The 110,684-nt window shown below is 65.0% G+C and carries 115 protein-coding genes and 1 tRNA gene (1 of these 116 running past the window's edge); 77 read left to right on the plus strand and 39 right to left on the minus strand.

From position 1 onward, the window contains the following. The 10 genes from JI746_RS21620 to JI746_RS21665 all read left to right on the plus strand — a co-directional run. Nucleotides 1–106 carry the end of a hypothetical protein gene (locus tag JI746_RS21620; protein WP_201692356.1) on the plus strand. It extends 593 nt beyond the left edge of the window, so only the last 106 of its 699 coding nucleotides appear in the window; the start codon falls outside the window, past its left edge; its stop codon occupies nucleotides 104–106. 100 nt (nucleotides 107–206) lie between these two features. Next, entirely contained in the window at nucleotides 207–839 is a 633-nt protein-coding gene (locus JI746_RS21625) for a hypothetical protein (protein ID WP_201692357.1), read from the plus strand. Between the two features lie 9 nt (nucleotides 840–848). Beyond that, nucleotides 849–2,309 (plus strand): hypothetical protein, encoded by a 1,461-nt coding sequence (locus JI746_RS21630; protein WP_201692358.1) that lies wholly within the window; start codon nucleotides 849–851, stop codon nucleotides 2,307–2,309. Between the two features lie 12 nt (nucleotides 2,310–2,321). After that, entirely contained in the window at nucleotides 2,322–3,803 is a 1,482-nt protein-coding gene (locus JI746_RS21635) for a Rossmann-fold NAD(P)-binding domain-containing protein (RefSeq protein ID WP_201692359.1), read from the plus strand. A 67-nt stretch (nucleotides 3,804–3,870) separates the two neighbouring features. After that, the gene (locus tag JI746_RS21640; RefSeq protein WP_201692360.1) at nucleotides 3,871–4,482 is read left to right on the plus strand and encodes an ATP-dependent DNA ligase; all 612 of its coding nucleotides are present in this window, start codon (nucleotides 3,871–3,873) and stop codon (nucleotides 4,480–4,482) included. 82 nt (nucleotides 4,483–4,564) lie between these two features. Further along, a complete protein-coding gene (locus JI746_RS21645; RefSeq protein ID WP_236600035.1) occupies nucleotides 4,565–4,927 on the plus strand; it encodes a hypothetical protein in 363 nt (120 codons plus the stop codon). Between the two features lie 269 nt (nucleotides 4,928–5,196). Beyond that, the gene (locus JI746_RS21650; RefSeq protein WP_201692362.1) at nucleotides 5,197–7,368 is read left to right on the plus strand and encodes a helicase C-terminal domain-containing protein; all 2,172 of its coding nucleotides are present in this window, start codon (nucleotides 5,197–5,199) and stop codon (nucleotides 7,366–7,368) included. A gap of 97 nt (nucleotides 7,369–7,465) precedes the next feature. Further along, a complete protein-coding gene (locus JI746_RS21655; RefSeq protein WP_201692363.1) occupies nucleotides 7,466–7,717 on the plus strand; it encodes a DUF2274 domain-containing protein in 252 nt (83 codons plus the stop codon). Nucleotides 7,718–7,806: 89 nt separating this feature from the next. Continuing rightward, entirely contained in the window at nucleotides 7,807–8,187 is a 381-nt protein-coding gene (locus JI746_RS21660) for a hypothetical protein (RefSeq protein WP_201692364.1), read from the plus strand. Between the two features lie 18 nt (nucleotides 8,188–8,205). Then, nucleotides 8,206–9,075, plus strand: coding sequence for a hypothetical protein (locus JI746_RS21665; RefSeq protein ID WP_201692365.1), 870 nt, complete (start codon nucleotides 8,206–8,208; stop codon nucleotides 9,073–9,075). A 63-nt stretch (nucleotides 9,076–9,138) separates the two neighbouring features. Here JI746_RS21665 and JI746_RS21670 read toward each other — a convergent pair whose 3' ends face one another. The 4 genes from JI746_RS21670 to JI746_RS21685 all read right to left on the minus strand — a co-directional run bounded on the left by JI746_RS21670 (nucleotide 9,139) and on the right by JI746_RS21685 (nucleotide 11,551). After that, nucleotides 9,139–9,495 carry a hypothetical protein gene (locus JI746_RS21670; protein ID WP_201692366.1) on the minus strand — a complete coding sequence of 119 codons (357 nt, stop codon included), beginning with the start codon at nucleotides 9,493–9,495 and terminating at the stop codon, nucleotides 9,139–9,141. 59 nt (nucleotides 9,496–9,554) lie between these two features. Continuing rightward, entirely contained in the window at nucleotides 9,555–10,256 is a 702-nt protein-coding gene (locus JI746_RS21675) for a hypothetical protein (protein ID WP_201692367.1), read from the minus strand. Between the two features lie 24 nt (nucleotides 10,257–10,280). Further along, nucleotides 10,281–11,198 (minus strand): hypothetical protein, encoded by a 918-nt coding sequence (locus JI746_RS21680; protein WP_201692368.1) that lies wholly within the window; start codon nucleotides 11,196–11,198, stop codon nucleotides 10,281–10,283. A 74-nt stretch (nucleotides 11,199–11,272) separates the two neighbouring features. Next, nucleotides 11,273–11,551 carry a hypothetical protein gene (locus JI746_RS21685; RefSeq protein ID WP_201692369.1) on the minus strand — a complete coding sequence of 93 codons (279 nt, stop codon included), beginning with the start codon at nucleotides 11,549–11,551 and terminating at the stop codon, nucleotides 11,273–11,275. A gap of 178 nt (nucleotides 11,552–11,729) precedes the next feature. Here JI746_RS21685 and JI746_RS21690 point away from each other — a divergent pair, with 178 nt between their 5' ends. The 10 genes from JI746_RS21690 to JI746_RS21735 all read left to right on the plus strand — a co-directional run bounded on the left by JI746_RS21690 (nucleotide 11,730) and on the right by JI746_RS21735 (nucleotide 19,542). Then, complete coding sequence (locus tag JI746_RS21690) at nucleotides 11,730–12,233, plus strand: metal-dependent hydrolase (protein ID WP_201692370.1); 504 nt, start codon at nucleotides 11,730–11,732, stop codon at nucleotides 12,231–12,233. A 68-nt stretch (nucleotides 12,234–12,301) separates the two neighbouring features. Then, complete coding sequence (locus tag JI746_RS21695) at nucleotides 12,302–12,535, plus strand: hypothetical protein (RefSeq protein ID WP_201692371.1); 234 nt, start codon at nucleotides 12,302–12,304, stop codon at nucleotides 12,533–12,535. Between the two features lie 101 nt (nucleotides 12,536–12,636). Next, on the plus strand, nucleotides 12,637–13,374 hold the full coding sequence (locus JI746_RS21700; protein WP_201692372.1) for a prepilin peptidase: 738 nt from the start codon (nucleotides 12,637–12,639) through the stop codon (nucleotides 13,372–13,374). Between the two features lie 60 nt (nucleotides 13,375–13,434). Continuing rightward, nucleotides 13,435–13,749: a hypothetical protein gene (locus tag JI746_RS21705; RefSeq protein ID WP_201692373.1), complete on the plus strand. Its 315-nt coding sequence runs from the start codon at nucleotides 13,435–13,437 to the stop codon at nucleotides 13,747–13,749. A gap of 134 nt (nucleotides 13,750–13,883) precedes the next feature. Then, on the plus strand, nucleotides 13,884–15,224 hold the full coding sequence (ftsZ, locus tag JI746_RS21710; protein WP_201692374.1) for a cell division protein FtsZ: 1,341 nt from the start codon (nucleotides 13,884–13,886) through the stop codon (nucleotides 15,222–15,224). A gap of 125 nt (nucleotides 15,225–15,349) precedes the next feature. Next, nucleotides 15,350–15,655 (plus strand): hypothetical protein, encoded by a 306-nt coding sequence (locus JI746_RS21715; RefSeq protein ID WP_201692375.1) that lies wholly within the window; start codon nucleotides 15,350–15,352, stop codon nucleotides 15,653–15,655. Nucleotides 15,656–15,671: 16 nt separating this feature from the next. Continuing rightward, on the plus strand, nucleotides 15,672–17,858 hold the full coding sequence (locus tag JI746_RS21720) for a DNA topoisomerase III (RefSeq protein ID WP_236600036.1): 2,187 nt from the start codon (nucleotides 15,672–15,674) through the stop codon (nucleotides 17,856–17,858). Between the two features lie 98 nt (nucleotides 17,859–17,956). Then, nucleotides 17,957–18,475: a hypothetical protein gene (locus JI746_RS21725; RefSeq protein WP_201692376.1), complete on the plus strand. Its 519-nt coding sequence runs from the start codon at nucleotides 17,957–17,959 to the stop codon at nucleotides 18,473–18,475. Between the two features lie 73 nt (nucleotides 18,476–18,548). After that, nucleotides 18,549–18,884 (plus strand): hypothetical protein, encoded by a 336-nt coding sequence (locus JI746_RS21730; RefSeq protein ID WP_201692377.1) that lies wholly within the window; start codon nucleotides 18,549–18,551, stop codon nucleotides 18,882–18,884. 133 nt (nucleotides 18,885–19,017) lie between these two features. Continuing rightward, nucleotides 19,018–19,542 (plus strand): hypothetical protein, encoded by a 525-nt coding sequence (locus tag JI746_RS21735; protein ID WP_201692378.1) that lies wholly within the window; start codon nucleotides 19,018–19,020, stop codon nucleotides 19,540–19,542. Between the two features lie 66 nt (nucleotides 19,543–19,608). Here JI746_RS21735 and JI746_RS21740 read toward each other — a convergent pair whose 3' ends face one another. Next, a complete protein-coding gene (locus JI746_RS21740) occupies nucleotides 19,609–20,403 on the minus strand; it encodes a metallophosphoesterase (protein WP_201692379.1) in 795 nt (264 codons plus the stop codon). Nucleotides 20,404–20,478: 75 nt separating this feature from the next. After that, nucleotides 20,479–21,024 carry an AAA family ATPase gene (locus JI746_RS21745; protein ID WP_201692380.1) on the minus strand — a complete coding sequence of 182 codons (546 nt, stop codon included), beginning with the start codon at nucleotides 21,022–21,024 and terminating at the stop codon, nucleotides 20,479–20,481. Nucleotides 21,025–21,294: 270 nt separating this feature from the next. Here JI746_RS21745 and JI746_RS21750 point away from each other — a divergent pair, with 270 nt between their 5' ends. Beyond that, nucleotides 21,295–21,471: a hypothetical protein gene (locus JI746_RS21750; protein ID WP_201692381.1), complete on the plus strand. Its 177-nt coding sequence runs from the start codon at nucleotides 21,295–21,297 to the stop codon at nucleotides 21,469–21,471. Between the two features lie 19 nt (nucleotides 21,472–21,490). Beyond that, a complete protein-coding gene (locus JI746_RS21755; RefSeq protein ID WP_201692382.1) occupies nucleotides 21,491–21,754 on the plus strand; it encodes a hypothetical protein in 264 nt (87 codons plus the stop codon). A gap of 62 nt (nucleotides 21,755–21,816) precedes the next feature. Here JI746_RS21755 and JI746_RS21760 read toward each other — a convergent pair whose 3' ends face one another. Then, nucleotides 21,817–22,131: a hypothetical protein gene (locus JI746_RS21760; protein ID WP_201692383.1), complete on the minus strand. Its 315-nt coding sequence runs from the start codon at nucleotides 22,129–22,131 to the stop codon at nucleotides 21,817–21,819. A 3-nt stretch (nucleotides 22,132–22,134) separates the two neighbouring features. Between JI746_RS21760 and JI746_RS21765 the strand changes: the two genes are divergently transcribed. From JI746_RS21765 to JI746_RS21825, 13 genes are all read left to right on the plus strand, one after another. Next, a complete protein-coding gene (locus JI746_RS21765; RefSeq protein WP_201692384.1) occupies nucleotides 22,135–23,808 on the plus strand; it encodes a type II secretion system protein GspD in 1,674 nt (557 codons plus the stop codon). Then, nucleotides 23,805–24,356, plus strand: coding sequence for a hypothetical protein (locus JI746_RS21770; RefSeq protein WP_201692385.1), 552 nt, complete (start codon nucleotides 23,805–23,807; stop codon nucleotides 24,354–24,356). The genes JI746_RS21765 and JI746_RS21770 overlap by 4 nt, the downstream gene beginning before the upstream one ends. A 64-nt stretch (nucleotides 24,357–24,420) precedes the next feature. Continuing rightward, complete coding sequence (locus JI746_RS21775) at nucleotides 24,421–26,157, plus strand: GspE/PulE family protein (RefSeq protein ID WP_201692386.1); 1,737 nt, start codon at nucleotides 24,421–24,423, stop codon at nucleotides 26,155–26,157. Continuing rightward, a complete protein-coding gene (locus tag JI746_RS21780) occupies nucleotides 26,157–27,377 on the plus strand; it encodes a type II secretion system F family protein (RefSeq protein ID WP_201692387.1) in 1,221 nt (406 codons plus the stop codon). Before JI746_RS21775 ends, JI746_RS21780 begins: the two co-directional genes overlap by 1 nt. 76 nt (nucleotides 27,378–27,453) lie before the next feature. Next, the gene (locus JI746_RS21785; protein ID WP_201692388.1) at nucleotides 27,454–28,344 is read left to right on the plus strand and encodes a hypothetical protein; all 891 of its coding nucleotides are present in this window, start codon (nucleotides 27,454–27,456) and stop codon (nucleotides 28,342–28,344) included. Beyond that, nucleotides 28,341–28,916, plus strand: a complete 576-nt coding sequence (locus JI746_RS21790; RefSeq protein WP_201692389.1) for a hypothetical protein — start codon at nucleotides 28,341–28,343, stop codon at nucleotides 28,914–28,916. Before JI746_RS21785 ends, JI746_RS21790 begins: the two co-directional genes overlap by 4 nt. A 112-nt stretch (nucleotides 28,917–29,028) precedes the next feature. After that, entirely contained in the window at nucleotides 29,029–29,589 is a 561-nt protein-coding gene (locus JI746_RS21795) for a hypothetical protein (protein WP_201692390.1), read from the plus strand. Nucleotides 29,590–29,710: 121 nt separating this feature from the next. After that, a complete protein-coding gene (locus tag JI746_RS21800) occupies nucleotides 29,711–30,301 on the plus strand; it encodes a hypothetical protein (protein WP_201692391.1) in 591 nt (196 codons plus the stop codon). A gap of 9 nt (nucleotides 30,302–30,310) precedes the next feature. Next, nucleotides 30,311–30,904, plus strand: a complete 594-nt coding sequence (locus JI746_RS21805; RefSeq protein ID WP_201692392.1) for a hypothetical protein — start codon at nucleotides 30,311–30,313, stop codon at nucleotides 30,902–30,904. Then, nucleotides 30,901–32,541 carry a hypothetical protein gene (locus JI746_RS21810; RefSeq protein ID WP_201692393.1) on the plus strand — a complete coding sequence of 547 codons (1,641 nt, stop codon included), beginning with the start codon at nucleotides 30,901–30,903 and terminating at the stop codon, nucleotides 32,539–32,541. The genes JI746_RS21805 and JI746_RS21810 overlap by 4 nt, the downstream gene beginning before the upstream one ends. Next, complete coding sequence (locus JI746_RS21815; protein ID WP_201692394.1) at nucleotides 32,541–34,166, plus strand: hypothetical protein; 1,626 nt, start codon at nucleotides 32,541–32,543, stop codon at nucleotides 34,164–34,166. Before JI746_RS21810 ends, JI746_RS21815 begins: the two co-directional genes overlap by 1 nt. 20 nt (nucleotides 34,167–34,186) lie before the next feature. Beyond that, the gene (locus JI746_RS21820) at nucleotides 34,187–35,641 is read left to right on the plus strand and encodes a hypothetical protein (RefSeq protein WP_201692395.1); all 1,455 of its coding nucleotides are present in this window, start codon (nucleotides 34,187–34,189) and stop codon (nucleotides 35,639–35,641) included. A 12-nt stretch (nucleotides 35,642–35,653) separates the two neighbouring features. Continuing rightward, a complete protein-coding gene (locus JI746_RS21825; RefSeq protein ID WP_201692396.1) occupies nucleotides 35,654–36,217 on the plus strand; it encodes a hypothetical protein in 564 nt (187 codons plus the stop codon). Nucleotides 36,218–36,422: 205 nt separating this feature from the next. On the opposite strand, the gene JI746_RS21830 is transcribed toward JI746_RS21825, so the two are convergent. Together JI746_RS21830 and JI746_RS21835 are read right to left on the minus strand one after the other, a co-directional pair. Beyond that, nucleotides 36,423–36,872, minus strand: coding sequence for a DNA-binding protein (locus JI746_RS21830; RefSeq protein WP_201692397.1), 450 nt, complete (start codon nucleotides 36,870–36,872; stop codon nucleotides 36,423–36,425). Between the two features lie 344 nt (nucleotides 36,873–37,216). Further along, nucleotides 37,217–37,522 carry a single-stranded DNA-binding protein gene (locus tag JI746_RS21835; RefSeq protein ID WP_201692398.1) on the minus strand — a complete coding sequence of 102 codons (306 nt, stop codon included), beginning with the start codon at nucleotides 37,520–37,522 and terminating at the stop codon, nucleotides 37,217–37,219. An 881-nt stretch (nucleotides 37,523–38,403) separates the two neighbouring features. Here JI746_RS21835 and JI746_RS21840 point away from each other — a divergent pair. The 4 genes from JI746_RS21840 (at nucleotide 38,404) to JI746_RS21855 (ending at nucleotide 40,356) form a co-directional block, all read left to right on the plus strand. Then, complete coding sequence (locus JI746_RS21840; RefSeq protein WP_201692399.1) at nucleotides 38,404–39,078, plus strand: hypothetical protein; 675 nt, start codon at nucleotides 38,404–38,406, stop codon at nucleotides 39,076–39,078. Nucleotides 39,079–39,104: 26 nt separating this feature from the next. Continuing rightward, nucleotides 39,105–39,416: a hypothetical protein gene (locus tag JI746_RS21845; protein ID WP_201692400.1), complete on the plus strand. Its 312-nt coding sequence runs from the start codon at nucleotides 39,105–39,107 to the stop codon at nucleotides 39,414–39,416. Further along, nucleotides 39,406–40,152, plus strand: a complete 747-nt coding sequence (locus JI746_RS21850; RefSeq protein ID WP_330893054.1) for an HAD domain-containing protein — start codon at nucleotides 39,406–39,408, stop codon at nucleotides 40,150–40,152. The genes JI746_RS21845 and JI746_RS21850 overlap by 11 nt, the downstream gene beginning before the upstream one ends. Before the next feature lie 127 nt (nucleotides 40,153–40,279). Then, nucleotides 40,280–40,356: transfer RNA gene (locus tag JI746_RS21855), tRNA-Met, on the plus strand. A gap of 220 nt (nucleotides 40,357–40,576) precedes the next feature. On the opposite strand, the gene JI746_RS21860 is transcribed toward JI746_RS21855, so the two are convergent. The 4 genes from JI746_RS21860 to JI746_RS21875 all read right to left on the minus strand — a co-directional run bounded on the left by JI746_RS21860 (nucleotide 40,577) and on the right by JI746_RS21875 (nucleotide 43,467). Further along, nucleotides 40,577–41,305, minus strand: coding sequence for a hypothetical protein (locus JI746_RS21860; RefSeq protein ID WP_201692401.1), 729 nt, complete (start codon nucleotides 41,303–41,305; stop codon nucleotides 40,577–40,579). A 28-nt stretch (nucleotides 41,306–41,333) separates the two neighbouring features. After that, the gene (locus JI746_RS21865) at nucleotides 41,334–41,789 is read right to left on the minus strand and encodes a hypothetical protein (RefSeq protein WP_201692402.1); all 456 of its coding nucleotides are present in this window, start codon (nucleotides 41,787–41,789) and stop codon (nucleotides 41,334–41,336) included. A gap of 667 nt (nucleotides 41,790–42,456) precedes the next feature. Continuing rightward, nucleotides 42,457–42,930 (minus strand): hypothetical protein, encoded by a 474-nt coding sequence (locus JI746_RS21870; protein ID WP_201692403.1) that lies wholly within the window; start codon nucleotides 42,928–42,930, stop codon nucleotides 42,457–42,459. Between the two features lie 3 nt (nucleotides 42,931–42,933). Continuing rightward, on the minus strand, nucleotides 42,934–43,467 hold the full coding sequence (locus tag JI746_RS21875; RefSeq protein ID WP_236600037.1) for a helix-turn-helix domain-containing protein: 534 nt from the start codon (nucleotides 43,465–43,467) through the stop codon (nucleotides 42,934–42,936). Between the two features lie 196 nt (nucleotides 43,468–43,663). Between JI746_RS21875 and JI746_RS21880 the strand changes: the two genes are divergently transcribed. The 24 genes from JI746_RS21880 to JI746_RS21995 all read left to right on the plus strand — a co-directional run bounded on the left by JI746_RS21880 (nucleotide 43,664) and on the right by JI746_RS21995 (nucleotide 69,072). Beyond that, on the plus strand, nucleotides 43,664–44,311 hold the full coding sequence (locus JI746_RS21880) for a hypothetical protein (RefSeq protein ID WP_201692405.1): 648 nt from the start codon (nucleotides 43,664–43,666) through the stop codon (nucleotides 44,309–44,311). 29 nt (nucleotides 44,312–44,340) lie between these two features. Next, nucleotides 44,341–45,453 (plus strand): hypothetical protein, encoded by a 1,113-nt coding sequence (locus JI746_RS21885; RefSeq protein ID WP_201692406.1) that lies wholly within the window; start codon nucleotides 44,341–44,343, stop codon nucleotides 45,451–45,453. 100 nt (nucleotides 45,454–45,553) lie between these two features. Then, a complete protein-coding gene (locus JI746_RS21890) occupies nucleotides 45,554–45,892 on the plus strand; it encodes a hypothetical protein (RefSeq protein ID WP_201692407.1) in 339 nt (112 codons plus the stop codon). Between the two features lie 675 nt (nucleotides 45,893–46,567). Then, the gene (locus tag JI746_RS21895; protein WP_201692408.1) at nucleotides 46,568–47,500 is read left to right on the plus strand and encodes a hypothetical protein; all 933 of its coding nucleotides are present in this window, start codon (nucleotides 46,568–46,570) and stop codon (nucleotides 47,498–47,500) included. Between the two features lie 81 nt (nucleotides 47,501–47,581). Further along, a complete protein-coding gene (locus tag JI746_RS21900; protein ID WP_201692409.1) occupies nucleotides 47,582–48,142 on the plus strand; it encodes a hypothetical protein in 561 nt (186 codons plus the stop codon). Further along, nucleotides 48,139–49,113: a P-type conjugative transfer ATPase TrbB gene (trbB, locus tag JI746_RS21905; RefSeq protein WP_236600038.1), complete on the plus strand. Its 975-nt coding sequence runs from the start codon at nucleotides 48,139–48,141 to the stop codon at nucleotides 49,111–49,113. The genes JI746_RS21900 and trbB overlap by 4 nt, the downstream gene beginning before the upstream one ends. 112 nt (nucleotides 49,114–49,225) lie before the next feature. Beyond that, entirely contained in the window at nucleotides 49,226–49,531 is a 306-nt protein-coding gene (locus tag JI746_RS21910; protein WP_201692410.1) for a TrbC/VirB2 family protein, read from the plus strand. An 8-nt stretch (nucleotides 49,532–49,539) separates the two neighbouring features. After that, nucleotides 49,540–49,854, plus strand: coding sequence for a VirB3 family type IV secretion system protein (locus JI746_RS21915; protein ID WP_201692411.1), 315 nt, complete (start codon nucleotides 49,540–49,542; stop codon nucleotides 49,852–49,854). Between the two features lie 5 nt (nucleotides 49,855–49,859). Further along, complete coding sequence (locus JI746_RS21920; RefSeq protein ID WP_201692412.1) at nucleotides 49,860–52,319, plus strand: TraG/VirB4 family ATPase; 2,460 nt, start codon at nucleotides 49,860–49,862, stop codon at nucleotides 52,317–52,319. Nucleotides 52,320–52,559: 240 nt separating this feature from the next. After that, nucleotides 52,560–53,216, plus strand: a complete 657-nt coding sequence (locus JI746_RS21925; RefSeq protein WP_201692413.1) for a hypothetical protein — start codon at nucleotides 52,560–52,562, stop codon at nucleotides 53,214–53,216. 34 nt (nucleotides 53,217–53,250) lie between these two features. After that, nucleotides 53,251–54,549: a type IV secretion system protein gene (locus JI746_RS21930; protein ID WP_201692414.1), complete on the plus strand. Its 1,299-nt coding sequence runs from the start codon at nucleotides 53,251–53,253 to the stop codon at nucleotides 54,547–54,549. A 77-nt stretch (nucleotides 54,550–54,626) separates the two neighbouring features. Further along, complete coding sequence (locus tag JI746_RS21935) at nucleotides 54,627–55,304, plus strand: VirB8/TrbF family protein (protein WP_201692415.1); 678 nt, start codon at nucleotides 54,627–54,629, stop codon at nucleotides 55,302–55,304. A gap of 21 nt (nucleotides 55,305–55,325) precedes the next feature. Further along, on the plus strand, nucleotides 55,326–56,516 hold the full coding sequence (locus JI746_RS21940; protein WP_201692416.1) for a TrbG/VirB9 family P-type conjugative transfer protein: 1,191 nt from the start codon (nucleotides 55,326–55,328) through the stop codon (nucleotides 56,514–56,516). 66 nt (nucleotides 56,517–56,582) lie between these two features. Further along, nucleotides 56,583–57,950 (plus strand): TrbI/VirB10 family protein, encoded by a 1,368-nt coding sequence (locus JI746_RS28260; RefSeq protein WP_201692417.1) that lies wholly within the window; start codon nucleotides 56,583–56,585, stop codon nucleotides 57,948–57,950. Between the two features lie 8 nt (nucleotides 57,951–57,958). Then, nucleotides 57,959–58,285, plus strand: a complete 327-nt coding sequence (locus JI746_RS21950; protein WP_201692418.1) for a hypothetical protein — start codon at nucleotides 57,959–57,961, stop codon at nucleotides 58,283–58,285. A gap of 18 nt (nucleotides 58,286–58,303) precedes the next feature. Continuing rightward, on the plus strand, nucleotides 58,304–59,839 hold the full coding sequence (locus JI746_RS21955) for a DUF3363 domain-containing protein (RefSeq protein WP_201692419.1): 1,536 nt from the start codon (nucleotides 58,304–58,306) through the stop codon (nucleotides 59,837–59,839). A 199-nt stretch (nucleotides 59,840–60,038) separates the two neighbouring features. After that, nucleotides 60,039–60,959 carry a tyrosine-type recombinase/integrase gene (locus tag JI746_RS21960; protein ID WP_201692420.1) on the plus strand — a complete coding sequence of 307 codons (921 nt, stop codon included), beginning with the start codon at nucleotides 60,039–60,041 and terminating at the stop codon, nucleotides 60,957–60,959. Nucleotides 60,960–61,338: 379 nt separating this feature from the next. After that, nucleotides 61,339–61,806 carry a hypothetical protein gene (locus tag JI746_RS21965; protein WP_201692421.1) on the plus strand — a complete coding sequence of 156 codons (468 nt, stop codon included), beginning with the start codon at nucleotides 61,339–61,341 and terminating at the stop codon, nucleotides 61,804–61,806. Between the two features lie 19 nt (nucleotides 61,807–61,825). After that, nucleotides 61,826–63,808 (plus strand): type IV secretory system conjugative DNA transfer family protein, encoded by a 1,983-nt coding sequence (locus JI746_RS21970; protein ID WP_201692422.1) that lies wholly within the window; start codon nucleotides 61,826–61,828, stop codon nucleotides 63,806–63,808. An 87-nt stretch (nucleotides 63,809–63,895) separates the two neighbouring features. After that, entirely contained in the window at nucleotides 63,896–64,399 is a 504-nt protein-coding gene (locus JI746_RS21975; RefSeq protein ID WP_201692423.1) for a hypothetical protein, read from the plus strand. 110 nt (nucleotides 64,400–64,509) lie between these two features. Next, entirely contained in the window at nucleotides 64,510–65,073 is a 564-nt protein-coding gene (gene traF / locus JI746_RS21980; RefSeq protein ID WP_201692424.1) for a conjugative transfer signal peptidase TraF, read from the plus strand. A gap of 11 nt (nucleotides 65,074–65,084) precedes the next feature. Beyond that, entirely contained in the window at nucleotides 65,085–65,411 is a 327-nt protein-coding gene (locus tag JI746_RS21985; protein ID WP_201692425.1) for a hypothetical protein, read from the plus strand. An 80-nt stretch (nucleotides 65,412–65,491) separates the two neighbouring features. Further along, nucleotides 65,492–67,012: a ShlB/FhaC/HecB family protein gene (locus JI746_RS21990; protein WP_201692426.1), complete on the plus strand. Its 1,521-nt coding sequence runs from the start codon at nucleotides 65,492–65,494 to the stop codon at nucleotides 67,010–67,012. Nucleotides 67,013–67,023: 11 nt separating this feature from the next. Further along, nucleotides 67,024–69,072, plus strand: coding sequence for a filamentous hemagglutinin N-terminal domain-containing protein (locus JI746_RS21995; RefSeq protein WP_201692427.1), 2,049 nt, complete (start codon nucleotides 67,024–67,026; stop codon nucleotides 69,070–69,072). Between the two features lie 43 nt (nucleotides 69,073–69,115). Here JI746_RS21995 and JI746_RS22000 read toward each other — a convergent pair whose 3' ends face one another. The 3 genes from JI746_RS22000 to JI746_RS22010 form a co-directional block, all read right to left on the minus strand. After that, nucleotides 69,116–70,078, minus strand: coding sequence for a hypothetical protein (locus JI746_RS22000; RefSeq protein WP_201692428.1), 963 nt, complete (start codon nucleotides 70,076–70,078; stop codon nucleotides 69,116–69,118). Between the two features lie 155 nt (nucleotides 70,079–70,233). Further along, the gene (locus JI746_RS22005) at nucleotides 70,234–71,433 is read right to left on the minus strand and encodes a hypothetical protein (protein ID WP_201692429.1); all 1,200 of its coding nucleotides are present in this window, start codon (nucleotides 71,431–71,433) and stop codon (nucleotides 70,234–70,236) included. A gap of 131 nt (nucleotides 71,434–71,564) precedes the next feature. Beyond that, entirely contained in the window at nucleotides 71,565–72,245 is a 681-nt protein-coding gene (locus JI746_RS22010) for a 1-acyl-sn-glycerol-3-phosphate acyltransferase (protein WP_201692430.1), read from the minus strand. A gap of 231 nt (nucleotides 72,246–72,476) precedes the next feature. Between JI746_RS22010 and parA the strand changes: the two genes are divergently transcribed. From parA to JI746_RS22025, 3 genes are read left to right on the plus strand one after another with little or no spacing between them, the layout of a single operon-like run. Beyond that, complete coding sequence (gene parA, locus JI746_RS22015) at nucleotides 72,477–73,151, plus strand: ParA family partition ATPase (RefSeq protein ID WP_201692431.1); 675 nt, start codon at nucleotides 72,477–72,479, stop codon at nucleotides 73,149–73,151. Further along, complete coding sequence (locus tag JI746_RS22020; protein WP_201692432.1) at nucleotides 73,148–73,369, plus strand: hypothetical protein; 222 nt, start codon at nucleotides 73,148–73,150, stop codon at nucleotides 73,367–73,369. Before parA ends, JI746_RS22020 begins: the two co-directional genes overlap by 4 nt. Further along, nucleotides 73,347–74,306: a replication protein RepA gene (locus JI746_RS22025; RefSeq protein ID WP_201692433.1), complete on the plus strand. Its 960-nt coding sequence runs from the start codon at nucleotides 73,347–73,349 to the stop codon at nucleotides 74,304–74,306. The genes JI746_RS22020 and JI746_RS22025 overlap by 23 nt, the downstream gene beginning before the upstream one ends. Here JI746_RS22025 and JI746_RS22030 read toward each other — a convergent pair. The 4 genes from JI746_RS22030 to JI746_RS22045 form a co-directional block, all read right to left on the minus strand. Beyond that, a complete protein-coding gene (locus JI746_RS22030; protein WP_201692434.1) occupies nucleotides 74,272–74,517 on the minus strand; it encodes a hypothetical protein in 246 nt (81 codons plus the stop codon). The genes JI746_RS22025 and JI746_RS22030 overlap by 35 nt on opposite strands. Before the next feature lie 1,002 nt (nucleotides 74,518–75,519). After that, a complete protein-coding gene (locus JI746_RS22035) occupies nucleotides 75,520–75,756 on the minus strand; it encodes a hypothetical protein (protein WP_201692435.1) in 237 nt (78 codons plus the stop codon). Between the two features lie 12 nt (nucleotides 75,757–75,768). Then, the gene (locus JI746_RS22040) at nucleotides 75,769–76,692 is read right to left on the minus strand and encodes a ParB/RepB/Spo0J family partition protein (protein ID WP_201692436.1); all 924 of its coding nucleotides are present in this window, start codon (nucleotides 76,690–76,692) and stop codon (nucleotides 75,769–75,771) included. A 2-nt stretch (nucleotides 76,693–76,694) separates the two neighbouring features. Next, nucleotides 76,695–77,111: a hypothetical protein gene (locus JI746_RS22045; RefSeq protein ID WP_201692437.1), complete on the minus strand. Its 417-nt coding sequence runs from the start codon at nucleotides 77,109–77,111 to the stop codon at nucleotides 76,695–76,697. A 456-nt stretch (nucleotides 77,112–77,567) separates the two neighbouring features. On the opposite strand from JI746_RS22045, the gene JI746_RS22050 reads away from it, so the two are divergent. Next, nucleotides 77,568–78,068, plus strand: a complete 501-nt coding sequence (locus JI746_RS22050; protein WP_201692438.1) for a hypothetical protein — start codon at nucleotides 77,568–77,570, stop codon at nucleotides 78,066–78,068. A gap of 45 nt (nucleotides 78,069–78,113) precedes the next feature. Here JI746_RS22050 and JI746_RS22055 read toward each other — a convergent pair whose 3' ends face one another. The 8 genes from JI746_RS22055 to JI746_RS22090 form a co-directional block, all read right to left on the minus strand. Further along, a complete protein-coding gene (locus JI746_RS22055; RefSeq protein WP_201692439.1) occupies nucleotides 78,114–78,728 on the minus strand; it encodes a lytic transglycosylase domain-containing protein in 615 nt (204 codons plus the stop codon). Between the two features lie 101 nt (nucleotides 78,729–78,829). Continuing rightward, nucleotides 78,830–79,963 (minus strand): hypothetical protein, encoded by a 1,134-nt coding sequence (locus JI746_RS22060; RefSeq protein WP_201692440.1) that lies wholly within the window; start codon nucleotides 79,961–79,963, stop codon nucleotides 78,830–78,832. A gap of 150 nt (nucleotides 79,964–80,113) precedes the next feature. Continuing rightward, on the minus strand, nucleotides 80,114–81,343 hold the full coding sequence (locus tag JI746_RS22065; RefSeq protein ID WP_201692441.1) for a hypothetical protein: 1,230 nt from the start codon (nucleotides 81,341–81,343) through the stop codon (nucleotides 80,114–80,116). A 78-nt stretch (nucleotides 81,344–81,421) separates the two neighbouring features. Then, nucleotides 81,422–82,027: a sigma-70 family RNA polymerase sigma factor gene (locus JI746_RS22070; RefSeq protein WP_201692442.1), complete on the minus strand. Its 606-nt coding sequence runs from the start codon at nucleotides 82,025–82,027 to the stop codon at nucleotides 81,422–81,424. A gap of 36 nt (nucleotides 82,028–82,063) precedes the next feature. Beyond that, nucleotides 82,064–82,246 (minus strand): hypothetical protein, encoded by a 183-nt coding sequence (locus tag JI746_RS22075; protein WP_201692443.1) that lies wholly within the window; start codon nucleotides 82,244–82,246, stop codon nucleotides 82,064–82,066. Then, nucleotides 82,231–82,683 (minus strand): site-2 protease family protein, encoded by a 453-nt coding sequence (locus tag JI746_RS22080; RefSeq protein ID WP_201692444.1) that lies wholly within the window; start codon nucleotides 82,681–82,683, stop codon nucleotides 82,231–82,233. Before JI746_RS22080 ends, JI746_RS22075 begins: the two co-directional genes overlap by 16 nt. A 410-nt stretch (nucleotides 82,684–83,093) precedes the next feature. Then, nucleotides 83,094–84,818 carry a single-stranded-DNA-specific exonuclease RecJ gene (gene recJ / locus JI746_RS22085; RefSeq protein WP_201692445.1) on the minus strand — a complete coding sequence of 575 codons (1,725 nt, stop codon included), beginning with the start codon at nucleotides 84,816–84,818 and terminating at the stop codon, nucleotides 83,094–83,096. Nucleotides 84,819–84,868: 50 nt separating this feature from the next. Then, the gene (locus tag JI746_RS22090; RefSeq protein WP_201692446.1) at nucleotides 84,869–85,843 is read right to left on the minus strand and encodes a hypothetical protein; all 975 of its coding nucleotides are present in this window, start codon (nucleotides 85,841–85,843) and stop codon (nucleotides 84,869–84,871) included. 58 nt (nucleotides 85,844–85,901) lie between these two features. On the opposite strand from JI746_RS22090, the gene JI746_RS22095 reads away from it, so the two are divergent. Next, nucleotides 85,902–86,276 (plus strand): hypothetical protein, encoded by a 375-nt coding sequence (locus tag JI746_RS22095; protein WP_201692447.1) that lies wholly within the window; start codon nucleotides 85,902–85,904, stop codon nucleotides 86,274–86,276. Between the two features lie 40 nt (nucleotides 86,277–86,316). Here the strand turns inward: JI746_RS22095 and JI746_RS22100 are convergent, their stop codons facing one another. Beyond that, nucleotides 86,317–86,937: an NYN domain-containing protein gene (locus JI746_RS22100; RefSeq protein ID WP_201692448.1), complete on the minus strand. Its 621-nt coding sequence runs from the start codon at nucleotides 86,935–86,937 to the stop codon at nucleotides 86,317–86,319. Between the two features lie 43 nt (nucleotides 86,938–86,980). Further along, nucleotides 86,981–88,054 (minus strand): hypothetical protein, encoded by a 1,074-nt coding sequence (locus tag JI746_RS22105; RefSeq protein ID WP_201692449.1) that lies wholly within the window; start codon nucleotides 88,052–88,054, stop codon nucleotides 86,981–86,983. A 154-nt stretch (nucleotides 88,055–88,208) separates the two neighbouring features. On the opposite strand from JI746_RS22105, the gene JI746_RS22110 reads away from it, so the two are divergent. The 3 genes from JI746_RS22110 (at nucleotide 88,209) to JI746_RS22120 (ending at nucleotide 94,198) form a co-directional block, all read left to right on the plus strand. Then, entirely contained in the window at nucleotides 88,209–90,212 is a 2,004-nt protein-coding gene (locus tag JI746_RS22110) for a hypothetical protein (RefSeq protein WP_201692450.1), read from the plus strand. A 52-nt stretch (nucleotides 90,213–90,264) separates the two neighbouring features. Further along, the gene (locus JI746_RS22115; protein ID WP_201692451.1) at nucleotides 90,265–92,286 is read left to right on the plus strand and encodes a hypothetical protein; all 2,022 of its coding nucleotides are present in this window, start codon (nucleotides 90,265–90,267) and stop codon (nucleotides 92,284–92,286) included. 775 nt (nucleotides 92,287–93,061) lie between these two features. After that, the gene (locus tag JI746_RS22120) at nucleotides 93,062–94,198 is read left to right on the plus strand and encodes a GIY-YIG nuclease family protein (protein WP_201692452.1); all 1,137 of its coding nucleotides are present in this window, start codon (nucleotides 93,062–93,064) and stop codon (nucleotides 94,196–94,198) included. Nucleotides 94,199–94,270: 72 nt separating this feature from the next. On the opposite strand, the gene JI746_RS22125 is transcribed toward JI746_RS22120, so the two are convergent. Next, nucleotides 94,271–94,495, minus strand: a complete 225-nt coding sequence (locus JI746_RS22125; protein ID WP_236600039.1) for a hypothetical protein — start codon at nucleotides 94,493–94,495, stop codon at nucleotides 94,271–94,273. A 142-nt stretch (nucleotides 94,496–94,637) separates the two neighbouring features. Here JI746_RS22125 and JI746_RS22130 point away from each other — a divergent pair, with 142 nt between their 5' ends. The 3 genes from JI746_RS22130 to JI746_RS22140 all read left to right on the plus strand — a co-directional run bounded on the left by JI746_RS22130 (nucleotide 94,638) and on the right by JI746_RS22140 (nucleotide 100,022). Then, nucleotides 94,638–96,095, plus strand: coding sequence for an AAA family ATPase (locus JI746_RS22130; protein WP_201692454.1), 1,458 nt, complete (start codon nucleotides 94,638–94,640; stop codon nucleotides 96,093–96,095). Further along, complete coding sequence (locus JI746_RS22135) at nucleotides 96,092–97,660, plus strand: hypothetical protein (RefSeq protein WP_201692455.1); 1,569 nt, start codon at nucleotides 96,092–96,094, stop codon at nucleotides 97,658–97,660. Before JI746_RS22130 ends, JI746_RS22135 begins: the two co-directional genes overlap by 4 nt. A gap of 64 nt (nucleotides 97,661–97,724) precedes the next feature. Next, a complete protein-coding gene (locus JI746_RS22140) occupies nucleotides 97,725–100,022 on the plus strand; it encodes a hypothetical protein (RefSeq protein WP_201692456.1) in 2,298 nt (765 codons plus the stop codon). 70 nt (nucleotides 100,023–100,092) lie between these two features. On the opposite strand, the gene JI746_RS22145 is transcribed toward JI746_RS22140, so the two are convergent. Next, nucleotides 100,093–100,761: a sigma-70 family RNA polymerase sigma factor gene (locus tag JI746_RS22145; RefSeq protein ID WP_201692457.1), complete on the minus strand. Its 669-nt coding sequence runs from the start codon at nucleotides 100,759–100,761 to the stop codon at nucleotides 100,093–100,095. A gap of 95 nt (nucleotides 100,762–100,856) precedes the next feature. Here JI746_RS22145 and JI746_RS22150 point away from each other — a divergent pair, with 95 nt between their 5' ends. Further along, a complete protein-coding gene (locus tag JI746_RS22150; RefSeq protein ID WP_201692458.1) occupies nucleotides 100,857–101,597 on the plus strand; it encodes a YkgJ family cysteine cluster protein in 741 nt (246 codons plus the stop codon). A gap of 20 nt (nucleotides 101,598–101,617) precedes the next feature. Here the strand turns inward: JI746_RS22150 and JI746_RS22155 are convergent, their stop codons facing one another. From JI746_RS22155 to JI746_RS22185, 7 genes are all read right to left on the minus strand, one after another. After that, complete coding sequence (locus tag JI746_RS22155; protein ID WP_201692459.1) at nucleotides 101,618–102,667, minus strand: hypothetical protein; 1,050 nt, start codon at nucleotides 102,665–102,667, stop codon at nucleotides 101,618–101,620. A gap of 79 nt (nucleotides 102,668–102,746) precedes the next feature. Further along, nucleotides 102,747–103,070, minus strand: coding sequence for a hypothetical protein (locus tag JI746_RS22160; protein ID WP_201692460.1), 324 nt, complete (start codon nucleotides 103,068–103,070; stop codon nucleotides 102,747–102,749). Between the two features lie 10 nt (nucleotides 103,071–103,080). Beyond that, on the minus strand, nucleotides 103,081–103,410 hold the full coding sequence (locus JI746_RS22165; RefSeq protein ID WP_330893055.1) for a helix-turn-helix transcriptional regulator: 330 nt from the start codon (nucleotides 103,408–103,410) through the stop codon (nucleotides 103,081–103,083). Nucleotides 103,411–103,548: 138 nt separating this feature from the next. Further along, a complete protein-coding gene (locus JI746_RS22170) occupies nucleotides 103,549–104,448 on the minus strand; it encodes a ferredoxin reductase domain-containing protein (protein WP_201692462.1) in 900 nt (299 codons plus the stop codon). 70 nt (nucleotides 104,449–104,518) lie between these two features. After that, complete coding sequence (locus JI746_RS22175) at nucleotides 104,519–104,791, minus strand: hypothetical protein (RefSeq protein ID WP_201692463.1); 273 nt, start codon at nucleotides 104,789–104,791, stop codon at nucleotides 104,519–104,521. Further along, nucleotides 104,788–105,177, minus strand: a complete 390-nt coding sequence (locus tag JI746_RS22180) for a hypothetical protein (protein WP_201692464.1) — start codon at nucleotides 105,175–105,177, stop codon at nucleotides 104,788–104,790. Before JI746_RS22180 ends, JI746_RS22175 begins: the two co-directional genes overlap by 4 nt. A gap of 70 nt (nucleotides 105,178–105,247) precedes the next feature. After that, entirely contained in the window at nucleotides 105,248–106,504 is a 1,257-nt protein-coding gene (locus JI746_RS22185) for a nitrilase-related carbon-nitrogen hydrolase (RefSeq protein ID WP_201692465.1), read from the minus strand. Nucleotides 106,505–106,700: 196 nt separating this feature from the next. On the opposite strand from JI746_RS22185, the gene JI746_RS22190 reads away from it, so the two are divergent. Together JI746_RS22190 and JI746_RS22195 are read left to right on the plus strand one after the other, a co-directional pair. After that, nucleotides 106,701–107,234, plus strand: coding sequence for a hypothetical protein (locus JI746_RS22190; protein WP_201692466.1), 534 nt, complete (start codon nucleotides 106,701–106,703; stop codon nucleotides 107,232–107,234). Between the two features lie 121 nt (nucleotides 107,235–107,355). Next, nucleotides 107,356–107,622: a hypothetical protein gene (locus JI746_RS22195; RefSeq protein ID WP_201692467.1), complete on the plus strand. Its 267-nt coding sequence runs from the start codon at nucleotides 107,356–107,358 to the stop codon at nucleotides 107,620–107,622. Nucleotides 107,623–110,684 lie beyond the last annotated feature (3,062 nt).

The following is a 110,684-nucleotide window of genomic DNA, read 5'->3' on the forward strand; positions in this document are numbered from 1 at the left end:
CCGAATGCTCAGCGCTTGGCGCGCCCCGGCGGCACCACCGCTGCTGGTTGCCCCCGCACGCCCTTCTGCCTCGCGGCGTGCCTCGGACCTCGCCTTTGCACGGTAACGCGTATAGCTAACGGGCGGCCTGCCGCGCAGGTCTAAACGGGTGAACAAGCCCGGCGCCCGGCATCTTCAGGGCGCGAAACAGCCCTCGGAGATTCGGAATGCCTGCTACCAGTGCGCAAGACCTCACCCCCGACCAGGCGGCCCTGGCCGGCGTGATGCGTTTCATGGAGAAAGTCATCCAGCTCGACCCGAACTGCTCGTTCTTGCAGGTCGAGCGCGAGAACGCCGACACCTGGGTGCTTCATGACCCGCAGGACGGCGACGACGTGGTGCTCGAGCTCGACAAGGGCGTGCTCACGGTGGAGAAGTACGACGCCTCGGGCACGGCCTACTACCCGGACGAGCCGATGCACATGGACATCAAGCACTTCGGCCTGGCCAAGGCCTTCGAGGTGGTTCGGGACGTCATGGGCTACCCCCTGGGGACACCCGGCTTCACGCCGCCTGTCCTCGAGAGCGTCACCTTCCGCACGGCTTCCAACGGAACGCCGGAAGCACTGGTGCGCTTCCAGGGCGCTGACAAGCCGGTCGACGTCAGCCTTTTCGTGGACTCCAAAGGGCGCGTGCTGGGGCTGAAGCCCGCCATGATGGACACCCTGGGGGAGCTTCTCGTCGGCGCTTCGATGGACGACGTGAACAAGTTCGTTGCCGGCATGCTGGAGCGCGTCAAGGACGAACGCGCCGCGCGTCAGGCACCGTGGACGAAGGTCCGTGGCGGCGAGGGCCGCTGAGAGCAGACCATGGACGAGATGCTCTGGTACGAGGATGCCGTCCGCTCCGAGGTGTTCCCTGCCCTGCAAGCTCAGGGCTACGCCTGCGACATTCGGGTTTCTCACGCGGATGACAAATGCGTTCTCGAACAGAGCATCACAAAGAATGTCGGCGGCGGGCTCGCAATTTCCCTCACGAAGAAACTCACGGAAGCCCCGGAAGGGTGGGTTGACACCCTGTCGGCTATCCTGGTCCAGGACACCGGCCTGCCCCCGACGCACCCGCTGAACGAAGGGCTGCGCTTTCTCAGCGGCAGCAGCGCGCAAGCGAAGGCCCTCGGGCGCCTGCTGGTGGGGCACGGCCCCGTCGCAAGCGGCGCGCAGCTCACGCCGGAGATGGCGTCCGAACTGGGGCCAGAGTGGCTGGCCAACGCTTTCCTGGAGCTTCAGGCTGACCCTGCGCGTCAGCGCAGGGTGCTGCAGGCAGTCCGCATCGCCGCCCCCATGCTGGAGTTTCTGGGCGAGACCGCTGGCAAGGGCTGGCGCGTGGTGATGGCCTATGCCGAGCCCCTGCGAGAGGCCCTGACCAACGGCGAAAAGAAGCCCTTTTCCGTGGTGCTCGGGAACACGGATGACCGCTGCGTCGAAGTGGGCGTCACCTGGACGCCCGGGGGCCCCGTGTCGGCCCGCGCGTTTCTCGGTGCACGACCAGGGAGTTTCAGGGATGAGCGTGTCCTGGAAAGCAGCGACGAGCTCGTGCTGCCTGATGGAAGCAGCCCGCTCGCGGCGCTGGCGCATGGCGTAGCCTGGATGGAGAGCAACAGGGGTGCGCTCGTCGAACGGCTCTCCGAGCGGACCATGCGGCACAACGTGGGTCCGGGTGCTCGAGCCATCGTCGCGGCCTCGAACTCCGAGTTGCGCGTGCAGCTGACGCACAAGTGGCTGGACCCTGCGACCAACAAGCGCAAACCCAAGACGCTCACTATCAGCCTGACTGTCGCCAACGGCAAAGTCACCGGCGTCGCCCCCGCTGGCGCGGAGATAGTCGCACGCCTGTGCCTGCCGGACTTCGGAGACGCCAAACCCATCGAGAACGCGCTGAAGACGTGGGGACAACGCGTGCTGAATTCCGCCGAGTACATCCGCACGCAGATGTTTACGGGCTTTCGGCCGCAGTTGAGCGCCGCCGACCCGAAGAAGGTGCTGATGCTGTGGGACAACCTGAAGGACGCCGCGGACCCGCATATTGCGTACTCCGACACGTCCGGGGAGCTGGAGAGCCACAACGGCCTGGCCGACGCGCTGACCCTCATTCTTTCCCGAAGGGCGGTTGGTGAGGCTGACCCCTGCGGTTGGCAGGGTGCAACGACGGCAACTTACGTGGACCCGTACACCCACGCCTTGCCCGTGCTCGCTTTCCAGGCCGCCGCCGAGGTCGCGCCGAAGAAGACGCGGACCCGCGCCAAGGCATTCGCCAACGAAGGCCGCTGAGGACCCCTGTCAATGGACGAAATGCTCTATTACGAGGAAGCACTGCGCAAAGAGGTGTTTCCCGCGCTCGAAGCCGAGGGCTACCAGTGCAGTGTCACGGTCACTCCAAGCGACCGCTGGAAGCTGCGCCAAGAGGTCGCCAAGGAGCTGCCTGGCGGCCTGCGGCTTGGTCTCGTCAAGGAGCTCCTACAGGACGAGGCGGGAAGCGACGGCCTGAGCCGCCGCTGCGCGCTCGTGCTCCAGGATGCCACATTGGCGCCCGAGTCGAACGTGAACGCCGCCTTGAGGTGGGCGCAGTCGTATGCCCCGCTGGCCGGTGTCAATCGCGTGTGGTCCATGCTGGGCCTGGCGTGTGACTCTGCGCCGTGGGCCATGCGGTCGCTGGACCCCGACGAGGCACAGCAGCTGGGCTCGATGACCACCGTTGCGCCCTTCGAGAGCATCGCGGCCAGCACCGCTCGCCAAGAGCACTTGTCCAGGACCTTGGCCGTCATGCGGCCGGTGCTGGAGTTCATCGGCGACGCTCTAGCGCACGGATTTGCACCGGACAACTCCGAAATCACGGCGTTCAGGGCCCTGCTCGCTGACCGTGGTTTGCCGGCGGGGTCCAAGTTCCCATTCACGGTGGACGTATTCGCGGCCGCCGACGTCGGTGACGTTCTGCGGGTGCAGTGGGGCCCCGGGTTCGAGACAACGGTGCAGCCCCTCGTTGTGCCCGAAAGCGACTTTCCCCCGGATGTCGTGGGCGTAGAAGGGCCCGAGCTGGAGCTCCCAGAGGGCACCTCGCCGATGGATGCCTTGGCGCAAGGGAAGGCTTGGCTGGCCGCCAATCGCGACGCGCTGGCAGACAAGGCGCTAGAGCGCAACCTGCTTCGGCTGCTGCCCTCTGGAAACCGGGAAATCCTGGGCGCGACGGCCACGGAGCTGAAGGTGCAGTTCAAGCGCAAGTACACGAACGCAAGCTTCCGGCCCACGACGAGGAAAGTGACTGCGAAGTTCGAGCTCGAAAACGGCCAAGTCGTGAGCATGACACCTTCCGGCCAGGACTTGGCGACGGAGCTGAAGCTCGCCACCAACGGGCGTCCCGCGCGCCTGGAAGACACCCTCAAGGAGTGGGCACAAGGCGTCTTGGACTCTGCGGAGTTCATGCGCACGCAGGTGTTCCCTGGGTTTCGCGCGCAGGTCAGCGGCGCCGACCCGAAGAAAGTATTGCTGCACTGGGACAACCCGAAGGACCCCGCCAACCCGAAAATCGCCTACTGCGACCTGTCGGGAAAGCTCCCTGCTCCCGTTCACGTGGAGCTGGAAGGCGTCGTGCGGCGGTATCTCTCCGGGATGGACGAGCTCAGCGCCGACCTCAGTGGCTGGCAGCGGCCCGTGAGCCCCACGCAGGTTTGTCCTCTGGGGCATGTCCTGCCGGTCCTGCCGTTCCAGGCGGCCGCCGAAGTCGCTCCGAAGAAAGCGCGCTCCCGCGCCAAGGACCTGGGGCGGTAGAGTCGCGGGGATGGCCCCGCCCGCGAGCCCGCCTGCTCCCCCGCTCCACATTGACAGCATCCGGCCGATGCAGGCGCCGGAAGGCAGTCGCCCCGCCTTCAGCTCGCCCGACTGGCTCTATGAGGTCAAGTTCGACGGCTATCGCACCTTGGCGGCTTTCGGGGGCGGCCAGCCCGTGCAGCTGCGCACGAAAAGCGGAGCGGACTGCACGAAGTGGTACCCGGAAGTCTGCGAGGTGCTGGCGAAAATTCCGGGCGGCCCCTATGTGGTGGACGGCGAGGCTGCGGTGCTGGACGACCTTGGAAGAAGTGATTTCGAGCGCCTGCACGCCCGTGCACGCCGGCGCAGATGGGTCGCCGGCGCTCCGGTGACGCTGTGCGCGTTCGACCTGCTGGTGGACAACGGCGAGAACGTCATGGGCCTGCCTCTGGCGGAGCGCAAGGAGCGCCTGGCGCGCGTGCTGCGCAACGTGCCGCAGACGTCAGTGCTGTTGGTGCTGGACCTGCCCGCGGAAGCACGCCTGTTCCAAGAATTCGTTCTGGGGCTCGAACTGGAAGGCTTCATGGCCAAGAAGCGCGTGAGCACCTACCAGCAAGGCACCCGCAGCGCCGACTGGCTGAAGATAAAGCGCCCGGGCGCCGTGCCGCCGCAACGCTTCGAGCGTCGGCGCACGAAGTAAGGCAAACAGCACACCTGCCAGGCCCGGATGTCTATACGAGGGGAGACAACAAGAAAGGATGGCGAAAATGTCTGACCGCCCCATGCTCGTGGAAGACCTCATCGCTTTCCTGAGCACCAAGAACCCCAAGGCACCCGTGCTGTTCGTGAACGAGGGCAATCAGTTCCTGGTGGCCAAGCAGGTGGTGCCGTATCCGAACCTGCCCGAAGAAGACAGGGCCCAGGCAGCTGCATTGGGCATCGACCTGCCGCTGCCCGCAATGAAGGTCCGGGACGAGACACGAGGCACCATGTATCTCGGCGCGCCGCTGGAGACGGACCAGTTCCTGAAGTTCGTCTGCAAGATGGGCTCGCTCACGATGGAGTTCAGCTGCGAGCAGGACGTTGTGATGCTGACAGGAAAGGTATTTCACAAGGAAGAAGCGCCGCAGAGCGCTACCCCCTGAAGGACACGTTCTCCAGACCCTGTTAGTGGCCCCTCATGGGGCCGACAAGAAAGCCGCCCTGGTGTTGCACCTCGGCGGCTCTTTTTATTTGCTGCCCGACGCGTAACGGGCGCCGCGGTCCCCTGTCGAAATTCCACAGCACTTCCTGACCGCCTGGCCTTCTGCAGGCGGTTTTGCTCCCCGGAGCTGCCGGGGCGAGCACGCGCCGGGAAGTGCCGTTGCTATACGACTTGTCATCAACAAAAACAACTTCTTTGGGGACTAGCGCGATGGGCTCTGTCGTCACTTTCAAGCCGAACAAAACGCCTGCGAAGGACTCCATCTCGGTGGCCTACGCGGCGCTTGTTGCGCAGGGCCTGTCGCCCCGGCCTGAGCAGGAGCAGCTGTCCCGCGACATCTTCCTGTCCTTCATGGAAGGCAAGCCCTACGCCGCCGAAGCGCCCACCGGAACCGGCAAGACGCTGGCATACCTGATTGGCGCCCTCGCCGCGCGCGAGGCATTCAACGCACCCGTGGTGGTTGCTACGGCGACCATTGCGTTGCAAGAACAAATCATCAACAACGACCTGCCCCTGCTGGCCAAGACCGGCCTCGTCAAGAGCGGCAGCTTCGCCGTGGCCAAAGGGCGCGGCCGCTACTTCTGCCCTCAATCCGCCGTGCGCTTTCTGGAAAGCGGGGGTGAAGTGACGGGCAAGCGCGGCGTTCAGCCCGGCCAGCACGACATGTTCGACTCCGGTGCCGTCGACCAAGGCGCGGACTACTACGACGCGCAGAAGCTGATGGAAGCCTGGGACACCAACGAGTGGGACGGTGACTCGGACAGCCTCAAGACCAAGACGCCCAAGGTGTGGCGTATCGTGCAGGCCTGCGCCGACACCTGCCTGAACAAACGCTGCGACTTCTACGAGCAGTGCCCGTTCTTCAAGGACCGCGCCAAGCTCGCGGTTGCCGACATCATCGTTGCTAACCACGACCTCGTGTTCGCCGACCTGGCCATGTCCCTCGAGGACAAGGACAGCGGCGTGTTCCCGACCGAGCGCTACATGCTGGTGGTCGATGAAGCGCACCACATCGGCGACAAGGCTATCAAGCTGGGCGAGGCGAAACTGGACGCGCTGAGCGCCGACGAGAACCTCAAGGGCATCGACGTGCTCGCGCAGCGCGCGTTCAAGCTGAAAAAGCTGTCCGCCAGCCTGCGCCGCAAAGGCATCGCGCCCTCGAACTTCGAAACGAAGCGCTATGCGGAGTCCTGCCGCGCAGTTCGCAACGCGCTGCTGGCGCTGGAGTTCGAGCCGCGCAAGGAAGTCCTGCGCTTTGCCGCCGGCGGGGTGCCCGCGCAAATCATCGAACCCGTGACGTTCTACATGAACGAGGCCAAGGTGCTTCGCAGCATCCTGTCGGAGACCGCGCAGCTCATTCGGCACCACAAGACGGACGAAAAGGACGCGGCGCAGGAGTCCGCCATCCTGTTCGAGCTCACCGGCTGGCTCGGTCGCCTGGCCGGCAACATCCGCGCCGCCGAGGACTTCCTGTCCGCCAAGAACCTGGCGCGCTGGGCATTTCGCCGCGACACCGAAGAAGGCACCGTCGGCCGGCTGGCGCTGCACGTCTGCCCCCTGGACGGGGTGGAGTTGCTGACCAAAGTGCTCTGGGAGAACGAGCGCTGCTCCTCGGCCCTTGTGTCGGCCACCCTGCGCGACATCAACGAGGGCTTCGACCGCTTCAAGCTGGCCACCGGCCTGCCCGCGGACGCCCGCACGCGCGTGTACCCGTACGTGCTGCCGTACCAGAACAGCACGCTGTGCCTGCCGTCCATGGAAAACACCCCCAAGGACGCCGGCTTCCAGAAAGAAATGGAAGGCAAGCTGCTCGAGGCCATCGAACCGAGCGAGGCCACCCTGGTGCTTTTCAACTCGCGTGCCATGATGCTGGCGACGGTCAAGGCCCTGGAGAACGCGTTCGGCAGGGACAAGGTGCTGGTGCAGGACTCCACCAGCATGCAGCAGCTGCTCGCAAGCCACCGCGCGCGCATCGACGCCGGCAAGGGAAGCATCCTGCTGGGCGTGCAGAAGATGGCCGAAGGCCTGGACCTGCCGGGCGACTACCTCACGCACCTGGTCATCACGCGCCTGCCGTTCGGCGTGCCGGATACCCCTGTGGAGCAGGAGCGCCAGGAGCAGGTTGGCAGCAAGTATTTCAGCGAGTACCTCGTGCCGGACGCCCTGCTGCGCCTCGTGCAGATGGTCGGCCGCCTCGTTCGCCGCGAGACCGACGTGGGACGCATCACGCTGCTGGACAGCCGGGCACGCAACACGGCCTGGGGTCGCAAGATGCTCAAGGTGCTGCCGCCGTTCCGGGTCACGACGAACCTGAAGCCTGCGGCCTCGCCGAGCGCCGCCCCTTCCGCAGCGACCGTGGCGAGCATCCGCCGCGTCGCCTGAGGACGGCGCATAGCTGGCGCAATGCTTGTCGGCCACGAATGTCAAAAGCGGGTGCGCGGACAAACCGCGCACGCCCCCTCAATACCACTGAAGCACCATGAAACTCGGAAAAGTCACCTCGAACGAAGCCGTCGAACGCGTCGCCTTTACCTTCAAGAAGGGCACCGTCGAAGACCTGAAGAAGTACCAGGCCTACTACCAGGCCACCTACGGCGAGCCCATCACGGCCGGCCACATGGCCGAGGAAATCCTCAAGGCCTTCATGAGCGGGGACAAGGACTTCCAGAAGTTCGTGGCGAAGGTCGCCGCCCCTGCCGCGGCGCCTGCGGCCGGCCCCGCCGCGCAGTAATGGGGAAGTGCTCAGAGCGCCTTTCCGCTCTCAGCACTCGTGAAATGGGGCGGTAGCTACACGTTGGACAACCTCTCGGAGCCCCGCGAATGTCCACCCGTAAGCGCCCGCCCACCAAGCTTGCCATTGGAGCCTACGGCTTCACCGTCTCGCGCATGAGTGAAGAAGCCGCGCGCAAGGCGGGCGTCTTCGGCGAAACGGACCTGCACAACCAGGACGTTGCCATCAACTTCGGCAACACCGACCAGACGGTCGCCAACACCTTCCTGCACGAGGCCCTGCACGGCGTGCACTGGGTCAGCGGCCTGGAAGACAAGCCCCTGGAAGAAGAGTTCACCCGGCAGGGTGCCAACGGCATCTGCGAACTGTTTCGCCGCAATCCGAAGGCCATGGCCTGGTGGCTGGCCACCCTCGACCCAAAGGCGGCGCGTGAGTTCGCCACCGCACTGAGCGCGCACCTCGCCGCATGAACTGAGAGCGCAGCCGAAATGAAACCGAACCGAACACTCGCTGTGCTGCTTGCCGGTGCATTGACCGCATCGAGCGCGGCCCCGGCTGGTGCTCCCAACCCCTTGTCGTTCAAGATGGTGACGAAGCAGGGACTCGACGCCGCCGTGATTTCCCATGCAGTGAAGACCATCGAGCGCGGGCACGCGCGCGCAATGGGCCGACTTTCGGAAGGCACGCTGCGCCAGCTTGACGCGCTGGAGATGGCGGACCCCTTCGAGCACGGCCCGTTTCCCCCGAACGAGCTGCCCGGGATGACGTGGGCCATGCGCGGCATCGACTCCGACACGAGCCTGCTGTGCGTTAGCTTCAGGGTGCCTTCAGCCGACGCATGGGTGAAAGCGCTCAAGGGCCTCACGAATGTTGGCATGAGCGCCGCGGACGCAAACACGTGCAGCGAGCTCCCGGGTTACGGAGTGCCGCCGGCCGCGTACCCCACGCTAATCACAGGGGTCAAGGTTCTTGACCGCCGCGATGTTCCGCTGCCGACGGTTATTCCCGAAGGCATCCGAATTGATGGTGCGGATGCCACGGCGGTGATGGGACCCGGTGTCATCCTGCGCAGTGGCGCACAGGGCGGCTATACCGACCTGGTTCTCACGAACCAAGCGGTAGTCCTCGAAGACGGCGCCGCCGGAGAGCCGGCGAATCCGCGCCTGAGCATCTCCAGCGTGGAGTTGCGGCCCGGATTCGGGCAGGCCAACGATTGCGGAGAGTTGCACGTCGGTGCGAGCTGCAGAATTCGGCTTTCCTACGACGGCTTGGCCGGCGACTACCGCGTCGGCAGCCTGCGCCTGGAGTTCAGCGACGGCAGCGTCGCAGTCATCGGCCTGCTTGGCAGGACACGGTAACCCCCGCGCCGCAACGAAAAAGGGAGCCCTGCGGCTCCCTTCGCAATGCCCCACCGGTGGCGCTTAGTGCAGCGTGCGCTTGAAGCAGCTCACAGCGCACATGCGGCCGAAATGGACGGCCAGCACCCGGCGGTCCTTGTGCAGCAATTCGTGCACCGCCTTGGCGTCCGCCGCGGCTTCCTGCGAAGCGGCAAGCGTCGCGTTCCGGGTTGCGTCGGCCACACTCAGGGCCGCGCGCAGTTCCAGGCGCCGAGCAAGGTTCTCGGGCGTGGGGTCCGCGTCCAGTTCCAGGAGTTCGGCAGCGTCGTCGCCCATGGCGGCAAACTGGTCCAGAACGTCCTGGTCGAGTGCGTCGGCGCACTCTTCGAAGCTGCGCTCCGCAGCTTCCAGGGAATTGACGAATTTGGGGAACGACTGCATGGTTTTTCTCCGTTCGGTGGGGCTTTAACTGGTGTAGGCACCAGCCCTTCAAATCGGTGCTAATCCATGCCGGGCGGGGCGGAGAGCGCTGTGCGGTAGCTTCGTGCGCTGTAGACACTCAGCGTTGAGGCGAGTGTGAGGATGCGAGACGGCTCAAGCCCGCGCCACTCGTCGGGACCGAACAGCGCAACATCCTGGAGCTCGAGCTGCTCCAGCGTCGGCACGGTGTAGTGCGTGTGCGCCTCGCCGGCCAGCAGGTACCACTCGTCGTAGCGCAGTGAGAGCACGGATTGCAGGTAGTGGTCCGCCTTCTCCGGCGCGAGCTTCGACATCCACAGCACCGCATAGACATCAGCGAAGGCCTCGTCCTGCAGGTCCTCGACAAGCTGAGCCTGCTTCTTGTCGGCCACGCCCACGCCCGTGGCCGGCCGCGGCTGGCTCCAGTTCGCGCAGTGGCCCTTCTCGTGCAGCATGACGAAGAGAGCCCCTTCTGCCAAGCTCAGGCCCGAAGCAGCGAATGCGCCGCGCTGCAGGAACTCGCCTCGCGGGTCATAGGTGACGCTGCAGCGAGAGGCCACCTGGTCATCGCGCAGCGTCAGGTGCATGAAGGCGTTGTCGGCACCCTGCTCCGGTCGGTAGCCTGAGACCAGCGGTCCCGGCAGGCTGCTGACCACCGCGACTGCGCGCGTGAGCTCCGGGATGCTTCCTTCTGCATTGCCCGTTGCGGATGTGAGTGCGGCCGCGAGGGACGCGGCCAGCAATGCGAATCGAAGCGCTCCCATTCGCTAGCGGCTCAGGCCACCGCGGAAAGTGCCCGCCTTGCAGCCTTCGCGCACATGGCTGGTGCGCGCCGGCTCGCTGAGCGCTTCCGTCAGCGTGGATTCCGTGACGCCCTTCCAGCGCAGAGGCTTGGCCAGTTCCACTGCGGCCAAGCACACGCTGTTGGTGACTTCTTCCGGCACTTCCAGCGGGCGGTCGCGCAGCTGCTTGCGCGCGGTCTGGGTAATCGCCTGGCGGTGGTTCTGGTCTTGGCTGTAGACGATGACCATCCGGTCAAAAATGATTTCGCTGGCGCCATCGCCGCCGCGCAGGGGCATGCCCACCTTCCAGGCAACGTCCAGCATCTTCTGCCGTTCCTTGGGCGGCTTGAAGCTCGATTCGACTTCCACCCAGTCGGCCACGACGGTGCCAGGCCGGTAGCCGCGGCTCTCGCCGGGATAGAGCACCAGGCCGTCGGGCACCTTGCCGTAGTGCTTGGTGAAGTCCTCGCGCGAGAGCGGGCACCAGCCGTGGTTGATGGCGTACTCGCCGAAGGCCTCACCGCCCTTTTCGATGGTGTGCAGCAGGTAGTTGGTGGCCAGAGTGCGGTGCCAGAACTGCGGGCCCGCCACGCCCTGGATGTTGTAGCCCGCGTTGGTGGGCAGACCGTATTCGTTGGACAGGAGTGCAGCCGCGCGGCTGGTCAGCACGTAGGACGTTTCACCGAGTGAGTTCTGCCGGGGCAGCAGGAGCCCCTTTTCGAGCATTCGCGCGATGGTGCGCGCTGCCATCTTTTCGGCGGATTCCGCGGACGAGCCGTGCCAGCCGGCGCGCGAAATTTCCGCGCGTCGCATGTGGCCAAAGAAGCGGACGAACTTCAGCACGCCGACTTCGTTTTCGAAGGCGACGGAGCGGCTGTCTGGCTTTTTCAGTTCGTCGGACATCTGGGCTCTCCACGGGCTTTCATCCACCGTGTAGCTACCGGCTTCGCACGAGGGTGCTGGCGTCGGCGCGCGCCTTAGTTCGGGTCGAGCAGGTGCAGCACGACTTCCGGCTTGGCGTCCTTCGGAATGACGCGCTCCACCGTGGTCGTGAGGCTGTCGCCGTCGCGCCGCACGACTTCGTAGCCCACGACACGCTGGTCATAGATGAACGAGCGTGCACACGGGCCCGGGTCGCACTGCTCGTGCGCGATGGTCAGCTGCCGCTGGTACTTCGGCGTGACCGACACGACTTCCGGCGCGGCTTGAGCGCCGAAGGCGGCGATGAGGGCGATGGCGACAAAGAGCGTTTTCATGGGTTCGGGCTTTCGTTGTGTTGCGGCTCACGCGCGCGGACGCGCGCCGGTGGCGGTAGCAGCACCTTTTTTCGCTGCCGGTACCTACACGTCTCAAAAGGCGGCGTGAGGCCTGTCCAAGAAGTTAGACAGCTGCCGCCGCCGCTCCGTGCAACACAGATAGCACTTCGGACTCAAGATGACTCGAACCGGACATATCGCAACCGGCTGGGGCGCTGCCGCCCTCGCCTACGCCTTGGCTCACCGCCTGGGCCTTTCCGGTTTGCTGCCCTGGATTGCTGCCATCGGCGCGCTCCCCGGCGTCACTGCGCCGGACTGGATGGAGATTGCCTGGTTCGACGACAAGGGGTGGCGCAAGAGCGTCATTCCGCACCGCACCTGGACGCACTGGCTGCCGCTGTGGGCCCTCGCGTTCGCCCTGTGCTACTTCAATGTGCAGCAGGCCTGGTGGGTCAGCGCGGGTTTGGGCTTCGCCGTAGGTGGACTCACACACCTGGCCATGGATGTCCCGAATCCCACCGGCATCCCGATTTCCCGCCCGACGCGGCGCCGCTTCAGCCTCAGGTGGTGGCGCAGCGACCAGATGGTCATGCCGATGGTGTTCCTCACCTGGGTTGCGGGCGCCTGGGCGCTGAAGGCCTCAGGGGCGCTCGACTCGGCGCTGGCCGTGTTTTCTGCCTGACCGGCAGCGGGCACCGTTTTTGGCGGCCGTTCGCTACACGTAGTGAACACACCAAAACGGGAGCCCTAATGGCCATCACCACTTCTCTTCGCAAGCAAGCAGGTTCTGTGACCAGCTTCCTTCTGTTCGCACTCGTGGCGATTGGCGTTGGCGTGCTGGTCCTTGACCTCTACGCGATGCGCGCCGCGGCGGCCCCGGAACAAACGCTGACGCACCAAGCGAAACGGCTCGGTGCGGGCGGTGCACAGGCTGCCGTCGACGAAATGATGAACGGCAAGAAGGCTGCTCCGGCCCGTAAGTAGGCGACTGGCCGCTCCGTGAACCGAACAACTTGGCGCCACCGCGGTCGAAAGCAGGCCCCGGCGCGCTTCGCCGTCCCTGCCCGCTGTTCTTGATGCAATCAATGTTTGACTTCAACCCTCAAGTTCTCTCCGCTGCGTTTGTGGCTGCGGCCGTCGGCAGCCAACTCGCCCGCGTCGGCTACTGGGCGCCACAACGGCTGGAATTCGAGTGGGCGCTTGCGGAATACCAGGCGCGTGGCGTGCCGGCCGAACACGTCCCGGAACCCGTCTTCGAGCAGCCCGACCTGCAGGCGCGGTTGCTGCAAGGCGGTCTCAGCGCCCTTGCCGCGGCTCTCGCGGTCTCCAGCTTCGGCGTGGCACCGGCGGCACTGGCCGCCATCGTCTTCCTGCTGGTCCTGCAAGTCCTGGCGCTCGCCGACTTCCGCTCGCAGCTGCTGCCGGACATGCTGACCTTGCCGTTCCTGTGGGGCGGCCTGCTGCTCGCCGCGGCTGGTGCCGGCTTCGTTGGCCCCGCTGCGGCGGTTCAGGGGGCTGCCGTCGGTTATGCAGCCTTGTGGCTGCCCGCGTACCTGTACAAGCGCCTGGCTGGCGAGGACGGCCTCGGCGGCGGCGATGCGAAGTTGCTGGCCGGCGTAGGGGCGTGGCTTGGCCCAATCGCAGCGGTGAACACGCTGGCCACCGGTGCGGTGCTGGCGTTGCTGGTGCCGCTTATCGCGCTGCTGCGGGGCAATGATGCGCGGGCAGGATTCGCGTTCGGCCCTGCGCTGGCGCTTGCCGCTGCGGGCTCGCTGATGGGCGCGGGCTTGACGGACTTCATCCACTGGGTGCGCTGGGGCTGACCACGCAGAACGCCAGCGGCAGCCACTTGTCTGTATGCATACAAACTCTGGAGCCCGCGAATGAACACCCCCGCTAAACCCACCAAAGCTTCCCGCTGGGCAGACGTTGCCGGCGAATTGGTGTTCGGCCTCGACATGCTCATCACAACCGGGTGCGGCGCGGCCTTGCTGGTCGGCCTGGCGATGGTGACCGGAGTTTTCGGTGCGGATGCGGCGGTCGAAGGCAAAGCACTGGTCGCCCGCCTGCTCGGCAGCTGGATGACCGGCAGCTATGCGGTCAGCGGGGTGCTCGCCCTCGTGCTAATCGCAGGGCTGTGGTGCTGGAGCGCGGCGAGGAAGCGCAGAAAGGCCCTGCGCGCCAAGACTGCGACCTGAAGGAGACGTTCTCCGGCCACCAACCCGCCCTCGCCGGCGGGTTCTTTGTTTTAGCCCTAACACTTTTAAGGCACCGCGGTCTGAGAAGTTCAGTAGCTATATGCGTCAGTCCCAACTACCAGCAGAGACACCCCGTGAAGAACGAGAGCGAGCAACCATCCATCATCAAGGTCATCGGCGTAGGCGGCGCCGGCGGCAATGCAGTACGCCACATGATTCAAAAGGACTTCTCGGGTGTCCAGTTCGTCTGTGCGAACACCGACGTGCAGGCGCTGGCTGCCACCGGAGCTGCGTCGCTCCTGAAGCTCGGTGAAACGGGTTTGGGTGCAGGCTCGAACCCTGACGTAGGGCGCGAGGCTGCGCGCGAAGCCAAGAAGCAGGTCGCGGAAGCGCTGCGCGGCGCCAACATGCTGTTCATCACCGCGGGCATGGGCGGCGGAACGGGTACTGGCGCAGCGCCGGTCATTGCCGAAATTGCGCGCGAGATGGGCATCCTCACCGTGGGCGTGGTCACCAAGCCGTTCGCCTTCGAGGGCGCCAGGCGCCGCAAGCAGGCCGAAGCCGGCATCTACGAGCTGGCGCAGCACGTGAACTCGCTGGTGGTCGTTCTCAACGACAAGCTGCTCGAGGTCCTCGGCGAAGACGTGACGCAAAAGGATGCGTTCGCGGCCGCGGACGACGTGCTGTACGGCGCGGTCTCCGGAATCACCGAGGTCATCACCGGCGCCGGCGTGGTCAACGTCGACTTCATGGATGTGCGCACCGTGATGAGCAACACCGGTCGCGCGATGATGGGCTACGGCGCCGCTGCAGGGCCCGAGCGCGCCGCAACGGCTGCCCGCCAGGCCATCGCCTGCCCGCTGCTGGAAGGGGTGAACCTGGCCAGCGCCAAGGGCGTGCTGGTGAACATCACCGCCTCGTCCGAGAGCTTGCGCATGCGCGAACCACGCGAGGTCATGGACATCATCCGTGGCTTCGTGGACGAGGACGCCACCATCATCTACGGTGCGGTCTATGACGACAGCATGGGAGACGCAATTCGCGTCACCGTGGTGGCCACGGGGCTGGAAGATGCGTCCGGCGCGCGCGGCACTCCGGCTGCTGCTGCGCCTTCGACGGTGACCGTGCCGGTGCTGACCGAAGTTGTCGCCAAGCCGCCCATCGAAGAACCTGCTGTGGCGAAACCGCGCACGGCATTCGACGACCCGTGGGCTGCGCGCGAGCGGCCTGCGGTTTTCCGCTCCAACAGGGCCTCTGCCCTGCCGCTGGACGTTGACCTGCAGGAGCTGGCGCAAGGGCCTGGCCCCGTGCAGGGCCGGGCAACCCCTGAGGTGCCGGCTTCCCTGCCCGTGCGCCAACCCGCGCGTCCCTCGCACGAACGTAAGGAGTTGGCTCAGACGCGGCAGTCTCACAAAGAGGGCGAAGGGTGGCTGAACGACCGCATCCCTGCTTGGCTGCGCAAAGCAGCGGCCTGAAAACCTGTTCTCTGGCCCGCAGCCTGCCCGCGTGACGTGTGGGCGAGTCCTGGACGAACATAGGGCGAGGAGCAATGTCGAATGAGGGTAGTGGCTACACGTTCCATCCGCACCGGAGAAATTGCATGTCAAACACCAACCGAACGAAAAAGCCGCCCTTCTGGACAGCCCTGGCCTGCACCGTGGCCTCGCTTCTCGAGACTCTCATGAGGCTCAGCCTGACCCTCGCTCTGATTGCCTTGAGTCTGGCTCTGGCCGTCGCTGCCACCATGGCAACAGGGACGTTCGGGGGTGCTGTCGCGGCGCAGGGTAGCGGATTGCTGCATGGTCTTTTCGGGTGCTTGCCTGGCGCGTCTGCCGCCTACCTCGTTCTCCATGTGGTGAACAGGCGGTTGGTGAACAAGGCGGGGCCCGCGTCCGACGCCGCCTGAAAACCCGTTGTTCAGCATGGAACCCGCCCAAGTGGCGGGTTTCTCGCTTCAGGACTTAACGCAACGGGTCGAGCACTGTCGAAAGAGGGTTGGTCGCTACACGCGAATAACACCACCTCTTTCGAAAATGACAACGCTATTCATCGCCGAAAAGCCCTCGATGGGCCGCGCCATCGCCGCTCGACTCAAGCCGGTGCGCAACGCTCCGGGCTTCATCGAGTGCGCCGGCGGAAAAATCGTGACCTGGTGCGTCGGCCACGTGTTCGAGAACGCCGCGCCGGACGACTATGACGAGGAGCTCAAGAAGTGGAGCTTCGACGCGCTGCCCATCGTGCCGAAGTCCTGGAAGCTCCTGCCCAAGGACAGCGCCAAGGCGCAGATTCGCGTCATCAAGGACCTGCTGGCAAAGGCCACCAACGTGGTGCACGCTGGCGACGCGGACCAGGAAGGCGAGCTGCTGGTGTACGAGCCGCTGGAGCAGCTCAAGTACAAGGGCCCCGTTCAGCGTCTGTGGCTCTCCGCGATGGACGACGCGTCTATCGACAAGGCCCTGGCTACCCTGAAGCCAGGTGCGGCCACCTATCCGCTCAAGACTGCCGCAGAGGCGCGTTCGCGCGTGGACTGGCTCATCGGCATGAACCTCACGCGGGCCTATACGCTCGCTGGCCGGCGCGCCGGCGGCCAGGGCGTTCTGTCGGTCGGCCGCGTGCAGACACCCACGCTCGGCCTGGTGGTGCGGCGCGACCTCGCAATCGAGAACTTCAAGCCGCGCGACTACTTCGAGGTCTTCGGCACCTTCAAGGTCGGTGCGACGAACGTCCGCGCCAAGTGGCTCTCGCCCAAGGAAGGCGCAGGCATCGACGAAGAAGGCCGGCTTCTCGACCGCAAGGTCGCCGACGCGCTGGTCGCGAAGGTCACCGGCCGCCCCGGCAAGGTCTCCGCCTTCGAGTCGAAGAAGCAAAGCCAAGGCGCGCCGCTGCCGTTCTCACTGTCCGCCCTACAGTCCGCCGCTTCCGCGAAGTTCGGCATGTCGGCGCAAAAGGTGCTGGACACCTGCCAGGCGCTCTACGAAACGCACAAGCTGACGACCTATCCGCGCTCGGACTGCCAGTACCTGCCGGACTCCATGCATGCCGAGGCTCCGACGGTGCTGCGCGCCATCGCCAAGAGCTATCCGGCGCTTGCGGCGCTGGCCGGTCGTGCAAGTGCGAGCAAGAAGTCGGGTGCCTTCAACGACAAGAAGGTGTCGGCTCACCACGCCATCATCCCGACGCTCTCCGGCGGCGACACGTCGCGGCTGTCGAAGGACGAACAGCAAATCTACGACCTGATTTGCCGCCACTACGTCGCGCAGTTCTTCCCGGACTTCGATTACCTGCAAAACTCGGTGGAATTCGAGACGATGGGCGAGAAGTTCGCCGCCACGGGCCGCCAGGTGCTCAAGCCTGGCTGGAAAGAGGTGTTCGGCGCATCCGCTGACGAAGAGGACGACGACCAGGACAAGCAGGCCATCCCGACCTGCAGCAAGGGAGACTCGGCGCCCTGCGTGAAGGCGGAAGTCGCCGCCAAGCAGACCAAGCCGCCGGCACGCTTCACGGAAGGCACTCTTATCAAGGCGATGGCGAACATCCAGGCTTTCGTCACCGACCCGGCCATCAAGAAGCTCCTGAAGGAGTCCGCCGGCATCGGCACCGAGGCCACGCGCGCGTCCATCCTGGAGACGCTGAAGAACCGCAAGTTCCTGGAAACCAAGGGCAAGCAGCTCATCTCCACGCCGGCTGCGCGGGCGCTCATCGCCGCGTTGCCCGCGGTGCTGACGCAGCCTGACCTGACGGCCATCTTCGAGCAGCGCCTGGAAGAAATCCGCCAGGGCGCGAGCTCCGACGAGTTCTTGACCAAGCAGGTGGCCTTTGTCACCAAGCTGGTGGGCGACGCCAAAGGCTCCTCGGTTTCCGTCGTGGCCGCACCCCAGTACAAGTGCCCCATTTGCGACAAGGCCCTGCGCCGCATCCCTAAGAGTCCTGGCGGCTTCTTCTGGGGTTGCAGTGGTTACCGGGAGACCGGCTGCAAGGGCTCGGCGAGCGACAAGAACGGCAAGCCGGATTTCGGTAGCGGTGGCGCCAAGCCTTCCTACCCGGCGAAGGGCTCCAGCTCCTCGAGCTCGCCCAAGCCCGCGCACCGCCCCGCCTTCAAAAAGAAGTAGCCCGGAACGGCTTCCGCCCTCGCGCGGGAGCCAGCACCTTTTTGAAAGGCCATTCGCTACACGTCGTACGAAAACAGAAAACCACCGCTGGAGCAGAAATGACCAAGCTTGCCAACCCCACCCTGTCGCGCGCCGAATACCTGGCCGTGTGCTACGCGCTGTTCCGCGGGGACGGCTGCGCTTCGGTCAGCGACGCATTCAACATCACCGAGGAAACCGTGCAGGCCATCGCGCAGCACGCGGGCCTGAACTCGGACCTGTTCCCGAAGCCGGACCGCACCGGCACCAAGATTCTGCCGGTGGGCGACGTCCAGGACATGCTGGGCCTGCGTGCCGACGGCTTCCCGCTGGACACCGCGGCGCAGACCGCTGGCGTGTCGCCGGCGACCGTGCAGTACATCGAAGACAAGGCCTTCAACGTGCGCGACCAGGCCTGCACCGGAACGCACGGCCGCAAGAAGGAGCGTGCGTACGAGTGGGCACTGTCCTGCGACAAGGGCTGGGTGTTCGCCATCCTTCGCCTGCGCAAGACGCTGCGTAAATCCCGCCGCGTGGCGCGCGCCCTGGGCATGTGCGAATACCGCGTGAAAGCCATCTACGCCCTGTACGGCCAGTAAGCGGTCAAACGAAAGCCGTCCCCGGATGTCTAGAAGGCTCCGGCGGCGGCTTTTTTGTTCCCGCCTCGAAAACATGCCTGCCGTGCGCCTTCACTTCGCCCTACTCCTCACCGTCGCCGTTCTGGCTCCCGCGCCTGTGCGCGCCGGGACCGCGGAAGCATCCTTCACGGTTTCGGTCACGCTGGCCACCACCGAACATGCCAGTGAGCAGCTCTGCCCGTTGGGGCGGCTCAACGGAATCCAGCGTGGCGCCCTGTCCCCCACGAAGATGTACGTGACGGCGGTGGGCGGGGCAGTTCGAGAGGTCTCGCGCGCCGAGCGCGCCAAGCTCGAATGCCGGGGTGCGAACTTGGCGGCCGTGCTCTCCGGCGCAAGCACGCCGGCTGCAGAACTTCTCATCGAGTACTGAGCGCCCGCCGCGCACCCTGCATCGAGCCCCGCGTGTGCGGGGCGTTTGTTTGCGGCAACATTGCCACGCGCCGACGCGCTTGGCTCTGTCGCTCGTCAAGCCAACCTTCAACAGTGCTGCAAGAATGCCAGATATGTCTCTGCGAAAACTCGCTCAGTTTGACTTCTACGGCATGTACTCAAACGAGCCGGGCATGGGCCGGATGCCGCCACGCGAGCAATGGCTCATCCTTAATCAGGTCTGGCCTGAGGTGTCCGAGGGCTCGCGAGGAAATGCAGTCATGGCGCCTGAGGACGCAGAACGTCTGGAGAAACTCTTTTTGATGTTCGGGGTGCCCATGAAGGTCGCCGAGAACTCTCTGGAGATAGTCGGGCGGGCGTACGACGTGTTTGCGCTGGCCCTGGAGCCCTGGGTGGGTAACAAGTTCCGTTACTGGGACAGCTTTGACCGGTTCGCCCACGACTGGCCCGAGGACTGGCGCAAGTACATCGAGGCCGTTGCGCGGGAAGACCATGCGGAAGCGCGCCAGTGGGCCGTCAAGCTGCAACCGCTTTCGCCCGACTGCGTTTTCCCGCCAGGGGTGCCTACGCCGGCCGACTTCAAGAGAGACGCGGAGCGGTGGAAGGCAGAAGAAGAAGCGAAGAAGCGCTCCCCCTGACCGCGCCGTGGTCGCGCAGGCCCTCGAACTTGGTGTCGAAGAAGACTCGGGACACGGGTTTCGCTCTTAGACCTCGATGACGCAGGCCCACTGGAACGCCTGGTTCTCGAACACCACGTCCTTGGCCTCGCGCGCGAAATTCGTGCTGCGCGGATAGCCAAGGGGGTTCGCCACAATCCTGCAGCGGCCCACTCTGTAGTCGAAGCTGTCGTGCACGTGGCCGTGCAGCCAGAGGTCCGCTTTCGGCACCAAGTCGCTCAAGTCGCTCACGAATGCGGCGTTCAGCGGGTCGCCCGCGTAGCGCGGGTGTACCGAGAGTCGATGGGGGCCGTGGTGTGTCACAACCACCGTCTTGCCGTCGTAGCGTTTGGCTAGCTCCGCGTCCAGCCAGGCGCGGGACTTCTCGTGCTCACGCAGCGCGTCGGCAGTGCTGAATCGCTGGTCGTGCGGCATCCGGATTCTGAAGTGGTCGCTGATGCGCTGCTGCGCGTGCTCCATCAGCTGGCGCTGCGTGCGATTGAGCTGCAGGCGGTAGTCTGTCCACAGCGTCGAGCCAAGAAAGCGAACGCCGCCGAAATCCACGACGTCATCATCCATGAAGCGGATGGACGTGCCCTCGCACTCCGAGCGCAGCTGCTGGCGCAGTTTCTGGAATTCGTGCCCGTAGAACTCGTGATTGCCGGGCAGGTACAGGACCGGCACTGGCCAGTGGCCGAAGAAGTCAACGGCTTCCAGCCCGTTGGCGATGTCCCCTGCCAGCACCAGAACGTCCGCGCCGTGGGCGTGCAAAATCACCCGCTCGCCAGGGAAGTTCCGGCGCAGGTGCTCGAGGTGCAGGTCACTGGCAAGCTGGATTCGCATTGGGGTCGTGGTGGCGTCAGCTAAGTTTGACACCGCTCAGCCGTATTTGTCCCGCCGGCGGTGGCTGCCTTGCGCTCACCTGTCCGAAAGCAGCGACGCGACAGCCTCTTCGGCGGCAGAAAACTTGTCTTTCAGCAGCCGGTAGACCACGCCGGTGCTCTCCAGGACCTCGCGAATCTGCCGGCACTTCTCTCGCGCCTGGTCTTCCGTCTCGTTGCGGCCCACTGGTGAATAGCGCGTCGTGCGCTCCAGCAGGAAGTTGCGGTTGTCGTAGGAGTTGGACACCTGCAGCACCAGGTCGCGGAACGCCGGGAAGTAGTTCGGCGGCGTGTACGCCAGGCACATGAGCAATGGCGAGTCCATGATGATGAAGTCGAGGGGCTGCTTGCGCAGGACTTCCAGCCGGTTGTTCTGCTTGGCAAATAAGTAAAGCTGGTCCTGCAGCGTGCTGGTGTGCCCCGCCCAGGTCGCCACCTTCGCGAACTCCGGCACGTATTCGGCCTCGTAGCCTGCTGCCTTCAGGTCGGCGAACACGCGCGCGGCGGTGGTCGTCTTCCCCGCCCCGGGGCCGGCGAAGAAATTGACGACAACGGGATTGTGCTGAGTGGCGGGCGAGTTCATGAGACGTGCTGCTCGAAAGGGATGCAGCTTGTTTAGACCAGTGCTCGCGGGGTGAATCTGCTGCACAGGCGGCAACGCGAGCGCGGCGCCGTGGTCTAAGACTGGGTGCCGCCGAACATCGGCACGCTCCCACTAATACGCCCCTCACCTCTGGACCCGGCGCAAGCGCGGTGCTCCACGTGGGGGGTTTCTTTTTGGTTGCACGGGACAGCACTTTCCCGAAGGCCCGGTAGCTACACGTCGTATGCAACTGAAAACCGGAGCCCGCCAATGTTCGTGAACATCCTCACCGCAGTCGCTCTAGCCACCGTCCTGACTCTTGGCCTGGTCACGCTCTACTACGAAGACCTGGACGCCAAGGGCGCATGCCTGGTGCTCGGTGTCATGTCGGCAATCCTGGGCGTCCTGTACGTGTCGGGCGCCTTGACGGCGCTTCTTCCGGCGTGACGTAACCCAGAGAGCAGCGATGTCCGCCCAACCCGTCACCGCCTGGTTCCAGAAAATCCACACCGAGGACAAGAGCGCCCCGGTGCGCTACGGCTACAACCACTGGGAAGCTGGCCACGGCCTGGGAGCCAAGCCGACCGACCCCTTCAAGCGGGGCTGGGCCAAGACACTGTGGAAGAAGCTGGAAGGCCAACTGGTCGACCAAGGCCCGGGCACGTCGCCGAAGCTGGTGCTCCCGCCGCTGGAGCCCGATATGGTGACGCGCCTGGACGTCGACGACTAAGCCAAGGGGCTAGCGAAACACAACAAGGGAGCCGCGGCTCCCTTGTGCGTTGTGCGTGTCGTTCAGCGGTCCGAGCGTCCGCTCTTGTCGTTCGCGCGGCCGAAGCGCTGCTCGAGAGCTTCGTTCCACATGGCGTCGAACACTGCCGCCATTTCGACCGGGGCTGTCTCGGCGCTGAAACCACCGCGGCCCAGCGTCCGCGTGCCGTGGCCCGCGTGCACGGACAGCGCGCGGAACTGGAACTTGCCTTCGTTGCGGTCATCCGCTTCGACCACCCCTACCTGCGCGAGGTACGGGTTGGCGCGGAAGTACAGGTCGGCTCGCTTGCCGTTGCTGTAGGCGGCGCCCTGGTGCACGACGATGAATGCTGGGGTCATGGCTTGGAATCCTTTGCTGCGGGCACCTCGTTCGCGCCCGCTCGCATGTATGACCGACGTCAGCCCCTGTTGTTCGAGCCAGGGGGTGCAAAAGATGCCTTTGGTGCTAATCGCGCGAGCCTGCGGCGGCTAACGAAAGGCGAGGAGCGCTGTCCAAGAACGGTAGCCACCACCGACCCTGGAGCTTTGGCCTCAATGAATAACTACTGCCGACCGACCGCGATTGCGTTCGTCGCTGCCCAAATGCTGTGGGCCGGCGTCGCTGCGGCCGAAGAGTACGCGCCGGCGCCCACAACCGCCTCGGTTGCCGCGCCTGCCCAGCCCACGCTCGCGGAGCGCCTGGACAAGGACATGCAGGTGCCCGCCATGCCTGCAAAGGCCGAAACGCACGGACGCAGTGGCGGCAACGCCATCGTGGAAGTGGACGCACCGGCCAAGCCGCTGAACATCGTGATGCGCGCCGAGCAGGCCACCGATGCACTGCCGGCGGTCACCGTGAGCCCGGTGAAGATTTCCCGCGACAGCACGCTGGAAGAGTCGCTGCGCCTGGTGCTCGCGGCTTCCGGTGCTGACATTTCCCTGTCGCTGCATCCGGACCTCGCGCCCAAGGCGGACACGGGGAGCGCTGGCTCCGGCGCCGTCGGTCTTCGCGGCTCGCTTACCGACGTTCTCGACGAGCTGAGCCAAAGCTACGGCTTCCACTACACCTTCGACGCCAGGAAATCCGTTCTTCGGGTTTTGCCCGAACGGATGTACGTGCTCGAGTTCCCGCCGCAGGCCGAAATCGCGGAAGCCACCGCCAAGACGTTGCCCGGGCTGGGCGCGCAGGACGTGAACTACAACCCGAGCACCAGCCTCGTTTCGTTCCGGGCCAGCCGCCGCGTGGCGGAAGACGTCGCCGCATACGTCAAGCAAGTCGCCGCGGAACAGCAGCAAATCACCTACGAGGTCAGCGTCATCGAAGTTCGCCTGGACGACGATGCGACCGCGGGCATCCAGTGGGACAAGCTGGGCTGGGCGTCCGGCAACAGCAGCCTGAGCTTCTCCACCAAGTCCACCGGCGCCGCCCTCACTGGTGGCATCGGGATGGGCATGAAGTACGCCGTAGGCAACCTCGCGCTCGACGGAATCCTGTCCTTCCTGCGCACGCAGGGTGCCGTGCGCATCATGAATCAGCCGGTCGCTCACGTGCAGTCCGGCCTGACCGCCAAGTTCGACAACCAGAACTCCATCACCTACGTGAGCTCGGTCGGCACCACGGCGGTAGGCAACGGCAACGCGACCAGCACCACGATGCAGACCAGCGCCGTGAAGGTCGGCACCGCGATGGAAGTCTCCGGGCGCGTTCGCGAAGGCACCGTCTACACGCGAATCAAGCTCACGATGAGCGAGCTGGTGGGGATGAACACCGTGACCAGCGGTGACTCCACGCTGCAGCTTCCCGAAACCTCGGACCGCACCATCGAAACGCCGTCCGTGCGCGTTCGCCCGGGCGAGGCCGTGCTCCTGGGTGGAATCATCACCACGCGCGACGAAACGCAGCGCGAAGCCCCGAATGTGCCCTTCCTGAAGGACCTCTTTGCCACCCGCAGGCAGCAAAAGGGCTCTCGCTACGAACTGGTGGTCGTCCTGCGCCCGAGCGTGACCACCTTCGAACCCGCCAAGGTGCCGCAATGAAGAAGCTCCTGACCATTCTCGCACTGGCAGGCCTTTGCAGTGGCGCTGCCCTGGCGGGTCCAGCGACCGCGCCCGCTGCCGCCCCGGCGCTGGCCATGACCACCAATCCGTTTGGTGCTCGCTCCCCCGCTGCCCCGGCTCCCGTGACGGCTCCGGCCCCCGGCCAGCCGTATGGGCTCGCCGTCCCGAACCTCGATTCCATGGACACGCCCAAGGCCTTCCAGGAGACCTTCGAGCGGCAAGGCATCAAGCTGCTGCAAACCACGATGAAGGTCGTCGGCCTCGGCCAGGACTTCGCCATGCTGCGCATGCTCGACCCGTCCGGCGCGCCCACGCAGTCGCTGCTGGTGCGCGAGGGAGAAAGCGTCGTGCTCGGTGACGGCAAGCCGTATTCGGTCAAGTTGACCGGCCGCAGCTTGAACGAGCGCCGCGTGCAGTTCTACTTCAAGAACACCCTCGTCTTCGAGTCGGACGTCGCGGCCCCGACGCCTCGAAAGGCCCTGCCCGGCCAGGTCACGCCAGCGCCTGTGCTGGTGCCCGCTCGCTGAAACCGGCCCCCGCCAGACGCGGGGGCTGTGTTCTTGCCACGAATCGGCCGCTGGCCTGTCCAACGTGGATACCGCCACTGACCGCCATTGGATTGCGCTGATGACCGACCAACAACTCGCCGAGCGACTGCTGCAGATGGGCCGAATTGAGCTCACGCAGCTCGAAAACGCCAAACGCATCCAGCAGCACCTGTCCGACTGTGGGCAGGCTGGCGCTCGCCTGTCCGACATCCTGATGGCGCGCCGGTACGTCACCGACGCCGACATCGTGGCTGCCTCGCAGAATGACACCGCCGCCAGCGGCGTTGCACTGTCCGTGGACATCCCAGCGCACCTGTGCCACCGGCTGAAGCTCAAAGTCATCGGCGTGGTGGGCAAGGAGTTGCACGTGGCACCGCTGCGGCGCCTGACCGAGCGCGAGCTCGCCGAACTGAAGGACGCAGCGTTCCGCTCCGGCATGGCCGTGGACAAGGTGGTGCAGGTCCCGGGCGACCAGGGCGAGATTCTCCAAGCCCTGAAAAGCCGGACGGTTGACTCGCACTCCCTTGCGCGCGAAATCGCGGCGCTGAACCGCAACCCGGACAACGGCAACGCCGGGGACATCCTGGTTGCCATCATCCAGGACGCCATTCAGTCCCGCTCCTCGGACATCCACATCGACAAGGACAGCAGCCCGGAAACCTGCTCCATCTCGTACCGCATCGACGGCCAGCTGCGCCTGCGCTTCCTGCTGACGCCGGCCTCGGCCAGCGTGCTGGTTTCGGTTCTCAAGGGCCGCTCCGGCATGGACTTTTCGGACACACGCCACCCGCAGGACGGCCGCGTGGATGTGGAGTTCCAGGGCCGCCGCGTCGACGTGCGCGTGGCCTCGCTGCCCCTGTCCGGCGAGTCGGAGACGGTGACACTGCGGATTCTCGACCCCAACAACTTCAAGTCGCTCGAAATCCTGCTGCAGGACCACCCGCAGCTGCTCGAAGAACTCGTGACGGCCACCCGGCTGCCGGTGGGCAAGATGCCCGGCCTGCTGCTCATCACCGGCCCGACGGGCACCGGCAAGTCCACGACGCTGTACGGCGTCATCAACTCGATGGACAAGGACCGGCTGAACATCATGACCAGCGAGGACCCCATCGAGCAGAACGTGCCGGGGATTCGCCAGACGCTAGCCAACGAAGCGACGGGCCTGACCTACGCGAGCATCCTGCGCGCGCAGATGCGCCAGGACCCGGACGTGCTTGTCGTGGGCGAGTGCCGCGACTGCGAAACCTCGGAAGCACTGCTTCGCGGTGGCGAGTCGGGCCACCTGATGATGTCCACGGTGCACGCCTCATCGTCGCTCGAGGCGCTCACGCGCGTGCTGAACCTGCTTTCTCCCGCCTACCGCCCTGTCGGCATCGCCACGCTCGCGAGCCTGCTCAAGGGTGTGACGAACCAGCGCCTGGCGCGCAGGCTGTGCTCCTGCTGCGAGCGTGTGCCGGCGTCCAGCGTCCTGGCCCCGCAGGAACTGGCGGAGTACGGCCTGGCACCCGGCTTTCTCGTCGGTCGCAAGGTCGGCTGCGAAAAGTGCGGCCGCACGGGCTACTTCGGCCGGGTGCTCGTCCCCGAAGCCGTGTTTGTAGACAACCGCCCCTCGACCCGCGAAGCCATCCGGGAAATCCTGGCGGACAACAAGGGAGTGGAGCCCATCCTGTCGGTGGACGGCGTGACGTACTTTTCGCGCAAGGATTCCGCTGGCCGCCTGCTCAAGGCCGGCCTCATCGACATCGACACCGTGCGTGCCGTCACCGGAGACCGCGGCTGATGCAAAAGAACTTCTTCTACCGCGTGCACTTCCACGACCGCGTTCTCGGGCGCAAGCTGCACAAGGACTACTACATGACCTCGGAGAAGGAAGCCCGTCGCCGCGGCTTCGCCGAGTGCGGCGAGGTGCTGTCCGTCGAGCGGCGCTCGGAGTCGCTGTTTGCGCGCACGAAGTTCTCCAAGGACTACAAGCTGGTGTTCCTGAACGCGCTGCGTTTCCACGTCGAAGCAGGGGCGTCCGCGGGCAAGGCGCTGCAGCGCTTCATCGAGTCCGAGAGCAATCCGAAGCTGCGTCTGAAGCTGCAGGGCGCGCTCGACATCCTGTCGCGCGGCGGCTCCTTCTCGGATGCGATGGACGCCCTGAACATGATGGACGGCGCGTCGCTGGCGCTCCTGAAGACTGGCGAGGCCACGGGCAGGCTGTCCGAAGCGGTGATTTCGTGCGCCGAACACCTGGAAAACAACAAGGCGTCCCGCCTGATGCGGTACCTGAAGCTCAAGGCCATCGGCTGGGAGTTCTTCATGGGCTTCTCGGGTGTGCTGTCCGTGCCCGCTGCGCTCAAGCACCTGGAAGAAACGGGCCTGAAGACGGATGACGAGGCAAAGCTCGCGGCGTTCAAGGCGGCGATTGCGCACGCTCACCTGGTGACGAACGTCACCATCTGGGGCACGGCCCTGGTCTTCGCCCTGCTCACGCTCATCGTGGTCGCCTACTTCGAGGGCAGCGGCAAGTCTCGCGCCTTCGTGGAGCGGCTGCTGGACCGCATCCCGTTCATCAAGGCCATCCTGGTGGACTCCGCCATGTCGGAGTCGATGCAGGTCATGAGCCGGCTCATTCGAGGCCGCATCTCCTTCGGAGACGCCGTTCACCTCACGGTGACGAACAACAAGAGCCCGCTGGTCAAGGAGTTCTGGGCGCGCGTGAATTCGCGCGTTGCACACGGCACGTCGTTGGCCAGGGCCGTTTCGGACGACCCGGCGCTCACGCACGACGAACAAGTTGTTCTTGCCGCGCACCAGGACATGAGCCAGTTCTCGCGCGCGCTCAAGCAGCTTAGCGACAACCGGTACCGCACATACGAGGCGGGCTGGGACCGGGCGGTGAAATTGTCCTTCTGGGCGATGCTGGGCTACATCGGCATCGTGCTGTTCATCGGGTACCTGGTGCTTTCCACGCAGGACATGGGCATGGCGGGAACGATGGACAGCATCGGCAACTGAGGTGAGGGGCGGGCTGGGCCCGCCCTTGCAACGGCTGCCGGGGTAAATGGTCAGATAGCTATACACGAAGACTTCGATGAGCACACCCCTCACCCTATTCAATCCGAGCCCGCTGGTGGGCGGCAAGGCCCTCAAGGGCCAACGGCCCGTGTTCGAGCCGGCCTACAACGCCGCGGCGCATGCGCTGGACGACAGCGAAATCCGGTTCGTCTTCGTGGAGCACGAGGGCGCTATCTGGTACCTGGCCGGGCGCAACAAGGACTTCAACGTGCCGGGGGTGCTGGCCACCTCTCTGGTGTGCGCCTTGCCTGGTGCGAAGAATCATCGCGGCCCGGGGGCCTACGTGGCGCACACGTCCGACGAGTCGGCCGTCGTGCTCACGACTGCCTCGGGCATCCAGACCCACGCAGGCTCGCGTGACGACGTGAGCCGCTTCATCGCCGAACGGGCGGCAGGCCTGGGCGTCTTCGACGTTTCGGCGGACGTGGCGCTGGCTGAGCCCTGGAAGACCGACGCCGGCATGGCGCGCGACTTCATCCGCAAGCTCGCGAGTCGCCTGCTCACACTGGCGGTGGGCGCTTTCGCAGTCCTCGCGGTCGGCGTCGTCGCTGTCAACGCGGCCAAGGCGTACCTCACCCCGGTGTCCACCCTGCACACGGAGCAGATTGAGGCGGAGTTCCGCCGTGCTGCTTCGGAGCTGGAGCGCCTGAAGCTGCAGCCCATTTACAAGCAGCTCAATGACATGCAGTCGCTCGCGACGCTTGCCGTGAGCCAGAAAGGCCGCCTGGTCTATTACCGCGTGGAGCGTACCGGCCATGCCACCTGGGCGCTCGAGCTGCCGGCGTATGTGCCGGCAAAGGTCTACGAGCGCCTGGACAGCAATGTGCGCGTCGAGCAGCTGCCCGGGGGCGCCACCATTTCTGTCACCAACGCTGCGCCCGCGGGCGAGCCGAAAGCTGCGCAATGAAGCTGCTCAAACACAACGCCATCTCCAAGTTCGAAGCCGGCGCAAGCGCCGGCCTGCTGGCGGTGCTGCTCGCCGTGAACGCGGTCGCTGTTGGATACCTCGCCAACGGCGTGCGCGACGTCATCATGCTCAAAAAGCAGACCGCAGTCCTGCCGGAGAGCCTGGCTGCCGCCAAGTCTTTTGCCGTGGAAGCCGCGCCCGTTTCACCGGCAGAACTGGCCGTGGTTGCTCAGACGCTTCGTGCGAGCTACTCCGGCCTGGACATCTCGGTGACCAAGGACAGCAAGCTGAGGGTTGCCGCCAAGAACCTCGAAGACTTCGAAATCTTCCGGCAGTCCATCTACGCGGTCGTTCCGCAGCTGCAGGGCGTGCGCTGGAAGGCCTCTGAGATGTGCTTGGGACCTTGCCCCGCCACCGCGGCGCATCAGGGCAAGGTGCAAAGCGTCGCCGAGGCGGCGAGCAGCCAAGGCGCGCTGACCATCACGCTGAACGCGGAGCGTCTTGGGGTTGCTGGTGCTGCGCCTGCCGCCGCTCCCGCGCCGGAAACGCCCGCCGGCGCTGCGGCGCAGTGAGCGCGCGCGAAGTGCTATACGGCGTGCAACACATGTCTGGGGCGGTGGTCTGAAGTGCCATGGACGCGCACTGGGTGCGTTCATACAACCCAATCCACATAGGGACCTCAACATGAAATTCACCGCCCGCAAGAACGCCCAGAAGGGCTCCGTCCTCGCCATCGTGCTGCTCGTCCTCGCCGTCATCGGCGTGGCCGCGGCGTATTTCTCGTCCGACGCCGCGGGCGGTGGCAGCGCCGACAAGCAGTCCGACAAGGGCACGGCCTCGACCGTCCTGAGCCAGATGGCCTCGGCTGCGAACTCCGCGCGCCTCGGTGTCGCCGACAACGACTTCGACCTGGCCTCGATGACCTACAGCAACCTGCTCGCCAAGGGCGCCGCTGCTGCTGCGCCGGCGAAGAGCACGAGCGCCGCGACCCCCGGCTCCTATGCCGTGAGCACGAACACCGCCGCTGCCGACGGCAAGTCGCACTACCTGGTGAACGTGGACCTCGGCCTGGCCGCCGACGCGAAGGCTGGCCGCGTGTGCTCCGCCATCAACGAAGCCGCGGGCGCCACGACCGCGCTGGCCAGCGTGACGACCGTCACCGGCGCGCTGGACGCGAACGTGAACGTGGGCTGCGTCGCCACCGGCACGAAGTTCACCGCCTTCACGGAAATCGACCGCATCTAAGGCACGAGGGGCTCCTCGCCCCTTCCTTGATGAACCAGAAGGGCCCCCCGGGGCCCTTTTGTGCTGCCTCACACTTCTCGGGTGCGGTGGTCTAAAGGCGAGCAACCCCGTCGACCGCCCAATGACCCACTCTCGCTTCCAATTTTCTCGTCCTTCCCGCCAGCGCGGCGCGCTGATGGTGGTCATTTTGTCCATCATGGCACTTATCGCGACCATTACCGCCTTCGTCGTCGCGAGCTCCCAGTCCAACTACGGCCGCAGCCAGAAGCAACAGACGAACACGCTGGCCGCCAGCCTGATGAATCAGGGCGCAGCGCTGCTCCAGACCGCAAGTGTCCTCATTGCCGAAGGCACTTCACCCGCTGCCATCACCCTCGATGCGACTGCAACGGGTCTCTTCGGCCCGAGCGGCATTTCACTGCCTAACCAGCCTGCCGCCCTGTACGCCACCGGCGCTGCGACCAAAGGCTGGCAGGCGGCTGTCAACAAGTCCATCGCAGTCACAGGCAAGGGAACGACCGCCGTCGACGAGCTGTTCACGAACGTCGGCATTGCCACCGATGTCTGCAAGGTCGTCAACTCCAAGGTCAACGGTCTGAGCTCGATTCCGGCGCAGGCGAGCCTCACTACGACCTACTCCTGGTCCAGCGGGTGCTATTCGCGCGCGGGTGACGGCTTGAACGTGTTCTTCGTGCTGTTTCGCGCGATGTGAGGGCGGCCAATGCTGACCTACATCCTGCTCGCAATGGCCGTTATCGGCGCCCTGGTCTCCACCCTGGTCCCAGGCGACGCCGGGGTGTCAATGGGCCAGCGCATTCGGGAGCAACCGCTGTACGCACCGGTTGTGAGGCGCCTGTTCGACATCCAGGCGGAGTGGGCGGCCTGCTCCAACGCAGCGAGCCCGTGCGCTGCCTCGCGGGGAGCCGTCGAAGCGCAGGCGCCGGTCGTCGTGGCCACGGACCTCATTGCCTCGAACGCGCGGCTGTTCGACAACGCCAGCGGCACCTGCGCGGCTCTGAAGACATGGGCATCCGACGCGGACGTCTGCGGCGGCACGACGCACCCTGCTGCTGCGCTGGCTGTTGCCTATACGGTGACCGGCAGCTGCTATTCGAGCGGCGTGTACGTGGCAGCGGACTGCCTTCCGGGCGGTTTCGCAGTCCGTGCAAAGCTGGTGTGGGTAGCCGCCAATGACACGGTGTCGTCCACCGACGCGGCCCTCACCAAAGCAATGTCCTTCTTTTCGACAAAGGTGCCTTCGTCGGTCGTGGACCCGTCGAATGCCACCGCTACGGTCTACGGAGCGCAGCAATGATTGGCTACATCGTCGGCGCGCTGATGCTCATGAGCATCGTGCTTGGCACCTTCGGCCCGAAGGTGATGCAGGCGTTCGTGCCCGCGGCGGGTACTGCGAAACAGCTTGAGGTGCTCGACCAGCTGAGGCAGCTCGCGCCGCAGCTTGCGCTCAATGGATTCGGTTCCACCTTTCCAACGCCTGGCCGATGGACGTGCTCCACGGGTGCCGCAGGCGCCGGGCTGTGGTCGTGTGTCCCCGCCTTCGCGGTCAGCACAAGCCTTGCACCTTCCGAATACGTTATCTGCCCGTACTGGCAAGGCTACAGGAGCTTTCCAGGCAGCGACGCCGCGAGCGGTCAGCCTAAGACGCCCCTTTGGACCGGCTATGGCCGCGGCTATCCCGGATTCAGCGGCCTGCAGGCGCCTTATGACACCAGAGGCGCCACTATCCGCATGCGCGCTTCCCTGCGCATCATCCACCGCGGCGCCGACAAGAAATTCTCGACGAACTGCCAAACCACTTCGGCCAGCGTGGCGGGCGATGACATCGAGCTGGACCTGCAGTCCACCAACATTGCCGCAATCCGCACGGGCGCCGGCTACAAGGCGCCGGTGGACGACATCAGCACGGTCGCTTCGCCGCAGCTGAATGACGTCCGGCTTGAGCGCTCGTCGAACATGCTCAAAATCTACACGTCGTCGGGCTGGCAGCCGCTCGCACCCGGTGAGGCACCCGCACCGGCATCCGCGCCCTATTCGCCAACGTCGTGCCGCACCGCCGGGTACATCCCGGTCGCGGCAACAACTCTCGCGGACGGCAGCATCGAGCCAGGCTTCTGCGTGAGCAAGTTCGAAGGCGGCTTCGCAGGGTCCCCGGACACGGCGGAAAATCTGTGCAAGGCGCAGCAGGGAAAGGCCCTCATTTCCGGCCGCCAGTGGATGGCAATCGCCAACCAAGCGGCCCAGGACAGCCGCAACTGGACGAGCGGCGTGGTTGGTCAAGGCGCTCTCATACGCGGACACAGCGACGGAGCAGCTGCAGCGCCGGTGGGCGGCGACAACATCCTGACGAACCAGCCGGCAGATGCCGACGGCTACAACGGGACAGGCAATGCCTCTCCTAGCGACCAGCGGCGCACGCTGTACCTCTCGAACGGCCAAGTCATCTGGGACTTCTCGGGAAACCGCGCGGAGTGGACGACGGAGCGCTTCCTGCGAGCTGCCGCACCCATCGCGTTCGCGGACGGCCCGGACTACACCGCCAACGCCTTCCAGGCCGGCGTTGCCGGCGCTCCCGACAAGACCCTGTGCCGCTATTTCACACCCGGCGACTTCTACGTGGGCTGCGCGCAGGGCCCCGCCGGAACGGCACTCACGCTGCAAGGACTGCTGCCTGCCTACGCCAGGCCGACAGCAGTGCCCGCAGGAGACACCTACGCCATGAATCTGGGCGTGCTCAAGCGCGCCTCGCTGGCCGCGAGCACGACTTACCTGGATTACGGTGCGTTGCGCGGCGGCCGTCTCACTTCGCAAACGCTCGGTCGGCTCGGGGGCGTGTTCGAACTCGAGCTCCTGAAGTATTACAGCAGCGCGGCTGGCTCCTATGCGGCGGGCGCTAACCAGGACTACGGCTATCGCTGCGTGGAGACCTACTGATGTACGCGGCACTCATTCTCCTGGTGGCGGCTCTCATGGCGAGCTTCGGCCTGTCCATGCGTACTCACGTGGCTGCAGAAACGCAGCTCGAGGTGCGCCTTTCGCGCGACGTCTCGACCGGCTACAGCTACATGTCAAGTACGGCGGTAGTCACCACGGATACGCTCTCCAATGTAGTGGACTACGTGCTGGCGAATTCGAAAACGGATTCAGCGGGGGTCATCATCCCGCCGACGGCTGCCACAGGCACTGACGTGTGGGGCCGATACCTGCGGGCCTGCTTCGCAAACCGCAGTGACGTCGGCGACGCGGCGTTCGGCAGTTTCTGGTGGAGCACCAGCTACGGTCAAGCTGTGAACCTGCCCAATACGGTGTCCTCGATGACGGCCACCGTGTGGCAGCCGGTGTACCTGGTTCAATCCTCGGGAGCCAGTGGGGTGTTCAGCAAGACCTGCTCACAGGCCCTGCAGACCAACGCCAGCGTGCTTCAGGCGGACACGGCGAATCCCGTGGTCCTGATGCTCCATCCGAAGGCCAACGCGCCCCTGCCGGTGCTTGGCGCTAACCCTTACTTCCGGGACTCGGTTCGCCAGAAATCCGTGCTCGATGCAATGCAGGGTCGCACTGACGGAGAGGTCCGTCTCGCAGTCGTGGAGAAGACCCTTTATCGGTGGGATGCGGCGGCGTCGAAGTGGGTGGCATTGAGCAAGCCGGCGGCGGCGCTTCCGAGCTGCCCGGCGGGCTGGGTGGCCGTTCCCGAGACGACGCTGGCGAATGGCCTGTTCGTCCCGGCGTTCTGCGTTACTTCCGGCGAGGTCCAATCCGGGGAGTCCGCGGAAAGCGCCTCTCCCATTCCGCTTGCAACAGGGCTCGCTACAAATGGCGCGCCTGCCACTCCATCTGTTGCGCTGTTCGACGAGGCGAAGACGATGTGCACCGCGCTTTCGTCCGCGCGCGGCCAGGTCATCTCCGATTCCCAGTGGGAGTCCATCCTGGCGCAGCTGCGCCTTGACGCGCGCAACATCACCGCCGCCGGCGACATGGCGCGTGGAGTGTCGGTAACGGCCGCGAGAGACCTCGGCTACTACGACAAGGGCTACGCCCAACCCTTTGGTGCTTCCAACTGCAGCACCAGGACGTCCGCTGTGGATACCCAGCGCGACCTGTGCCTCGGCGACCAGGTGATTTGGGACTTCGCTGGCAACCTTTCCGAGTGGGTCTACACGGGGCCCAACGGTCTGTCGGACCTGGTGACGCTCAACTACTCGACGAAAACGGCGACCCTGACCGGCAAGGCGGTGGTCCCGCCGGCGTCGCCGGGTTACTGCGACCTGAGTGCTGCGACCTGCACCGCGAGTGGCGGCTCCTACTCCCTGGCGAATCTGTTCAACAAAAAGGGCCTGTGGGCTGTCTATACGAAGACCGGCGTGTACGCGGTGCAGTACGGCACGGGCGCCTATTACACGGTTGCGTCGACCCAGGTGATGCGCGGCGGTGGCGGCCTGTTGCAAGACGACAAGGCGGCTGTCGCCGACACGCGTCCTTACGGCCCTGGCAGCTACGAGCTGGCCGCGGGCGGCTCCGCCCGCGCCGGCGTGCGCTGCACCATGCCGCCGCTGCAGTAATCGCAAAGCGAGAAAGCAAGATGAACGTCGTTTCGGTCTCCATGCTGGCAATCACTGCTCTTTTTGCCATCGGGGCAACAGCGGTGAGCGTGAGCACGTCCTTCTCGGATAGTGCGTCCGCTGCGGACAAGCGCATCCAGCAGAAGCTGGATGTCGCCGCTGCCGTGACCCAGCTGAAGACCTCGGCGCAACCGAATGCTGCAGGCTTTCCTCGCCTGTATCCGCCTCGCGCGCCAGCAGATGGCAGTTACGTGGTGTGCGCGTGGGACATCGGTCCCGGTGCAACGGGCAAGGACTCGGGTGGGGTCTCGCGTTGGACGGTGGGAACTGCAGCACCCACAGCTCGAACCTTGCTGGCGGCGGTCATCAGCCCCGGCCCTGATGGCGTGCTGCAGACAAGTTGCAGTCTTCTCCCCGCTCGCGCTGAGGGCGGTCTGGCGCTTGCCAGCGGCGACGATTTGGTTTCGGCACTGGCGTTGGGTCGTGTGAAGCCCAAGGGCTGGTCGGACCCCAGCATTAGCGTTTCGGACGGGGCCGGATGGGAAGTGCAGGCGGTGGCCGGCCAAGTGCCGTACCTGAGCCAATATGCATCGGGAGACACCAACGCAACCGGCCGCCAGGGCATCGACTTCGCTGTGCCCTGCGAGCGGCTGGCGCAACGAATCTCCAAGGACGCGACCGGGACAGCCACGGTGAACGTGCCGTTCGCATACATCCCGCAGTCCACCTTGAAGGACGGCAAGGTCGTGCCTGCGTTTTGTGTTCAGCGACTGCCTTATCAGGTGCCCGCTGGGTCGACTCAGACCGGCGGCGCCTATTTCATCGACGCGACGAAGTATGCGGGTGAGTGCGAGAGCCAAGGCCTGACGCTGCTGACAAATGACCAGTGGATGTCTATCGCCAACCAAGCGCTCGCCAACTATGAGAACTGGACACGAAGCGATATTCCGGCCTACCCGTCAACGTTCGTTACCGGACCAACCGGCACCCCCGTGCCGTCTGCTTCGATTCCGTCGCTCACCTGGCTGAATACCGCTCGGTCCATTAGCGACGACGACTCGAGCTGGGCCTACGTCAACGGCCAGGGCTACGGTGCGGAGAACTGCGGCTCGTACTACGGCCAAACGAATCCTGTGACGCCTGCCTATGACGCCACTGCGCACACCATGTGCAAGACGTCTCGCGTAATTTATGTCGACTGGTCGACGAAGTGGGGCATTTTCGACATGGCCGGCCTGTGGCACCTCACCGCGGGCAGCGTTCCAACCACAGGCGGTTTGCCGACGAACTTCTACCCGCCCCTGGTGAACGGAACCGACTACAGCTCGATGGTGACGTCTTCGACGGCCACTGGCGGGACCCAGAACTTCGGCCTCGCCCTGCACGGTGGGACTGGCCTCTTCTCGGTTCGCCTGCTGCCCGACCCCACGACCGCGCGCGTGGCCTTCCGTTGTGTGCACGCGCCCAAAGGCTGAAAGGACCTGAACATGCTGTCGTACATCTTCCTCGCGCTTGCCGCCCTGCTCACGCTCGGCTCCCTTGCCCTGAGCGCGCCAAGCTACACCCGCGCTCCGACCATGGACGCGACGGCGGTCATGGTGGAGACGCAGCGTGCGGTCACGGGCCTCACGTCGCTCGTCAACGACACGCAGTACTTCCCGGCGGTCAGCGGCCGCGTAAACGACTTCGGGACACCGGCCACTGATACCGTGTGGCCCCTTTTGAACAACATGAGCGGCTACGGCAGTTCAGCCGTATTTCCCGCTCCGAGCGTACCGGGCTTCGGATTCGCGCTCGCGAATTCGGGCACCTGTGGCCAGTCGTACGCCCAAGGCCTGACCTGCTCTGGCTCCGGCTACATGCTCATTGTCTACATCACGGCGGCGAACCCGGACTTCACCGCCGCGCAGTCCGTGCTCGCCAAGACCTGCGCTCGCATGCCTTCCAGCTGTGTCGCCGGCGCGGGCGGGACGACGACGCTCGCGAAGTACGGCACACAAGCCCGAAGCGCCGCTCTCTTCCGGCTGAGCGGAACAGTCGCCTTCCCTTGAGCAGAGTGCTGGGTGCGTAGATGCGCATTGGCGTATCTGTGCGTCTGTGAACCTGTTCAGGTGCGCCAGCGCGTCCTCGCACCTCGCGCACACCGGCCAACGCGGCCGGCGGGCGGGCTCGCGAAACAGCTCAGGGCACCTGGCTGAGCGACGCCACCAGCTGCGGTTGGTGCTCGCGTGCCGTTACGCTTCTGCGTATTTGTGTTTATGTGCTCGTGTGCGTCTGCGCTTGTGCGGCATTGCGCGCTTGGCGAAGCATGTTCTTCAGCAGGAATACTTCGTCGCGCTGAGCCTTCATGACTTCGCGGGCCTGGGCGAGCTCGGCCTCGAGTTGGCGCACCCGTTGCCGGTCCGTGTCAGCCTGTAGCAGCAGGTGGCGCCGGGTGCCTTCCAGTCGGTCGTACGCCAGCTTCTCCCGGGCGGCCGCTTCCGCAACCAGCTTCTCGCGTTCCTCGGCCCAGTGGTCCTCAGCCTCTTGTGGCGCCGCGGCGGCGGGGGTTTGCGCGTGCTTCGGCTGCTTCCACCAAGCGCTGAGCGCCGGCGAGATGTGTTTGAAGCTGCCGCCGCCCAGTTCGTCGCGCACTGCGCGCACCGTTGGGCGAGTGCCCCGCGCGTAGAGGGCGTCTGCGGCTCGGAATACGGCAGAGGTATCCATTTCCGGCAGTGTAGCATTTGTTACCCGCCAGCGCAAGGGCTCTGCCGCGGCGCGGAAATCAGGAATGTTTCACGGCGAAAAATGGAAGATTCTTCAATGGCGGTAAGCACTTAACTGCTGACCAGTAAAATGCGTGAAACATTCACGCGGCTCCTTCCCAGCAATCGTAAGGGCGCGAGAGTGCGGGCTGTTGCCGCTCGCCTTCTTGAAGGATTTTGGGCTGCGGGTGCGCTTGCCGGCCCTGCTGGAGCTGTGCCACTGCGTAGGTGCGCATGAGCACAGATGTGGTGATACATACGAAAAGCCCCACCGATGTGGGGCCGGGAATCAACCGTTGTCCTTGTTCAGGCGGCGGCTGCCTTGCTCTTGGCCGGCTGGACGGAGAACGCCGTCAGGTCGAGGCTGACACCGGGTGAGCCGTCGCGCTTGCTGAAGAGCTTCGCTTCTGCTCGGCCGCTGACCTCGACGAACTCGCCCTTCTTGAGCGGGTCGCCCGTGGTCTCGTCTACGAAGGCCGTGACCTCGTACCAGGTGGTGGTCTTCTTTTCGTCCTTGCCGAAGCTTTCCGCCAGGCTGAAGCGGTAGTACGGCTTGCCTTCCCTGGTCGAGAGCTTCTTGGGGTCGTTTCCGATGTTTCCGATGACGCGCATGGTTCCTGTTTCCTAAGGTGCTTGGAAGCCAGTTGGACAGGCATCGGCGCCGCACGTCGCGCGTCGTATAGCGAGTGTCCTCGGGCTGCCGGTGCGCTTATGTGCCAAAGCGCATCCGCACAGGTGTGCGCATGAGGGCCGCGCCACGGCGCGCTAGCTAGGAATACGCGTGTTCCAGCCGTGACCCGTTATGCGCGGCTCGTCAGCCGGTCCGCGAGAACCGATGTGGCGATGCGCATGTTCACATTTGCACGCCAGTACCTGTTGCTTCCAAGCCAGTCCGCCCCAGGGCGTCGCGCGGCAGGCGGGTTTCCAGTTCGTTCGACCCTTCCCCGCGTGGTGGCGGGCTGCCAGCGACTGCAACGCGACGGGGCTGAGCGCCTGGTCGTCGCTTCGTTGCGAACGGCGTCGCATGTCGGCCGGCGTCGGTGAGAAAAGGCGCAGAGGTTCATTGGTGCACCTGTGCAAATGTGATTATGCGCGCTACCGCTCCAGATTGCGGTGCTTGACCTTGCGGGTGTAGGCCGACCTGTCCCGTTCGGTCTTGGTGGGAAGAACCCCGAACCGCGGTGTCGGCCGCGGCGTGGGCACAACGAGCTTGTTGGGCTCGGCGGGCGGGGGCTGAGTGGGGCGAGACTTGCGCATTACCGCTTAGACAGCCTGCAGGCGCACGCAACGCGGCATCTTCCGCCTGCCTGCTCCCGGGCGTGCGACTCCAGGCCCACCGCGAGCACCGGCGTGACAGTTTATGCGCCCACAAATGTGCGGTTACGCAAGGGTGCGGATTCACATCGGTGCATGAGCGCTCGTGTGCCGGTGAGCAGCTGCGCGCTAGGGCGCCAAAGTAAACTCAGCCGCTTTGTCGCTCCAACAGCCGCCTCATGGGCCTGATTGAAAACATCCGGGTGGCCGGCACCGGCCAGCTCGTCCCCGCCGACGTGGTGCCCTGCTCGTTCCAGGACGTCGTGGCGTGGCAGCGATACATCCACGACCCCTTCATCCGACCTGGCGGCGGAATCGGATTTGACTGGGACTGGCCCGCTTACTACTTGGCGTGCAACACCTTGGAGACCGCGGCCGGTCGCCAGGTAACGGTTTTCCAGATTCACGTCGAAGGGCCGGGCGGCCAGGCCGTGCCGGTGGCGCAGTGCCTGCTCTCGATGCCGTATGCCTTTCCCGGTGCGCCAAAAGGCGGGCCGGACCCGCAGTGCGTGTTCGTCTGGTACGTCTCCGCGGCGCCAGTCGCGGCGCTGCGGCAGAGGGGTGTACTACACAAGTTCGCCACCCTCGCGCCTGTGCTGGACACCGCAATCCAGATGAGCGCTTTCTACGGTCTGGGCGGACGCATCGGGCTGCACGCCGCCCGCGGTCGCACGGAATCTGAGAGCCAGGAACTGGTCAAACGGTATCTGGGGCACGGACTTGCCCGCCGCGCCAGCGGAAGGGGCTTCTGGCGGTTTCTGGCCAGGAAGGAAGACGGCCGGCTGTTCTATTTCGACAGCGCTGCCGCCCTCGCCTATGCGGCGAACCAGGACGACTTGCGGCCTGGCCCCTAAGCTGTTAGAAGGACTAAAGTAGATTTATGAGCGCACTGACGAGCCACATCCGGGACTCTGAACGCACACCGCCGGTGGTGAGCGAGGTCCTTTCCGATGACGCGTACAAGCGCGGGGTCGAGCTCGCGTTCTATGAACGCATGGTGAGGCTGACATTCATGGTGTCCAGGGCGTCGCTTCGAGCGGCCCGGGAGCAACGGGGTGATGCACTCACGGCTGACGTGCAGGCGCACCTGCAGGCGCACCGCAGCCCGATGTTCGCCCGTCTGGCCCGTGCCATGGAGAAGGAGCAGCCGCCGAGTCCCGATTTCGGCCAGTTCAGGAGCCGTGACCGGTAAGGCGTGCTCCGGCGACCATACCGAGGCGGCCCGCGTGGCCGCCTTTTTGTTGCGTTGCGCAGAGGCGCAGCTGCGCAAGCGAGGGTCTGCACATATACACATTGGCGCATACGCGCCAAAACGCATAAACTCATCGGTGCACATGGGGATGGACGCGTTTTCGCCTGCTCACTACCTGGCCAGGACACGCCGGGCGGACGCGGTGGTCTACATAGACTTCGATGGGGTCGTTCAGCACCACGCGGTGTACTGCACGCCCAAGCGCGGTATCCACCTGCGAGCGCCTGGCCGAAGCCTGTTCGAGTGGACACCCCACCTCGAGGAACTGTTGCGGCCGTACCCTGAGTTCAAGTTGGTCCTGAGCACCAGCTGGGCACGTCGCCCGGGTTTCGGCAAGGCCAAGGCGCGACTGCCGTCCAGCCTGCAGGCACGCGTCATCGGGTCGACATTCCATCGACGGGTCCATGGCGCCGATGCTTGGGTGGAGCAAGGGTTCCTGCTGTCGCCTCGCGGGGAGCAGGTCCTGGCGGACGTGGCCCGTCGCAAGCCCCTCGTCTGGTGCGCGCTGGACGATGACGCCGAGGGGTGGCCGGTGCCGTACCTGCGCCATCTGGTGCAGTGCGACAGCGAACTCGGCCTCAGTTGCCCGGCCACGCGTGAGCGGGCGGCCGCAAAGTTGGCGGAAATGGCGAGCGAGCTCGAAGCGCTGCGCCGCGGGGCAGGGCAGGGCGCATAAACTGCAGACGCGCGCCTCTGCGCAGACGCAGCTCTGCGCGCCTGCGCCCCTGCACAAAATAAAATATGCGGAAATGTGCTGATGTGGTGAAACACATTTGCGCGGGCGCGGTCTAACCGACATCTGACGCGAGATGGAGCAGGCTGGTAGCTCGGCGGGCTCATAACCCGCAGGTCAGGGGTTCAAATCCCCTTCTCGCAACCATCTTTCGAGGTGTTGATGGTGGTTGGTGTGTATCAGGCACTTCAGGCAGGCACTCTCGCGATTCTTCAGGACACGCCGACAGCAAGCCCAATCTGGAGCACTCCCCCCTCTTGCTCCGTAGCGAACACGGCTCTGGCGGCCGGCTGCCCAGGAACCAGAAACAGGAAGGCACCTTCGGGTGCCTTTTCTTTTTCCTTGACCCCGTGGTGGCCTGTGCCCGCTAGGGTCGCGCCCCGGCGCTGTACGCCAGCGCCAAGCGGGCGATGTCGTCCGGCGTCAGGGCTTCCCATGCGGCAACGTCGAAGTGGCTCGCCTGCTCGGCCCAGAGGCTCGCCAGGCTCGGCGCCGTGTAGTGGTCGTCTTCTGCGCCCGCCCCGGGGGTGTCAAAGCCACGAAGCCGACTGATTGCCTGGAAGTACGAGGTCGCTTCTTCAGGCGCTCGCCGACTCATCCAGAGTAGGGCGTACGCGTCGGCAAAGGCTTCGTGCTCCAAGACGCTCTCGAGTGCGCTCTTGTGCGCCCTACCGTCCGGGCCGCGCAAAGACGTGAACGCCTGCAGGCGTTGCCCGATGCAGTGCCCCTTTTCATGCAGCAGCGCGAATGTCGCCAGTTCACGGACGCTAAGCCCGGAGCTGAGGAACGCCTCTGATTCCAGAACCGTGCCGGTGGGCTCGTAGGTGACATAGCACTGCGCGTAAAGCCCGAAGGGGCCTGACCACAGCGTGCTGCCGGCCGCCGGTTCGGCGGCGTCAGGTTGGTAGGTTTCCAGCATCCACTTGCCGGGCGTGCCGGCGGGCGTGGCCAGCGCCACTCTTGCGGCTTCGCGCAGAGCGGCTTCGCGCGCCTGCGCACCCGACACGTCCGCGCGGGCGTCTCCCGGCTCGGATAGCGTCAGCAGGCCGGCAACCGCCAAGCCGACACAGATGCGCAGATGTGCAGACGCGCCCATGTGCTGAACCTCATCTGTGCTCGGGCTGCTACGCGGCTTGGCCGGACTTCTTCAGCACGCGCTCGAGCACCGCGGCGACCGGGCAGGCACGCTTGGACGCGCGATTGCGCAGGAACACGTCCGCGTCCCCTTGGGGCATGAGCACGCCTTTGCGGGTGTTGCGGTCAAGCAGGATGGCCTTGTTCGGGTCCTGCTTCAGCACGCGCACGAGAGGCCCCTGGGTCAGGAAGCGGGGGACGTGGGCGTCACCCGGCTCCGTGGTGACCAGGCGAGTCCCGTCCGAAGCGGCAATGGACCAGGTGAGCGTGTCCCAGTGCAGGGCGATGAAACGCTGCTTGCCGGTGTATGCCAAGCCGGTCTCGACGGAATAGGGGAACCTGCCGCGAATCGGCCGCACCAGGATTTCCAGTTCGTCCGCAGGAATGTCTGCCCGTGCATACGTGATGGGGCAGAAGGAGCAGAGCAGCGAGTCGAACGATTTCATTTTGCGCGTCCAGCCGTCAGCGCGGCGTGTGTGGTTACTGCTTTGACCGCGAAGCCCGGTTTTCCTTTCGATTCCCCTCAGCGTAGGCACAGGGCTGCTATACGGAAACGAACACGCCTTTAGATGCGGGGTCGAAGCAAGTGACGGCGTGGGTGACTGGTGCTTGCGGGAATTGCGCTCCAGTGGTCAGGGCACTCGGTGGCCTGCGCCGTCATCCCTTATGTGACCGTGAGCTCTTAGCGCCGGAGCGAAGCAGAACGCTTTGCAGCGCCGAATGTCTATACGAAGAGACAGGGCTGCAAGAGCAACTCCGTCCTGATTCAAGGCCCCTGATTCCTGCCCAAGACCTGAAGGTCTGGATGCGAGACCAACCCGCAGGGTTGGATTGATTGGCGAGGCTGGCTAGCCTCGTGCTTACTGGCTTCCCGGCCAGTTCTCGCAAGCGTCAGCTTGCGGGCCTTCGACAGCGCCTTTGCTGTCGTTGGCTGCAGCTTGATTGCAGCAGTTCGTTCCGCGTCTTCGGACGGGAACTATGTTCGCGACCAAGGCCGCGAATCGCACTCCAGAACCTGGCGGGATTTAATGCCATAGGCCATACGCACCTGATTCACCGAAGCCTCGAGGAGATTTTCTCCTTGAGGCTTTTGTTTCGCCCGCGCGTGGTGCGCTACAGGGGGCTGTTGCGGAACTGGAGCTCCCAGCCTTCCAGAAGAACGGCCTCACGCAGCTGTTCGCCAAAGTGCAGCAGGAAGACCGCCGGTGAGACCTTCAGTTCCTTCAGCTCCTCGGCGGCCAAGTCGAAGTCCAGCTCCTTCAGGCCGTGTTCCAGCTCGTTGCAGGTGACGGGCGCATCGGGCCTTGCCGGAGAGGGGAAGTACACCGCAGCGACGTGAAAGCTGTCTTGCTCGCCACGCGGAAAGCAGAACACCAGCAGCGTGCGCTCCGACAGAAGCACCGCATCCAGAACGTAGCCTTGGGGCAGGGCGGAGCCAGGCTTCATGCGTTCCAGCATGAACTGCGCGGTCAAAAAGCTCACGGTGTGTTCCGAGGCCACCGCATCGGCGTCCTGGGCGGGGTGCTTCAGGAGCACTTGCCTGGCTTGGTCGGCGTTGGCCAGGTCAACGACCACGCGTGTGACCAAGCCTCATTCCTCGGGCCCGTCGTACGGCAGCACAGACTGGCCGCTCGCGTCCTCATACAGCCGCACGATGAAGTGCTTGGCGGCGTCGTCCACGTGGAGCAGGGAAGCCGGAAACCACGGCCCATACACAGGGTCGCTGCGAATGAGGTCGATGGCTGAATTCAGCATGGCGGGCAGTCTCAGGGGACTCTCCATGATGTCGTCCGGCCGAATCTTGGCCGCGGCGATGAGCACCGCCAACCTCGGCCAGCCCAAGTACTGGGAGAGGCCGTCCACCAGTTCGTCGGAAATCTGCTGGACCTTGCGTGCACCCGTGCGCAGCTGGCTCAAGTAGCTGTACGTGCACCCGAGCTGGTCCGCAACGTCCTTCAAGGTGTCGCCACGTTGGGCGGCGCGTCCGAGCAGGGCGGCGAACAGCATGCCACCGGGCCGGCCAAGTTCTTCCTTGCTGAGCTCCACCCCGAAGCGCTCGCTCTTGGGCGCCTGCGGGTCGAGGTCTGCGGCGATGGCCCGCATGCTGTTCTTGAGACTTTTCATAAGTAATCGCCCACACCTGTGAGCTAGGTCGACTGTTTAACAACCAGTCACGGCGTAACATAAACCTGTTGTCTCCCGGATTTTACGGCATGTTTATTGGGCGTGTCCATTCGCCTTAGGGCTTGGGCGTATAGCAAATGAGCCCCTCTCGAGATTTGTCCAAAGGACAAAGCCCCGCCGGGGCGACAGAGCTGCCGTGGATACCTACCTGCACTCCCTGCCGATGTCCGACAACTACTTCGTGGCGCGCACGCGCTCGGGGCAGTTCGTTCTGGCCCAGCGCCTGCTCGAAGAGGGGCAGGAACGTATAAAACACGTTGCCTACATGGAAGCACAGGTGGCCCTGCGCGCGGCGCGCTTGCTGGCAGACCGCCGCATGGAAGCAACGCACCGCCGCAACTTCAGCCGCCTGGCCAAGGACCCTTCGAGTATCGCGGCGACCGCGCACGGGCTGGAGCTGATTGCCGCGTTCAACAAGGCCGACGTGAAGACGCAGATTCGTATCGCGCAGAGGCGCCCGGACCTTGTGCGGTTTCTCGCCGACCCCAAGGAAGAAGTGCTGCTCGCAGCCGTCCGTTCCAAGCCGATGGCCATCCGGCACATCAAGCACCCGACGGAGCATGTGCGGCTGACTGCGGTGTCTCGCGACGGAAACGCCATTCGCTTCATCACCCCCGCCCTGCAAACGCAGCGGGTTCGCGCGGCGGCGATGGACCAGAACCCGATGGTGCTTCGCTACATCCCCGGAGCCACTCTCGATGAAGAGCGCTTCGCGATGACCAGGAACTCTCTTGCCAGCCGCTTCGTGAAGCGGAAACCCGTGCGCGACGAATTCGAGCGCTAAACGACAACGAAATTCTGGGACGGAGCAACATGCAACACACCGACGACACCGCCACCCTGGAGCACGGCGACAAAATCGAGCCTATCGAGGCTGGGGAAGACTTCGCGCTGGACTTCTATTTCGTCGAAGCTGCCCCTGGCGACCTTACGGTTGCGGACGATGACGACGCCCCTGCGGAACCGGCCGAACCGGTGGTCGCGCCGGCCCTCGAGACGCCCCCGCCCGACGTTCATTTCGCAGTCAAGCGTGGCATCAGCGCTCTGGTCAGCGACGACCCCGATTTCGCGCGGCGCGTCGCCCCCGGCCTGACGTTCGACGACAGCAACCCGGGCGCGTTCACCATCATGTGGGCGGCAGGCGATGAGCGTCTCGCCGACTTCGTGCACGTGACCAGCTGTCCCGAAGGCTACGAGGTGACGTACTGCACGTCCCCGAACTTCAACAAGGAAGGCGTCACCGCAGACTTCGACGCCACCGGGGAGACCGGCGCCGTCCGCCAGGCGCTCGGCACGCTGCGCGTCGCGAATCAGAACGTGGCGTCTTCACTGCTGGGCCGCGTCATCCGCCACGTACAGGCCAAGCAGGAAGTCGAGGCGCTGCTGGCCACCGGCGTCGTCAAGGAAATCTGCACGAACATCAGGAAGCTGCTGAAGGACGTGCCCGGGATTCCGCTCATGGCACCTACCAGGCTCGACGACCCGACGGACTTCGTGGCGCATTTCGCTCTTGCGTCACCGCGCAGCATGGGCACCCACATGGGCATCGTCGTCGCCAAGACCGGAGACGCGGTGGTGCTGAACACCGTCGTGCGGGCGACCTACCTTGTGCACCGTGTCGGCAAGCAGCACGCTGCCACCCTGCAAATCGGCGACCCTGCGTCCATCACTTACAGCATGGACACGCGCCTGTCCGGTGCCGTCAAGGTGGGCCGGCCCAGCCTGGCCGCCGTGGAAGAAAAGCACCTCGCAGTGCAGCAGCTGAAAAAGGGCAAGGCCCTGAACGAGCGGCGCGGCGTCGTACTGCAGGCGGCAGCCGACGCCCAGATGCCCGACCCGGCCGAAGTGCCCGTCCCGTCCCGCCCAGTCACCGTGGCAGAAGCGGTGCAGCTGCGCAAGACGGGAAGGTCGAACGAGGGCCGTTGACGCAGGTCATGAAAGGGGCGGCTGCGGCCGCCTTTTTTGATGGCTCAGGGAACACGCGCAGCCGTAGACTGCCGTTCTGTTGGGCAAACGGGTATGCGGCATGCCTGAAACTTTCATCTGCCGCCTCAAGCACGCGCCGGCCAGCGGCGAGTACGTGCTCGCGGGCAGTCGCGCCAGAGCCTCGCGCGCGCTGGAAGTCACGAGCGAGCCTTTCAGCGGAGATGAAGTTGCCCACGCCGTGCAGCACCTGCTTCTCGAAAACCGCGACGCTGTGTGGGTGCTGCCGCGACGAATAAATGGCGGCGGTGTCCGCCCGACGATGACTTTTTTGCGCGGACTGGTCGAAAGTGACGACCAGCTCAATGCGCTGCTGCACGAGGCCGAGGACATCCTGGACCGATTTCTGGCACGGTTGCGGGCCTCGCATAGCGCCCCGTGACGCTCCCGAACACGTTTTCCGGCCCCGCGTAGCCCGGCGGCCGAAATATCGCCTTGCGGCCCCGGTCTAAGCCTTCCGCCGCGCATTCGCCGCGGTTCGGCACGCAGCGCTTATTTGAAACTGCCGTGTCTATACAAGACGGACCACTCGAAAGGGCGGTCTCTTCTGGTAAGAGGGGGGACTTCAACCACCGCGCTACCAGTCGTAGGGGGCTTCGCCCCAAATTGCGCCAATGCGGGACCCAAGGGCGCGACGTGGATGCTCGTGGCTAGAGCGTGGGATGGAAGGGACGCCCCTTCGATAGTCTGGCCAACTCGCAGCAGGCGCTCATGTCTGCGAGACCCTTGAACCATCCGGTGCAGGGTACAAGCATGCCTCGAAGATTCGTTCTTCGGGTATGGGATGCTTTTACCCTCGAAGTCCTGCCTTCCAGGCAGTCCTTCTAAAAACCATCCTTTTCTTCTTTTTGAAGAAGCCCCGAGGCTGGTCGAGCGCGACAAGCGGCTTTTCCAGCCAAGGGCCCTTCGCAAGGGTTGGAGCGCAGCCGGCAGGTTTCCACAGGGCCGCGCGGCGGGCAGGGCGCTTCCTGACTTGTGGCGTCCTCGGCGTGTCAAGCAAATCCCGAGCACTTTCAGTTGTCCAAGCTGGAAGAAGAACTGCATCGGAGACAAAGCAATGCTGGACCGCACCGAGCTCAAGGCTCGTCTCGAAAGGAGCCTTCGGGCCACGCTCGCCGAGGGCGGCGCTCGCGGCGACCAGTCGTTGCTGGCCGTGAGCTACCTCGGCCAGGGCCGCTTCCAGGCGGAGTTCGTGGCTGCCGGCCACAGCGCCAACCCCGGCCAGGTTCTCCTGCCGCTTCCGCGTGCGGACCTGTTTCGCGCCCTGTCGCCGGCCGAAGTCGATGCTGCTGGCGAAAGCTACCTGGCGCAGGCGGGCTGGTTCCTGAAGGAAGGCGTCAGCATCGTGCCGGAGAACCGAACGCGCACGCAGCAGTCCATGCTCGCCGAGCGCGTCGAGGAGTACTGGAAGCGCGAGCGCCCGCTGCAGGTCGACGCCACTGTTTCGGACGTCTGCGAGTCCGCGGTGCGGGCATTCGAGCGAAAGCAGCCGGATTACTTCCCGTTCACCGACTACGGCCTGGTGCTCACCGCGGAACAGTTCCGCAGCCAGGACGACCACGAGGAAGCCTTCCCGCTACCCAATGGCAACGTCTATGTGCCGTCGCCGGCGCTGCGCGCCCAGGTCATGACGATGCCTGAAGACCGCGCGCGCGAAGTGCTTATCCGCGCAGCGGAAGTGCGTGCCTCGTTCGACCGGCTCAAAGGCATGGGGCTGAAGGAGCTGCACTGCCAGTGCACGTCTGTCTCGCCGCAGGGTGCCCCGGCGACCTGGCGCTTTCACGCGAGCGGCCAGGACGTCACGCAGGACGTTGCCAACGTGCTGAACACGCCTTTCCGCAGCCACCTGGGCACCATGCTTTTCAAGGCGCTTAACAAGACCTTCGAGAAGCTCAGTCTGCTGTTCACCGGCGAGGCCTACGAAATCGTGATTGCCCCGCGCAACCCGCAACCCCAGAAAACACGTTCTTCAGCGGGTGCCGAGCGCTAAACGCCCTCAACAAACCCGCTGCAGCTAACAGATGTGCAGCACATCGGTCAAAAGGGCTCTAGCTGAATAACGAAAGCCCCAATGACCGACCCGACCACCGAATCTGCCGGCGCCGAACAGGCGCAAGCCGCAGGTGACGATGCCGACAAGGACGCCACGAAGCGTCTGCGCACCGTCGTGTCCGTCACCGTGTCGGGCGACGACTACCTGTGGCTCAAGCGCGAAGCCGAACTCAGAGGGGTCTCCAACGCCAAGGTGCTGATGGAGTACGCCAAGGAGTACACCAATCTGCGCCAGGGCATCCTGGCCGCAACGGACGGCCGCTATCAGGGCTCCTCGGTGCACGAGGACTTCGTTCGCCTTGAGGCCCGCGTGTCGCAAACCCTGCAGGAGATGCAGGAGCAAATCGAGGTCGTGGGCTTCCTTCTGAACGTCGTCATGGCGCAGTCGGACGCGCTCACCAAGTTCCTCGTGGCCAACGTGCCCGAGGTCCCGGAAACCGACCGCCGCCGTGTGGCTGAACTGGCGCAGACCCGCTATGACGCACTGCGCAAGGCGCTGGTGAAGGGCATCAGCGACCAAGGCCGCTCCGCCGTGATGGAGCGCGTCGTTCAAGACCTCGACGACAGGAATTCGCAATGAACGAACTGAAGCCCGCGATGACGGACGCGGAGAAGAAGCGCCAAAACGACATGGACCGTCTTCGGCGCGAGCTCGGGCCGGTCGTCATGGCAGGCCTGGAAGACAAGCGTGTCGTGGAAGTGATGGTGAACCCCGACGGGAACATCTATCTGGACAAGGTGGGCGAGGGCATGGTGCTCGCCGGCAAGCTCGATGCAAACAGCGCGTTTCGCGCGGTGCTGTCCATCGGCAAGCTGATGGAAAAGGAAGTGACCCCTGACAGCCCGCAGTTGGAGTGCGAGCTTCCGCTGGACGGAAGCCGCTTCGCCGGCTCCATCCCGCCGACGGCCCGCCAGGCGTTCTTCGCAATTCGCAAGCGAGCGATGCTCGTTTTCTCCCTGGAAGACTACGTGCGCGACGGCATCCTGTCGCCGCAGTACTGCGACGTCCTCGCGCAGGCCATCGAGGCACGAAAGAACATCCTGGTGGTAGGCGGCACCGGCTCGGGCAAGACCACCTTCGCCAACGCAATTCTCAAGCGCGTCGCCGAGGTCGCCGGCGCCAAGCAGCGCATCCTCATCATCGAGGACACCCCGGAGCTGCAGTGCTCCGCTGAAAACAAGGTGGAGCTGGTCACCAGCGGCACCGTCACGATGAACGACCTGCTGCGCCACGCCATGCGCCTGCGCCCTGACCGCATCGTGGTCGGCGAGACGCGCGGCAAGGAGTGCCTGGCACTCCTGAAGGCCTGGAACACGGGCCACCCCGGTGGCGTTTCGACCGTGCACGCGAACAGCGCCGAGGCGGGCCTCATCCGCATGGAGCAACTGATTCAGGAAGCCGGCGTTCCGCCGCAGCCGACGCTGATTGGCGAAGCGGTCAACCTGGTCGCATTCATCGAGCGCACGTCCACCGGCCGAAAAGTGTCGCAGCTCGCCCGCGTGCATGGTTACGACGCGGGCGAGCAGCGCTATCTCGTCGAGGCCGCTTAGGCGGGCGTGTTCAGGCGAAGGGAGCAGGGCGCCGGCGCGTGGATGGAATAACTCGCCGCGGCCGCTGTCAATACAAGTGCAAACCCCGCAACCGCACCTTTTGGAGCAAGTAATGAAAACCGCAAAGTTCTCGAAAATCGGCATCGGCTTCGCGCTGATGCTCCTGTCCGGCCTGGCTCTGGCCAGCGGCGGCGACGACGGCCTGGGCATCACCACCACCCTGACGAAGGTGGCAAACGTCACCAAGGCAGCCGGCGGCGGCATGCTGGTGCTGGCCATCCTCGGCGGCGCCATTGCCGCGTTCACCAGCGAGCACGGCCACCTGAAGACCATCCTGCGTCTTGCCATCGCCGGCGCCGTCGTCCTCGGTGGTGGACAGGTGGTCCAGACGTTCTTCTCGCAAGGCTTCCTGTTCTAAAGGCAGCCATGGCGCACCGCGTCATCCACCCGTCGCTGGTGTACGCCCCCAAGTTCGGGGGCGCACCGCGCGAGTACGCCATCTACAACGGCGCCGCCGTGGTGATGCTCGTCATCTGGGCGATTGTCTCCGGCATGGTGTGGCTGGCCCTGCTTGTGGCCGCCGGCGGTGCTGGCGTGCACGTGGCGATGGCGAAGCTGACGAAGCGTGACCACCAGGCGATGGAAGCCTATTTCAGGTACGTGCAGTATCAGCACTACTACCCTGCGCGTGCGCACCCCTGCGCCCGCGTTCCGAACCACCAGCCTCTCGCCGGAAAGTAATCCGAATGCTCTCGCTCAAAGAATTCCGCCCGAAAGCCGTCGGCTTTCCTGACCTCTTGAATTGGGCGGCCTTCGTGGACGAAGGCGTCCTCATGGGCAAAGACGGCTCCTTCATGACCTGCGCCACCTTCGCAGGACCTGACCTTGCTTCCAGCACGGAAGCGGGCCTCGAGTCTCTTGCGGCGCAGGTGAACCAAGCGCTGGCGCGCCTGGACCACGGCTGGTCCATCCATGCCGACGTCGCCCGCCGGCCGGCCAAGGGCTATCCGAGCTCCACCTTCCCGGAAGCGGTGACCACGCTCATCGACCGCGAGCGCCGCGAAAGCTACATGGAGCGCGACGCGCAGTTCGAGAACGACTTCGTGCTGACCCTGTGCTACCAGCCGCCGGTCAGCAAGACCTCGTTCATGTTCAAGCTGCTGGAAAGCAAGGACGAGAGCACTCCGGACGAGACCGACCACACGCGGGAGCTGGTGAAGTTCAAGCAGGGCACAGACGAATTCTTCCGGCTGATGGCCGGCGGCGGCTGGGTCGACATCGCGCCGATGTCCTGCCAGGACATGCTGCGCTTCCTGTACCTCACCATCCGCGGGGAGTTCGCGCCCCTGAAGATGCCGTACATCCCGATGTACCTGGACGCATTGCTCGGAGCGCACGACTTCGTGGGTGGCAACGAGCCGCGGCTGGGCGACAAGCACATTCGAGTGGTCTCCATTCAGGGCCTTCCGGCTCTGAGCACCCCCGGCATGCTGGACGTGCTCGCGGGTGTGCCGTGCATCTATCGCTGGAACACGCGTTTCGTGGCGATGGACAAGGGCGCTGCGGTCAAGGAGCTGCAGAGCTACCGCAAGCGCTTCTGGGGCCAGCGCCTGGGCGTGCGTGGTCACGTGAGCGGTGGCACCGGCGTCTCGCCTGTCTTCGAGGACGGAAACGCGGCCAGCCTGGCTGCCGACGCCGATGCGGCCGTGAACGAGGCCTCTGCCGGCGATGTGAAGTTCGGCTACTACACGAGCTCCGTGGTCCTGATGGACACGGACAAGAAGCGCGTCATGGAAGCCGCTCGCGCCATCCAGAAGAAAATCGAAGAGAACGTCGGTTTCGTCGCGGGCATCGAGACGGTCAACACCATCGAGGCGTTCCTCGGCTCGCTGCCGGGGCACCGCGTGCAGAACGTGCGCCGTCCGCTGCTGCATACCTACAACCTGGCCGACCTGCTGCCCCTGACCCGGGTGTACCCGGGGGAAGCACACAACTCGTCCCCTTTCTTCCCCAAGCAGTCGCCGGCGCTGCTGATGGCGGAGACGACCGGCAGCACCCCCTTCCGGTTCAACCTGCACGTCGGTGACCTGGGCCACACGACCGTGCTGGGCCCCACGGGCGCCGGCAAGTCGACCCTGCTCGGGCTCATCGCCGCGCAGTTCTTCCGCTACCCGCGGGCGCAGGTCTTCTTCTTCGACAAGGGCTACTCTGCGCTGCCGCTGTGCAGGGCGTCGGGCGGGGTGCACTACGACATCCTCGGCGAAAACTCCGACCTGACGTTCTACCCGCTGCGGCAGCTCGAGACGGTGCAGGACATCGCCTGGGCCTGCGACTGGGTGGAGACGCTGGTCACGCTGCAAGGCATGACGGTCGGCGTCTCCCAGCGCAAGACCATCAAGGACGCCATCGACCTGCTGGCAAGCGACGCTGACGACCGCACCCTGCAGGCGCTGCAGGCCAAGATGATGGACCGCGAGCTGGGGGATGCTCTTGCGCCCTACGTGCAGGGCGGGCAGCTCAACACGCTGCTGGACTCGGACAAGGACAGCCTCGCGGACGCGCGCTTCCAGGTGTTCGAGCTGGAGCACCTCATGAGCATGGGCGAGCGGGGTGACAAGTGGGTGGTGCCGGTGCTGCTGTATCTGTTCCGGCAAATCGAGAAGCGCCTCGACGGCCGCCCGACCATCCTGGTGCTTGACGAGGCCTGGCTGCTGCTGGACCATCCCCTGTTCCAGGCCAAAATCAAGGAATGGCTGAAGGTGCTGCGCAAGGCCAACTGCGCGGTGATTTTCGCCACGCAGTCCATCTCGGACGTGATGAGCTCGCGCATCAAGGACGTCATCCTGGAGTCCTGCCCGACCAAGATTCTGTTGCCGAACCGCGAGGCGAAGAACGAGTACTCGCGCAAGATGTACGAGCAGCTCGGTCTGAACGAGACCGAAATCGACATCATCGCGACGGCGACGCCGAAGGCGCACTACTACGTGACCTCGCCCCTGGGCAAGCGCCTGATTGGCCTGGGACTGCGGCCGCTGACGCTCGCTTTCATCGGCGCTTCGGGCAAGGACGACCTGGCCACCATCCGTTCGCTTATTCGCCAGCATGGCGACGAGCCGGCGAACTGGGTGCCTTACTGGCTGCGCCACCGCGGCTTGCACGACTGGGCTGAGCGCTTCCAGGACGAAGTGAACAAGGCACCCGCCTAACCCTTGCGGGTCCGCCGAGAAAAGACCGCGGCCTTCGGGTTGGCGGTCTTTCGCGCTGGTATAGCGACCGAGGGCTAACGAGCGCCACTTTCACCGGTCTAACAGGGAACCGAACTCTCGCGTTCACTGGATACCGCCATGAAAAAGCACCTCATCGCCCTCGCCGCTGCTTTCGCGCTTGTCTCCCCTGCCATGGCAGGCGGCCCTGCCAGTGGTGGCGCGTCCGAATGGACGCAGCTTATGAACAACGGCGAACTGGTCAAGCAGGTCGACCAGATGAAGCGCCAGTACGAACAGGCGCTGCAACAGACGCAATCCCTCACCCGCACGCTGCAAAACCCGACCGACTTCGGCGGGCTGGAGAACCAGTTCCTGCAACTGCACCGCCTCGCCAAGCAGGCCGGCGCCCTGAGCTATGCCAGCCAGGGCGTGGACGCGGCCTATCGCGCGCGCTATCCGGGCTACGAGAGCGAACTGCTGCGCCAGATGAAGGCAACGGGCAAGGTCCCCGAGAACTACGAATCGCAGATGGCGACGCTCCACGGCGACACCAGCAATGCGATGTACTCCGCCCTGGCCGCCGCCGGCTTCCAAGCCGACCAGATGGAGACCGAGGCGCAGGTCCTGGCGCAACTGCGCGCCCGCTCGAATTCCGCCACCGGCCAGCTCGCCGCGGTGCAGGCGGGCAACCAAATCAACAGCTACATCGCCGAGGAGCTTCGTCGTGGACGTCAGCTCACGATGAACATGATGCAAAGCCAGACTGCCTGGAACTCCTACCAGATGCAGAAGCAAATCACCGACGAGGCGAAGAAGGAAGCCGACGCCAGGGAAATGGAAGCTGGCACCAAGAACGCCATCGACGCCGGCCTGGCGCGCGCACGGAACCTGAAGTAAGCGGCACGAAGCCAGACAAGACCACGGAGCGCAAATGAAGTTCTCTCAAGTGAACAAGTGGGTCGTGCTCGCCGTCTTGGCGATGCTCGCGCTGCTGTGCGCACAGCCGGCCTTTGCGCAAGCAACCGCAGCGAACAACTTCGACGGCCTTTCGGGGCTGCTGCGGCAGGTGGTTACCCAGTTCGACGCCGGCAGGGCCGAAGTGCTCAATTACGCCATCAGCCTGTTCTGGCTGCTCGCGGGCCTGAGCTTCTTCTGGGACGGCATGAAGTGGATGTTCTCCGACGCCAGCGCAGAACAAATCTTCGCAGAAGTGGCCAAGAAGGTCCTCTATCTGGCGCTCTACGCGGCAATCCTCGGCGTGCCCGGTCACGGAGAAAGCCTCGCAGTCAAGGCGTTGAACGAAGTGAAGAACTCCGCCACGCAGCTCGCGCGACCGTGGGCGCGAGGCGCCGACGTGCACGCCATCGAGAACCCGCAGGAGCTCATCTCCACTGGAGCCCGGCTCGCGGAGCAGATTGGCGCGTCGTCTCTCAAGGCCTGGGGAGCGCCTGCAGGCAAAACGGCGGCGTCCGAGAAGAGCTGGTTCAGCGCGCCTTGGGCCGACCTGGACATCAAGGGAACGGCCGTTCGAGTGGTGTTCGGGCTGCTCTCGATGATTGTGGCGTGGGCGACTGCGGCCTACGTCCTGTTCGCCTACGTGCACATTGCGCTGCAGGTGGTCGTTCTGAACATCGAGTTCGCAATCATCGGCTCGTTGGGGCTGTTCTACCTGGCTGGCGCGGGAAGCGAGTGGACGACGCAGTACCGTGACCAGTGGTTCCGCTTCATCGTCAGCTACCTGATGAAGTTCGCGCTGATTGTTGCCATCGTCACGGTTCTCGGGGGCCTGGTCACGGACTTCGCCAACGACATCGTGCGGCGCATCCTGCTGGAGCCGATGGCCGTGACGCCCGAACAGGCGAACGACTTCTGGGTGAACCTGTTCAAGGGCTATCTGCTGATGGCCGTGCTGGTGTATGCCTACAGGCTCATCATCGAGCACGTGCCCGCCACGTTCCAGGCGCTGATGTCCGCCTCGCCGTCGGGCAACTCGTCGGCCCTCGCCGGGCGCGCGATGCAGGATGCCGCGTCCGGTGCGGCCAACACCGCGCGCGGCACGGGGCAGGTCGCGCAAGCGGGGGCAACTCTCGGGCAGGCTGCGGTAAACCAGGCGCCGAAAGCGGTAGGGGGCGCAATGCAGCTGGGGTCAGCCGTCTATACGGGCGCTAAGTCCATGGCTTCCGGACTGCGCCCCGGCGGCGGTGACCGCGCCGGAAAGATTGGCGGCTGACACCCCGGTGTCCAGCGAATAAGTGCCCGTCTGGACTGTCATACGGGTATAGCCAAACCGAACACCCCGGAAAACAAATGTCCGACTACACCGAGAAAGACCGCTTCCTCGAAGCAAAGCGTGAATGGAACGAGCGTTTCGGCTCGTACATCAAGCGTGCGCACTCGGCGCGCGTGCTGGCGGCCGTGCTGGGCGTGGGCCTGGTCATCTCCGCCGCCGGCAATGTCTTCCAGGGCCTGCAGTCCAAGGTGGTCCCGTACGTCGTCGAAGTCGACCGCCTGGGCCACTCTGTCGCCGTCGGTCAGGTGACTCCGAGCAGCGTCACCAGCGAAAAGCTGGTGAAGTTCATGCTCGCCGGCTTCATCAGCGACGCGCGCAGCGTGGTCTCGGACGGCTCTGTGCTGAAAAAGCAGTTCGCCCGCGTGAAGGTGATGGCGGACAGCCCCGTGCAGTCGTACCTGGCCGACTACTTCAAGCTCGGTGACGCCAAGTCGGAGACCAATCCGGTGGTCATCGCTCGCACGGCAACCGTCAACGTGGAAGTGGCCAGCGTGCTGCCCATCTCCAAGGACACGTGGCAAATCGACTGGACCGAGGAGCGCCGCGCGCTGGACGGCACCCTCGAGGGCAAGAGCCAGTGGAAGGCCATCGCCACCATCAAGATTCAGCCGCCCGAGAACGAGGAGATGGCTCGCCTCAACCCCCTGGGCATCTACATCACCCAGCTGAGCTGGTCGCGCGTGCTCACGAAGTAACCCCGCCTGGAGACACTCACCATGAAAACCAAACTGTTCGCCCTGAGCATCGCGGCCGCGGCGTGCCTCGCTTCCGGGGTAGCCTTCGCAGCAGGTGCTGCCGACGCTCCCGACCTGTCGGGCATGTTCCAAGGCACGCCGGCCAAGCCGGTGCCTGCCGCTGCCGCAGTCGGCCCGACCGCCAAGCCCACGCCTGTCGCCGGACCTGGCCAGACGGTGCTGCAGCCGGTGCAGCTGACGCCTTCCGGCCCCGCCGTGGTGGTCGATTCCGCCTCGGTGCCGAACATCAAGCCCGTGGGCCCCGGCCTGGCCGTGCCCGTGACTTCCGGCGAGAAGCCCGCCGCCAAGAAGTCCACCGGCAAGAAGTCGGCCGGCTCGTCCGCTGCGGCCGCTCCGGCTGCCGCCGCTGCCCCCAAGGCGCGCGGCGTGGAAGCCGCCGCGGGTGGCCCCACCGGCGAGAAGATGGAGCCCGCGCTCGTCGCCCTGAACAAGTGGCTCGGTCGCACGACCGGCGTGCACGTCGAAAACGGCGTGGTCAAGTTCCCGTACGGCCTCATGGAGCCCGTGCTGGTGTGCGCCCCGCTGCACATCTGCGACATCGAGATGGAAGCAGGCGAGACCATCCAGAACGTGAGCGTCGGTGACACCGCGCGCTGGCAGCTGTCCCCCGCCCAGCAAGGCACCACGCAGCACATCGTCGTCAAGCCGATGATTTCGGAAGACGAGGGCGTCATCTCGACCAACGTCCTGGTGACCACCAGCAAGCGCACGTACACCCTGACGCTGAAGTCCAGCCCGACCGACTTCGTGCCGCGCATCGGCTGGTACTACCCGCAAGACGTCGTTCAGACGTGGAGTGTGGGCGCCAATCCTGCGGCTGCGGCAGGCAAGGCCGACGAAGGCGAAACGCCCATCGCGCAGGTGGACATGGCCAAGGTGAACCTGGACTACTCGGTCGAGGGCGACGAGATGCTCAAGCCGACCAAAGTCTTCGACGACGGAAAGCGCCTGTTCCTGCAGATGCCCGACCTGTCCAACGACGCGCCGGCCGTGATGGTGGATGACCGTCTGGTGAACTACCGCTATCGCGATGGCTTCTACGTCATCGACCGCGTGGGCGCCAAGACCACCCTGCTGATTGGCGTGGGCCGCGAGCAGCGCAAGGTCGAAATCACCAAGGGCCGCCGCGCCAAGCTGTTCGGCATCTTCTAACGCCGGGCCGCGGGCGCGGTCAAAAAAGGGATAGCACTTCCAACAAAACCACGACGGAGCACGCCTGTGAAGGACTTCCTCAATCGCTTCAAGAAGACCCCGGCTGCCGACGCAGCTGCGGCGGTCGTAGACCCGAGCGAGGCTCCCGTGGAGCTCCGCGGAAAAGTCACCGGCGTCAAGGGCCTGAACAAGGCCGGCCTGTACGCCGTGCTTGGCCTGCTTGGCTGCGGCGCCGCAGTGATGTTCTACCTGAGCTCCGGCCCGTCGACGCCGCAGCAACAAGGTGCCGGCAGCCAACTGGCTGAGCGCGTCATCAACGAAAAGCAGAAGGCTCTCGAGCAGGCGCACACGAACGACTGGCTCGGGTCCATCCCCGACGGCGTGCTGGTGCAATCGGAGAAGCCGGAAGCTCCGGCCCTCAGCCTGAGCACTCCTGCGCGCGAAATGCCCGCGCAGGCGGCGGGCGGCCCAGCCGTTCCCAACCTGATGGGAGAGCCCGGCCCGAGCATCGGCCCCGTTGCGGCCCAGACCCCGACGCCTGAAGACCGCCGTCGCGAGCAGGTCGCCATGCGTGCGAACGGGCGCCAGCTGCAGGCGTATGACTCCGGCTCCGCGGTCGCTGGCTTCAGCGGTGCCGCGCCAGCTACCGCCGCGAACCCCTACGCAGCCCCCGCCGGCGTCAGCGGCTTCGGCGCTGCCCCCGCGGCGGGCCCCGACGCTGCCGCCCAGATGGCGGCGATGGCCCAAGCCGCGCAGGACCCCAACATCCAGGGCCGCAAGCAAGCGTTCCTGAGCGAAGCGGCGAACAAGCCGAGCGACTTCTACCTGAAGTCCCTCAAGGAAGCGGCGCTGTCCAAGTACGAGCTCAAGGCCGGTGGCGTGATTCCCGGCGTGATGGTCTCCGGCATCAACTCCGACCTGCCGGGCCAGGTCATCGGCCAGGTGCGCGAAGACGTCTACGACTCCGTGACGGGCAAGTGGTTGCTGGTCCCGAAGGGCACCCGCCTCATCGGCTCCTACCAGAGCGAAGTGTCCACCGGCCAGGAGCGCGTACTGATGGTGTGGCAGCGCCTGATTTTCCCGGACGGGTCGTCCTTCGACCTGAAGGGCATGCAGGGCGCGGACGGGCAGGGCTACGCTGGCTTCAAAGACCAGGTGAACACGCACACGTGGCAACTGGTGAAGGGCGCGCTGCTGCTGTCGCTGGTGGGTGGCGTCAACGCCGCCGTCGCACCGGCCTCGACGAACGTGCAAACCCCCGCGGGCGCCGCTGCGCAGGCTGGCATGAGCGCGCTGACCCAGGTCGGCTCGCAGTGGGCGAGCAAGCAGCTGGGCGTGCAGCCCACGCTCGAAATCCGCCCCGGCTACACGTTCAACATCATCGTCAACAAGGACATGGTGTTCCCCGGCCCCTACAACAAAACCAAGAAGTGAGCAGCACCATGTGCGAAACCGTCATCGACGAGAAGAAGCGCCACGTCTTTCGCCTGAGCCGGCAGACGCTCAAGGCGCTGGCCCAGTACTGCAGCGCGGGGGACGTGACCAAGAGCGACGTCCTGCGCCACGCCATCACGTACTTCAACGAGTCCAGCCAGGCCGTCGAGAAGGCCAAGACCTGGAAGCTGCTGTGCCCGCGCGGCGCGGACACCATCAGCATGTGGACGGACCCGGAGATGATTCAGGTGGCCAAGGCGCGCGCCGATAGCCACAACATCTCGCTGAACCACTACGTGGAGCTCGCCGTCCGGTCTTCGCTGGGCGCAACGTAAGCCGGGCAGGGGCCATGAATGGGCATCCGCACCGGCATCAAAACCAGCATCACGACGTCCATCCGGACGTCGATTGAGCCGTTCCCGGAAACCAAGCTGCGCCCGTACGGCGGGAAGGCACGCAAGTTCCTGCCCCCCAAGCAGCCCCAGGCCGCTTTCGTGGGCGGCAGCCGCCGGCGCTTTGCCGGTGCGCGCGGCACGTCCGCCATCCGCAACACCATTCCCGGCCAGCAGCGCTGCAGCGTTCGCTGCTCCTATGTTTCCAACGGCAGCTCCGGTCACTGGCGCCAGCACGGCATCTACCTGGAGCGCGAAGGCGCACAGAAGCAAGGTGAGAAGGGTGCCGGTTTCGATGCGCACGGCACGGGCGTGTCTGTTGCGCACCGCCTGGCCGGCTGGCAAAACGAGGGCGATGAGCGCATGTTCAAGCTCATCATCTCGCCGGAGTTCGGCAAGCGCGTGGACCTGCAGGACTTCACCCGCGGCTTCGTGAAGCAACTCGAAGTCGACCTGGGCACCAAGCTCGAATGGGTTGCCGTGGACCACTACAACACGGAGTTCCCACACGTGCACGTTGCCCTGCGCGGCCGCGACGACCTGGGCGAGGCCCTGTCCATGCATCCGGGCTACATCAAGGAAGGCATGCGGCAGCGCGCCCAGGAGCAAATGACTGAGCGCCTGGGCTACCGCACCGAACACGATGAGTACACCGCGAAGCTGCGCGAAGTGGGCCTGACTCGCTTCACCAGCCTGGACAAGGAACTGGTCAAGCGCGCCAACGAGGATTTCGAGCTGGTGCTGCGTGCGCCCACGGACATGGTTTCCCTGCGCCGCAACAACCTGCTGCGCGACCGGCTCACCAAGCTCGAGGAAATGGGCTTCGCGGAACGCCAGGGCATGTTCAAGAACCAGTGGCGGCTGCACCCCTCGCTCGAAGAGGCGCTGCGCCGGCTCACGCGCACGAAGGACAAGCAAAAGGCGCTGGCCAAGCACCAGGCCTTTATCCTGGACAAGCATGCGCCGCTGGTGAACACCGTGCTCAAGCCCGGTGGCTGGCTGGTCGGCCGCGTGCTCGGTGCGGGCTTGGACGAGGGCTCCGACAAGCTGTATGCAATGCTGGAAGGTGCAGACGGCAAGGTGCACTACGTATTGCACGACTTCAAGCTCGAGAGCTCCGAGGCGGCCCTGGTGCCGGGGCAGGTGGCCGTGCTGGAGTGCCCGCCAGAAAGTGCCGACAAGGCGCTCACCATTGCGCAGTACGCGGACATCCCGGAGCACGTCGTCGACCGCCTGGTGCGTTCGCGCTTCTTCCGTGACCTGGAGCTCGAGCAGCCGGTCGGTACGCTGGACACGTTCGCCAACCGCGCTCGCCGGCTGATGCTGCAGCGGTTCGACGAGCTCACGCGTCTTGGAACTATCGCCCGCTGGGACGCCAAGCGCAGCCAGTCGAAAGAGCGCGCGAAGTCCAAGGCTTTCGTCATGGACGACAGCGAGCGCGATGGCATCGAATTCAAGCCGCTGGACGCTGACTACGGCAAGACCGGGCGCCTCTGAAGCCTGTGCGCGTCGAGAAATCTGGGCCCGAAAGGGTCCTTCTCCTGCTTCTGTGGAAAATGCAATAAACGCGCAGCGGTCCGCCCCGACCACCACTCCGGAGCGACCGCTTGACGGCAGTTCACTGATAGCAAAGAGAGCGCCGCGTCGAGCCCCACTTGCCTGTGCGTTTATTGCGTTTTTGGACTATGCTTGCGGGATGGCAACAGGGCAGCTGTTCACGTGGGACGCTCGCGGATGGGAGCGAGAGCCGGTCGCGGCATTCGAGGCTTTCCTCACGGGTCGTGAGTTCGGCGGCCGCAAGCTGCGTCCGAGCTCCTTCAACATCTACCGCGGCCAGTTCCTGCGCCTTCTGACCTGGCTGCAGGAGCAGGGCAGGGCGCTGCACGAGCTCGATGCCGCGCGGTTGGACCTGTTCCTGGCGACGCGTGAGCTTCGCGCGGAGACGCGGCACCGCTACTTGCTCGTGTTCACGGACCTGTACCGGCACTTGGGCACACTACGCCGCCAGGAAGACAACCCCGCCTACGAGCTGCTGCTGGAGCAGCAGGCCCCGGAGCGCGAAGAGCCTGAAGCGCTGACGCCGGACGAGGTGAGGGCGGTCTTCCGCGCCTTGCCGCGCAAGGAAGGCTGGAAGCACCACCGCTTTCGCGCAATGCTGTGGCTGCTCACGGGGGCAGGGCTGCGCCCGACTGAAATCCTCACCTTGCGTTCAAAGGATTTGAATGCGGACTGCACAAGCGTCTGGGTGATGCCGCACAAGCCGCGGCCGGAGCGCACCGTGCCGCTGCACTGGAAGACGCGCGACGTGGTGCTTGGCTGGCTCGCCGAGCGCAAGGCGCTGGGCATCCCGGGGGAACTCCTGTTTCCCGCGAACACCGCCGGCGCGCCTCTCGCCGCCTCGACGCTGTTTAGGCAAGTCAAGAAGCTGCTGGAAGAAGCGGGCGTGTCCCGCCGTTACGAGGGCGCCATGCTCCTGCGCAACACGCGCGGGGCGTCCTGGCTGGCTAGGCACCCGGTGCACAAGGTGCAGGCCTGGCTTGGGCATGAGCTGGAGCGCACGACCGAACAGCTGCTGCCGGCGTCTGAGGCTTGGCGTGCAGCCGCGCTATTGGACTAGCGCCTTGCGCGGGAACTTGCCGCCCGTGCGGCCCGTGCACCGAGCGGCCAGCACCGCCGTCGTGTCCCTTTTCGCGGCCGGCGCGGGGAAAGTAGACCTTCTCGCCGACTCGTAGCGCTTTTCCCGAAGCGCTGCGCAGAAGTAGACGTTCTCGCTCCTTGCCGAACGGCCTGGCGGGCAAGGGCGCAGTACCCGCGCGTTGCCGCCTGCGTCAATTAGTTATTTGACATAACAGTTATTGTCGCACGTAGCCCGTAGTTGGCCGCAGAAGCCAGGAGACGTTACAACTTTGGGCCGGGCGCTAAACCAGTATAGCGGTCCATCTCACAACTCGCGCTGTTCGTTGTCTATTCAAAGAACAACCCGCGGAGCGCACCCGATGTCCACCCCTAGCACCAAAGCGACAGAACTGCCGAAGTCAGGCGCTGACTTCTCGACCGCGCTCATCCTGGCGACCGGTTTCGTGCTTCTGATGTGGGGCGTCACGTATTGGGCCGCCTGGAAGCTCGGATTTCAGCGGGCGCTGGACGTGCCTCTGGCAACGTTCACGGCCGGTGACAAGGAGCACTACACGCCGTGGGCATTCATGGCCTGGCACTTCCGCTACTCGGCCCATCCGACCGCGGGCCAGATTCTCGACGCTGCCTGGTATGCGTTCCTTGTCGGGTTCGTCGTGCTGTTCGTAGGCCTGACCGTCATCCTTGGAATCATCAAACGCAAGCTCGGGGCGGTGAAGTCGCACGTGTCCTTCAGCTCGGACTGGGCTGACGACATCGACGTGGAGTTCTCAGGCCTGCTCGCACGCGATGCGTGGGCCAGCAAGAAAGAGCTGGCGTCCCTCGCCTGACCTTCTCACGGAAAAACCAATGCTGAAGAAATACTTCTACGAGCGTCGCAAGCAAAAGCGCATCGAAGAGCGCCGCAAGCAGCTGGCCGAACAGGGCATGGCGCTGGACAAGCCCCAGAAGGACCTGAAGCTGCTGGCGAAGGGCCAAGGCATGTACGTGGGCGGCTGGTTCAACCCGGAAACGAAGTCCGTCGAGGCCCTGATGGACAACGACGTGACGCACGTGCTGTGCGTCGCCCCCACCCGCGCCGGCAAAGGCGTGGGCGTCGTGATGCCGACCATGCTGACCTGGACGGGTTCGACCGTCGTGCACGACACCAAGCCCGAACTCTGGCCGATGACGGCCGGCTGGCGCAAGGCCATGGGCCACACGGTGCTCAAGTTCGACCCGGCCGCCGGCGACGGCTCCTCGGTGAAATACAACCCGCTCGAGGAAGTGCGCTGGGGCACGCCGCAGGAAGTGGCTGACGTGCAGAACATCGCCGAGATGCTCATGAACCCCACCGGCAAGGGCGGCGAGGGGGAGCACGCGCACTGGGTGAACTCCGCCATCGACCTGACCACCGGAACCATCTTCCACATCTGGTACAGCACCAGCGTGCCGCTGCAGGAGAAGAACCTGGGCGGGCTGCTGCGGTTCCTGTCCGTCATGACGCTGGGCGAGAGCGAAGAAGACGACCCTGCCCTCGCTGCTTTCCGCGCAATGAGCGAGACCCGCCACGTCGCCGCCGATGCGAACTACTACTGGACAACGACGGTGCTGGGCGAGCGCGTGGTGACGCACCCACAGGTCAAGGAAATGTGCGGCCGCATGATTGCAAAGGCCGACCGCGAGCGCGGCTCGGTGATTTCGTCGGCGCTGGCCAACCTGAAGCTCTATGCCGACCCCGTGGTGGCAGAAAACACGCAGTACAGCGAGTTCCGCCTGTCGTCGCTCATGAACGGTGAGAAGCCGGTGGACCTGTACCTGGTCGTGAAGGACCCCGACATCGACCGGATGAAGCCGCTCACCCGGCTGCTGGTGACCCAAATCATCAGCTACATCATGAGCGAGATGCGGCCGTACAAGCACCGCTGTCTTTTCATGCTGGACGAGTTCGCGTCGCTCGGGAAACTGGACAAGATTCCAATCGCCCTGACCAAGATTGCCGGCTACGGGGTGAAGTTCACCATCATCCTGCAAACGCTGGAGTCCTTGAAGTCCACCTACGGCCCCGAGAAGGCCGGCGAAGTCACGGCTAACTGCCACACGCGCGTGATGTTCTCGCCCAACGACCTGCAGACGGCCAAGGAAATCTCGGACGTGTGCGGGAAGCGAAAAATCACCTCGGTGGAAACGTCAGTGTCCGGCAAGCGTCTGGGCATCCTGATGGACAACGCGTCCATGTCGCAGCGCGAGGAGTTCATCGACCTCATCACGCCGGCGGAAGCCTTGCAGATGCACAAGGACGAAATCATCGTCATGAAGCAGGGCCAGAAGCCAATCCGGGGCCGCAAGTTCTACTTCTACCAGCACCCCGAATTTCTCAAGCGCGCGGCCAACGACCGCGGCGAGGGCAAGTACCCGGTGCCGGCGCAGTCCGACCGTCTCCTGGAGCGCAACCTCGAGGAAGAAGCGGCCGCTCGCCCCGTGGAAGCGGAGCCCGAAGAGGAGATGATGAGCGTCGCGGATTTCATCGCCCGCGCCCGCGCGAAGGCGATGGGAGAGTCGGCCGAGGCCGTCAACGTGGACATCCTCGACGAAATCCCCATCATCGAAGAGGACGACCTCACCGCAATGCAGGAAGAGCTGTCGCGCAACACCGAGGCGGACGCGGGCGACATGCCTGTGTTCGAGGAAGAGGAGCTCCAGGCTCCCGAGGCTGCAATGCCGGCAGCGGACCCGCCGATGCCCGAGTTCGCCGATGACTTCGGCCTGGGCGTCGCGCCTGTCAAACCCGCGAAGAAGGCCGAAGCGCCCCCGGCGGCCGGCGCGCTGGGCGAGTGGAACGAGTTTCTGTAAGGAGCGCGCAGGGGTGCGTCAAACACGCCCTGGCCTTTCTGGTCTAACCGGAACCGGCACCCTGCCCTACGCCCCCGAACCAGCAAAATGAAGAAGCTCGCCCTCATCATCGCCGCGCTCCCGGTGCTCACGTTCGCGCAAGCCACGGACGAAGACGCGTTCGTATTCGCCGTCGTGCCTCGTGTGGAGACTGTCACCAAGGAAGTTCGCGAGTGCAAGGAAGTCAGCGCCCTGGCCGCCGCGCAAGCTGCGGTGCCGGCCGGCAAGGAAGACACCGTTCGCGACGGCCGCTCGGCGCGCCCGCACGATGCCGCCCTCACCCCGCAGTGGCTGGTGGCCGCCAACGGCACTGGCAAGCTCATTGCCCCTGAGGAAAACGCTGGCGCCGCGATGACGAAGGCGGGCGAGTCCTGCCGCGTCACGGAGCGCACCGAGCAAGTGCAGGACGGCTGGCAGGTGTTCATGCGGTACCAAGGCCGCAACCACAACGCCAAGGTCGCGAGCAACCCGCCCCAGGTAGGCGAGTACGTGAAGGTCACCTACAACTCCCGCGGAGAAGTGGTGATTGCGGGCAAGCCCGCCAAGAAGTAAGGCCAACTGTTCTCCCGAGAAGCGACCTTCGGGTCGCTTTTCCTTTTTGAGCTCTCCCGGCGCGACGCGGATGGCAGCACTCGGTCTAACTGCTTGTTGCTATACAAGCTATGACCGACACCGCCGCCACGCTCGCCAAACCGTCTCGCCAGCAACTGCTTCGGCAGACGCTGCGTGAAGCCGCCCTTTGGGTGGCGCTCGCAGGCGCCCTCTACGGGGCTGCTGCGGTGAGCGGCGTGCGTGTGGTGACGACCAACAGCGTTCCGGGTGTGGTCTACGTGCGCTCGTTCGAGCCGCTGGCCCGCGGCACGTTCGTCTCCTTCTGCCCTGACCTTGCGAACCCCGTCTTGGCTGCCATCAAGCAACGCGGGCACATCGAGCCAGGCACCTGCGGCCCCAGCATGCCCTTCATCAAGCAGGTTGCTGCACTGCCGGGCGACCACGTAGAGCTTTCGGCCAAGGGCCTCAGCGTCAACGGAGACCTGCTGCCCAAGACGGCTGTCCTTGATACGGACCGCCAAGGCAATCCCCTGCCTCGAATCCCTTTCGGCGCCTACGTCGTTGCACCTGGCCAAGCCTGGGTCATCGCCACCAACCACCCCCGCAGCTTCGACTCCCGGTACTACGGGCCCGTGCAGTTGCGCTCCCTGTCGCCGGTGCGGCAGCTCTTTTGAGACCAAAGCGAATGAAGAACTTCCTCGAACGCCAGCGCGCCAAGCGCGAAGAGCTCCTGAAGCGCCTGCGCACCCGCTGGGACGAGCAGAGCCCGCGCAAGCGCCGCGCGCTCCTGCTGGTGGCCGGCCTGGGCGCGGCCACGACCCTGCTCACCGGCTACATGCTGGTGGCGAACTTCGGGGTGTGGGGCCTGGCGCTGATTCCCGTCATCGTGTTCTTCGCCAAGCGTCGCGCCTGGCTGCTGATGCAACGCGAAGACGCGCGGGCGCGCGGTGAGCTGCCCCCGCCGAAAAAGCCGCTGCTCATTCGCGCGCTCGGCCGGCTGTTTGGCCGCTGAAGCGACGCCTTGCGCAGAACGCATAAAGAGCGGGGTCGGTGGTCAAAACGACTGCTCCCGCATTCGCACTGGACCACCCGATGAAAAAACTCCTTCTCCCGGCGCTCCTGGCCGCCATCTTCATGCCGGCACACGCTTCGAGCTCGCTCGAAGAGTATCGCTCCAGCTTCTCGCTGGAAGAAATCGCTGACGCCCCGGACCTGGTGGGTGGCAAGTGCACCGACTGGAAGGTCCTTGGAAACAGCGTGCTGACGCAAAAGCAGCTGCCCGGTGCCTTCGAGCGCTCCGCCGAATCCGCCGGCCGCGCTCTCACCCGCGCGTACGTGGCCGCCGGGTACATCACCGTTCGCGTGATGCCCGATGCGCGCGACTGCACCCTGCAGGTGGTGGAGCTGAAGGCCTCGCCCGTGGGTGAATACGCGGACTTCGTGCCGCGCAAGGCGCTGCGTACCGCCGACGTGGAGCACTTCGGCACGCTCATTTCCCGCCACGCGGCCGATGCGCAAAAGCGCGTGCGCATCACCTTCGGCGAGCCGAACGTGGAAGCCGGGACCGTGGAAGTCAAGACCGAGGCAGCGCCCATCAACGACCCGCAGAAGCTCGCCAGCACCGTCGTCTACAACTCGCTGGGCCCGCGCTACTCCGGCTCCGACGTGCTGACCGCATACGTCAAGAACAGCATCGACGGCCTGCGCGTCGAGGGCTCCGCTTCTGTCGGCCTGCCCTTCGTGCGCAGCGAAAGCAAGGGCGGCATCTACGCGGCGGCCAGCGGCAAGGTGTCCGGCTCGACCCCCTACGGCATCGTCGGCGTCGAGTCGAACATCAGCAGCTACAAGGTGGGCGGCGCCTACCGCGAGCTGAACATCAAGGGCACCACGTGGCGCACCCAGCTCGCCTACGAGTACCCGCTGACCACGCGCACGTCCCTGGAAGGTCGCCTCGGCTACGTGTACCAGGACCAGAAGATGGATTCGTTCGGCCTGAACGAGTCCCTAGGCTACTTCTCGGGTTACGCCGGCGTACGGGACACCGGTGAGTTCTACGGCAAGAGCACCTACGCTGTCGCTGGCGGCGTGCTGCAAGGGCTCGGTGGCTCGCAGGAGTTCACGATGGTTCCGCTGTCGGGCCTCTACGACCGCGCCTTCACGCTGGTGCGGGCTGACGGCTCCATCTTCGTGCCGCTGTCCGAGAAGGACGACTCGAACCTGCAATTCGTCACCGGCATCCAGCTGGGCAAGCGCGGCGTGCCGAGCCCGGAGACCTTCTACATCGGCGGCCTCGACCGCGGCTCCAGCTACCCGACGGGTGTCTATGCGGGCCACTCCGGCTTCTCCGCCGGCGTGAAGTACAGCTTCAAGACCTTCAACACCGAGGTGTCCGGCCAGCCGCTCGCCCTGCAGCCGTTCGTTGCCTTCAACGCAGGCATGGTGAAGCAGGCAACTGGTGACAGTGCCACGGTCGGTTCGCTCGAAGGCGGCACCACGGTGAAGCTGACCAAGAACATCAGCGGCGCCGCGTCGGTGGCCACGCGCATCGATGGCAACAAGGCCTTCCCGGGTCCGGGCACCCGCCTGAACCTGTCCCTGAACCTGGTCTTCTGAGAAAGCACACGATGAACAAGAAACTGACCCTCACCCCCGTGGCCTTCCTCATCGGGCTGGCGTTCTGCGGCGGCGCTCTCGGCCAGGTGGCACCGGCCCCCACTGCCCTGCCCCAAGGCGGCTCCTTCGTCGTCGGTGGCGGCACCATCTCGAACACGGCGCCGGCGACTCTCGGCGTGAAGGTGACCGCGCAGCAAGGCGGCAACGCCATGATTAACTGGGGCGGCGGCTTCAACATCGGCCAGGACGCCACGGTGAACTTCACCAGCACCGCGACCGCGGCTGGCCTGAAGAACATCGTCAACGTCGACACGTCCGGCTCGATGTCGAACCTTGCGGGCACCATCACTGGCCCGAACAACGCTTCCATCCTGGTGGTCAACCCGAACGGCATCACCGCCTATGCCGGCGCCAACCTGGGCCGGGTCGGAAACAACGCGACGGCCCTGTACCTGGTGGCCGGCCGTGCCTCGTTCGCCAACGGCAACGTGACCATCGAGCTCAATAGCGCGCCCATCGTGCTGCCGGCTCGCGACGCAAGGGCGCCCACCGAGACCAACTACGTCCCGGCGATGGGCACCGACCCCTTTGAAATCGCAGGCGCCCCGAACACGGGTGTGCGCCTGGCGGCGCCTGCGGGTTACGCCGGCGAGAGCCTCACGCTGCCCCATGGTCTGTTCGTCGACCAATACGGCCCGGCCTCGGCTGGCATGAACGACTCGTCCTTCCGCTCCCAGGTCATCGACGTGTCGAATCTGGGCGCGGTGCACTTCGGGACCGCGAAGAACGGCGTGGGCAGCTACCGCCTCGGGTCCAGCCAAACGCTCGATGTCGGCAGCAACTTCAGCGCCTTCCTCGACGCGACGGACATGCAGACGTTCAACACCGATGCGAGCAAGCTCTCCACGGTGGTGCTCAACGGCGCTTCGAACGTCGCACTCGAAGGTCATACGGGCGACCTGCGCCTGGGCGGCACCCTCACGGACCTGGACCTCTGGCTGAAGGTGCACGGGGCGCTCGGTTCGCTCGCATCCGCACCGGTCCTGTCGGGACGGCAGTGGCTGGACCTGAACTTCGGCACGACCGGCAGCTTCGCGAAGGGCTTCACGATGAGCGCGGACGCCACCGTGGGCGAACTCGCTCCCTTCGTGGACCTCAAGTCGGCGGCCCCGATGACGCTGGACTCGGTGTCCCTGACCGGCAACCTGCCGTTCAACCTGACGGCGCCGTCCATCACGTTCGTGAACTCGAACGTCGCGGTGAGCGGCGTGAATGCCACGGTGAACCTGAAGGCCAGCACCGGCGACGTGGCACTCGCGAACTCCACGGTGTCCGGACAGCTGGCCTCGGTCGACGCCAGTGCGGGCACCGTCTCGGTCGACAAGACCTCGCTGCTGCAAGCAGCCGGCGGCTCGATGTTCGTGAACGGCACCGGCAAGACCACCTTCGACTCGGCCACGTTGCGCGCGCAGGATGCGGCCGTGGTCAGTTCGCCGAGCGTTTTGGGCCCGGTGAACTCGGACCCGGGCATCTCCAGCGGCGGCAAGCGTGTGGACACCACCCTGTCGGTGACCGCGAAGAACATCTCCGTGGCCGGCACGCTCAAGGCGGGCGAACGGGCCGTCGTGCCCCCGCCGGTTGTCGTGCAACCGCCGGCACCGGTCGAGCCCCCGCCGCCGGTTGTGCAGCCCCCTGTGGTGGTGCCGCCGCCGGCGCCCGTGGAGCCGCCTGTTGTCACGCCACCGCCCGTGGAGCCCCCGCCGGTAGTGACGCCGCCGGTGGAGCCGCCGCCCGTGGTGACGCCGCCAAAGCCGGAGCTGCCCCCGGTGAACCCGTGCGCGGCCAACCCGCTGGCGTGCGTGCCTGAATACGCCAAGGACCCGCGCGTCACGACCAACCCGGTGCAGTTCCAGCTGGTGACGGACACCAAGGTGATTCGCCTGGAAGGCTCCCAGTTCCGCGTGCCCAGCGCGCTGCAAATCGGCTCCCGGGCTCGCGTGGACGTCGATGACGATGTGGTGCGCCGCGCGCGCATGCCGAAGATGCCGCACGAGAAGTAAGCCGGCTAGGAAGCAGAAAAGCCCCCATCGCGGGGCTTTGCTTCTAGGGCAAGGCTCCCGGTGGCGCGCCCGCCTTCTGCGCTTCGCCGGTGATAGTCACCTTGACCTTCTCGTACGTCTCGACGACCGTCTTCAACTGGCCCTGCTTGAACTCGACCTTCTTCGTCACCTCACTGAGATAGGTTGTGACTGCATCGTTGAGCCCTTTCACGTCCGACGCGCTGTTCACTGCATTCAGCGTAGACGCAGGAGCCGTCGGTTTCAGCATCGCATTCACTTGGGCGGCAAGTGAGCCGATGGAGACCATAAGCTGCGCCTTCTCAATCCAGGCCGTCGCCCCTTTCGCCGCGTCAGCAGCGTGCAGCGCGGAATTTAGCTCCTGCTGTATCGCGGCGCGTTGAGCAGCCACGTCTTTAAGGTCCTTCGCCGCCTGCGCGGTAAGCTTCTTCACCTCGTCGTCCACCGCTCGCCTGCGCGTTTCTGCTGCAAGGGCGAGCAGACGGTTGGCCTCGTCAACTGGCTGCTTGTCCGCTAGCAATCGCTTCAGGTCCGCATCCGCCTTCGCTCGGTCAAGCAGAGGGCCGCGAGAACCCGGCGCCAGCACCGTCCATTTCAAGTTGTCCGACTGCTTGGTGGCCCAGAAGAAGAAGCTTGCATCCTCATCGACACGGCTTCCCTGCGCCGGTGAAGGGTAGAGCTTGTCCGAGGGCTTCAGGCTCGCTGCAACCAGCACGTCATAGGGGCACCCGCCGGCGCCCACTACCTCTGATGAGAGGTAGGTCGGCGGCATCTGTTGTCCAACGTCGGATTGCATTACCACCGCCACCAGCACGCCCTTTGCGCCTGTCCACTGCAGCAGGTCCTTCACGTACACGGAGTGTTCCGTCATGCGCTGCGTGATGGCCTTCTCCTGCGCCTTGCTGAAGAGGTAGTCCAGTACGTCCTTGATGTTTCCTGCCCTGTCTTGCACCCCCTGCCAACGCGTCGCTGCTTCCGTTCCTTTCACGATGCCGAGGTCGCTGAGCGTAGGCGCGGGCGTGCAGGTTGCTCCCACCACCGGCACCCCGTCTATGGCGAGCGCTGGTTGCGAAGCACTCGCGAGTATGAGGACTGCCACACGCGCCCTTGCCGGCCCGACCCACCAGCTTCCTCTCACAAGTTTCACAGCGTTCCCCTTACTTCGAGGATTCGGTTACGGGCCTCTAGTGCCAACAGCATGGCGCTGCTGTAGATGAATAAGTCGGCGCGCTTCTGGTTCATCTGCTCCAGATATGACTGCAGCGTATTCACGTCAGCGTCCTTGAGGTTGCTTGGCAAGTACTGCGCCGCCAAGGCTGCCTGCTGTGAGAAGCTCGGAACTAATGGGTCGCTCGAGACTGCGGGGAGCACTCGGTATTCAACGGAATCCAATGCACCGCCGTCAATCAGTTTTTGCTTGACACGCCGGTACCACCAGTGACACGGCGCGTTCCCTTCGTCAACGGCCTGCAGGGTTGCAGTGCCGGATTGCATCTCGTAATACCCGCCCTTGTCCGTAGCTGAGACTGGCGTGCTGAAGTAGGCGTGGACCTGGTTTCTGACCGGAAGCAAGTCGGGGACACCGCCAATTCCGCAGTCCTGGCAAACGTCCGAGTGTGCAAGTGCGTTGCAACTCGGAAGCCGCACGACGACGGGAGATTGTGGTGAGGGCACACAGGTGCTTCCAGCCCATTTTTGACAGTCCGCCGCAGTCTTTTCGTGGTCCTGAAGCAGCGCGTCTATCACCTGCCCTACTGACCCTGTTCGAAGCGGGTCAAGTATGTTGGCGATGGCTTGGTCGTAGCTGTCCAGCGCCGGCGAAATTTGCGCAGTCTCGCCAGAAAGCCGCCTGGCCGCGACTTCCGTCCCGAGGGCAACGGGTAGGGCTACCGCGGATACCAGCGTTGGGTAGCGCAGCAGCGCACCACGAGCATCTCTTACCTTGTCGGCAACATTCTTGAAATCGCCAATGAGCTTGTTTTTCTGTGTCTGGGGCGTCTTGGGGTCGAACCATGCCTGTCCGAGCTCCTTCAGCGCTGTTGTAGAGCTCACGATGGTGTCGTAATAACCATTTAGGCGGCCGCGCTCTACCTCTTGTTCTATGACCGCAGGAAGTTCGACTATCCGTTTCTGAATGTCGGTGAGGGTGGCTATCACCTTGTCCAGCTGCAAACTGATGACAGTGAGCATTTTCATCTGTGCGCTCAGCATCGCTCCCAGGCCGCCGTCCCCGCTGTGGGAGAAGGCAGCGATGATGGAGACTGCAGCGGAAGCGGCCTGCCATGCCGCCACCGGAATTGCTGCCGCTGGTCGAACGAAAGGCAGTTTGCCTGTGACGCCCATGAGGACGGAAGCGCCTATCGCTGAACGCAGTAGAAGCCGTCGACTCGCCATAACCACTCCTGGGTTCGAGCAGGCATCGTGGGATGCACGATGCTGGGAGTCAATAACCCCTTTTAGGATGCGCTTGAGGGTCAGCCTGGAATAGGCATGCGCCGTCGATTCTCGAGCCAGTATTCCGCGGCGCTCACCGTGTCCAGGCGCAATGTGGACAGGCTGATTCGGGTGCGCTTCAGACGCGACACGCGCCGCAGCGAACGGCCGAACAGGGTCTGCCCTGCCCCGCCGATGTACACGCCGATGACTTCCCTGGCGCGCTCCTGCAGCAGGCGCACCCCTGGCTCGAACACCACCGGGTCGAGTTCGCGACGGATGGCGCCCTGCGGGAACAGGCACACGGTCTCACCTTCCTTCAGCGCGCAGGCAAGCTCGCGCATGCCGAAGGGCTTCTCGGTGTCCAAGGCCACCACCCGGCCCCAGCCGGCCTTCTCCAGGGCGCGCAGGCCCCACTTCCAGGGCGAGCGCTCGGCGAACGCCGAATCCACCCCGAAGACGCACGGCGTGGGAGCGAAGGCCGCGACGAGCAGGCCATCCAGGAAGGAGACGTGATTGGCCACAAGCAGCGTGCCGGGTTGCAGCTCGCCGATGGCGGACAGGTCTTCCTCGATGCGGAAGAACGCCTTGAAGAGTGCGCGTGCGCGTTCTTTGGAGAGGGTCATTGGTGTGCGCTCCGGGGTTTTCAGACGTGTAGCGACCGCCTCGCTGCGGCGGTGCTTCGTGCCCGTATTGACCTCGGATGCCGGCGTGTGTCGCACCTGCGCATCACCAGCCAGGGCCGCTGTATAGCGGACTTGTCCACAGAAATCCGGCATAACCCGGTCGCTGGCGGCTCTCGTTGAGCCGAAAAGCTAGGGTTTACGCGGGTTCCCGCTGGATTGCCCGTGGAACGGGCAGCCGATGTGTCGACGCACATGTGAGCATCGGCTCAATTGCTTATAGGTGCATCCGCACCTATACTCAGCCGCGTCAAAACCAAGGGACTCCTCATGACGGTCATAGCCGTGTTGTCGCAGAAGGGTGGATGTGGGAAGACCACCATCGCTACCACCCTCGCCAAGGGCTACCAGCTCCAGGGCAAGGAAGTCCTGCTGGTCGACACCGACCCCCAAGGCAGCGCGCGCGACTGGGCCGCTGCGAACGAGCAGCAGACGCTGCCTGTCGCGGGCCTGGACCGCCCCACCCTGGAGCGAGACATTAAGCCGGTGATGAAGGACGTGGATGTCGTCATCATCGACGGCGCGCCGCGGCACGAGGCCATCATGGCCGCCGCCGTGAAGGTGGCCGACGTGGTGCTGATTCCCGTGCAGCCCAGCCCGTACGACGTCTGGGCGACTGCGGACCTGGTGAGTCTGCTGGTGCAGCGCCAGGAGCTGCTCGGCACGCCGAAGGCAGCGTTCATCCTGAGTCGCGTCATCAAGCGCACGCGCATCGGCTCGGAAGTCCGCGAGGCACTCGACGAGCTGCGGCTGCCGGTGCTCGAAGGCCACACCGTCCAGCGCGTCACCTACGCAAACGCCGCCGCCAAGGGCCTGACGGTCCTCGAGGTCGAGCCCGATGGCGAAGCCGCTGCCGAAATCCAGGCAATCATGCGCGATGTCGACGCCCTGCTGAAAGGCGAGTTGAAGCTGAAACCCGTGAAGGAAGAAGGAGCTGTGAAGTGAAGCTGTCCGCTGCCCGTCCGAGTGCTGGCAAGGCCGCGCCCACCCTGTCGGAGTTGGCCGATAAACCAGAAACAGTCCGGCTGTCTGTCATCCTCGAGGCGGACGTCCATACGCAGCTGAAAATCATGGCGGCGTCGGAGCGCAAGACGGTCTCCGACATCGTTCGCAACCTCGTCATCGAACAGCTCAAGGCGCATGGCGAAAAGAAATCCAGCTGAGCCCACCGAGGCGGAAGACGCAGGACTGATTCTTTTCCCGAAGGCGCAGAAGCTCTTCGAGGAAGCCATGGCCATCGAGGCCGTGGACGCGCAAGAGGCCGGTTCCATTGGCTACATGGCCCGCGCGCTGGTGCAGGCCACCATCCCGCACCGCGACCCTGGAAAGACCGTGCCGGCATGGGGGCGCCACAACGGCGACCTGAGCTTGGTGATTCGCCCGGGCTACACGGTGAACAAGAAGAACGAGCCGGTGTCCCTCGGCTATCCGTACGGCACGGTGCCGCGCCTTCTGCTGGCGTGGCTGTCGACAGAGGCGGTGCGCACCCGGGAACGCAAGGTGGTCCTGGGTGAAACCCTATCGGGTTTCATGCGCGAGCTAGGCATGGAACCCACAGGCGGCCGAAACGGCAGCATCACGCGGCTGCGCGAGCAGATGAAGCGCCTGTTCGCCTCGTCCATCAGCATCAACTACGCGACACGCGACGCCTGGGCCGACGCCGGTTTCCGGATTAGCGACAAAGCCACAATCTGGTGGGACCCTGTGGCGCCCGAGCAGGCCGGTCTCTGGCAGTCCAGCGTGGTGCTCAGCGAGCAGTTCTTCAAGGAAGTGGTGGAGCACCCGGTGCCCATCGACCTACGCGCCCTAAAAGTCCTGCGCCAGTCGCCTCTCGCGCTGGACATCTACAGCTGGCTGACCTACCGGATGTTCTACCTGCGCCGGCCCACCCAGGTGCCGTGGGAGAGCCTGATGATGCAGTTCGGCTCCGACTACGCCGAGGTGCGCATGTTCAAGCGGCGGTTCCTCGAGGCGCTCAAGCAGGTCACGGTGGTCTATCCCTGCCTGGTGGAGCCGGAAAAGGCGGGCCTGAAGCTCGCCCCAAGCAAGACCCACGTGCGCAAGATTACGGGCGGCGGGAAACCCGCGCTGGACCTTTGACCATGCGTTCCAGCCAGCCCTCGATTTCGTCGTAATCGCGCAGGCCGCCAAGCCACCAGCCCACCGAGGCGACCAGGAAGCTCACGACATCCACTTCGTGGCCCGTTGCGGCCACGATGGTGAGGTACGTCGCGACCATCAGGGCATTCATGATGGTGTACTCGGCCAGCAGCCAAGGGGACGCGAGACGGGCGAGAGGCGATTTCGTCATGGTGAATAGATGATAGCACATTTCGCCGGGGAAAGCCAGTGCTTCGTGGTACAGTGGCCACGACGGGGCCCTTGTGAAAACCCTGTGCATAACCCTGTGATTTTCCTGAGTTGTTAGCGCATTACTTGGCACGCCCGCCGCGCATAAACAGACCCGAAACCGCGCATAGCGAGTCACACCCCGGCGCATAAGCTGTCACGCGAACTCCCCGCTGAGCCAATACTGGCGCGGGTTTCAGCCCTCTCCTGTATTCTTCCCCTGTAGTCCTTTAAAAGGTTTCCGGTAGAAAAGGGCCAAAAATCAGGGGACAACCTGGCGCTGCGCGGCTTTGAACAAGTCCACAGGACCCTAGTTTTGACACCCTGCCAACACGACGGTCCAAGAACAGCCGTCAGCAGGAAGACGGTCACCCCACCCGCAGCTGGCCAAGCAACCGGCTGGTGCACGTCGAGCAGGAGCAATACCCAACCGGCCAGCCTAGGACCCGTCGAATCCCCGGCTGGGCCATGCAGGAGCGCCTGAGCGCCGTTTCCGCGGCTGCTGGAGCTTCCGCAGGGCAACGGGGCCCGGCACCCAGCCCGAGCGGCGCCCGAGAGCGCCAGGCCCGGTCTGGGCCTGAGCTAGCGCCCAGGCCGCGCCGTAGTTAAGCCCGGTGCCCCGGCGCTGGTCGGAACCGCACGCATAAGTTGTCACGTTAGGCGCCCTCGCGGTGGTAAGAGCTGGTGCTGTCGAGAACGGCACAACCAGCTTCGAGCCCGTCGCGTGACAGGATATGCGCTAGGCGAGCAGCGCCAAGCCCGCGTACTAGAAGAATTTCGGCTCAGCCATCCTGGTAGCACCTCGCGCGCCTTGGGGCTGGGCCCGCTCTCACGCATAAACTGTCACAGAACCGGCCTGCTGCCCTGCCTGGTCGAGCAGAGCCCGGGCGCAGGCTCTAAACACCGCCCCCGGCACGCATAAACTGTCACGTCTTGGGCGTGTGTCCGGCTTTAGGCCGAGGCTTTACGCCTGCGGCAGCCGAAACGAACTGCGCAGCTCCTTGAGGCTGTGGCGCGTCATGCGCGCAATCATCTCGTTGGGAATCTGGGCAGCCACAATCGCCTCGGCCTGAGCGAGCAGGCCCGCGAGCTGCTCCTCGGTCATGGATGTGGGCACGTCCAACCCCAGGGTGGCCAGGAGCTCCACCTGCGCGTCCGACAGGCAGACCGTGCCGGAGATGGAAAGCGGGGTGTGGGGCATCGTGGGCTGCTTTCAGTCTGAGGGCAGGTTCCGAAGGGCCTCGATGAGGCGTGGCACCAGCGAGAATTCGTCTCGCGGGATTTCCTCATTGAGCATCCGCAGCAGGCGCTTGGCCTGGCCCACCTGCAGCCGGGTGTCCAGGCGCAGAACTGGCTGTTCGCGTGCATCGGCCTTGCCCTTGGGCTTCGGGGCGGTGCTGAACTGCGGCACTCCCCCGGCGGGCAGCCCTCGCCCGGTCTCCCAGTCCACTGACGGCGCGCCGTACTTCAGGTGCGGCTTCACCGGCGCTTCTGCAGCACCTTGGACCTCGGCGGCGGCCTTCACCAGCACGCTCTTCGGAATCTTCTTTTCGCCGCGGCTGAGAGCCTCGGCAAGCAGCGCCTGCTGCTTCTCCGGCGGCAATGCCATCAGCGCGTTGAAGGTGGTGTAGCCGTCGATGAGGCCCAGCTCGAGCGCGTCCTTCGCCGGGCCCTCTGCGACGAGCATCTGCAGGTGCCGGGAGACCCAGGTCTCGTGCTTGCCAAGCGACTTGGCCAGCTGCCGCTGCGAGATTGGAAAGGTGTCGAGCGCCTTCTTCAGCGAGCGGGCGATGTCCAGCGGAGAGAGCTCCTCGCGCTGGATGTTTTCGGACAGCTGCTTGACCAGGCGCAGCTGGTCATCCTCGCGGTCTTCCTGCACGAGGCAGGGCACTCGCTCGAGGCCGGCCAGCTTGGACGCCCGCCATCGGCGCTCGCCGGCGACGATGATGTAATCCCACCGCCCTTCCCCTTTGCGCACAAGCAGGGGTTCGAGCACACCGTTCTCTTTGATGTTCTCTGCCAGGCTGCGCAGCGCTTCGGTCGTTTCCTTGGACGGAGCGCCGTCAAAGTCGCGCCGCGGCTGGTCCGGGTCGGGCCGCAGCTGCGAGACCTTGATGTCGAGGATTTCGCGCGCCATGGTCAGCTGGCCTGCGGCGGGTACACGTACGTCGCCCACCAATACAGCACCGTGTAGGTGTAGCTGGCCAGGCTCACGCCAAGCAGCGCCGCGTCGGCGCGCACCTGGTTGGAGAGCGTCTCTGGCAGCAGCAGGTTCACCTGCACCCAGCCGGTATCCGAGACGGTTCGGGGAATCCGGAACTGAAGGCCCTGCTCATAGGGCTTTTCTTCCAGGAAACGCCGGAACGCTGCTTCGTGCATCTTGATGAGCGTGTCGTAGCGATACGCGGCGATTGCTTTGAGGTACCCGCGCATCTGCTCGGGGATGCGGGTCTGATTGAGCTGCAGCTCTTCGTCGCGCTCGATGCGCGGGCGGCCGCGCTTTCGCCGCTGCGGCGCCTCACCCGACACGGGGGCGCCCCGGCTCGGTGAGGACAAGACCGACTCCTAGGTTAAATGCGGCCACTCTATAGAGCCCATTTTGGGGTGTCAAGCTTTCCCCGGGGAAAGCTGCAGGCCGCGAGGGGTGCCTTTCCTCGGTCCACCGAGGGGAGCGGCTCGGGCAAGGCCCCTGCAACGTAGGTGTCTGCGCGTCGCGGAAACCCCACGCGTAATCCCGGATTGGCGACGAGCCGGGAAACACCGACCGTCAACCACGAGGTCCGAATGCTCCAACTTTCGCGAAGTGGCGCGGAACGCACGTGTGTGCTAGATGTCTAACAAAGAACGCATTAAAAATGGCTCTGTCACAAATCTGTGTTGGTCCCCTCTGACGGCGCCGCCCCACGCAGAGCCCGTGCAGAACGAGGCTGGGCGCGGCATTGCAGCGTTTTCGGCCAACCCCACCAACACGATTCGGTGACAGAGCCTTAAAAATAGCATAATGGAATAACGATGCTGGCCCTTCTGAAAGACATCGGCCGAGCGCTGTACAACGCGGCAGCGAACGTCGGAGACAAAATCAACGCGTTCGAAGACTGGCGCAACCGGAACTGCCCGTCCTACGACGGCCAGTACTCGGATGACGACGAGTGGCTGTCGGACCGCCACGGCACTGGCGCCTCGAGCTCCACGGCGACACCCCTGCACCTGGTGAACCCGGCCACGGGGCTGCCGATGCTCAATGACTTCGTGGATGTGCGAGGCAACCCCTTCGGCAGTGACCTGGCAGACAGCCTGGGTAAGCCTGAAGGCGGCTTTCTGTCGGGCGTGTGCGACATGTTCAGCAGCGTCGGCTCAGCTCTCGGCGGGGCCATCGACGTCTGCGGCGACGCCTTCTCGTCGATGCACGACAGCTCTCCGACCAGCCACACCCTCGAATGCGGCAGCCCGATGGACTTCGGTTCCCCGTGGGACAACGGTTGCTGCAGCTTCGACCACAACAACGGCTTCTGAACCGCTGGGGCCTGCTCTTCTGCTCGGTGCATCACCGGGCAGTTTTCATTTCCACTGAACGGTTGCCGGCGCCGTGTACGGATTGACGCCGGTGACGGTGGCGCGTTGCGCGAAACCGGTGCGCGGCTGGGTGGCGGGAACGCTGGCGGCCGCAGCGTATTTCCTCGTGCCGCCGGAGTTGAGGATGGAGCTGCCGTCCTTCACCCCCGCGGCGCGCACGATTTTGTCGACATACTCGGCCCCGGCGTAAAGCGAACCGGTGTTGTACATGCTCAGCGCGTGCCGCAGTGCCTTTTGTCCATCCCCGAACTGCGCCTTCGCGACGGCGTAGTTCTCCTTCAGGATATGGGCGCCCGTCTTGATGTTCATGCAGGGGTCGAACACCTGCTCCAGGGTGAGCCCCAGGCGCTCCACGTTGCGCGAGTTGATTTGCATGAGGCCCAGGTCCAGCAGCCTGCCGTGCTGCAGCAGGTACTTCGCCACTGCGATGGCTTCAGGCTTGCTTTTCGGGGCGTAGGTCTTCAGGTACTTTTTGCGCTGCGAGTACGGCAAGTGCGCGGGCCCGTTGTCCAGGATGGAGAACGGGTTTCCGTTGGATTCGACCCGCATGATGGCAGCGAGCGTCTGCGTCCCGACGTCGGGGGCGCACTGCTGCATCATGGGCGTCCACATGCCGACATCAATCATTCAAGGGCGCTCCAGGGAAGAGAGATACCCTCGTTTGACAACGGCCACCTTGATATGTGGCCAGAAAGGGCGGCTTAGCGCTCCAGCGCGCGCTCTTTGGCGGCCTGGCGGGGCTCCAGGCCCAGGTCCGCAGCCAGCGCCTTCTTGAACTGCTCGGACGTGTAGAACTCCGGGTCCTTCTGGAAGAAGGCGACGAAGCGCTCGCTCATGCCCTTGGCGTTGTTCTTCCAGTCTTGCGCGGCGTATTCCTTGCCGATGTCGGGCCTGACGAAGGCAAAGAGCTCGCGGCCGCGGCTGGCCGGCGGCACCACCTTGGGCTTGCCGTCTTCACCGGGCGTGGTGTTGAGCTGCTCGTTGGCGTAGTGGAAGGCGAGGTACACCGCGGTCTCGGGGTGACGGCGCATGTAGCCAATCTTGTCGGGGCGCACCCAGAACTCACCGTACCTGTTGCGGTCGGTCCCGGGAATCTTCTCCTTGGTGTCCTCGCGCAGGTGGAAGGAGTCGGACTTGCCCAGAAAGTCGCCGCCCGTGGACTCGAGCATCACGCTCTTGCCGGTGCCCTTGCAGGTGACGAGGATGTCCGGCAGCCCGATTTCCTTGTTCCCTTCCACGGTCGTCTTGTCGTAGAACTCCAGCTCGCCGGCGCCCTTGCCAATGCGGGTGAATTCCAGCGTGCCTTCGGGGAACCAGGAGCAAATGAGGTCCTCGGTGCGCTCGATGCGGTAGTTCTCTTTGGCCCACTCGACTTCACCGTAGGTCGCGCCCTTCTTCTTCGGGTCCTTGTAGAAGATGCTCGAGTCGTAGGCGGCCTTGTCCAGGAGCGCCTTGGGCACGCAAGCACCCTCTTGCAGCTTCAGGCTGGCGTATTCGGCTCGCGCGAGCACGTCCTTGTGCAGCGACAGCGGCTTGGCGCAGCCCGTGAGCCAGACCGTCGTGTAGCGGTCATCGGACTTGTTCACGACCAGGCTGGAGATGGTGACCTGCGGGCCGGCCTTCCACTCGCGGTAGTGCTGCGAGGCTTCAGCCTTCCACTCCAGCAGCTCGGCGCGCTCGACCAGCCGGGGCTCTTCGACCAGGCGCTCCTTGGCCAGGCGTTCGGCCGTGACGAAGAAACGCTCGTCGCTTTCTGCAACATGGATGTAGCCGTACGCCGGGTTGGAAGGCGCGGGCTTGACGCCGGTGACGCAATACAGCAGGTCGGTCGACACGAGGGCTCCGTTTCGGACACTGAATGTCCCGTGTAGGAACCCCGGTTTAAATGCGACGCGCGCAGCGAAAAGGGCTCCAAGATTTCTCTTTAGAGCCCTCTCGTGCGCGGCTATTTGCTATACGGAAGTTTGCCTTCCGCGTGCAATCGCTTAGCGCTCTGCGCCGCGCTCCGGAGACTTGTCCTTCAGCTTCGGGCCTGCAGCCTTCGCGGCCTTCGCGGTCTCGGTTGCGGCGTGCTGCCGATACGCGGCGGCGAAGTCCGGGGTGAGCATGCTGAAGTAGCTCACGCTCGGGCGCTCGTGCCCGGCTTTCTGCAGCGCCGGAACCACCAGCTTGACCACCTGGTCCTGCGGGCCGCGCAGGAAAGCGCGTCCCTTGAGGGTGACCGCATCGAGCGATGCGTTGTATTCAGCCTTGTTCGCCTTGGCCACGTCTTTGCTGATGTTCTTGCCCTCGGCGTCCTTGATGACCAGGCACGCGCCCTTGTCGTCCGGGGTGAGGAACTTCAGTTCCGCGTTGAACTGCGTCTTGCCGCCCTCACCCAGGGTATTGAAGAACTCCACGCGCTCGAGCATGCTCTTTTGCACCAGAGTGTCGAGCGCTGCGTGGGGGTCCGCGAGCTCCTGCTTGGCAGCACCGGGTTTGCGCAGCACTGTCGACGCGACTCGGCCCGTCAGCGCTGTGGCCGTCCCTGCCCCGCGCGCGACGGTAGAGGCCACCGCCACAGTAGCATCAGCGGCCTTCGCCACGCCGCTCTTGATTCGCTCCGCGGCGAGGAGACCGTCAATGCGGCCTTCCTGGAAGGCGGTAAGCAGCTGGCCAAGGAGCCCGAAGCCCTTGAGCTTGCCTTGGTCGAGGCGGTCGATTGCTTCCTTGAGCCGTTGGGCCGCCATCTTGGCGTCCAGGCCCTTGGCTTCCTCGAGCGCCTCACGCCGAGCCTTTTCGCGGGCGTCCTTCTCGGCGCGGATTTGCTCCAGGGCCTTTTCACCGCGCTCCATCTCCTCGGCGGAGCGGGTAGGCACCTGCGGGATTTCAGGGAAGAAGCGCAGCGCTTCCTTGTGCGCCTCGCGCAGCAGCCCTACGGGGGCGCTGTCGCCGACGTTCAGCTGCCGCAACGGCTCGAAGCGCTCCATCTCCTGCGCGAGAAGCTTCAGCGGGATGACGAACGGCTTCTCCTGCCCGGTCACGAAGACCATCTGGGCGGCTACCGTCGGGTGCTTGAGGGTGCGGAACTCCTCGATGTACGGCCCGGCGCTCGCCGCTTCGACAGGCGCGGCTTCGACGGCTTCGGGCAGCGTCGTGGGTGCGGCGGTGGCCGGCGCGGCCTCTTCCACGAGGCGGTTGCCCAGGTCGCTGCCGACAGAGATTGCATCCAGCATGGGCTATTCCTTTTTCAGAAAGGGGAACACGGTCTTTAGACCGTGCTCACTGCCCAACATCTACTGCCTGTACGGGATTCAGCTCAGATAGTCCTCGCCAACGGCGGCGAGGTGCGCGCGCTTGAGGGCTTCCTTGGCGCGGTGAACGCGGGAACGCATGGTGCCGATGGGGAGTTCGGCCTCTTCCGCCATCTCGACGTAGCTGCGGTGTTCGACCGTGTGGCCCATGAAGGCCTCATGCAGGGCCGGCAGCTCGGATTGCAGCTGCGACAGGGTGCGGGCCATCATCTCCTGCGTTTCCTTGGCCTGCAGGATGGCTTCAGGCGTGTCCATGTGGCACGCGGTTTCGACCCAGCTCTGGCCGGGCTCGTCACCGTTCTCGTCCACAGCCACGGCCGAGGCGGCGATGACGACACGGGACTGGCGATTCATTTGCTGCAGGCGGTTGAGCGCCACGTTGGTGACGATGCGGTACATCCAGGTGGTGAACGAAGCGTCGCCGCGGAACCGGTCCCAGGCCTTGTACGCCTTCATCAGTGCGTCCTGCAGCACGTCCTCGGCTTCTTCGTCGTTGCGCATGTACTTCATTGCGAGCCACTTCAGGCGCGGCATCGTGTCGCGGCACAGCTTGTTGAAGTCCGGCTTGACGGCGGGTTCGGTGGCAGCGGTGATTGCGGCAGTCATTGTTTCTTGTCTCGTGTTGTTCTGGAATGTTCGGGTTTAGGCTGCGTCGGTTTTCGCGCCGAAAGCAGCCGTGAAGCACCTTTTCGCGAGGCCCGCGACGACCCCGACGGCCAGTCCACACAGGAACAGGCCGTATTCGATAATCGGCAGCACCGTGACCCGCACGACGAACAGTGCGATGTCTACGGCGAGCGCGACGGGGTTCAGGTACTTCCGCATGTCTTTCTTTCTCTCCAGGCTTTCAGCATCACGTGCCCATCCAGCCCACGGATTGGCAGCAGGTTGAACCCGGCGAACATCAGCGACGAGGCGCTCAGGCTCAACATCAACTCCGCATCTCCTGCCAGGTAGGCCAGGTACAGGGCGGCTGCGGTCGCAGCCGAAGCTGCCGGACCTGCCGCGGCGGTAACCAGCCGGGTCTTTGCAGGGGCACGGTCAAGGCCTTCAATCAGGCACTGACCGGACCACGGAAACCATCCCAGTCGGTGGTCGACACCACCCAACGTGAAATTCAGGCCCCAGCCGTTGCCGGCCTTGATTCGCTTGACGACCAGCCCGTGATGGGTGGCAGCTGCTGCGTGGGCAAATTCGTGAATTGCAATAAGGGCCAGGAAGGCTGCGAACGTGATGACAGTGGCGGTGAGGAGATTCAACATTCAACGAAACAACCAGTGCATTTTACACCTCTGACAGTTTCGTTAGCAACTGTCAGTGCCGTTTTGAACACTCCCAGTAGTGGTCTGGCTCGTGTTCACTTCGTATAGCGAACACGTGCGCAAAACGGTGCTAAGCCCCGCCGGAACTGAAGAACGCCTTCTTTGGCGCCGAAAAGAATTCTTTGGTATCGGGTTCGTGCCGCGCAGCAGCACCCTGCCGGCCCTTTCGGACGGTCACGACCGTCCGCTTCGTGCGTTGCGCACAAAGGACAATGGCCGCTCAAGGCGGCGGCCGCATACGAGGCTCCCTATCGCGCCAAGCGCGAAGCCGTGGAACCTGCCTTACGAAACGAAAAACGGGGCTCCCGGCTTAGACCGAGAACCCCGCAGCGCATTCGGCTTCGGTGGTGTCAGGCGGCTAGCCGCAGCTCCTCGAGGACTTCTAGGTGGTCAATCACCAGCTGAAGGCTTTCCTTGCCGCCCCAGTCGTTCACCGCGAGCTTGTAGGCAATGCGCACCCGTGCCGGCGTGGCGCCCTTGTGGAAGAACTTGACCGCATTGACGCGGTGGTTCGGGCCAACCTGCAATGTGAGCTTCAGGTGTGCGCGGTCCTTGCCCATCGGCCGGGCGTCCTGGACGTCGAATTCTCCGGTGAACACCGGCTCCGGGAACCCCTGCCCCCACACCAGGGTGCGCAGCAGGTGCGCGTTGTCGACGCACAGGTCCTGGGGCCGGAGCTCGCCGTCAGTGGCCAGCACTTGGTCGAGAAGGTCCTCGGTGAGCTGCTCCCGGCAGACGGTTTCCAAGGCTTCCTGGAAGGTTTCCACGCCGTCCGCGCGCAGGGTCAGGCCCGCGGCCATGGCGTGCCCACCGTACTTCAGGAGCAGCCCGGGATGGCGAACGGCAATCAGGTCGAGGGCGTGCTTCAAGTGGAAGCCCGGAATCGAGCGGCCGGAGCCCTTCACGTTCCCGTCCTGCGCCTGCGTAAGAACGAAAGTGGGGCGATACAGCGTCTCCTTCACGCGACCCGCCACGATGCCGACGACCCCCTCGTGCCAGTTCGCCCCGTACACGGCGATGCTCCAGGCGTCCACGTCGGCGCGCTCCACAATGAGCTTCACGGCCTCGGAAATCATGTTTTCCTGAAGCGCGCGGCGCTCGTCGTTGATTCCATCCAGTTGGGCGGCCAGCTCGGTCGCGCGATACAGCTCCGGGCTGGTGAGGCACTGGATGCCCGTGGTCATGTTCTGCAGCCGGCCTGCCGCGTTGATGCGCGGACCGATGCCGAATCCGATGTCGGCAGTGGAGAGCTTCTTGGGGTCGCGTCCCGCGGCGCGAGCGAGCGCGCCAATGCCCACAGGGCACTGGCCTGCACGAATCAGCTCCAGCCCGGTTGCGACCAAGGCACGGTTGTTCCGGTCCAGGCCAACGACGTCCGCGACGGTGCCCAGCGCAACGTACGGCAGCAGGTGCTCGATTCGGAAATCGGGCTCCAAGGGTTCGAGCCCGCGGTCGGTGAGTTCTTCGGTGAGGGCCCACACCACGTAGAAGGCGACGCCAACGCCGGCGATGGGCTTGCTCTCGAAGGAGCAGCCGTCCTGGTTCGGGTTGACGATGCAGCGCGCGGCCGGCAGCACCTTGCCTGGCAGGTGGTGGTCGGTGACGAGCACGTCGATGCCCAGCGCGTTCGCCGCAGCAACGCCGTCCACGCTGGAAATGCCGTTGTCCACCGTGATGATGTAGCGCGGACGCTCTTCGAGCTTGGCGGCTTCATCGACGATGGATGGCGTCAGGCCGTAGCCGTGCACCATCCGGTCCGGCACCAGGAATCCGACATTGGCTCCAAGCACCTGCAGTCCCTGCATCATGACCGAGCACGCAGTCGCGCCGTCGCAGTCGTAGTCCGCAATCACCAGCAGCCGGTCACCGCGGACGATGGCGTCCGCCAGGATGTTGGCCATCTCGCCCACGTTCTTCATGCCGGTGTGCGGCAACACGTGTTCGAGTCCGGCCTGGACTTCCGCAACGTCCGTAACCCCGCGGGCAGCGTAGATGCTGGCGAGGAACGGGGGCACACCCTCGGCAACGAGTTTCTTGGCGGCTGCTTCGGGAACGTGGCGGCGTGTGATTTTCATTGGGCGTCCGTGCGCTCATTCTAGCGCAAGTGCTACATTTAATGTAGGTATCAGAGGCCCGCCAAAGTGCCGGAGTCGGCCTTTCCCCGGGGAAAGGTGCTTGCGCCCCACGTTCTGACTTCGCTCTGGAACTGCGGGTAGTCGGACAGAACCGTGGCCGGTACCGCCTCTCCGCGCTCCACGGCGCGCTCCACCGCAAGCCGGTGCGCCGCCTTGCATGCGGCCAGGCCTGCTTCCGTGAATCCGCCGCCCTCGAACAGCACCGGCCGGTCCAGCACGCTGTGCACAAACGGCTTTTCCTGCAGGCAGCGCTCAGCGCGCAGGCGCAGTGCCAGCAGCAGGAAGTCGGCGCTCAGGCCCCTGCCTTGGTGGGACGGCGCGAGCATCAGCGAATCGACGCCGAACTCATTGCGATAGAGCACCCCGATGGGGGTGAGTCCCTCGACCAGCAGGCAGGTCATGCCTTCCGGGCTCCCTGGTCCTTGCAAGGTGCCGAGGGCCGCAATGCAGTCTTGGCCCGGCAGCAGAACGGCCGTCGTGAGCGCTGGACGCGCAAGTCTCCAGTCGTGCTCCTGGTCGAATGCGTCGGGTTGCAGGCTGTTCGTGCGGGGGTTGGGGCCCAGGAACTGCGGCAGCGGAATGCGCCAGAGTTCCGCGAGGGCCTTCCACTTCTCGGCGCTGCGGTCGTCGGCGACCACTTCGTACAGCGCTCGCCGCTGGTGCTGGCCACCGGCATCCGGCAGTCCGAGCGCCACCTCGCCCTCTTCTTCGAGGATGGGGGCGTAGCCGTGCTGCATGAAGACGTCCAGCAGCTGATGGGGCTTGAGCTGCCGCGAGCTCAGTTGAAGCTGACCCGATGGCGTCATGCGGGCCCACACGGGAAGCGCCTTGGGCAGCGAGGACTTCTGGAAGACCTTGTTCGTGCAGTCCCGGTCCTTGTCGTCAAAGATGCGCCAACGCTGCACCCGCCCGGACGGGCTGATACCTTCGAGTTTGGCTGAAAGAATCGGGGAAGCGGGGAACATCCTGGTTTTGACAGCTGCCAGCCGGTTCTGTGGCCGCTTAGAAGAAGACAATCCCGGAATGGACTTCTCCGATGACGACAAGCATCGCGCGACCTTGGACATGCTTCGCGAATCCCTGGAATACCTCGAGCGGCTGCCGCCCGTTCCCTTGACGAGGGAGTTCTGCGCGCGCATCCGCGTGCACCTGGAAGAGCCCACCCAGCGCTTGGTTAGCCGGTCACAGCGCGAACTGCATTGCGAGGCGTTTTCCCCGGTCGGGCGCCCTCTCGTGGAAGTCTCGGTGGTCGACGAGCAGCTGACGATTCAGCTGCCGGCGAGCCTCACGAAGCCCAAGGACCGGCAGGCGGCGGCGGTCGACTTCGCGAGATACCTGATGCGGGGTCCAGTGAGGCTGAAGCTCAAGTCGCGAAACTACGACGGAATCAGCCAGTAGCGAGCGGCGCGTGCTATAAATATAGCTGAGCCCGCGCAGTTTAGCGGCCGCAGTCGCGCGCCTGCTTCTCCTGCTTCTTGGCGTGTTCCTCGGTGCGCTGCACGATGTGCTTTTCCACGAGGTCCTTGTCCAGGCACATCCAGTTGGTGCCGTCGATGCCGCGGCTCATTTCGCTGAGCTTGACGGAGTGGAAGCACACGGGTGCGAGGCCCAGCTCCCGAATGGATTCCTTGGCCACCTTCACGGACTGGTTCAGGTCCTGGTCCGCGCTGACGATGACCGCATGCTCGAGTCTGCCGGCCATGGCCAGCGCGACGAGTTCGCACGCGAGGCGCACGTCCGCGCCCTTTTCGGTTGCGTGCAGCTTGCCGTCTTCACCCTGGTGGTAGCGCAGCGTGTTGGTCCAGACCTTGGCGCCGTTATGCCGCAGCCAGTCGCAGAAGCGCGTCATCGTGGTAAAGCCCTGCGGGTCCGTCTCCGCGTCGGGAATGCCTGTGTAGACGCGAACCTCGGCGTCCTTGATGCCGGCTTCGTAGACGCGTTCCTTGAGCAGGTTCAGCATGTTGACGCGGAAGGGTTTCACGCCATGGTGCTGATGCAGGCCGTGATAGAAGTTCTGGTAATCGACAAAGATTACGTTCTTGCGAGTTGCGTGGTCCACGTTGTCTCCGTGAGTGTTTATGCGTTCGTGTAGCTACCGAGGTTCAGCCTCGGTTCTCACCGCGGCCGCGCAGGGGTGCCGGCTTTGGTGATGTCTTTGGGTGCTGGGTGGGTTGCGCCAGGTCGCCTTGGCGGCGAAGACGTCCAGCGGTCCCGGAAACGAGTCGGTCGGCGAGAGTTCGGCCCGCGCTGAGGGCTGCGTGGGCGCTTGCCGCGACGCACGGCTCTACTGCCGGCGTTGGCATGCCGTCCGTGAGCACGCTGACCTCGTAGCCCGTTGCGCAGGGCGTCATGCGCAGCGTCTGGTCGACGGCGGGCTCCCGCACATGCCGACTGAATTCGAGTGCCGTGGGCGCAACCACGCCGTCGATGAGTCCCGCGGTGAGCACCCAGTTGCCCGGAAGCTGGCGGTCGATGACGTGGCCATGGAACAGTGCGGCCTCGCGCGAGGTGAGGCGGCTGAAAGCCCGATAGGCGTCCTTGAGCAGCGGTTCCGCGCGGCAGGCGATTCCCTGCTCCACGAGCGATGCGCCGTTGAGGGGTTCGCGCTCCACGCCACACGCGAAGCACGCGTCGGCCAGGCAGCGCGGCTTAAGAACGAATGTTTCGGGGCGACCGCTTTCGGCCCAAAGCCGGCAATGTGCAAGGACGGCTTCGGCCACAAGGTGGGCGCACAGCTCCGCGTCGGCGAGGATTTGCTGCGCCCGTGCCTTCCGGTCGCGCGCGTAGCCAGCGAGCTGGCCTTCTGCCAGACGCAGCGCGTCGTTGAATGCAGTTGAAGCGGTATCCGCGCGCTGGGTGGTGAGGGTTCGCGGCGTGCCTGAGCCCTCTTCCGCCGCGACGTCAAGCGTCACGGTCGCGGTCCAGCCCTTGTCGGCAGTTCGGCAAAGCGAGAGCGCCTGGGCGAGCTCTGCTCCGTCGCCGCCATCGAGCGGGTAGACGTACTCGAAGCACGGGTCGGTGACGTCGAAGGGCTCGTGCAGGTGCCAGCCGCGTGCACGGGGCGGCACTGTGGGCTCGTGGGCGGGCGGAACGTACTCCCCGTCGAGGGAGTCGGCGTTGAAATCGGCGCCGCAGCAGCTGTCGGTCATTGCGTTGGAGATGAAGGTGGTCTCCAACTAGACAGGCGAGTGCTACGTGAAATTCGCTATACGCCCCGCGTGCTCCGGGCGCAGGCGTCGCCGGTAGCTTTAGCGTCCCCGGGCTCGCCGTATAGCGAATCGGGGGCGTCGGCGAGGGTCAAATTTGCTCTACGCCCTGCCCGAGAGCTCCATGTTCAACCTCGAAGAGCTGCCCATCGTTGATGACGAACTCGTCCCGGCGCCGGCCAAGCCCGCACCGGTGGCGGTGCCCCCGATTCACACCATCGACGGCCAGGTGATGCGGCTGAAAGCGGCCGCAGCGGCCTTCCGCGCCGGCGAGTCGGCCGAAGTCGAACTGCTGGAGTTCGAAGGCCGCAAGTTGCTCGTCTCCGACCTGGTGCAGGAAGCGTTCAAGGAAGCCTTGTCCGCATGCAATACCGCTGATTCGCTGGCGGAGCTCGCGAAGCTGGATGCTTCGTTCAAGGCGAGCAACGTGGACTACCTGGTCGCCGCCGTGCGGCACGACTGCGCGCCCGCGCTCGCCGAGGCCCTGCCGCTGATTTCCCTGATGGGCGGTGCCGCGCGGCACATGGAGCCGGGCCCCAACTTCTTCGCCTCGCTGCGCGCGCAACCCACGGAAGTCCAAGCCAACTGGTTGCTGGCCGTGGGCCAGACGAATCCCTCGGTCATCCTCGACGCGGCCAAGATGCCGATGGGCGAACTGCTCGCGGCGTGGAAGGACCTGGGCTGGACGAGCGTGGAGTCGGCTGCGCGATTGGCGGGCAATTCCCTGCACTCCCGTGCCTTCGAGACGATGCCGGACGAGGCCTGGGCCCGTCAGGTGCACGAGGCCCGCGCGGTCGTGGTGCCGTGGATGCGTGAGCTCCCGCCGTGGGAGCGTCCCGAAGGCGACGCGCGCAAGTACCTTCTGAAGCTGAGGGTGCTGGACGTCATCGCCGGCAACAAGCGCCCTCAGCTCGGCCTGGTGCTGTCGAACCTTTCCGGCAGGTTCCGCGGCCCCGCGGGAGCCATCGAGGAGCACAGCACCGGGCTGGTCCCGTTCCTTCTGCGGGCAGACACGATGCGAACGCTGGAGTACTTCTGCGCAGACGGGCACTCTCACCTGCGCACGGACCCCTGGAACAAGGGCGTCAAGGAAGCCCTGTCGACCATTGGCCAGGATGTCATCGACGCTGCGTCCCCGCAGGTTCTCTGCTACCTGGCGGAGCTGCGCGACGGCCGCGTTTATACGCAGGAGCTCTTCGAGAGAGCTGTCGGCCCCGCGTGGGCCGCGAACGCAGTGATGTCATACGCCAACGAGCTGAGCGCCGCGTTGGTGGTGCACGGCACGCTGCCGGATGACCCCACTGAAACGGCGAAACTGTACGCCGCCCTCACCCGCCCGCGGTGCGCCGGCAATCATGGCTGGCATGGCTCTTTGCGCCTCGACGCAGACAACATGGCGCGTCTGTTCCGCCACGCGGGAGAGGTCAGCTGGCACGAGCACGTGGAGCTGCCGTTCGTGAAGAAGCACTTTACGGCCAACCGGATGCTCGAACACACGAGCGACGGCCGCAACGTCCTGCATTACGGGGGCCCCTTCGTGGTGGCGCACGTGATGAAGACCCTGCCGGCCGAGGACTTCGTTCGCCTGCTGAATGAGCCGGACGCCAGGGGCGCGACGCCCCCGTTCACCATGTCCGAGGCGACCATCGCGCATCTGCATGCGAACAGCCCTGGCGGAGTCATTCGCGGCGTCGACCCCTTCCAGAAGTCCGGGCCGTACGAGCTCTGGAAAGCTCGCCCGCAATTCAAGCCGGAAGCGCACTACGCCATGGCCAAGGCCGGCGAGCATCTGCGCGCCAACATCATCGGCCGCTCGGCGGACACTTCCAAGGTGTACTTGCGCGTGCAGTCCTGCGCCGGCAAGGACTTCTCGCGAAAGACGGGGGAGAAGGGTTGCTGCGGTCGCTTGCAATACGACGCCAAGCGGGACGTCCTGGTGTTCTACGCCGGGCATATGAGCGACCATGACATCTCGCACTACGGCGTGACCACCGTCCCTGAACTGCTGGACGCGGTAGTGAACCGTGCTCTCGCCGGCGTGCTGAAGGAGTACGACAACCGCGGGCACCTGAACTCCTTGCGCGCGCCGGAGCCGAAGAAGACCAAATCGAAGGGTGCGGAGCGCTGAGCGCACGGTTGCCGTATAGCGAATCCGGCCGGTCAGCTGCAGTCGAAGTCGCATGAACGACTTTGACCAGCTTCTTCAGAACATCGAAGCCCTGCCGGTGGTGGACGCGGACGCCCCGATTCCGGCGCGCGCCGTAGAAACCACCGCCGCGGCGCCGGTAGCCTTCGACAAAGCCAACACCGTCCAAGGTCAGACCCAGCGCCTCATGGCTGCCCTGAAGCTCGCTGTCGCCGGGCTTCCGGCGGGGGAGCCCCTCGAAGAGCTCGCGGGTCGGCAATTGGTCGTGAGCCCTCTGGTCGAAAAGCTGTTCACCGACATCGCGGTTGCGGCAACGCACCCGCAAACGATGGATGCGCTGGCCCAGATTGACACCAGCTTGAACTCCACTCAGGAGTTCTTGCGCGGCGCGGTGAACACCGGCAGCGAGACCGCGATGGCAAAGGCCCTGCCCTACATCGGCGGCGCCAAGGTTTGGCTGGACCTGCACCCGCATCCGAACTTCTTCGATGCGCTGTGCGCACAGCCAGTGCATGTGCAGGAGCTCTGGGTTGGCTCCAACTTCGACAGGTCGCCCAAACTCACGCTGAGGCCCGGCAACATGCCGATGGGCGACATCGTGGCAGGTTGGAAGCGTCTGCCAGGCGCGACCGTTGAAAGCGGCGCTCACCTTGCGGTGCACGCGCTTCACGCGCACGGGCTGCAGCGGGAGCCGCCGGCGCAGTGGTGCCAGGACGTCCAAGGCGCCCGGCGCGCCCTGGTGCAGTGGATGCGCGAGACCCTGCCGTGGGACCGCCCGAGCCGCGCCTCGACCCCGCACTACGAGGAAATCAAGGCATTGAACGTCTGGGCCGCGAACAAACGCAACCAACTGGAGCTGGTGGTGCGGCACTTGGGTTCTCAAGGCGCGCTGTCTGAGGACTATGCAGTCGCTGGCTTCATGCTGCGCGCGGACCCTGTGCGTGCCCTCGACGTCTTCGCCGCAGCCCCGTACCTGTACGAGCGGCAAGAGTGGCAGACCGCCATGAAGTCCAATCTTTCCGCCGTCACGCCGGCTCACATCGAGCAGCTCTCGCCGGCGGCGCTGACCTACCTGGCGTCGCTGGGCGACGCGCGCGTCGCGCAGCAGCGCTACTTCGAGCGAGCTCTGGACGGCCACCCCGCGCACGAGGTCGTGGAAGCGTTCAACAAGTGCCCCGGTGCGCCGTCGCTGGTGCTCCACGGCACGGTGCAGCCCAAGAACGAAGACCGGTTCGACCTGCTGCGCGCCATTGAGGGCGGCAGCCCGCTGAACGAGTTTCACGGGCGTCTGGGCTTCGACACCGACAATCTGTTCAAGCTGCTGTCGGCAAGGCCCGATGCCGGGCAGTCGATTGGCCCCGGATACACGGACGGCCTGCTGCGGCTCGTGACCCCCGAGATGGCGAGCCAGCGCGCAAGCGACGGCAGCAACATCCTGCACTGCGGAACGCGTCAAGCCGTAGCCATCGCGGCAGGGCACTTTTCGCAGGAGCAGCTGGTGCAGCTCATGGCCGAGAAAAACAAGGACGGCAAGACGCCGGGCTTCTGCTTCGACGAGCACGCTGTCAAGGCACTGGCCCAGAAGGCGCCCAACGTGCTGCACGCTCTCGACCCGTTCCAGAAGTACCAAGGCGTGGAGCTCTGGAAGGTGAACGACCATCTCCGCCACCCCGCGCTGGACCTGCTGGCCAAACGGGGTGAGCACCTGAAGGCCACCGTGGTGGGACGCAGCGCAGACGCGAAGACCGTGTACGTGCGAGTGGCGGGTTGCAATGGCAAGGACTACTCGAAGAAGGTTGCCCAAGCCGGGGTGACCTACAACTTCATCCGCTACGACGAGAAGAAGCAGGCCATCGCGGCTCACCTCGACGTCCACTCCATCGACCTCGCGATGCGACACAACGGAGCTTCGTCGCCGCTGGACCTGCTCGGAAAACGCGTTCAGCACGGGATGATTGCTGTGCTCTCCGAGTACGACAAACGCGGCTGCCTGGATTCGCTCAAGGCGAAGGAGCCCGCCGCCAAGAAGTCCAAGGCCAAAGACCAGGAGCGCTGAAGCGCGCCCCTGCCGGCCAAGGAACTGCAGGGCCTTCGGCCTGGCGTTCCCGTGGGGCCGAGCTGTCCCGGAAGGCTCCGCCCTGCTTCGCGCGTCATCGCGGCAACGCCGCGTGGCTGCCGGTAGCACTCCGCCCTCAGGGCGCGCCTTCCTAAAAAGAATCCGCCAAGGCGCGCTACGCGCACCGAGCGCTCCCTGAAACGACAGAGTACGGGTTGGTTTTTGAAAGGACTGCCTTGCAAAGGCAGGACTTTCTTCCGGGTATAGCTTCCCCAACCCAAACGAGCTGGGTTGGTGGGCGATACCCTGAAAAAACGCGTGCGCCAGCCTCGGCGCCGGTGTTTCGGGTCTCCTGCGTCGCGTCGCATCGCACAGGAGTTGGCTCGACTTTCCGGAGCATGCGCGCTCCGCCACCCCGCCCTCGTGCCGTTCGCATCAGGCTGCAGCCTGGGGTTCCCGCTTGCTGCGTGTACTGCCGGTCGCGGTGGTCTACCCCCCTCTTCGGCAGGGCACCCGTGGGTGCCAGTGTTCCCGTATAGAAACGGGTGCGCCAATCCGGTGCTGGCTTCCACCAGGCCGCCGGACGCGCTGCCGTCTTCTGACCGCGTTGCTGCCGGAGCGTTGCGCTCCGTTCGTCCAAAACCCGGCCAGCCCGCTTGGCCCCTCGTTTTCCAGCCGCCCCGTGTTGTTTGAGTTCCATCATTAAGTCAACGGGTTCGTAAAACAGGCCGGGCGGATAGCAAATGCCTCGGGCTCTCGATTGTCGAAATGCGCGATGGAAAACGAATTTCCTCGCCCACCCATGCCTGGCACGAAGCCGGCGGAACACGGCCCGCTGTGGCCGGAAGCAGCTAGCCTGTCGCTGGATGAAAAGCGCCAGGTGTTCGAGAACGTCCTCATGAAGGACCGCGGTGACTCCCCGTACAACAACGTGTGGAGCCTGCACAACCTCGCGAACCGCCACCGGCCGGAAATGGCGCGCCTGAACAGCATGCTGCAGCTCACCGCCAAGGCGGGAGAGGAGCTGGGGTACTTCGGCTGCCTCTACAAAATCACCAACGTCGAGACTGGCCAGTGCTACATCGGGCAGACCCGCCGGCCTTTTCACATGCGCATCAAGGACCACCTCGAGCAGGTGGAAGCCTACGACGAAGCCAACACGTTCAATCCGCTGTACGCCGCCATTCGGAAGCTGGGGCTTCCGAGCTTTGCCGTCCAGGTGATGCACGTCGTTTGGGACGGCCGCGAAGGTGGGCTGGAAGAGAAGTGCGAGCCGGCCCGCGAGGAGTTGAACGCCAAGGAGCGGGACTTCATCCGCGACTCGAACAGCTACTGGCTCAAAGGCTTCGGCTACAACCGCACGTCCGGTGGCGCCGGCACCAGCGACATCGACGAAGTTGCTCGCGTCGTGCGCGACCTGCGCATGGCGGTCAACAAATACGGCGTGTTCGCGCTGATGCGCCAGGTGTACGTCCTGAACATGGCCGATTCTGGCCTGTCCCCGGCGGAAATCGCCAAGCGCGCAGGCTACTCGTCTGCTTTCAAGGTGAAGCAGATTCTGGATGCCAACGTGCCCGGCGAGAAGCGCGGCGCGTCCGTGCGCGCGGCCCTGCCCTATCTGACCGAGGTGCTTCACAGCCACATGGGCAAGGCGCTGAAGCAGCGCTCGACGCTCGAATCGCTGATGGACACCTGGTCGCGCCAGGTGCTGAATACAAAAGCCATCTACGAGAAGCTTTCCAGGCCACGGCAGCACCGGGGTATCAAGCCCGAGGTGCTCGAATGCATCGAGGCGGAGCTGCGCTCCCCCATCAAGGCGTACTGCGAGATGGTGCCCATCGACGTGCTGTTCGTGCGCAAACAGCCGACATCCGCGTCGAAGAAGCCGAAACAGAAGGACCTGGGGCGCTGAACCCGCCGCACAAAGCAGAACCGGACCACATGGGCCCGGTTTCTGTTCGCAGGGAAGGCGCTCGCCGCCAGGCTATTCCACGCGGCTGAGGATTTCGCGCAGCACCCAAGGGAATCCGTCCTTGGAGCTCTTGGCGCGCATCACCTGCTCGAGGCTCATGTCCGCGTGCTCCGCCATCACGACCAGCTCCTTGGACTCGCTCCAGAAGGCGCTCATGCCGTTGCCGGCGAAGGCCAACTGAATCTTGGCCACCGCAGCGGGGGTCATCATTTCAGGGGGAAAGCCGGTGATTTTCATTGCGGGGTAGCGCGGTTGGTGGTCGGTGCCGGTTAGACACACGACCGGCGAAAACGTGCCGCCGCGCCGGGATGTATATCAAATCTGGGGCGGCCGCTGCGGTCTGAAAGGGGAAAACCTATTCCCTTCTGGAGCACCGTCCATGGATTTCACCACCTTCGAGACTTTCCTCGAAAAAGGCAAGCGCGACGAAAAGACGGCGACCTGCAAGGTCGTCTCCGCGCTCTTCGAAAACCAGCCGATGGTGCTGCTCCATGCCGACCTGAAGGACCCTGCCGACCCGAGCCGCGACAAGCCGACGCTCGTGATGGCCAGCTGCTACCAGGTGGTCGACAGCGGCTCCGGCGGCTCCGGCAAGGACCACCACGTCCTCGCCTGCTTCGACGGCAAGGAAATCCACTTCAAGTGCGGCGACAGCATCCTGGACGGCCGCGCGGAGAACGCGCAGGAACTCATCGACGAAGCCCTGCGCGATGCCTCGTTCGCCATGGGCGACGACAAGCGCGCAACGCTGCGCAAGTCCATCAATGACCAGGTGGGCGCCACCGCGGTGGACTCCGGTTGCTGGTTCTGGCAGGCGTACAAGCCGACGCGCGCCGGCGCGGAGCCGAAGCTTTGCAAGCACACGAACAAGGTGCTGAACGAGCATGGCCGCGACCTGTGGACCAACCTGGAAGCCGCCTGGGAGCGCATGTCGGCCCCCGAGCAGGGTCAGGAGCAGTCCGGTGAAATGTCGCTGGCCAAGCTGGCGTTCAACATCCCCGTGCTGTACGAGGGCGAGCGCGGCACAGGCAAGACCTACGAGGCGCGCGAGTTCGCCCGCCAGGGCGGCTACGCCCTGGTCGAAATGGCCGGCCATGAGTCCATCGAGGCGCAGGACCTTCTGGGCTACTACGCTCCCGCCGGTGACGGAAAGACCGTGTGGAAGGACGGCAAGCTGGCCCAGGCCTTCCGCAAGGCGGCCGCCGGCGAGAAGGTCGTTCTCCTGCTCGACGAGCTGCTGCGCATCCCGCAGCGTCAGCTCTCGGTGCTGCTGACCGCCCTCTCCCCGGACTCCGACGGCACCTACAAGCTGTCGACGAACCGCATCGTTGACATCAAGGATGGTGTGGGCCAGGACGAGACCATCGCCGCCCCGGTGAAGAACCTGTGCGTGGTGGCCACGACCAACTCCGGCCAAGGCTACGCGGTGGACGAAATCGACGCCGCGGTGGCGGAGCGCTTCATCCCGCTGCGCAAGGAATCCACCATCGACAGCATCCGTGCGGTGCTGACGAAGGAAGCGATGGCCAAGAACCTGCAGGGCGCCGTGGAACCGACCATCGAGTTCTTCCAGAAGGCCAAGGCCCTGTTCTCGCAAGGCCAGCTGGAGCGCGAGCCCTCGATGCGTACCCTGGTGCGTGCTTTCACCTACGCGTCGCCGGGCTGCCCGAACGACGTGAAGGCCGGCCTCAAGGGACAGGCACTTCTCTGGGTCGCCCGCGACACCAACGCGGTCCCGCTGCCGGAGCAAGTGGAGTCCATCAACCGGCTGGTGGAGAGCTGCTTCGCCGGCGGCCGTGCAAAAGCGGCAGCGAAGTCCCAAGGGGCCTCGCGATGAGTCGCGTCCACCACTTCGCCGACCCGCTCATCGCCAAAGCGGTGAACGAGGTCCTGGTGGAGCGCCTCATGGCGGACGTCTTCCTGGACAAGCCGCTGAGCCCTCGCATCCGCAAGAACTTCAACACGGCGTGCTGGACGTTCGCGAACAACGAGCACCTGATTTTCATCGGGGACCAGGTGCTGCCCTTCGACCGTGAGCGCCCTGACCTGACGGACAAGGACCACATCCGCTTCTACAAGGCGCTGATGCACCACGAGCTCGCGCACGCGGAGCACACGGTGCGCAACTTCCCGGCGATGAACAGCATGTGCGAAGCCGCAGGCGCGGACTTCTCTTTGCTGAATCTGATGGAAGACGCCCGCATCGAGCACGTCCATCGCCAGGTGATGGGCACAAAGTTCGACTGGAGTTCGTTCTACACGGAGCCGGTCGATGACGGCGGCCAGCCAGTCACGCTCCTGTACAAGATGGTCGAGGCCGAATCGCCTGACGTCGAGTGCGCCGACCCGAAGATGCTCGCTCGCGTGCAGGACTACTACGCCCGCATCGTTGCCTGCCCGAGCACGATGAACCTGCGGCCCATCCTGAAGGAGTGGGTCGAGGAGTTCAGCAAGGAGCAGACGCCGGACCGGCAGAAAGCCAACCGGGGTCAAGGTCAGGGCGAGCCTGGTGGCCAGGGTGGCAAAGGCAGCAAGCCGAAGAACGGAAAAGGGCAGGAGAAGGACGGCAACGTGCTCTCCGAGCGCGGGGAGCTGCAGACCGCAGCGCAACTCGCGCGGGATGAAAAGGCCCTGGAACAAGCCCTGGCCGACTCCAAGGACGTCAAGGACATCGCCATGCCCGGTGGGCGCGGCAAAGGCGCTCCCGACGAGACGAAGGGCAAGTTCCTCGACCGCCCGCAGGACATCAATCCGAAGGAAGTCGAGAAGATTGCCGCCCTGCTCGAAAAGATGATGGTGAGCAACGAGCGGCTGGTGTCGACCACCGACCCGACGACTCGCCTGAACCGGCGCGCCATCGTCGACCCGAACCAGCCGGCCTACCGCCGCAAGGAGCTGCCGAAGAAGAAAAAGCTCAAGCTCGTGATGGTGGTCGACTGCTCCGGGTCGATGGACGGGGAGCCTGCGAAGGCCGCCACCACGATGGCTGCGGCCCTGCACCTGCTCGCGCTCAAGGGCCATGTCGAGGGGCAACTCATCACGTCCACGACCGAGAAGTTCGAGGTCTACGACTTCAAGGACGAAAAGGGTGTCCTCAACTGCTTCGCCCGCCCGAGTGCCGAAGGCCTGGAGCGCACGTTCGAGGCCAACCAGAAGCTGCTGCGCGACGCCGATGCGACGCTGGTGTTCACCGACGCCGCGCTGGCCGACACCCCCATCAACAAGGCCCGCTGGCACGCGAAGGGCATCACGACCACCGGCCTGTATGTCGGTCCGGTGGACGCGCTGGCCAACCTGCAGAAGTACTTCGACCGGTCGCTCATTCGCTCCAACGTGACCGACCTGGCGTTCGCGCTGCAGAAGAACTTCGCGCGGCAGGTCCGGCCCGGCATGAGCCGCTGACCGTGTATAGCAAACCGGGGCGCCCTGCCCCGGTCTGACTTCAAAACAGACACGAAAGACCGCCGTGAGCATCACCCTACAAGACGAGCTCGAGTTCCTGCTGGACTCCTTCCGCGAGAACATCCAGCCGAAGCTGGAAGCGCAGGGCTTTGAGGTCAGCACGCACGTGGCGGGCCGTTACGGGCACCTGCACGTGAAGCGCACGTTCGACAAGGCGGTGAACGTCCCTGGCAACGACGGCAACCAGGTCACGGAGCCGGTCGCGGTCGCGAGCTCCTTCGGTCTGCACTTTGGCATCCAGCCGGATGGAACGCTGACGCTCTCGCCGTTCCTGCGGCTGCTTGACCAAAAGTTCCCAGAAGACCATCCCATCCACCGCAAGCTCGGTTCACTGTTCGAGACGACGCCCGGCGACCAGGCGCTGCGCTCGTTGCGCAATTTCGTGCCGACGAAGAACGACTTCGGCTACGGCCGCCGCGTCTACGAGGTGTATCAGAAGCGCGAAGGCATCAAGGAGCTGCAGCCCGAAATGCTGGACGAGTTCCTGGCCACAGACAGCCCGTACTTGGCTCCTCTACTCGATGCAGGTGCGCCGGCGACCCGCGTGAACCTGAATATGCTTGCCGCCGCCACAGAGCTCGAGGCCGGCGCCGAGAAGGAAGGCTTCAGCATGGCGGCCGACCTGTCCAACCTGCGCTACGGCGTGACTTTCACGCGCGCAGAGGCCGCAGGCTTTCGCAGCAGCCTCTACCTGCACCGAGACCAGGCCACCGGCGAGCTCAAGAATCCGAAGCTGTCGATTCAAGGTGGCGCCGGTCGAAACACCGACATCTACCTGCGGTGCGACGCGAAGGACGCGTTCGCGCAGGCAGCACGCTACTTGGACAGCGTGTCCAACGAGGTCGAAGTGCACTGGAACGCGGCCGCACTCGAAGCAGGCAAAGCCTCGCGCGAGGACACGACCATATCGGTGAAGCAGGTGGACACGAGCAGCGCCAATCGGGACGATGGGTACCGGGCGCTTGAGATTCGCAAGAGCTACGGTGACAAGGTGCTCGGTCTGCAGCTGCGCTTTTGCCTGGACCGGCATGGCTCGCTGACCTGGAACGGCCGCGTCCTTCCCTTCCTGGAGTACCCAAACGAGCCTGCGGACAGCGGGCGCAACACGTACGGTCGTCAGTGGGCTGCCATTTCCGAGGGCTTTTCGCCTGAGCGGAACGCCGCAGAGCACTTGGTAAAGGGCTTCGGGGACCTCACGAAGGAGCCACTGGTTGCCAACAACCACCTGTTCGACATCAGCAGCACGCCCAAGCTGTCGCCGCACGAAGCCGTGAAGGCCTTCGTTGCCGCCGTGCGATTCAACGATTCCCTGCCGCCATGGGCAAACACGCTCGAGGCCCTGCTCCCGGCGGTGGGCGCAGCGGCGAAGGAAGGCTTCCGCCCGAACCTCGTGGTCGCGGGGCACCCGAGCTATGCGCGCAAGGCGTACCAGTCGCACGTCCTGCATCTGGACCACCATGAGGAGCCCGCAAAGCGCATCGACCTGAACTTCCAGCTTCCGGGTGATGGCGTGCCGCTGGTCAGCTACAACGGCACGGTGACGTTCCAGTACGCTCTGAACGAGGGCAACGCCACGCTTTACCGGAAGTTCGATGCCCCTGAGACGCTGGAGAGTGCCGCCAAGGGCATGCTCGCTTTCACGGAGTCGAGCAAAGACGCAGCCCTGGCCGAAGCGCAGAAGTGGTTCTGGTCCCGCAAGCTCGGGACGGGCTGGCTCGAGGTCCTGGACACCGATGCGAAGGTGGCGCATTTCGCGTTCCGGCCAGGTGACAGCAAGACTGCCTCTCTGGTGGCGGTGAAGCTGGGTGACAACCTGGAGCCGTCGGCGCTCGTGGACGACCCTGCTGCGGTCATGAAGCACCTGGGCTTCGACCCGAACCCGGAAGCGTCCACCTACCGGGCCGCGGAGCGCGCCGCCTTCCGGGCGGGCGTGGCGCCGCTGCTGCAGGAGCACGTGCTGGACGCTTGCAAGTACGAGCTGAGGAAGGCCGTCGAACATTCGAAGGCGCTGAAGATTGCAGGCATGGACCTGTCGGCGGATGGCAAACAGGCAACCGTCACGTTCGTGGGGCAGCCCGCCAAGACCTACGACCTGAAGAAGCTGGATGGCCGGGTCGTCCTGGCTGACCCGTCCCTCAAGGGCAAGCAACGCTCGGTGCAGAGCCGCTCGATGCAGGGCCCGCGTGCACTGGAAGTGCTGCTGTCGCCGCTCGCGCAACTGAAGTTCGAAGAATGGCAGACGCAACTCGCGGCAGCGAAGGCCACCGAGAAGAAGACCAAGCGGGTAGCGCCGGAGCGCTAAGCGTAAGCCTCAAACACGAAAAAGCCGGTGGGCGCTCAGGCACTCACCGGCTCTTGCTTTTGGGCTGGTTTCAGGCCAGTTCCGGCGACGCCATGAGCGTGCGGAACTCCTTGTAGGCCTCGCCTAGGCGGAAGGTGATGGAGCCGTGGTTGCGCTTGCCCCACTCGGACATCATCTCCACGCGCGTGAACTCGGGCCCGTTGCCGATGCCGAACTTGCGGACAAGGGCGAGACGGTTCTGCGGCTTCATCATGCTCAGGACCTGGCGCACCCTCATCACGTCGCGGCGAGACTGCACGACATCTTCCACGCTGGGGCCTTCATCGGCGAATTCCACCGGGTCGCCGTGCTCGTCCACCGGCATGGGCACCTGCAGGTCGGGCCGGCCATAGCCGCAAGCGATGGCCATCTGGTTGCGCGCCGAGGTGCCAGCGTAGGACGTGAAGCGGTACCCGCGGGTCGGGTCGAACATTTCCAGCGCGTTCAGCACGCCCTCGAAACCGGCCTGCACCATGTCTTCGTAGGACACGACGCCTGGCTGCACGTACGTGCGAGCCAGCTTGTGCACCAAGCCACGCACGCTCTCGACCAGCTGGGCACGGGCGTCGTCCCACGCAGGAGTGCCGCGGGCGGCAAAGAGCTGCAGCTGCCGTTCGTATTCGGCAACAGGGGTGGCAAGCCCCTTCTCGCCCGAGGTGCGCTCGGCGAGGACTTCAAGGGGTTGGGCGGCGGCGTTCATGCTTGTCTCACTTCTTTGAGTTGGTGTTGTTGAGACCTATAGCGACCGCACCTGTTAGACGGTGCTGCTTGCGCCAGCGCAGGCAAAATGCGGGGATGGGAGAGCAGGACTGGGACCCGACACAGGTGCGAGATGCGTTCGCGCAGCAGCACCTCGAGCAGGAAGTGCCGCGCCAGCTCGCGCAGCTGCGGGACGTGCGTTCTGGGCGGGCAACGCCGCTCGTGCACCAGGTCAACTTCTACCGGCGCATGGAGCAGGCCCTGGTCGCGGCACCCCTAGATGAGGGACAGGCGCTCGCGTGCAGGGCGGGATGTGCCTATTGCTGCCACTACCACGTCTATGTGTACGCGCCCGAGGCCTTGGCCATCGCGGAGCACCTGCAGGCGCAGCCTGCGGCTGTCCGTGACCGCGCGCGACAGCGGTTGATGGCGAATGCACAGCGCATCGCGCAGCTCTCCGTCGAAGAGCACCTGGCCACGAACGTGGAGTGCGCCTTCCTGACGCCAGAAAACACGTGCGGCATCTATGCGGTGCGCCCTTCTGCCTGCCGCAAGCACCACTCCTACGACGTGCAGCCCTGCATCACGACGTTCAACGACCCGGCGGCGCCGGACATGCTCCCGCAAAGCGCTGCGGTCATCGGAACGGCAGAAGGCCTCATGGCAGCGAGCGCTGTGGCGCAGCGCCAAGCAGGCTTTGACCACCGCCGCTACGAGCTGGCGACGGCGGTTCTGGAAGCGCTGGACAACAAGGCCTCGGCGCGTCGTTGGAAGGACGGGAAGGTCACCTTCCCGGGAGTGCGGGACCGTGACGAGACAGGCGGCGTCGAGTTCTAGGCACCCGCCTGCCGCGGCGGTCAATGCAGCGTGCCGGTTCTGGCGATGTCCGGGAAGCGCAGGCCCTCGAAGGCAAGGCCCTGGAGTTCACAAGCGAGTCTCAGTGCCTGGTGCAGGTCCACGTCCGGCTCGATGTACCGCATGGGCGCGGCAATCGCAAGGTGCTGGCCGTCGGCCTGGCGTGCATGAAGTTCGAAGTAGCCGGGAGCTGGAACCGTGGCGGAAACGGCGAGCCCGCGGCCCAGCAGCTCTCGCGCAAGCCGCAGATGTTCTTTGAGTTCCTCGAGGGCCGGCCCGGCGCACGTGCTCAGGCACGCGCTCATGCGGGCGGGCGCCAGGACGCTGACGCGCTCCACGGGCAGCCCGGCGCGTTCCAGGGCCGCAGCCGCCAAGTCTTCGCACGCCCTTGCCTGCTCGAGTTCCGGCGTTATGCAGTCGAAGTCCGGCATGTCTTCCTGCGGCATCCGAGCCGCACACAGCGCATAAACGGTCACGGCCCGCCCTGCTGGGTAGGCCTCGTCCAGCACGAACGGCATGGCGATGGGCGAGCCGCTTGGACGGTTCGCCTCAGCGTCGGCAAACATGCGCGACAAGGTGAGCGGGCCGTACGTCTGAAGGTCTGAACGCCGCACCAGCCCGGTGAACCCGCTGAGCTTGTGCGCGGCCGCGCCGCGGTCGAATCGGAAGGGGTAGAACTGCTGGACGTGCTGCAGCAGCTCCTTGGTGTCAATCTGGGCGTCCGTCAGGAGCAGCCGGCGCCCCAGCGCGCTGCTTTCCAGGACGACCACGAAGGGCACGACGAAGAGCCACAGCATCTGGGCAGGCGTGTCTTCGCTGCTTTGAGGGAGCGCTGGCTTGTCCAGCAGCGGCCAGACGCTGGCTTCCAGCGCCATACGCCGGCGCGGGCTGCATGACGAGGCGGCCAGCATGCCTTCCAGCAGGTTGAACGCAGTAGTCTGGTCGGTCTCCAGGTGCTTGATGAAGTCGCAGCGCGCGGCCTTCAGCTCGGAGAGAAATTCGCGGGGGTCGTCCGTGGCAAGGGCGAGGTCCAGGTGGTGGTCAACCGCCAAGGTCAGTCCGTCTATCTGTTGGTGTTGTGCTTATTTTATAGCACATTACCCCGGCAGTCCAGTCGGCTACCCTGTGAACCTACCCCTTGCGCCGATACCGCATGAGGATTTCCGCTCGCACGGCCGGGTCCACAAGGAACCCGAGCGGACTGGCTTGCCGCAACTGCTGGCCACGGTCGTTCTCCGCCAGGGCTTCGTCCCAGTGCCTGCCTTCAATGATGCGGCGCCACTCGTCCCGCAGCGGCTTTGAATGCGAGTCGCCCAGTTGGTCCCAGTTGTCCAGCACCTGCAGGACGCGGGAGACCTTTTCCGGATGCTCGCGCAGCACCTTGACGGCTTCGACATGCAGCTCCAGGCTGCGCAGGTCCTGCGCGCGGTGCAGGTCGAGTGAATCGCTGGACATGGCCTGAATCCTAGACGCTGCTCTGCTTCGGATGCCGCGGTGCGCGCTTGCGTTTGGCGCGCTCGTTGTGCTCCATCTCCGCGATGGAGTGGGCCTTGAGGATGAACAGCTCCTGCAGCTGGTCTTCCAGGCCGAGGGCGTACACGATGCGTATGAACGAGGCGAGCGTGCTCTGGCCCTTGTTCTCCAGCGTGCTGACGGTGCCGCGCGAGACGCCAGCCTTGGCAGCCACGTCAGCTTGCTGCAGGTTTAGCGACAGTCGAACCGCCCTAAGGCGGCTTCCGAGTTCGCTGCAAATCTCGTCCGCAGTTGCGAGGCCAAAGTCCAACATTCTGTGCATTGGAGCCGATTTCGGTACTTTACGTCAAAAGATTGAGCATTCCTAGGGCCGCGGCAAATTGGCAAAACCTTGGTAATTCCTGGCAAAACAGGGCAGAAGAAGGCCCGCGCGAGGCGGGCCGTGTTGGTGCGAGAGGTCTTACCGGTCGAGGCCGCGGTCACGGTTGCGCTGCGGCGTCAGGTGCTTGAGCATGTCCGGCAGCTGGTCGAAGAACACGCCCTTGTGCTCCTTGGTGGTCACGTCGAACGTCTTCTTGTCGATGGTGTGCAGCTGCACGTCGTACAGGTCGCTGGCTTCGTCCAGCTTGATGTCCACGTTGCGATTGCCCTTGTTCACCCGAAGGGCGCCGTCGTTCATGAGCACGAACGTGCAGGCGCGCGGGTCTTGCCCCAGGGAAAGCAGGGACGCCTGTACTTGGCGAGCGATTTCCTGGCGCACCGGGTCGATTCCCTTGGCCGCCGTTTGTGCGGCGACCTGTGCGCCGGCTGCCTTCGCCGTCATGAGCTTGGGCTCGGCCACTTCCGGCGCGCGGTCCGGCACCAGGGTGTGCGCCACCAGACCGCCTTCCAGGTCCTTCAGCGAGGCGAGGGTTTCAGCCTTCAGGCCCTCGAAGTCGCGGCTCTGGTCGCGCGGGTCGCCGAAGCGCTCAGCGGGCACCTTGCGGAACGTGCGGCGCACGTAATCGAGCAGCTCACCCGGGGTGCAGGTGATGTCCTCGTTGGGGTTGTAGCGGTCGTGGATGAACACCACGGGTGCCGTGAGCTTGCCGTCGACGTCCGCGAGGTTCACCATGTACTCGAACTGGCGCTCGCTGCGCACGAACTCGCGGTCCGGCATGGACTTGAGTTCCGTCCAGTTGTGCGCGTTCTCGTCATCGCGCGTGATGAGGCGCTTGACGACTGCCTCGGGCGTGTCGCCGTGGGCCAGCGCGTCGAGGATGGCGGTAGACATGGCGAGGCGGTCGCCGTCGTGGTGGGTGTGCAGAAGGCCGACGGTGACGCCGTTGTGCATCACGGTGAGGATTGCTTTGGTCGACATGGCGCGTTTGTCCGTGTAGTTGCTGCTGGTGTTTGGACAGCGGGCGGCAGCACGTATCTGCTATATGTGCTCAATACAGCACGGTGCGTCGGATGACGGTGCCCTGCTCTTGCTCCACGCTCGTCGTGCCGGTGCCGGGGGACTGCCCGTCCGGTGTCGCGTCTTTCGGTACGGGAACGCGCTCGTCCACGATGACGGGCTTCGGCTTGCGCTTGACAACTGCGCCGATGGTGAGAGTGCCCGATGCAGTGGCAGCAAGGCCCTCGAGGGTGAGCGCCGCCGCCAGTCCGGCCAGGAGCGCGCGAATGAGCAGAGCACGAAGCATTTTGGGTTCCGCCTTCATGGCATGACCGCGCACCAGGGTGGGAGCAACGCGGCCGGGGTTTGTGCGTACGGTCGCCACGCCTTCTGCTGGTCGACCAGGTGGTTCAACTGGCCTGTTTCCGAGAGCACGCAGAACGCCACGAGCGCGTCATAGGCCGCGGTGCCGAGACGCATAGCGCCTGCTCGCGCGGCGTGCGTAGCCGCTTGAAGGTCAAGGTCCTGCTCGGTCCTGCCAAGGGGGAAGGCTGCTGCACGTTGTCCGTTGAACAGCATGCACAGCTCCAAGGCCTTCGCATTCCGCGCGCCTGAGGCCCCAGGAACACGCCAGCCGAATGCGATGTCACAGCCGCGGCTGAGAAGAATCTGCCGCAGCTGCTGCGGGGTCTTGTCGGAGTACTCGGTCATACAGCATCAAGGGGGGTCGCTGTTAGACCGCGAAAACGCGCAAACATCTGACGCGCGTCAACCCTCGGGACTATCGGTTCGTGGCGACGACCGCAGGCACCCCAAAGAGCTGTGCCCAGGACTGGATGGCGGAACGCTGCAGGCCAGGGATGCTGTTGCCTTCCGGTGCCCACCATCCGTTCACGCCGGCCACGAACACGTCCGCGCCTTCGAACGCGGTGGCCAGCACCGTCCAAGGCAGCAGCACTTCGTAGCAGATGAACACACCGACGCGCCCTGCTTTGGTCGCATAGACGCTCTGGCCGAAGACGTTGGAGCCGGAGTCTTGCAGGTCGTCCTGACGGCCGCGGTCGCGGAACGGCACCGGCACACGCACGCGGTACACCTGCGGCTGCTCGCCACCCAGGAGCACGAGGCTGTTATCCAGCAGCTTGCCGCGCAGGGTCGTCGCACCGGTGATGACGACTGCGTTGCGTTCCCGCGCGAGCGCGCTTACGTCGCCCCAGAGTTCCTCTCGCATCGGAGTCCATTCACCGGCGGCGGTCTCCGGGAAAACCACGACCTGCTTGCCTTTCTCGAGTAGCTCAGCGGCGCGCTCCGTGTTGGCTTGGTGAAGCGGCAGCTGCTCGAACGCGTTGCGGCCAAGGATGTTGCCGACGTGGGTGTCGACGCTCGACATGGTGCCCGGAGCCTGTGGCTGGAACGTCGGGCCGTAGGTGAGCAGGGCGAGCAGCATCCCGGCCATGACCGTGAGGCCGAAGCGGTGTGCCAATTTATGCGTGCCGCGTGCGCTGCCGTACTGCGCCAAAAGGACGCCAGCAGCCAACGCAGCGGCTACGCCGGCGAAGCCCCAGCCGGGAAAGAGCATCCCAGCCGCCGTGAGCGGATTGCCGACCGCCAGCATGCCGACGGGCGGCACGATGAGCACCACCTGGGCGAGCGGCAGGCGCCAGCAAAACTGCTTCCAGTTCTTCGTCCACGCCAAGGCCCAGACGGCGGCCAGCAGCGCGGACACGGCCAGCCAGATGAGCGTGGGCTTCGTCGCATCGGAGAAGAACAACGCGCCGCCCGCCGGGACGCCGCGCGCGGTGACCAGGTAATAGGTCATGACGGCTGCGAAAGCCTGCAGCCGGCAAGTGCTCAGGCCGAACGCCAGGAACACCAGCATGGCGCCGACAAGGTGTGCGGGCGAGTCGCCCCAGCTCAAACCCGCCGAAATGGCCAGGACAAAGGGAGCCAGGACGTGCGCGCCGGCGTACGTGCCGGTGCGCAGTGTTGCGTACGCGCCGCTGTGCGGCTTGGTGTGCGTGAAGGCGGGGGTCGTCATTACCTAAAGTTGTAGCGAAGTGCTATCATGTATTCGGTTTAGACAGGCGTCTCACGTTCTCGTTGCCGAGGGTCTAAATCAGGGGAGCCGGAAGCAGCACCGAATTTAAGAGCCGGTAGCTATACGAAGTGAAAGACGAACCACAGGCCGAGGAAACCGGCCCAACCCCTCAACAAACCACGAGACTGAGAGACGAATGAGCACCATCCTCGCCAATGGCCTGACGTACTGGGTACTGGTCTTGGCCACCCTGGCCGGCATCCACACGATGCGCAGCAAGGCCATCGCAACCGGTTCCTACCGGTGGGCGTACCTCACCTCTCTGGTCATGCTCCCCGGCACCTACCTGCACGAACTGGCTCACGCCACTGCCGGACTCTTCCTGAACGCGCAGCCGCTGAAACTGAGCGTGGTTCCGCGGATTGCCGACGAAGTTCCGACGTTTGGCACGACCGAGTTCGGGAACCTGACCTGGTACAACGCCGCCCCGGTGGGACTGGCCCCGCTCGCGCTGATTCCCCTGTCGCTGGTCCTGTGCGGCCTCACGACCTGGGACACCCCGGCGCTCAAGATGGCGGAAGCCTTCCTGGTCGGCAGCGTGCTCTACTCCAGCATCCCGTCGTACATCGACATGGCGTTCGCCAAGCGGTACTGGTGGGGCCCCTTCCTGGTGGCCGGCACGCTCGGTGGTCTGGGCTACTGGCTCTACACCCTGGCGGTGTCCATGTAACGCACACCGCCTTGCTCCTAAAAAGCCCGGTTGCTTGACGCAGCGGGGCTTTTTTCATGGGAGCTGAAAAACGCGTTCGCCTAAACTACTGGTGTGTTCATCGTCACTACCAGTATTTGTCATGTCCGCTGTTCCCTTCCCGGTTGAACCCCGGGGTGACTCTCGGCCACTGCATCCGACCGACAGAGCAGCAGCCGAGTCGCTGAACCTGCTGCTCCTGGCGCTCACCGACGCCTACACGGAGACCGGCATGATTGGTGTGCTCGACGTCCTCTACAAGACGGCCGACACAATGCGCACCATCGAAATCCGCATCGCGCGCCAGAAAGGCAACGAGGCGGAAGAGCACCTGTACAGCGAAGCGCTCGGCAAGCTCCTGGCACCCTAAAGTCCAGCAGCGCTCACGCATAAACTGTCACGCCGCGGCATCGGCGCGGCCGCTAGTGGTATAGCACTCCCACCCCAGCCGGGTCCCCACCCCCACAACCAGACCTCGGCCCCGCAGAGCACTCAGCCTGGAACTCCCCCTTGCCGTGGGCACTGCCAAAAAGGCAGTAGCCCGAAACCCGCGCCAGATAAGCTTCCCGCAGGGTTTGAGACTACAAAGTCAGTCTTTCTTTATGTTCCACTACGCCGTGTTTTTGCCCCCATTTAGCTCAATTCAAGAACGCCGAGGCAGTAGGCCCTGAACCCCGGGCAGTGGGTCCGCCGAGGCGCCTCTGAATTCAACATCGAGGGGTGCGCGCCCGTCCTGCCTAACAGGCCCCAGACCGGCCAGTCCGCCATTCGGATACCAGCTGTGGAAGCCAAAGACTGTTCGGCCAAGCCGCAACCCCCTCAACCGCCCCGAAAGCCTTTGAAATCAATGGCTTCTGCGAGCACCCCGTGTTCCTGGAACTCGTCCGCAGCGTGTTCGGTATAGCGGAACACCTCGGAGCGCCCTGCTTCGCCCCCGGAAGGGCTTGAAACCAAGAGATTGGCCCCCGGGAAACCCCGCCCCTTCCCCGCCTTGTCAGGCGGTCGGGGCGGAAGCTCAAGGCAAGGCTGAGCGCAGGCTCCAGGCAAGGGTTGAGCGGGTCCTCGGGAAGCCGAGCGCCCTGCCCTCAGGCGAGCTGGAAGCGCAGGCTCACTGGGAGCCGGAACCCTTCCCGGCGAGCTGCTACCCCTCGCCCAAGCTCCTGGGCCGGTAGGACCCGCCTTTGCTGCCAATCCCCTGGGACGGTACGACCCGGCCTGGCGGCCGACCCCGCGAGGAAGTCCTGGGCCGGAAGAACCCCGCCTTGTGAGCAAACACTCAGGGACGGTTCAACCCCTGCCGGATGTTGGCTGTCCTGGGCCGGCGAAAGCCGGCTGCCCGGGCGCCGGTTGACGCCTCGCCGAGGCCTCGCCGAGGGCTTTCTATTGCCGACTGCTGAGTCTCTACAATCGTCTACAAAACGCTAGAAAGTCGTCCGGACGCGGCTGGGATGATGCTCACAACGGGGCTCACCTGACGCCGATGACGCCCGTGCTTCGCGGCCCGGAAGCACCCCGCCTCGCAGGTTGCGACTGCCCTGCCGGGAAGGCTTTGATGACATGTCTCAGGCGCTTTCGGCCAGGCCGAGCCGCCCGTCCTGATGGCAAGGAACTGGGGTGTCCTGGTGCTCGCCCGGCGCTTGTTTTCCTGCTCGCCGAGCGCTTCCCGAGGCGCCAGCCGAGGGGCTTTCCCCGGGGCAAGAACGCGCACGGGATGGGGCGCCTGGCGGCGCCCGAACAGCCATTGTTTGCAGCTCTTAGAGCTGCGTGGGAACGGTTGGAGTGCGCCCCCGGAATGTCCGGAGATGGCCCGGAAATCCATCCCTGGCTCCGTGTCACGCCGGCCATCAGCCTTGCGCCGTTCTGCCCTCGCCCTGGGCTCAGGCAGTGCGCGATGCGGGGGCCCAAGCTGTGCGTGTCCGGGGGCTTGGAGCTGTGCGTCTCCGAGGACCTGAGCGAGCCGAAGGCGAGCGATATTCTGGGCGGGAGAACATCTTCTTCAGGGTTTTTTCGGCCGGTGGCGGGCTCCTCGCGGGGCGGCTGAAGTCCTGCCCGGCGGGGACTGACTGGCGCTAGGCCGACCCTGGCGGGGCGCTCGAAAGCTGGCGCGCGGACCGCTTTGAGCCCAAGCCAGCGTGCCTTGCTCGGATACCGTTTTTTAAGCCGTTGATTCACAAGGGGTCCAACAGTTGTACCGCTGAAAGGCCTCGCCTCGCGGCTCGGCCAAGCCCATGACGTCGCCCGGCTAAGGTAGGAGCCCGGCCCACCGGCGAAGCCCGAAATGACCCGGAAATCCATCCCTGGCGCCGTGTCACGCCGGCCATCAGCCTTGCGCCTGGCAGGCGCTCGAGCTCTGCTTTCAAGGGACTGGGAGCCTCGCCGCGGGCTTCAGCTGTCCCCGGGCGCGAGCCGTCAGGCGAGCGGTTTTGCCGCCGCCGAAAGACGCGTACTTCAGGGCTTTTTCTGCCAGAGGGCGGTATCCGGGAGCTGGAACTTCAAGCCAGCCGGAAGCGCTTGAGCCCCCTCATCCGGGGGCGCTGGTTCTCCATCGCCGAACAGGCTCACCGGGGCTTCGCGCCCCGAGCGCTCCCCGAGCGAAGCGAGGGTGTTTGCGCTGGCCAGAGGATGCGTTTTTCAGGGTTTTTCGCGCGGAGCGGAAGCCGGACCGGGGCGCTTAGATGCTTCCGGTCGACCCGGTGCGCTGTGTCGGGCGAGACGGACTTCGGCAACGGCTGGTCCGCCCAGGCCGCTCCTCGGTGGGGTCGACGCAGGCCTGGTGGGCGGCTGGTTTCCGTGTCCGCGATTGCCTCGCGGACAGCTCTCGGCCTAAGGTGACAGCCCGGTCCAGGACGGACTTCTGAGAGCAATGGGCAGGGGCTGAACCCCTCGGCGAGGGCTTCGTTCTTGGCGATGCCGGGAGCTCTCTTCTACCGTTCCCGGGGGCTGAAGGTGAACCGCCTCGAGCACCTGCGGTGCCGCGAAAGGTGAGCTCCCCGGGAGTTGCCGAAAACCGCCCGGTTGGGCGCGGCCTTGCCCTCTGAGCGGTTGACCGCCCCGGGCACATTTCAGGCCCTAAAGGTGAGCTCCCCGGGAGAAATCGGGCTGTCGAGGCACCGACAGGTGAGAGGAAATGTGCAGCCGCGGCGCTTCAGGTGAGAACTTATGGGAGTTCGCGAAAAGAGGCGTCGCGGTCGTCCCCATCCCCTCTGAGAGGGGGCTCGCCGCAGGCCCGTGTGGCGGTCTTCAGGTGAGAGGTTATGGGAGAAATCGTGGCCCTTGCCCGAGGCTGCTGAGCGCGCGCTCCTGCTCAGCCGTTGACTCCGAAAGTCCTTGTGCGAGAGGCACTTACGCGGCCTTCTGGACCCCGGTTCGACTTATGTTGGCCAGCATAATTTTTGGTAACGCCGCCGCCCGCCGGTGCGCTGCCGTCCGAGG

Origin of the sequence: Ramlibacter alkalitolerans (assembly GCF_016722765.1) — a bacterium.
Taxonomy (GTDB): domain Bacteria; phylum Pseudomonadota; class Gammaproteobacteria; order Burkholderiales; family Burkholderiaceae_C; genus Ramlibacter; species Ramlibacter alkalitolerans.

Coding starts and splice junctions, on each gene's coding strand:
- JI746_RS21890 (WP_201692407.1), top strand. CDS start 45,554: ATGCCTGAAACTTTCATCTGCCGCCTCAAGCACGCGCCGGCCAGCGGC.
- JI746_RS21975 (WP_201692423.1), top strand. CDS start 63,896: ATGAAGAAGCTCGCCCTCATCATCGCCGCGCTCCCGGTGCTCACGTTC.
- JI746_RS22130 (WP_201692454.1), top strand. CDS start 94,638: ATGGATTTCACCACCTTCGAGACTTTCCTCGAAAAAGGCAAGCGCGAC.
- JI746_RS21950 (WP_201692418.1), top strand. CDS start 57,959: ATGTGCGAAACCGTCATCGACGAGAAGAAGCGCCACGTCTTTCGCCTG.
- JI746_RS22055 (WP_201692439.1), bottom strand. CDS start 78,728: ATGATGCAGCAGTGCGCCCCCGACGTCGGGACGCAGACGCTCGCTGCC.
- JI746_RS21995 (WP_201692427.1), top strand. CDS start 67,024: ATGAACAAGAAACTGACCCTCACCCCCGTGGCCTTCCTCATCGGGCTG.
- JI746_RS21680 (WP_201692368.1), bottom strand. CDS start 11,198: ATGTCCGACGAACTGAAAAAGCCAGACAGCCGCTCCGTCGCCTTCGAA.
- JI746_RS22090 (WP_201692446.1), bottom strand. CDS start 85,843: ATGTTCCCCGCTTCCCCGATTCTTTCAGCCAAACTCGAAGGTATCAGC.
- JI746_RS22135 (WP_201692455.1), top strand. CDS start 96,092: ATGAGTCGCGTCCACCACTTCGCCGACCCGCTCATCGCCAAAGCGGTG.
- JI746_RS21695 (WP_201692371.1), top strand. CDS start 12,302: ATGGCCATCACCACTTCTCTTCGCAAGCAAGCAGGTTCTGTGACCAGC.
- JI746_RS21835 (WP_201692398.1), bottom strand. CDS start 37,522: ATGCGCGTCATCGGAAACATCGGAAACGACCCCAAGAAGCTCTCGACC.
- JI746_RS21645 (WP_236600035.1), top strand. CDS start 4,565: ATGCTCGTGGAAGACCTCATCGCTTTCCTGAGCACCAAGAACCCCAAG.
- traF (WP_201692424.1), top strand. CDS start 64,510: ATGACCGACACCGCCGCCACGCTCGCCAAACCGTCTCGCCAGCAACTG.
- JI746_RS22160 (WP_201692460.1), bottom strand. CDS start 103,070: ATGTCCAGCGATTCACTCGACCTGCACCGCGCGCAGGACCTGCGCAGC.
- JI746_RS21660 (WP_201692364.1), top strand. CDS start 7,807: ATGTCCACCCGTAAGCGCCCGCCCACCAAGCTTGCCATTGGAGCCTAC.
- JI746_RS21630 (WP_201692358.1), top strand. CDS start 849: ATGGACGAGATGCTCTGGTACGAGGATGCCGTCCGCTCCGAGGTGTTC.
- JI746_RS22165 (WP_330893055.1), bottom strand. CDS start 103,410: ATGCACAGAATGTTGGACTTTGGCCTCGCAACTGCGGACGAGATTTGC.
- JI746_RS21735 (WP_201692378.1), top strand. CDS start 19,018: ATGTCTCTGCGAAAACTCGCTCAGTTTGACTTCTACGGCATGTACTCA.
- JI746_RS22050 (WP_201692438.1), top strand. CDS start 77,568: ATGCTGGCCCTTCTGAAAGACATCGGCCGAGCGCTGTACAACGCGGCA.
- JI746_RS21790 (WP_201692389.1), top strand. CDS start 28,341: ATGAAGCTGCTCAAACACAACGCCATCTCCAAGTTCGAAGCCGGCGCA.
- JI746_RS22125 (WP_236600039.1), bottom strand. CDS start 94,495: ATGAAAATCACCGGCTTTCCCCCTGAAATGATGACCCCCGCTGCGGTG.
- JI746_RS22195 (WP_201692467.1), top strand. CDS start 107,356: ATGTCCGCTGTTCCCTTCCCGGTTGAACCCCGGGGTGACTCTCGGCCA.
- JI746_RS21845 (WP_201692400.1), top strand. CDS start 39,105: ATGAGCGCACTGACGAGCCACATCCGGGACTCTGAACGCACACCGCCG.
- JI746_RS21910 (WP_201692410.1), top strand. CDS start 49,226: ATGAAAACCGCAAAGTTCTCGAAAATCGGCATCGGCTTCGCGCTGATG.
- JI746_RS22150 (WP_201692458.1), top strand. CDS start 100,857: ATGGGAGAGCAGGACTGGGACCCGACACAGGTGCGAGATGCGTTCGCG.
- JI746_RS22035 (WP_201692435.1), bottom strand. CDS start 75,756: ATGCCCCACACCCCGCTTTCCATCTCCGGCACGGTCTGCCTGTCGGAC.
- JI746_RS21860 (WP_201692401.1), bottom strand. CDS start 41,305: ATGGGCGCGTCTGCACATCTGCGCATCTGTGTCGGCTTGGCGGTTGCC.
- JI746_RS21705 (WP_201692373.1), top strand. CDS start 13,435: ATGAACACCCCCGCTAAACCCACCAAAGCTTCCCGCTGGGCAGACGTT.
- JI746_RS21990 (WP_201692426.1), top strand. CDS start 65,492: ATGAAAAAACTCCTTCTCCCGGCGCTCCTGGCCGCCATCTTCATGCCG.
- JI746_RS21650 (WP_201692362.1), top strand. CDS start 5,197: ATGGGCTCTGTCGTCACTTTCAAGCCGAACAAAACGCCTGCGAAGGAC.
- JI746_RS21825 (WP_201692396.1), top strand. CDS start 35,654: ATGCTGTCGTACATCTTCCTCGCGCTTGCCGCCCTGCTCACGCTCGGC.
- JI746_RS22120 (WP_201692452.1), top strand. CDS start 93,062: ATGGAAAACGAATTTCCTCGCCCACCCATGCCTGGCACGAAGCCGGCG.
- JI746_RS21770 (WP_201692385.1), top strand. CDS start 23,805: ATGAAGAAGCTCCTGACCATTCTCGCACTGGCAGGCCTTTGCAGTGGC.
- JI746_RS22065 (WP_201692441.1), bottom strand. CDS start 81,343: ATGCTGGATGCAATCTCTGTCGGCAGCGACCTGGGCAACCGCCTCGTG.
- JI746_RS21805 (WP_201692392.1), top strand. CDS start 30,311: ATGCTGACCTACATCCTGCTCGCAATGGCCGTTATCGGCGCCCTGGTC.
- JI746_RS22110 (WP_201692450.1), top strand. CDS start 88,209: ATGTTCAACCTCGAAGAGCTGCCCATCGTTGATGACGAACTCGTCCCG.
- JI746_RS21820 (WP_201692395.1), top strand. CDS start 34,187: ATGAACGTCGTTTCGGTCTCCATGCTGGCAATCACTGCTCTTTTTGCC.
- JI746_RS22080 (WP_201692444.1), bottom strand. CDS start 82,683: ATGTTGAATCTCCTCACCGCCACTGTCATCACGTTCGCAGCCTTCCTG.
- JI746_RS22145 (WP_201692457.1), bottom strand. CDS start 100,761: ATGAACGCCGCCGCCCAACCCCTTGAAGTCCTCGCCGAGCGCACCTCG.
- JI746_RS21760 (WP_201692383.1), bottom strand. CDS start 22,131: ATGACCCCAGCATTCATCGTCGTGCACCAGGGCGCCGCCTACAGCAAC.
- JI746_RS22040 (WP_201692436.1), bottom strand. CDS start 76,692: ATGGCGCGCGAAATCCTCGACATCAAGGTCTCGCAGCTGCGGCCCGAC.
- JI746_RS21725 (WP_201692376.1), top strand. CDS start 17,957: ATGACCAAGCTTGCCAACCCCACCCTGTCGCGCGCCGAATACCTGGCC.
- JI746_RS21960 (WP_201692420.1), top strand. CDS start 60,039: ATGGCAACAGGGCAGCTGTTCACGTGGGACGCTCGCGGATGGGAGCGA.
- JI746_RS21745 (WP_201692380.1), bottom strand. CDS start 21,024: ATGAACTCGCCCGCCACTCAGCACAATCCCGTTGTCGTCAATTTCTTC.
- JI746_RS21685 (WP_201692369.1), bottom strand. CDS start 11,551: ATGAAAACGCTCTTTGTCGCCATCGCCCTCATCGCCGCCTTCGGCGCT.
- JI746_RS22115 (WP_201692451.1), top strand. CDS start 90,265: ATGAACGACTTTGACCAGCTTCTTCAGAACATCGAAGCCCTGCCGGTG.
- JI746_RS21915 (WP_201692411.1), top strand. CDS start 49,540: ATGGCGCACCGCGTCATCCACCCGTCGCTGGTGTACGCCCCCAAGTTC.
- JI746_RS21755 (WP_201692382.1), top strand. CDS start 21,491: ATGTCCGCCCAACCCGTCACCGCCTGGTTCCAGAAAATCCACACCGAG.
- JI746_RS21920 (WP_201692412.1), top strand. CDS start 49,860: ATGCTCTCGCTCAAAGAATTCCGCCCGAAAGCCGTCGGCTTTCCTGAC.
- JI746_RS21810 (WP_201692393.1), top strand. CDS start 30,901: ATGATTGGCTACATCGTCGGCGCGCTGATGCTCATGAGCATCGTGCTT.
- JI746_RS21900 (WP_201692409.1), top strand. CDS start 47,582: ATGACCGACCCGACCACCGAATCTGCCGGCGCCGAACAGGCGCAAGCC.
- JI746_RS22190 (WP_201692466.1), top strand. CDS start 106,701: ATGAGCACCATCCTCGCCAATGGCCTGACGTACTGGGTACTGGTCTTG.
- JI746_RS22180 (WP_201692464.1), bottom strand. CDS start 105,177: ATGACCGAGTACTCCGACAAGACCCCGCAGCAGCTGCGGCAGATTCTT.
- JI746_RS22070 (WP_201692442.1), bottom strand. CDS start 82,027: ATGACTGCCGCAATCACCGCTGCCACCGAACCCGCCGTCAAGCCGGAC.
- JI746_RS21965 (WP_201692421.1), top strand. CDS start 61,339: ATGTCCACCCCTAGCACCAAAGCGACAGAACTGCCGAAGTCAGGCGCT.
- JI746_RS22075 (WP_201692443.1), bottom strand. CDS start 82,246: ATGCGGAAGTACCTGAACCCCGTCGCGCTCGCCGTAGACATCGCACTG.
- JI746_RS21640 (WP_201692360.1), top strand. CDS start 3,871: ATGCAGGCGCCGGAAGGCAGTCGCCCCGCCTTCAGCTCGCCCGACTGG.
- JI746_RS21865 (WP_201692402.1), bottom strand. CDS start 41,789: ATGAAATCGTTCGACTCGCTGCTCTGCTCCTTCTGCCCCATCACGTAT.
- JI746_RS22025 (WP_201692433.1), top strand. CDS start 73,347: ATGGCGAAAAGAAATCCAGCTGAGCCCACCGAGGCGGAAGACGCAGGA.
- JI746_RS21715 (WP_201692375.1), top strand. CDS start 15,350: ATGTCAAACACCAACCGAACGAAAAAGCCGCCCTTCTGGACAGCCCTG.
- JI746_RS21785 (WP_201692388.1), top strand. CDS start 27,454: ATGAGCACACCCCTCACCCTATTCAATCCGAGCCCGCTGGTGGGCGGC.
- JI746_RS21655 (WP_201692363.1), top strand. CDS start 7,466: ATGAAACTCGGAAAAGTCACCTCGAACGAAGCCGTCGAACGCGTCGCC.
- JI746_RS21635 (WP_201692359.1), top strand. CDS start 2,322: ATGGACGAAATGCTCTATTACGAGGAAGCACTGCGCAAAGAGGTGTTT.
- JI746_RS22005 (WP_201692429.1), bottom strand. CDS start 71,433: ATGGGCGTCACAGGCAAACTGCCTTTCGTTCGACCAGCGGCAGCAATT.
- JI746_RS21930 (WP_201692414.1), top strand. CDS start 53,251: ATGAAGTTCTCTCAAGTGAACAAGTGGGTCGTGCTCGCCGTCTTGGCG.
- JI746_RS21885 (WP_201692406.1), top strand. CDS start 44,341: ATGCAACACACCGACGACACCGCCACCCTGGAGCACGGCGACAAAATC.
- trbB (WP_236600038.1), top strand. CDS start 48,139: ATGAACGAACTGAAGCCCGCGATGACGGACGCGGAGAAGAAGCGCCAA.
- JI746_RS22170 (WP_201692462.1), bottom strand. CDS start 104,448: ATGTCGACCAAAGCAATCCTCACCGTGATGCACAACGGCGTCACCGTC.
- JI746_RS21780 (WP_201692387.1), top strand. CDS start 26,157: ATGCAAAAGAACTTCTTCTACCGCGTGCACTTCCACGACCGCGTTCTC.
- JI746_RS22030 (WP_201692434.1), bottom strand. CDS start 74,517: ATGACGAAATCGCCTCTCGCCCGTCTCGCGTCCCCTTGGCTGCTGGCC.
- JI746_RS21730 (WP_201692377.1), top strand. CDS start 18,549: ATGCCTGCCGTGCGCCTTCACTTCGCCCTACTCCTCACCGTCGCCGTT.
- JI746_RS21795 (WP_201692390.1), top strand. CDS start 29,029: ATGAAATTCACCGCCCGCAAGAACGCCCAGAAGGGCTCCGTCCTCGCC.
- JI746_RS21840 (WP_201692399.1), top strand. CDS start 38,404: ATGGGCCTGATTGAAAACATCCGGGTGGCCGGCACCGGCCAGCTCGTC.
- JI746_RS21895 (WP_201692408.1), top strand. CDS start 46,568: ATGCTGGACCGCACCGAGCTCAAGGCTCGTCTCGAAAGGAGCCTTCGG.
- JI746_RS22095 (WP_201692447.1), top strand. CDS start 85,902: ATGGACTTCTCCGATGACGACAAGCATCGCGCGACCTTGGACATGCTT.
- recJ (WP_201692445.1), bottom strand. CDS start 84,818: ATGAAAATCACACGCCGCCACGTTCCCGAAGCAGCCGCCAAGAAACTC.
- JI746_RS21625 (WP_201692357.1), top strand. CDS start 207: ATGCCTGCTACCAGTGCGCAAGACCTCACCCCCGACCAGGCGGCCCTG.
- JI746_RS22175 (WP_201692463.1), bottom strand. CDS start 104,791: ATGAAGGCGGAACCCAAAATGCTTCGTGCTCTGCTCATTCGCGCGCTC.
- JI746_RS21720 (WP_236600036.1), top strand. CDS start 15,672: ATGGAACCCGCCCAAGTGGCGGGTTTCTCGCTTCAGGACTTAACGCAA.
- JI746_RS21690 (WP_201692370.1), top strand. CDS start 11,730: ATGACTCGAACCGGACATATCGCAACCGGCTGGGGCGCTGCCGCCCTC.
- JI746_RS21875 (WP_236600037.1), bottom strand. CDS start 43,467: ATGAAAAGTCTCAAGAACAGCATGCGGGCCATCGCCGCAGACCTCGAC.
- JI746_RS21750 (WP_201692381.1), top strand. CDS start 21,295: ATGTTCGTGAACATCCTCACCGCAGTCGCTCTAGCCACCGTCCTGACT.
- JI746_RS22185 (WP_201692465.1), bottom strand. CDS start 106,504: ATGACGACCCCCGCCTTCACGCACACCAAGCCGCACAGCGGCGCGTAC.
- JI746_RS21925 (WP_201692413.1), top strand. CDS start 52,560: ATGAACAACGGCGAACTGGTCAAGCAGGTCGACCAGATGAAGCGCCAG.
- JI746_RS21985 (WP_201692425.1), top strand. CDS start 65,085: ATGAAGAACTTCCTCGAACGCCAGCGCGCCAAGCGCGAAGAGCTCCTG.
- JI746_RS21940 (WP_201692416.1), top strand. CDS start 55,326: ATGAAAACCAAACTGTTCGCCCTGAGCATCGCGGCCGCGGCGTGCCTC.
- JI746_RS21815 (WP_201692394.1), top strand. CDS start 32,541: ATGTACGCGGCACTCATTCTCCTGGTGGCGGCTCTCATGGCGAGCTTC.
- JI746_RS21830 (WP_201692397.1), bottom strand. CDS start 36,872: ATGGATACCTCTGCCGTATTCCGAGCCGCAGACGCCCTCTACGCGCGG.
- JI746_RS21700 (WP_201692372.1), top strand. CDS start 12,637: ATGTTTGACTTCAACCCTCAAGTTCTCTCCGCTGCGTTTGTGGCTGCG.
- JI746_RS21800 (WP_201692391.1), top strand. CDS start 29,711: ATGACCCACTCTCGCTTCCAATTTTCTCGTCCTTCCCGCCAGCGCGGC.
- JI746_RS21665 (WP_201692365.1), top strand. CDS start 8,206: ATGAAACCGAACCGAACACTCGCTGTGCTGCTTGCCGGTGCATTGACC.
- JI746_RS21955 (WP_201692419.1), top strand. CDS start 58,304: ATGGGCATCCGCACCGGCATCAAAACCAGCATCACGACGTCCATCCGG.
- parA (WP_201692431.1), top strand. CDS start 72,477: ATGACGGTCATAGCCGTGTTGTCGCAGAAGGGTGGATGTGGGAAGACC.
- JI746_RS21740 (WP_201692379.1), bottom strand. CDS start 20,403: ATGCGAATCCAGCTTGCCAGTGACCTGCACCTCGAGCACCTGCGCCGG.
- JI746_RS21970 (WP_201692422.1), top strand. CDS start 61,826: ATGCTGAAGAAATACTTCTACGAGCGTCGCAAGCAAAAGCGCATCGAA.
- JI746_RS21670 (WP_201692366.1), bottom strand. CDS start 9,495: ATGCAGTCGTTCCCCAAATTCGTCAATTCCCTGGAAGCTGCGGAGCGC.
- JI746_RS21935 (WP_201692415.1), top strand. CDS start 54,627: ATGTCCGACTACACCGAGAAAGACCGCTTCCTCGAAGCAAAGCGTGAA.